Here is a 115,076-nt window from a genome sequence, read left to right on the forward strand (position 1 = left end):
ATGGCGAAATTCAAGAAAATCGAGCCTAGTATTAGCGGTAGATAGTGGACATCCCAATACGCATAGAAAAACAGGCTCACAGCAACCAACCAGACCTTCCCTGCGATGATCAGGCGCCGGTGATTTAGCCAAAAATAGACGAAAAATGAAACTGGCAGAAAAAGCAGAATGAACTGCCATGAGCTAAAAATCATGTTTGATGAGGCCGATTAGGGTTAGTTGAGCTAGTTATTTTTGTATTATATCAAAAGACTTAGCAGCCAATCTTTCAATATGACTTAACAGTCTATAACAGGGCAAATCCTGCCAGGATCAAGCGCTCTATAAAAAGCTCAATTTGAGCAGCTCAGGACGATCGCCGGACCGCAGATGGCTATACTCCGCCAGTTGCCTATTCGCTGTGCATTCGATGACGAATCGGGAAGAGATAAAATTCAAACTCGACCGGTACCGGCAGGACTTGGGCGACTGACTCATTGGGCACCTGGAGGTAGGCGCCGAGTCGGCGTTTTGAGTGGGGTTTTGCAAACGATTTTACAAATCGCAAAAACAACAAAAAAGGGCCCACCTTTCGGTGAGCCCTTCTAGACCGCCCAGCAGAGCGGATTTTGTTTGGTAGGCGCGATTGGACTCGAACCAACGACCCCCACCATGTCAAGGTGGTGCTCTAACCAACTGAGCTACGTGCCTGCTGTGAGGCGGCATTCTACGGAATTCCGGAGGGGTGTCAACACCTTTTTTCGCGCTAACCCTATGAATATGCAAAATATTTAATTTCACAGCTGCGAAGAAGATTTTCCGGTGGCTGGCGGTCGATTTTTAACTCGGGTAGGATCGACGCACTCGTAAAATATATTAAACAGAGGCAGCAGGATGGCGAACACACCTTACCCAGAGTCCTATTACGCCGCATCGGCCAATGCGGTTCCGCCGCGCCCGGCCTTGCTGGATGACGTAGAGACTGATGTCTGTGTAATCGGCGCCGGTTACACAGGCCTGTCCTCTGCCCTGTTTCTGTTGGAGAACGGTTTTCGGGTGACGGTCCTGGAAGCGGCCAAGGTGGGTTTTGGTGCGTCGGGGCGCAATGGCGGGCAGATCGTCAATAGCTATAGCCGTGATATCGATGTGATCGAACGCAGTGTCGGTCCAAAGCAGGCTCAGCTGCTGGGGCAAATGGCGTTCGAGGGTGGACGGATCATTCGTGAGCGGGTTGCCAAATATAATATCCAGTGCGACTTGAAGGATGGCGGTGTGTTCGCCGCCATCACCGCCAAGCAGATGGGCCACCTGGAATCGCAGAAACGGCTTTGGGAGCGTTTTGGTCACACGCAACTTGAGCTGATGGACCAACGTCGCATCCGTGAAGTGGTGGGCTGCGATCAATACGTCGGCGGCATGCTCGACATGAGCGGTGGCCATATTCATCCGCTCAACCTGGCACTCGGTGAAGCGGCGGCCGTGGAGTTGTTGGGCGGCACGATCTATGAGCAGTCGCCGGCGGTGCGCATCGAACGGGGTGCGAACCCGGTTGTGCACACGCCTCAAGGCAAGGTCAGGGCCAAGTTCATCATCGTTGCCGGCAACGCCTACCTGGGCAATCTGGTGCCAGAGCTGGCAGCGAAGTCGATGCCGTGCGGGACTCAGGTGATTACTACCGAGCCTTTGGGGGAAGCGTTGGCGAAAAGCCTGCTGCCGCAGGATTACTGCGTCGAAGACTGCAACTACCTGCTCGACTACTACCGTCTGACCGGCGACAAGCGATTGATTTTCGGCGGCGGCGTGGTGTATGGCGCGCGGGACCCGGCGAACATCGAAGCGATCATTCGACCGAAAATGCTCAAGGCCTTCCCACAGCTCAAGGACGTGAAAATCGACTACGCCTGGACCGGCAATTTCCTGCTGACGCTGTCGCGTCTTCCTCAGGTCGGACGGCTGGGCGACAACATCTATTATTCCCAGGGTTGCAGCGGCCATGGCGTGACCTACACGCACCTGGCGGGCAAGGTGCTGGCTGAAGCGTTGCGCGGCCAGGCCGAGCGTTTCGACGCCTTTGCCGAGCTGCCCCACTACCCGTTCCCGGGTGGGCAACTGTTGCGGACACCGTTTGCCGCTTTGGGCGCCTGGTACTACGGGTTGCGGGATAAGCTCGGGTACTGACAGACACCGAAAACCTTTGTGGGAGCGAGCCTGCTCGCGAAGAGCAGCGAAACAGTCAACATGGATGTTGACTGTGCCGACCTCTTCGCGAGCAGGCTCGCTCCCACAAAGGAGTAACGTTAGAGCCGATCTCGCGCAATGCCGCTGCGGATCCGCAGGATGTCGGCGAGTACCGCCAGGGCGATTTCCGCGGGCGTTTTGCTACCCAGGTTCAGACCGATTGGCGCATGGATCCGCGCCAGCTCGGCATCACCCAAACCACCAATTCTGCGCAGTCGCTCAAAACGCTTTTGCGAGGTCTGCATGGATCCCATCACACCGATGTAAAACGCATCGGTGCGCACCGCTTCCATCATCGCCAGATCATCGATGCGAGGATCGTGGGTCAACGCCACTACCGCCGTATCGCGGTGACAGCCGCCGTCAGCAATGAATACTGACGGTAGCTGACGACGTATCTCGACGTTTTCCAGGACCACGCCTTCCAGCGCTTCGTCGCGAGGATCACAGAGAATGACCTCAAACCCCAAACCAACAGCAAACTCCGCACAGGCTTGAGCGACGCTGGAATACCCCGCCAGCAACAAGCGCTGAGCCGCCCCGACGCGCACACGCACGCGGTCGATCTCACGTTCGATGCGCACGCCTTGCTCGTGGTCAGTGAACAGACTGCGTACACCGTTGGCCAGATCGATTTCCCGGATCAAGCGACGTTGACCCAACAGCGCCGACTCCAGTTCTCGCAGGTGAGCTTGAACCTCGCAATCGGAATCAAGCTTCTCCACCAGCACATCGAGCACGCCGCCACAGGGCAGGCTTACCCGCGAACGTGGATCGTCGCCCTCTCCGTAACGAACCACGCTGACCGCATCCAGAAACGCGCCCTCGGCGACACGCTCGAGAAAATCCTCCTCGACGCAGCCACCGGACAGCGAACCGATCCATTGCCCGTCAGCATTCACCGCCAGTAACGAGCCCGGCGCACGCGGCGCCGAGCCATAGGTGGCGAGCACCGTACACAGCCAGATGCACTGACCGGCCATCGACCATTCCAGCGCCCGTCGCACCACTTGCAGATCGAGATGCTGCATGTCAGTGCGCCTTGTGCTCGAGCGGCGGTGCATCGGCCCGCACTTTTTGCACGTCGTTTACCGCCAAATCACCCGACTGACCACCCCAACCCTGACGCAGGTAGTTGAGCAGATCAGTGAGTTGCTCGTGGCTGAGTTTTTCGGCGAATCCTGGCATTGGTTGCATATGTTCGAACCCGGCAAACTTCTGCTCACCGATACCGTCGTCGATCACCCGAACCAGGTTGCGCGGATCTTCCAGGCGCAGTGTGGTGTTGCCGCGCATGGCCACGGCGATGTGCGGCTTGCCTTCACCACCGACCGCATGGCAACCGGCGCAGACATTCAGGTATTCCTGACGGCCGCGCTGGGCGCTGGCACTGAGCTTGTCCAACGGGATGTCGCTCAGGAGCTTCGCCGCCGGCGGCTGATCGCCAAGCAGGAACGTCGCCATCGCCGCCAGATCCGGATCATTGAGGCCTTGAGTGCTGTTGTGGAACACCGGGAACATCTCATTGAACATCGTGCCTTGGGCGCTCATGCCGTGCTTGAGAAACGAGCTCAAGTCCTGATGATTCCAGCCGCGAGCGGCCAGGTCATTGGCCAGCAGGCTGGGTGCCAGATAGCCATTGAGCAAGCCACCGGTCAGGCGCTTGTCCTGCTGCATCGCACCCGGCAAACCACGAGGGGTGTGGCATTCGCCGCAGTGACCGAGCACGTCGACCAGGTATTGGCCGCGCTTGAAGGCTTCGCTCTTGCCTTCGGTCGGCGCGAGTTTCACATCTTTGCCATAGAGCATGTTCCAGCCCATCAGGCCCAGACGCACGTTGAACGGAAAGCTCAGGCGGGTGATCGGCGCCGCACGCTCGATCGGCTCGACGGTTTTCAGGTACGCATGAATCGCGTCCGAGTCTTCACGGGGCATCAGGTGATACGAGGTGTAGGGCATCGCCGGATACAGGTTCGCGCCATCGCGGCGTTTGCCTTCGGTGAGCGCGGCGAAGAATTCGTCATCGTTGTACAGGCCAATGCCGTGCTCTTTGCTTGGGGTGATATTGGTGCCGTAAATCGTCCCGAACGGCGAGACAATCGGCAGGCCGCCTGCAAACGGTGCACTACCCGGTGCGGTGTGGCACGCCATGCAGTCGGCGGCGCGAGCAAGGTATTCGCCACGTTTGACCTGATCGTCTGCGTGAACCAGCAATACCGGCGCAGCCAGTCCGACCGCTAATGCCAGGCGGGAAAGTAGATGCTTCATGCTCAACCCTCCTTGACCAGGCCGAGATCGGTCAGCACGTTGCGCGTGGCGCTGTAATAGCGGACGTAGCCAGTGCAGCGGCAGATATGGTGACCGAGGCTGTCCTCGATGACTTTCTCCAGCTGACTTTTAACAATCGGCTGACGCTGAAGTTTTTCCACCAGCACCGTCGCGGCATTCACAAACCCCGGCGCGCAATAGCTGCACTGGAACGCGAACTCATCGACGAAACGTTGCTGGATCGGGTTCAACTGAGTGACCTTGCCCTCCTCATCGCGGGTCGCGTGACCTTCGATGGTCCGCACTTTCTTACCTTCGAAGTAATGCGCGCCGGTGATGCAGGTGCGCACTTCTTCGCTGGTGCCGTCCGGGTTATCGACGATCACCACGCACGCATGGCAAATACCCTGGCCGCAGCCCAGGCGCGAGCCGGTGAGGTTTTTGTATTCGTGCAGGTAGTCGATCATCGGCAGATCATCAGGGATGTCCACTGGGCCGACAGATTGACCGTTGAGGGTCAGTTGAAGCGGACGGTTAGCCATTGAGGGCCTCCTTGATGCGTGCAGACGTGATAGGCAGGTCGCGGACCCGTTTACCGATGGCATGCGCCACGGCGTTACCGATGGCACCCACCACCGGGATCATCACCACTTCAGCAATGCCCTTCGATGGATCGCTTGGCGACAGTGGCGGCAAAATCTCGGCCGTTTGCTTCCAGACCGCCACGTGGCGCGCCATGGGCAGGCGATAACGGTTGAAATTCCAGTCACCCTCCCCCGGCCCGCCTTCGTACAACGGCATCTCTTCCATCAGCGCATGGCCGATGCCCATGGCGATCCCGCCTTCGAGCTGACCTTTGACCAGTTCTTCCACCAGCACCCGACCGCACTCAACCCACGAGTGGTGGTTAAGGACCTGAACCTCGGCCGAACCTTTGTTCACTTTCAATTCCACCAACGTCGCGACCGGGCTGTAGTAAGTCACCATCGCATTGTTCAGCTGGGTGTCCGGGTAATGCACGTTCTGCCGATCCAGCAGATGGAAACCAGCGCTGTTCATCTGCGCCTTTTTCACGCTCGGAGCGCCGTCGCCGTACTTGACTGCCAAACCGTCGAGCGGCAGGCGTTCGCGCACGCCGTCGATGCTGAACTCGGCGTCGGCCCAGCTCCAGCGGTTGAAACCGTGCACGGTCGCACCAGTGACCAGACCACGCTCGTGAGCGTATTTGGCCAGCTGTTCGAAGCTCAACGGTTGCATGCCGTTGGCGGTCAGTTTGCCGTCGACCCAATGCGCATCTTCGCGACGCACCACGTACGGGTTGGCCTGTCCGCCGTACGGGCCCTGGCCCCAGATCTGCAACGCCGCCGGCCATAAACCGTGGTTGAACAGTACGCGCGCCGCTTCACGGGTGGCGTGGCTGAAGTAATACGCGGAGTTGGTCGCTGACGACGCCGAGGCCAATTTGCCGACCCAGCGCGGATTGCGCAGCAAGCTGTCCTGTTCGGCCTGACTCATGATGTACGGGTTACCGCCGCTGATGAGTTGCAACTCTTTCCATTCAGTCTGGCCGGTCTTCACTTCAGTCGCCGGAACGCCAAGGAAATCCGCCACGACCAAGGCTTGCGAAGTCGACATACCGGTGCCGATTTCGATACCAATGTGACGCAGGGTAATGTGCCCTTCAGCAGTGAATTCGATGCTCGCCATCGGTGCTTCGGAACCGGTGCCGAAATCTTTCTGGCAGATGGCGAAACCGATGCCGTACCAGTTATCCGGGTCTTCGGATTCGCGCTGCTTTTTGATCGCGTCGCGATTTTTCCAGACGTCATGCACGGCGGCCTTGTCGAGAATCTCGTGCAGGCGCAGCGCACCCGCCGGCACGGCGCCCTGGGTGTTTTTCATACCCGAGACCATGGCGTTTTTCTTGCGCAAGTCGATGGCATCGATGCCGAGACGACCGGCAATTTCATCCACCATCATCTCGGTGGAAGCCATGCTTTGCAGGGTGCCGTAACCGCGCATCGATCCGGCTTCAACAGCGCGGGAATGATAGGCGGTGACCTGCAAATCGTTCTGGGGCATGTAGTAGATCGACTGCGCCGCCGTGGCGCCAACCGCCGCCACCGATGGGCTGTAGTTGATTCGTCCGCCGCCGTCGACGCTCATCTCGGCGCGGAAAATCTTGAAACTGTGATCGGTCTTGTCCACCGCCAATTGATAACGGATATCGAACGGGTGACGCTTGATCCCGCTCTGGAACTGCTCGTAGCGGTCGTTGGCCAGGCGCACCGGCACACCGGCGCCGTACAACGCCGCCAGGGCTGCGTAGTAGACGAAGATGTTGTGGTCCTTGGAACCGTAACCGACGGTGTAGCCGGGGTGCATGTTCAGGCTGGCCAGGCCGAAACGCGACGGTGCGATCATCTTCGCGGTTTCGGTCGCCGCTTCCAGTGGGCACTGAGTCGCCACCACGAAATGCAGGGTTTTGGTCGCCGGATCGTACCAGCCGTTGCCGTTGTCCGGCTCCATGGCGGCCGGCTCAATGGACGGGGTTTTGTAACGCTCGTCGAACACCAGCCAGTTGTCTGGCGGCGCGTCGATCTGCTGCTTCATGCGCTCGGCGTAGAACAGCCCGCGCTCGGTCAGGTTGCCGTGCAGGTTCGGCTGGGAGTTCCACACCGGACGGCGGTTTTTCAGCATCGGGAACAGGATCGAATCCTTGAGGCTGGCGAACTCATCTTCGTCCGCCGAGGTCGCGCCGCCGACGCGCACATAGCGGAAGCTGCCGTACGGATCGCGTTCGTAGAACGGCACCTGGGCGCCGTAACGAATCGCTTTGTCATTGAATTTGAGTTTGGCCTTGGCTTGACGGAAGCGCTCGAAATCGTTCCAGATCAGGATCGCCACCGGGTGACCGATGAACATCGGCACCTTGCCTTCCGGCAGCAGCGGATCAGGCGCGTGCTCTTCCGGAAAGACGATGCCGTCCTTGTCCAGGTCGGCGGCGGTGACGATGCGGTCGGGTTGCAACTCGGCGCCAAGCCACGACAGGTCATAGCCTGCGTAGATGCGGTCGGCCTTGACGGTTTTCAGCAGCATGGCGTGGCCTTGCTGCTGGGGCCAGCCCGGCATGTCCTTGGCGCGGATGTCGCGGGCAAAGACCTTGCTGCCGCAGACCTTCGACAAGGCATCGTTACGCGAGCGCGCCTTGCCGTTGTTACCGAGCCACTGCTCGGACGGCACGGTCACGCTGTTTTCCATCAAGGCGGCCAGCGCCTGGGTGCTAAGCGGTGTAAGCGTCACGCTCACACCCGCCACCAGCCCGCCCTGCAGGAACGAGCGCCGGGATATATCACGATTGGACATGGATCATCCTCTAGGTGGGTTATGGGCCCGCCCTTCTGATTATGTACTGGAAATCTCGAGTCTTGCAGAAACCCTTTTTGACGATACAAAGGGCTGTAGTGACAGTGCAAAGCTGACCGAAAGGTTAATTTTAAAGGTTTATACGCTCGCCGCAAACAACCCATTACAAAAAACTGACTAAAGAATCAATTTACCGCGGCTTTTCTGTCTATTGAGCGTATCGCGGCAGCGTTGAGTACACCCATTCGACGGTGGTGCTTATGCCGCTTTCGCAAGCAGGCTCGCTCCCACAGGGGTTTGGCGTTGTTGTGCAGATTGAGCGAACGGCAAAAGCCCGCTGTGGGAGCGAGCCTGCTCGCGAAGGCGTCTTCGTAACCGAGAGTAATTCAGTGACAGGAAAGGAGGAAAAGCCAAATTTCAGACACAAAAAACCCCGGTCTTTCGACCAGGGTCTTTGCTATCGACTCGAATAAGCCAGCGGCTTTCTTCGTAGCTCCAAGGCGTTCAGTGGGCCTTGAGGCAGATATGGCGCAGCGGACGGGACTCGAACCCGCGACCCCCGGCGTGACAGGCCGGTATTCTAACCGACTGAACTACCGCTGCGTATCGCTTTGGACTTGCGTCCAATTAACTCGTCTGATTGAAAGCTTCGAGGCTTTTCAATCTCGAGCCAGGCAAGCCTGACTCGGCAAATATGGCGCAGCGGACGGGACTCGAACCCGCGACCCCCGGCGTGACAGGCCGGTATTCTAACCGACTGAACTACCGCTGCGCGTCGGTGGAGGCTTTTAAAGGCTTCCATCTTGCTTTCGCAAGACTCTCGGAAGTGGTGGGTGATGACGGGATCGAACCGCCGACATTCTGCTTGTAAGGCAGACGCTCTCCCAGCTGAGCTAATCACCCGTTTGCATCTCCGAGGCCGCGAAATTTACGCAGGTAGCGAACCTAAGTCAATAGCAGGATTGAAGTTTTTCTGAAAAAGACAAAACGGTGTCATTCCAGACAACTGCCAGACCGCTTTCGCGAGCAGGCTCGCTCCCACACTCGATAGACGTCGTACACACGATAGGTGTTCACTGGCAATCAGCTGTGGGAGCGAGCCTGCTCGCGAAGGCGGTGGCACATCCAACTTCATTGCTGGCCAGCCCGACGCGGTTTACTCGCTGTAAATCATCTTCTTGGTCATGCCACCATCGACCACAAACTCTTGGCCCGTGACAAACCCGGCGTTCTTCGACAGCAACCACGCGACCATTGCCGCAACGTCCTCGACCGTCCCTACCCTGCCCGCCGGATGCTGGGCATGGTCAGCCTCGGTCAGCGGTTCGGCACGCCGTACCGCGGGGTCCCGCGTATCGATCCAGCCAGGGCTGACCGCATTCACCCGAATTTCCGGTCCAAGGCTGATCGCCAAGGCATGAGTCAGGGCCAACAGACCGCCCTTGCTCGCCGCATAGGCCTCTGTGTCGGGTTCCGATTGCCCGGCGCGGGTCGAAGCCAGATTGACGATCGCCCCGCTGTGAGCGCGCAGGTACGGCGCACAGTGCTTGGCCAACAGCATCGGCCCACTGAGGTTCACCGCCAGCACCCGATTCCAGTACGCCAGATCGAGGCTTTCCAGGGTGATATTGTGCGGATCGGCCACCGCGGCGTTGCACACCAGCGCATCCAGTCGCCCGAACTGCCCCAGCACCTCGGCGACACCCAACGCCACCTGCCCTTCATTCGAGACATCCATGGCGATGAACCAGGCGTTGTCGCCGAGCACCTTCGCCACTTTCGAACCGCGCACACGGTCCAGATCCGTCAGCACCACCTGCCAGCCTTCACTGATCAGCCAGGCCGCAATCCCCAGACCAATACCCCGCGCAGCACCGGTCACCAGCGCGACGCGGCCATTGGTACCGGTGCTCGGCGTGGACAACTCGATCACAAAGCCGCCAAGCCACGCGCCAGATCGGCTTGCAGGTCCGCCACGTCTTCCAGGCCGACCGCTATGCGGATCAAGCTGTCACGAATACCCGCCGCTTCACGCTCTTGCGGCGCCAGACGACCGTGGGAGGTCGTGCTCGGGTGCGTGATGGTGGTCTTGGTGTCGCCCAGGTTGGCGGTGATGGAAATCAGACGCGTCGCATCGATAAAGCGCCAGGCGCCCTCTTTGCCGCCCTTGACCTCGAAACTCACGACCGCACCAAAGCCCTTCTGCTGACGCTGAGCCAGTTCGTGCTGCGGATGGCTCTTGAGACCGGCGTAATGGACTTTCTCGATGCCGTCCTGCTGCTCCAGCCATTCGGCCAGTTGCTGGGCGTTGGCGCAATGCGCCTTCATGCGCAGGCCCAGGGTTTCGAGGCCCTTGAGGAAGATCCAGGCATTGAAAGGGCTGAGGGTCGGCCCGGCGGTACGCAGGAAGCCGACCACTTCTTTCATCTGCTCGCTGCGACCGGCCACTACGCCGCCCATGCAACGGCCCTGGCCGTCGATGAACTTGGTTGCCGAGTGCACGACGATGTCCGCACCCAGTTTCAGTGGCTGCTGCAACGCAGGCGTGCAGAAGCAGTTGTCGACCACCAGCATCGCGCCTTTGGCGTGAGCGATTTCCGACAACGCGGTGATGTCCACCAACTCGGCCAATGGATTGGACGGCGACTCGACGAACAGTAATTTGGTGTTGGACTTGATAGCCGCATCCCAGCCGGACAAATCCGCCAGAGGCACGTAATCGACCTCGACGCCAAAGCGCTTGAAGTATTTCTCGAACAGGCTGATGGTCGAGCCGAACACGCTACGCGATACCAATACGTGATCGCCAGCACTGCACAGGCTCATCACCACGGCCATGATCGCAGCCATGCCGGTGGCCGTGGCGACAGCTTGCTCGGCGCCTTCCAGCGCGGCAATACGCTCCTCGAACGCGCGCACGGTCGGGTTGGTGTAACGCGAATAAACGTTGCCCGGCACTTCACCGGCAAAGCGTGCCGCCGCATCGGCGGCGGTACGGAATACGTAGCTGGAGGTGAAGAACATCGGATCACCGTGTTCGCCTTCCGGCGTACGGTGCTGACCGGCGCGAACGGCCAGGGTATCGAACGCTACGCCTTCTAGGTCGCTGTCCAGCCGACCGGCATCCCAATCCTGACTCATGCCGCCACTCCTTGATTCATTACTCTAATAAAGACATGCACCATCTGTAGGAGCGAGCTTGCTCGCGAAGAACTCAAGGGCGGCACACTGATTCAGGGCAGCCGCGTTATCGTTGACGTCCATCGCGAGCAAGCTCGCTCCTACAGTGGCCAGCCGCGAGGTTGTTCGTTACTCAATTGTTATACAGATCAATGATCGCGCTGACTGCCTGCGTCTTGACCTTGGAGGCATCGTTACGGGCCTGCTCGATCTTGTTCAGGTAAGCCTCGTCGACGTCGCCGGTGACGTAATGGCCGTCGAACACCGCGCAATCGAACTTGTCGATCTTGATCTTGCCGCCACCGACCGCTTCGATCAAGTCAGGCAGGTCCTGATAGATCAGCCAGTCTGCGCCGATCAGATCCGCCACGTCCTGAGTCGAACGGTTATGAGCGATCAGTTCGTGGGCGCTCGGCATGTCGATACCATAGACGTTCGGGTAGCGAACAGCCGGTGCCGCGGAGCAGAAGTAGACGTTTTTGGCGCCGGCTTCACGGGCCATCTGGATGATCTGCTTGCACGTCGTACCGCGAACGATCGAGTCGTCCACCAGCATCACGTTTTTGCCGCGGAACTCCAGCTCGATGGCGTTGAGCTTCTGGCGTACGGATTTTTTCCGAGCCGCCTGCCCTGGCATGATGAAGGTCCGGCCGATGTAGCGGTTCTTCACGAAGCCTTCGCGGAACTTGACGCCCAAGTGGTTCGCCAGCTCCAGGGCCGCAGTGCGGCTGGTGTCCGGAATCGGAATAACCACGTCGATGTCATGCTGTGGACGCTCGCGCAGGATTTTCTCGGCGAGCTTCTCGCCCATGCGCAAACGGGCCTTGTAGACCGATACGCCGTCGATGATCGAGTCCGGACGCGCAAGGTAGACGTGTTCGAAGATGCATGGAGTCAGGGACGGGTTGGTCGCGCACTGACGGGTGTGCAGCTTGCCGTCTTCAGTGATGTAGACCGCTTCGCCCGGCGCCAGGTCGCGAATCAGGGTGAAACCGAGCACGTCCAGGGAGACGCTTTCGGAGGCGATCATGTACTCGACGCCTTCGTCAGTGTGACGCTGGCCGAAGACGATCGGGCGGATGCCGTGCGGATCGCGGAAACCGACGATGCCGTAACCGGTCACCATCGCTACGACCGCGTAACCACCGACGCAACGGTTGTGCACGTCGGTGACGGCCGCGAATACGTCTTCTTCGGTTGGCTGCAACTTGCCGCGCTGGGCCAGCTCGTGTGCGAACACGTTGAGCAGCACTTCCGAATCGGAATTGGTGTTGACGTGGCGCAGGTCAGATTCGTAAATCTCCTTCGCCAACTGTTCAACGTTGGTCAGGTTTCCGTTATGCGCCAGGGTGATGCCATAAGGCGAGTTGACGTAAAACGGTTGAGCTTCGGCCGAGGTCGAACTGCCCGCGGTCGGGTAACGCACATGGCCAATGCCCATGTGCCCGACCAGGCGCTGCATGTGACGCTGATGGAACACGTCACGCACCAGACCATTGTCCTTGCGCAGGAATAACCGGCCATCATGGCTGGTGACAATACCGGCAGCGTCCTGGCCGCGGTGCTGGAGGACGGTTAGCGCGTCATACAGCGCCTGATTGACGTTCGACTTACCGACGATACCGACGATGCCACACATGCGACGCAACCCCTACTTAATGGATCTGAACTGAACACAACTTACTGAGGTGTTTTGACCATCGGCAAGAGGTGCTCCTTGAACGGTATCTCAGCGGGTACGCTGATACCGCTGGCAAGCCACTGACTGCTCCACCCAAGGATCAGGTTTTTGGACCAGTCTGCAACCAATAGAAATTTTGGCACGAGCTGTGACTGCTGCCACCACCCGTCCTGCTGTACCGGCCCCAGGCTCAACAGCCCGACCGCCACGACCACCAGCAACACGCCACGCGCGGCGCCAAAGGCCATGCCGAGGAATCGATCGGTCCCGGATAGCCCGGTGACGCGTACCAACTCGCCGATAAGATAATTGATCATTGCGCCCACGATTAAGGTGGCGACAAACATGATGGCACAGCCCGTGATCACACGAGCCGATGGCGTTTCGATGTAACCGCCGAGGTACTCGGACAATGAACCACCGAACATCCAGGCGACAACTCCTGCGATGATCCAGGTCACCAGCGATAGTGCTTCCTTGACGAAGCCGCGGCTCAAACTGATCAATGCGGAGATGGCGACGATTGCAACGATCGCCCAGTCAACCCAGGTAAATGGCACAGTGCAGCCTACAGACGGATAAGGCGGCGCATTTTAGCAGAGCCCATGCTTATCGGTAAGCTGCGATTGTCAGTGCATTTCAAATAGAGGCAATAGCATACGCCCCTGTAGCAGCTGGCGAAGCCTGCGTCCGGCTGCGCAGCAGCCGTAAAATCAGGCTCCGCTGTGCATCAGGGATACCGTGCGGGCCCGATTTACGACGGCTTCGCCGCCGGACGCAGCCTCGCGGGCTCGGCAGCTGCTACAAAGTTCGCGGTGCTTGTTAACCGCGCTCAGGCTGGAAGCGCACCACAAACCCCTTGAGGTTCTGTTGGCGGCTCAACAGGTCACGCAGACGATCGGCTTCCGCACGCTCGATCAGCGGCCCGACAAATACCCGATTCTTGCCATCGGCGGCGCGGATGTACGCGTTGTAACCCTGACTACGCAGGGTTTTCTGCAGACTTTCTGCACTTTCACGACTCGACAGGCTGGCCAGCTGCACCGACCAGCTGACCGACAGGCCATTGGCATCGACGCGACTTTGCGTGGTGTCCGGCTTGCCCGGTGCGGCCGTGATGGGCTGAGCTGGCGGCGCGGCAGGCTTGGCAGGCTTGGCGACAGGAGGCGGCGTGACCGCTTTGGCGACAGGCGCACTCGGCGCAACCGGCGTCAACTTCGCCAACGGTGCTTCTTGCTGAGCGATCTCGTCATCACTTGGCACCGGCTCTTGTGGCAACGCTTGCGGCTCAGGCACCACCACCGGCTCGACCTGTACTTGCGGCACCGAAGGCGCTTGCGGCGCAGCCGGGGCCTGGACCATCACCTGACGCTGTTCATCCTGACGGGAAAACAGCATGGGCAGGAAAATCACTGCCAGCGCCACCAGAACCAGGGCGCCGACCATGCGCTGCTTGTACGCCTTATCCAGCAATGCCATTTGCCGCTTCCTCCGTGGAGCGCCGAGCCAGCCAATCGAGGGCCTCGGCGACACAATAAAATGATCCGAACAACAGAATCTCGTCGTCGCTCGTCGCCAGCGCGCACTGCCCTTCCAGGGCCGCGGCGACGCTGTCATAAGCTGTTACCGAAGCACCAAGAGACTGCAACGCAGCCTGCAGGTCGGATACGGGGCGCGCCCGCGGTGAATCCAGCGGCGCGACAGCCCAGTGCTGGACACTAGCATTCAATTCACCGACAACACCATCGAGATCCTTGTCCGCCAGCAAGCCGAACACCGCCAGTCGCTTGCCTGCGGGCGGTCGACTGGCCAGACGGCGGGCCAGATACTCTGCCGCATGCGGGTTATGCCCGACATCCAGTAACACGTTAAGACGCTTGCCTTGCCAGTCGAACTGGCGGCGATCAAGACGACCGACCACCCGAGTCGCTTTCAGGGCATCAATAATCTGTGCAGCCTGCCAAGGCAAACCGAGCAACAGATAAGCCTGCAGCGCCAGCGCGGCGTTTTCCATCGGCAGATCGAGCAACGGCAGATCATGCAACTCGACCACACGCCCTTGAGCGTCCTGACCGCGCCATTGCCAGTTGTGATCGGTCACACCGAGGTCAAAATCGCGCCCACGCAGGTAAAACGGGCAGGCCAGCTCGCGCGCTTTATCCAGCAGAGGTTGCGGAGGATTCAGGTCACCACAGAGCGCTGGTGCGCCTTGGCGGAAGATGCCTGCTTTCTCAAAAGCCACGGACTCACGGGTATTGCCCAGATAGTCCGCATGATCGACGCCAATACTGGTGACCAGCGCCATGTCGGCGTCCACCACGTTAACCGTGTCCAGACGTCCGCCCAGCCCGACTTCCAGCACCACCGCATCAAGCCCTGCCTGCTGAAACAGCCAGAACGCCGCCAGGGTGCCCATCTCGAAGTACGTCAGGGAAGTGTCGCCACGCCCCGCCTCAACCGCCGCAAAGGCTTCGCACAGCTCGGCGTCAGTGGCTTCGACGCCATTGACCTGCACCCGCTCGTTGTAACGCAGCAGGTGCGGAGAATTGTAGACGCCTACGTTCAGGCCCTGCGCCCGCAGCAACGATGCCACGAATGCACAGGTAGAACCTTTGCCGTTGGTGCCGGTGACCGTGATCACCCTAGGCGCCGGCTTGCCCAGCCCCATGCGGGACGCTACCTGTTGCGAGCGCTCCAGCCCCATGTCGATGGCCGAAGGGTGCAACTGCTCAAGGTAGGCGAGCCACTCGCCAAGGGTACGTTGGGTCATAGGTTGGCAGGTACCGGTGGAACTACGATAGGTTCGATTGGCGCGGCAACGAATTTCGGCGTCGGCAGGCCCATCATTTGTGCCAGCAGGTTGCCCAGACGCGGACGCAGTTCCTGACGGTGAATGATCATGTCGATTGCACCGTGCTCCAGCAGGAACTCGCTGCGCTGGAAGCCTTCCGGCAGTTTTTCACGCACGGTTTGCTCGATCACACGCGGACCGGCGAAGCCGATCAGGGCTTTCGGCTCACCGACAATCACATCGCCCAGCATCGCCAGACTGGCGGAAACACCGCCGTATACCGGATCGGTCAGCACGGAGATGAACGGAATGCCTTCTTCACGCAGACGCGCCAGCACCGCGGAGGTCTTGGCCATTTGCATCAGCGAGATCAGCGCTTCCTGCATCCGCGCACCACCGGAAGCGGCGAAGCAGATCATCGGGCATTTGTTTTCCAGTGCGTAGTTGGCGGCGCGAACGAAACGCTCCCCAACGATGGCACCCATCGAACCACCCATGAAGGAGAATTCGAAGGCCGAGACCACAACCGGCATGCCCAGCAAGGTACCGCTCATGGAAATCAGTGCGTCTTTTTCGCCCGTCTGCTTCTGAGCAGCGGTCAGGCGATCCTTGTACTTCTTGCCGTCGCGGAACTTCAGACGGTCAACCGGCTCCAGGTCCGCGCCCAGTTCGGCGCGGCCTTCAGCGTCGAGGAAGATGTCGATGCGCGCGCGTGCGCCGATACGCATGTGGTGGTTGCACTTAGGGCAAACGTCCAGGGTTTTTTCCAGCTCCGGACGATACAGCACTGCCTCGCAAGACGGGCATTTGTGCCACAAACCTTCAGGCACCGAGCTCTTCTTGACCTCGGAACGCATGATCGAAGGGATCAGTTTGTCTACTAACCAGTTGCTCATGCTTTCTTTCTCCAGTACCGGCGGCCCGAACGCTCTGGTTCGCAGCCCCGCGTATGCCCTTGAGCTAAATTCATGTGTGCGGCGATGATTGATGGGTTGCCGGATCAGCTAAACGTGACCTGCGTACACCCCAAAAACCCTCAGCCATGCCTGTGGACGGCGGCAGTGTGCCAGCCGTCACATCTACGCGCTCCTACACGCCCTACGTACCGCGGTGATAAACGCCTGAACCTTGGCGTGATCCTTGATCCCCTTGCTCGCTTCTACTCCACCACTGACGTCCACGGCATAAGGCCGAACCCGCGCAATCGCCTCGGCGACGTTATCGGCGCTCAGGCCGCCAGCGAGGATAATCGGTTTGCTCAAGCCTTGCGGTATCAGTGACCAGTCGAAAGCTTCACCAGTTCCGCCCGGCACGCCTTCAACATAAGCATCAAGCAGAATACCGCTGGCGCTCGGAAACGCGTCGCACGCCGCCGCGATGTCATCACCGGCCTTGACCCGCAGGGCCTTGATGTATGGCCGATGCCAACCTTCGCACTCGGTGGCGCTTTCATCACCGTGAAATTGCAACAGGTCCAGCGGCACAGCGTCGAGGATTTCACCCAGCTCGCAGCGACTGGCATTGACGAACAAACCCACGGTGGTCACGAATGGCGGCAAGGCCTGAATGATCGCCCTGGCCTGCTGAAACGTCACCGCCCGCGGGCTTTTGGCGTAAAATACAAATCCGATGGCATCGGCCCCCGCCTCGACCGCCGCCAACGCATCTTCTATGCGGGTAATCCCGCAAATTTTGCTGCGAACGACCGACATGTCGATAGAACCTCAAGGCAAATCCGAGAAAGTCCCGGATGGTAACAAAAGCGTTCGAAGGCGTCAGCCGTCAAGTTCCGTGAAACCGGTCAGGAAGTGTGGGCCGATGTAACGCTCGGGCAATTCGAACTCATCGCGGTACTCGACCTGCACCAGATACAGGCCGAACGGATGCGCCGTCACCCCGCCAGAACGGCGAATGCGACTTTCCAGCACTTCTTTCATCCACTCCACCGGGCGCTCGCCGGCGCCGATAGTCATCAGCACACCTGCAATGTTGCGCACCATATGGTGCAGGAACGCGCTGGCGCGGATGTCCAGCACGATCATCTTGCCGTGGCGCGTAACGCGCAAGTGATGCAGCTCCTTGATCGGCGACTTGGCCTGGCACTGGCCGGCACGGAAAGCGCTGAAGTCATGGGTGCCGACCAGATACTGGGCAGCCTCGGCCATGCGCTCGACATCCAGCGGACGGTGGTTCCAGGTGATTTCTTCGTTCAGGTGCGCGGGACGGATCTGATCGTTGTAGATCACGTAGCGATAACGCCGGGCGATGGCCTTGAACCGCGCATGAAAATGCGCCGGCATGACCTTGGCCCAACTGACGCTCACGTCGTGGGGCAAATTTATGTTCGCACCCATGACCCAGGCTTTCATCGAACGCTCGACCTGCGTGTCGAAATGCACCACCTGCCCGCAAGCATGCACGCCGGCGTCAGTGCGCCCGGCGCAGAGCAACGACACAGGTGAGTCGGCGACTTTGGACAAGGCCTTTTCCAGGGTTTCCTGCACGGTGAGTACGCCGGAGGCCTGGCGCTGCCAGCCGCGGTAACGCGAACCTTTGTATTCAACGCCCAACGCGATCCGGAAAAAGCCATCGGCCGCCTGTTCGGCGGACGGGTTATCTATATTTGCCAAGGAGTGACAGCCTGCTGATGTACGCAAAGGCGGGCATTATAAGGCCGCCGGACGGGGATGCCAGTGCAACAGCCAATACGGTGTTGAATGGCCCCTTCGCGAGCAGGCTCGCTCCCACAGGGTTTTGTGAACACTGGAGATCCATGTGGGAGCGAGCCTGCTCCGGGCGGCGTTCCGACGAAGGCGATCCCATAGACACCATCGCACCACCGCTAAAACAAATACGGCAGCCTTGATGGGCTGCCGTTTTGTTTACGCCGTGTCGATGACTCAAGCCAGACGCGAAAGCATTTCCCTGGCTTCGCTCTTCTGGCCGGCATCGCCCTCAGTCACTACCTCATTGAGGATATCCCGGGCGCCATCGCTATCGCCCATGTCGATGTAGGCCTGGGCCAGATCGAGCTTGGTGGCAACTTCGTCGGTACCGGAAAGGAAGTCGAATTCCAGCTCGTCATCCGCAGAAGCCAAAGCGTCTTTCGCGGTGAAGCTCGGTTCGCCGACGCTACTGGACAAACTCTCCAGCTCGGCGTTGACATCATTCAGCTCGGCAGCGAACGCATCCGGCGCCTCCAGACCGCCCATTTCATCGGCCAGCGACAGGTCGAAGTCGCCCAGCAGGTCCAGATCGTCCGGCACCGCAGGGGCAACCGGCGCATCAGCGACAGGAATATCCTTGAGGTCATCATCCAGGCTCAACAGGAAATCGTCTTCGGACAGGGTTGCTGGCGAGGCATCGCCACCGAGGTCCATGTCCAGATCGAAGTCCGACAGGTCATCAAGGTTGTCCTTGATTTCTGTGTGCTGCTGCAACACCGACTCGAAGCTCAAATCATCGTCTTGCGGGAACTCGCTCAGTTCGGCAGCCGCTTCTGGCTCGGGTTCCGGCGCAACCACTGCAGGCGAGGCAGGCGAGGCAGCTTCCAGATCATCCAGACTCAGATCGAAGGCGCTGTCGAAATCGTCATCGGCCAAGGCCGGTTCCGGCGCTTGCGGCTCGTCCTGCAACAAGTCTTTAACGTATTGCGCGTCCAGTTCGGCCGCGACGGCGGCGGCAGCGATGCCACCGGCAGCCACGAGAACCATGGCCGGGAAGCGGCTTTTCAGCTGTTCGACTTGAGCGTAGTTGTCACCGTTGGCGACCAGTTGGCGCTCCTGGGCGACGAATGCATTGCGATCGCCCTGCTGACCGTAGACTTCCATCAGTTTCAGGCGCAGATCACTGCGTTGCGGTTCTTGCTTGATGCCGTCCTCAAGCAACGCCGCCGCCTGATTCAATCGACCGGCGGCAATGTGCGACTGAGCCTTGCTCAGTACGTCATTATCACGCTCGGCAGCAGGCGATATCAGTGGCGCGGCGATCGGTGGCGTGACTACGACTGGAGCAATCACCGGTGCGGGCGCAGGTACTGGCGCGGGCGTCGGCGTCGGCGTCGGTGCGGTAGCGAGTTTCACGCTCGGTGGCGGAACTTCCAGACCTTCGAAGCTGCTCTCCGGCAGGTCCTGGTCCACAGAAAATTCCTGCTCCTCAGACAAGGCTCGGGCCATGCGCAGATGCTTCTCGGCTTCTTGCTGGGCTTTGCGGCGACGGGCCAGCAACAGTAACAAAAGCAGCAGAATCACCGCACCGCCGCCGGCCAGCCCCAGCAGGTACGGATTGGTCAGCAGGTCGTTGTATTGTTGCTCGTCGGACGCGATCGGCGCCGGCTCGATTGGCTTTTCAACCGGGGCTGGCGCAGCCTCAGGTGCGGTTGCCGCGGGGGCGGGCGTTATCACAGGGGCTGGCGTTGTTGCAGGGCTGGCCACCAGTTCGGCCGATATCGGTGCCGCAGGCTGGGCAATCGCAGCGGGCGCCGTTGCGCTCCCTTCTGCCTGCAACTTGGCCAATTGATTGTTCTTCAGTTCGATCAGACGCTGCAGCTTGTCCATCTGACTTTGCAGATCGGTCATGCGGCTTTTCAGTTCGGCATTGTCACGACGGGTCGTGTCGAGGCTTTCCCGGGTGACGGCCAGCTTGTTGCTCAGATTCTTGGCATCGCCCGCGGCGCCCTTGCCATGGCCCTTGCCAGTGCCGGCAGAGACCAGGCTCAGCGTGTCCTTGGTGACTTTGGGCGAAGTGCCTTCACCGCGCGCGCGCTTGGTGGCGTCGAGTTGCTGTTGGCCGGCGCCAGGCTTGGCGACATAACGACGCCCCTGACGCCACGCCGTGTTCTGCGCGGCCACTTCAGCGATGGCTTTGGGTTGCGGCAGGTTAGTGCTCTGCGCCTGATCCGGCAGACGCAGCACCTGACCGGTTTTCAGCCGGTTGATGTTGCCGTCGATAAAGGCATCCGGGTTCAGTGCCTGAATGGCCAGCATGGTTTGTTGAACCGAACCACCGTTGCGCGCCTTCGCGGCGATTTCCCACAGGGTATCGCGCGGCGTCGTGGTGTATTGAGTCGGCTTGGTCGCACCGGTGACGGGCGCCGTGACGGTTTGGGTCGGCGCAGGTTGCGCGGCCGCATTGGCGGTTTGCGGCGAAAATTTGGACGGATCAAGCAGCACGCTGTAGTCGCGCAGCAGACGACCGTTGGGCCACATCACCTGAACCAGGAATTTCACCATCGGCTCGGTGAGCGGCTTGCTTGAAGTTACACGCAGGATGCTTTTGCCGCTGGCGTTGAGCACCGGGGTAAAGGTCAGGTCATTGAGAAACGCTTGGCGATCAACACCGGCCTTGGCGAAATCATCGGGCGAAGCCAGGCTCGGCACCACTTCGGCAGCGGTGAGGTCCTTGACGTCGAGCAACTCGATTTCCGCCACCAGAGGCTGGTTCAGCGTCGACTTCAGAGTCAGTTCCCCGAGCCCGAGTGCATGCGCCATACCGGAGGACAGCGCCGAGGCGGCCGCAATTGCTAACACCAGTTTGCGAACTTGAACCATAGCCTCATCCTTTGTTTGAACATTCCTCGGCCAGCGAGAAGGTGTTGATAGCCGCTGCCGTAAGGCATTGCGCGCGGCGGCGAAGAGTCGTCGGGCGCGATCATTTCATTCATGCCACGCGAAGCCACACAGGATGGCTCGCCTTCAGCAATCAGGCAGAGCATAACGCTCGGCTAGAACCATTCGACAAATTGTTGCCAAGTATCTTTTACACAAGGTCTTTTATCAACAATTCGGCCACCTGCACAGCATTGAGCGCCGCGCCTTTGCGTACGTTATCTGACGCCAGCCACAAATTAAGTTCCGACAGGTCATCGATACCCTGGCGAACCCGACCGACGTACACCACATCCTGCCCTACCGCGTCGCCTACCGCCGTCGGGTAATCGCCGGCTTCCACCAGTTCGATACCCGGTGCGTCCTCCAGGGCTGCGTTGACTTTCGCCAGGTCGATATCACCCGCGCATTGAAAGGTCACGCTAAAGCTATCGCCAAAAAATACCGGGGCTTGAATGCAAGTCACGGAAATCTTCAATGAAGGCAACGCCATGACCTGACGCAGTTCGCGCACCAGGCGTTTTTCCAGCAGCGTATGGCCTTGGTTATCAGGCTTGCCGACTTGCGCCAGCAAGTTGAAGGCCATCTGCCGATCGAAAAAAGTTGGCTCCAGTGGACGCACATTGAGCAGCTCGGCGGTTTGGCGGGCCAACTCGGTCACGGCTTCGCGCCCTTGAGCGGAGACCGCCAGACAGGCGGTCAGGTTGACGCGTTGCAGATCGAGCAAACCGAGCAACGGCGCCAGCACCACCGCCAGCGTGGTGGCCGACGGGCTTGGGCTGCTGACCTGAAATGGCTTTTTCAGGCCGACCAACACCTGCGCATTGGCTTCAGGCACCACTTGCGGTGCTTGATCGGCCGGCAAGGCGCCAGACAGATCGATCAGCGAGCATCCGGCCGCCGTGGCACGCGAGGCAAAACTCAGGGTCACCGCCGGGCCGGCTGCAAAGAATACCAGCTGGACTTTGCTGAAATCGAACTCATCGACTTCCCGCACACGCACGTTCTTGCCGCGAAACGGTACCGAATGCCCGGCGGATTCGCTGCTGGCCAGCAGGTGCAGGTTGGCGACCGGGAAGTCGCGCTCTTCGAGAATCTGCACGAGCGTTTCGCCGACAGTACCGGTGGCGCCGATCACGGCAATATCAAAGGACTGGCTCATGGTTCTACCTCTGGCGAAACGGGGGGAGCGGCACTTTACCGGGTGGTGGGCATGCAGGCAATTCGGCCGGGGATTTGTGGCGGCTGTGCCGGCCCTATCGCGAGCAAGCTCGCTCCCACAAGGATTGCGCCGAACCCTGTGGGAGCGAGCTTGCTCGCGATGAGGCCCTGACTGACGATACAACTTCCATAAAAAAACCCGCACCTCTTTCAAGGCACGGGTTGTTTCATTGCATCAATCGATCAACGCTCAAGCAGAATCCGCAGCATGCGACGCAGCGGTTCGGCCGCGCCCCACAGCAGTTGATCGCCGACGGTGAACGCGCCGACGTACTGCGTGCCCATATTCAGCTTGCGCAAACGGCCAACCGGTACGTTCAGGGTGCCGGTGACTTTCGTCGGGCTCAGCTCCTGAATGCTGACTTCGCGCTGGTTCGGCACCAGTTTGACCCAAGGGTTGTGCTGGCTGATCAGCCCTTCGATGTCGGCGATCGGCACGTCTTTGTTCAGCTTGATGGTCAGCGCCTGGCTGTGGCAGCGCATAGCGCCGATGCGCACGCAAATACCATCGACCGGGATCGGGCTCTTGAAGCGACCGAGGATCTTGTTGGTCTCGGCCTGGGCTTTCCACTCTTCACGGCTTTGACCGTTCGGCAGTTCCTTGTCGATCCACGGGATCAGGCTGCCAGCCAGGGGCACGCCGAAGTTTTCGGTCGGGTACGCATCGCTGCGCATGGCTTCGGCAACACGGCGGTCGATGTCGAGGATGGCGCTGGCCGGGTCGGCCAGTTGATCCGCGACAGCCGCGTGGGTTGCGCCCATCTGCTTGATCAGTTCACGCATGTTCTGCGCGCCGGCACCGGAGGCCGCCTGATACGTCATGGCGCTCATCCACTCCACCAGACCGGCTTCAAACAGACCGCCCAGGCCCATCAGCATCAGGCTGACGGTGCAGTTGCCGCCGATGTAGTTCTTGGTGCCCGCGTCGAGCTGCTGGTCGATGACCTTGCGGTTCACCGGGTCCAGCACGATCACCGCGTCATCCTGCATGCGCAGGCTGGAAGCAGCGTCGATCCAGTAACCCTGCCAACCCGCCTCGCGCAGCTTCGGGAAGACTTCGCTGGTGTAGTCGCCACCCTGACAGGTCAAAATCACGTCGAGGGTTTTCAGCTCTTCAATGCTGTAAGCGTCCTTGAGCGGGGCAATGTCCTTGCCCACGGACGGGCCTTGGCCACCGACATTGGAAGTGGTGAAAAACACCGGCTCAATAAGATCGAAATCCTGCTCTTCCAGCATCCGCTGCATGAGCACGGAACCGACCATACCGCGCCAACCGATCAGACCTACACGTTTCATCGCAACTACACCTTCTTTAAAAAGTGGGCCGCTGCTTTCGAAGTGGAAAGTGGCAGCGGGCCCGAGAGATTACAGTTTCCGCAGCGCGGCGACTACTGCGTCGCCCATTTCCTGCGTACCGACTTTAGTGCAACCGGCCGACCAGATGTCGCCTGTGCGCAGGCCCTGATCCAGCACCAGGCTCACGGCTTTCTCGATCGCATCCGCCGCATCCTGCAGATTGAAGCTGTAACGCAACATCATCGACACCGACAAAATGGTCGCCAGCGGGTTGGCGATGCCTTTGCCCGCGATGTCCGGCGCCGAACCGTGGCACGGCTCGTACATGCCTTTGTTGTTGGTATCCAGGGATGCCGACGGCAGCATGCCGATGGAACCGGTGAGCATCGACGCCTGGTCGGACAGAATGTCACCGAACATGTTGTCTGTGACGATCACGTCGAATTGCTTCGGCGCGCGCACCAGCTGCATCGCAGCGTTGTCGACGTACATGTGGCTCAGTTCGACTTCCGGGTAATCCTTGGCCACTTGTTCGACGATTTCACGCCACAGCTGGCTGGAAGCCAGGACGTTGGCTTTGTCCACCGAGCACAGCTTCTTGCTGCGCACCATGGCCATGTCGAAACCGACACGGGCGATGCGGCGGATTTCACTTTCGCTGTACGGCAGGGTGTCGTAGGCCTGACGCTCGCCGTTTTCCAGCGTGCGGGTGCCGCGTGGCGCGCCGAAATAGATGCCGCCGGTCAGTTCGCGAACGATCAGAATGTCCAGGCCGGCAACGATTTCGGGTTTCAGGCTCGAAGCCTCGGCCAGTTGCGGGTACAGGATCGCCGGGCGCAGGTTGCCGAACAGGCCCAGTTGCGCTCGAATCTTCAGCAGGCCGCGCTCAGGGCGAATGTCACGCTCGATGGCGTCCCATTTCGGGCCACCCACGGCGCCCAGCAGCACAGCATCGGCCGCGCGGGCACGGTCCAGGGTTTCGTCAGCCAGTGGCACACCGTGTTTGTCGATGGCTGCGCCGCCGATGACGTCGTGGCTCAGTTCAAAGTCCAGGCTGTACTTTTCGTTGGCCAGCTCCAGCACCTTGACCGCTTCGGCCATGATTTCCGGGCCAATACCGTCACCTGGGAGAATCAGAATCTGCTTGCTCATGCTTTCCTCATGTCATCAGTCGGTGCGCCCGCAGGCGCTCCCGGAAAAAATCTATCGCTCGGCGCTTATCGTTCAGTCATCAGCACAATGACATCTGTACTGAACGAACCATCGGCCTCAATCTCAAAATACTCGCGTACTTCATTGCCCATCGACTGCTGCAACTCGCGGATTGCCGCGCGCATCACCTGGGGTGTGCGCATACGCTCGACCCAGGAGCTGTACTCCAGACGCAGCCGTTGACGCGTGGTGCTGCGAGTGTGCAACCCCGCTTCGCTGACCTGGCGCAACCACTCGCCGGCGGAATAATCGCGCACATGGCTGGTGTCGCGCAGCACCTCAACGCTTTGCAGGTAAGTGTCGAACAACGGACTGCCCGGTGACAACACGTCAATGAACGCCGCCACGCCGCCCGGCTTCAGTACCCGACGAACTTCGCGAAGGGCCAGGCCGAGATCGCTCCAATGGTGCGCCGAATAACGGCTGAAGACGAAATCGAACTCGCCATCGGCAAATGGCAGGTGCTCGGCGGCACCGAGTACGGTGGACACATTGCTCAAGCCACGATCGACAGCTGCACCGGCGACCACGTCAAGCATCTGCTGGGACAAGTCGAAAGCCACGACTTCTTTCACCCGCTCCGCCACATGGAAGCTGACGTGGCCGGCGCCGCAGCCCAGGTCCAGCACCCGGGCATCGCCCTGCCCTGCCAGTTCAGCTTGTAGCAATGCGAATTCGGTGCCTTGAGCGTGAACGGCGCTGCTCAGGTAGGCCGAGGCCTGTTCACCAAATTGCTTTTGGACAACCTGACTGTGCTGGGGGGTGCTGGTCATGGGGACTTCCTTTTGGGGGTGGTCTTGCGGTGTTTATTCGGGCGTCTTCGCGAGCAGGCTCGCTCCTACAGGGGGTTTGTGAATGCCGCAAATCCAATGTGGGGGCGAGCCTGCTCGCGATGGGGCCTGCACTAACTACCGAGAATCAAGCGTCGCGAAACAACCACGGCTGGCTCGCGCGATGCCTGGCCTCAAACGTCGCAATCGCCTCATGGTCCTGCAAGGTCAGGCCGATATCATCCAGACCATTGAGCAGGCAATGCTTGCGGAACGCGTCGATTTCAAAGCTCAACACCTTGCCATCCGGACGGGTCACGGTCTGGGCCTGCAGATCGACCTGCAACTGGTAGCCAGGCGTCGCTTCAACCTGCTGGAACAACTCATCCACTTCAGCGTCGCTCAAGATGATCGGCAACAAGCCGTTCTTGAAGCTGTTGTTGAAGAAGATGTCGGCGTAGCTCGGCGCGATGATGCTGCGGAAACCATATTCTTCAAGCGCCCATGGCGCGTGCTCGCGGCTGGAGCCGCAACCGAAGTTTTCACGGGCCAGCAATACGCTGGCACCTTGGTAACGCTCGGCGTTAAGAACGAAATCCTTGTTCAGCGGACGCTTGGAATTGTCCTGATACGGCTGCCCCACATCCAGATAGCGCCATTCATCGAACAGGTTCGGGCCAAAACCGGTGCGCTTGATCGACTTCAAGAACTGCTTCGGGATGATCTGGTCGGTGTCGACGTTGGCACGATCCAAAGGCGCGACAAGACCAGTGTGCTGGGTAAAAGCTTTCATGCTGCGCTCCTTAGATCAATTCACGGACGTCGACAAAACGACCGTTCACAGCGGCGGCGGCGGCCATGGCCGGGCTGACGAGGTGGGTACGGCCACCGGCACCCTGACGGCCTTCGAAGTTACGGTTTGAGGTCGATGCACAATGCTCGCCCGACTCCAAACGGTCCGGGTTCATCGCCAGGCACATTGAGCAACCGGGTTCACGCCACTCGAAACCGGCGTCGAGGAAAATCTTGTCCAGGCCTTCGGATTCCGCCTGAGCCTTCACCAGACCCGACCCCGGCACCACGATGGCCTGCTTGATGGTCGATGCCACTTTGCGGCCCTTGGCAATGACGGCTGCAGCGCGCAGGTCTTCGATCCGCGAGTTGGTGCAGGAACCGATGAACACGCGATCCAGCTGGATGTCGGTGATCGCCTGATTGGCGGTCAAACCCATGTACTTCAAGGCGCGCTCGATGGAGCCGCGTTTAACCAGGTCCATCTCCTGAGCCGGGTCCGGCACGTTCTGATCGACAGCCAATACCATCTCGGGCGATGTGCCCCAACTGACTTGCGGTTTGATCCGGGTCGCGTCGAGTTCGACGATGGTGTCGAATTTGGCGTCCTTATCGGTCACCAGGTCTTTCCAGGCTTCGACGGCCAAGTCCCATTCCGCGCCCTTCGGGGCAAATGGACGCCCCTTCACGTAGGCCACTGTTTTTTCGTCTGCAGCCACCAGGCCTACGCGAGCGCCCGCCTCGATGGACATGTTGCAGATGGTCATGCGGCCTTCAACGGACAAATCGCGAATCGCGCTACCGGCGAATTCGATGGCATGACCGTTACCGCCAGCGGTACCGATCTTGCCGATGACTGCAAGAACGATGTCCTTGGCGGTCACGCCGAACGGCAGTTTGCCTTCGACCGAGACCAACATATTCTTCATTTTCTGGGCAACCAGGCACTGAGTGGCGAGCACGTGCTCGACCTCGGAAGTGCCGATACCGTGAGCCAAGGCACCGAACGCGCCATGGGTCGAGGTATGGGAGTCGCCGCAGACCACGGTCATGCCCGGCAAGGTCGCGCCCTGCTCCGGGCCGATGACGTGAACGATGCCTTGGCGCACATCATTCATCTTGAATTCGACAATGCCATATTCATCGCAGTTGTCGTCGAGGGTCTGAACCTGCAAACGCGAGACCTGGTCGACAATGGCTTCGATGCCGCCCTTGCGTTCCGGGGTAGTCGGTACGTTGTGGTCCGGGGTCGCGATGTTGGCATCGATGCGCCAAGGCTTGCGCCCGGCCAGGCGCAGGCCTTCAAAGGCTTGCGGCGAGGTCACTTCATGGATGATGTGACGATCGATGTAAATCAGCGCAGAGCCATCGTCGCGCTGTTTAACCAAATGCGAATCCCAGAGCTTGTCGTAGAGCGTTTTGCCGGCCATCAGACGGTTTCCTCATCAGCTTTTCTATGCCAGAGAGAATTTCAATAACCCCTTGGCTTGTGAGGTCGATCCTAGGGGGTTACATTAAATAACTCAAATTCATATTTTTTATGCTTTGGATAACCAACTGGAATACAACTGTGGACCTGGCCAACCTCAACGCTTTTATCGCGATTGCCGAGACCGGGAGCTTCTCCGGCGCTGGCGAACGGCTGCACCTGACCCAGCCGGCCATCAGCAAACGTATCGCCGGGCTTGAACAACAATTGAAGGTACGGCTGTTTGACCGATTGGGCCGAGAAGTGAGCCTGACCGAGGCGGGTCGCGCCTTGCTGCCGCGGGCCTATCAGATTCTGAACGTGCTGGATGACACCCGCCGCGCCCTGACCAACCTCACCGGTGAAGTGACTGGCCGCCTGACCCTGGCCACCAGTCACCATATCGGCCTGCATCGCTTGCCGCCCTTACTACGGGAGTTCACCCGGCGTTACCCACAGGTAGCGCTGGATATTCAGTTCCTCGATTCGGAAGTGGCCTACGAAGAAATTCTCCACGGCCGCGCCGAACTGGCGGTGATTACCCTGGCGCCGGAACCCCATACGCTGGTCAAGGCCACGCCGGTGTGGGACGACCCGCTGGATTTTGTGGTTGCCCCCGAGCATTCGCTGATCAGCAACGGGGCGGTCAGCCTGGCAGATATCGCCCTGCACCCGGCAGTTTTCCCCGGAGGCAACACCTTCACCCACCACATCGTCCAGCGACTGTTCGAAGCTCAGGGCCTGACGCCGAACATCGCCATGAGCACTAATTATCTGGAAACCATCAAAATGATGGTCTCGATCGGTTTGGCCTGGAGCGTATTACCGCGCACCATGCTCGACGATCAGGTTGCGCGAATACCTTTGCCGGGCATACAACTCACTCGCCAGCTAGGCTATATCCTGCACACAGAACGGACACTGTCGAATGCGGCACGGGCCTTTATGGCCCTGCTGGATGCACAAATCGATCTGCCAGGGAAACGAGGCTAAGGTGTGCTACTGCTATTAGAGCCGCGAAACCCTGTGCTTAACGCCCCTTTGCGCCCAAGGCTTGCCAATGCCGAAATCTGTTGATCGTATTCCGCCGATGCCGCATATACAGGCGCTTGACCCGAAACGGTCCGAGCAAAGCTGGGAAAGCGCGCCGCAATTGCTCGCCGCCCTCAACGGTGCACGTTTGGGTGCGTGGTACTGGGACATCGAACGTGGACAGATCAGCTGGTCCCGGGGCACCCAGGCGCTGTTCGGTTTCGATCCCCGGCAACCAATGCCGGCCGATCTGGAATACCTCGATTTGGTGCCCCCGGAGGATCGAGCGAAGACCGTTCGCGCCTTCCACGCCGTGATGGCCGGCGCGCCGCTGGAACAGGCGATGCACCACCGTATCCGTTGGCCCGACGGCAGCCTGCACTGGCTGGAGATCAACGGCAGTCTGCTGCCGGACAAACACGGTCGGCCCAGAATGATCGGCGTGATCCGCGAAATCACCCACCAGCGCCAGCGTGAACAAGCACTGACCAGCTCGGAAAAACGCTTCGCGACGCTGTTTCACCTGTGCCCGAACATGGTGCTACTGACCCGCCAGGAAGATGGCCTGATCTCCGAGGCCAACCAGTATTTCGAAAGCTTGTTCGGCTGGCCGGTGCAGGATGCCATTGGTCGTACCACCCTTGAACTGGGCCTGTGGGTGCACCCGGACCAACGAGAGAAACTGGTCAAGGCCACCAAGGCCAAAGGCGAACTGATCAGCATGGAGGTGCAGTTTCGCGCCAGCAATGGCCAGATTCACGACGGCATCCTCAGCGCGCAAAAGGTCGAGCTCGAGGGCCAGCCTTATCTGCTGAGTACCTTCCTCGATACCACCGAACGCAAAGCCGCCGAACAAGCCCTCAAAGACAGCCAGGAGCGTCTCGACCTGGCCCTGGATTCGGCGCAACTCGGCACTTGGGACTGGCACATTCCCAGCGGCATGCTTTACGGTTCGGCACGCGCGGCCCAGTTGCACGGACTGGAGGCCAAACCCTTCCATGAATCCTTCGACGAGTTTTTCGAAGGCGTGCCCGTCGAAGAACGCGGCACCATGCGCGACGCCTACCGCAGCCTGCGCGAGGGCCCGGCCGGCAACTATCAACTGACCTACCGCGTGCAGTTGCCGGACGGCAGTTCGTGCTACCTGGAAAGCCGTGCCCGCCTCTATCGCGATGAAAAAGGCCTCCCGCTGCGCATGGCGGGCACCTTGCTTGACATCACCGATCAGGTAGAACGCGAAGAGCGACTGGTGGCGTCAGAAGAGAAGTTCGCCACGCTGTTCCAGGTCAGTCCGGACCCGATCTGCGTGACTCGCCAGGACTCAGGCCAGTTTATCGAGATCAATTCCAGCTTCACGCAAACGTTCGGCTGGAGCGCCACCGACGTGATTGGCCATAGTGCCGATGAAATCGGTCTGTGGGATACCTCGGCGGAAAGCCTGCAACGGATCGAACAAGTCATCCGCGAACAGGGCCTGAGTAATGTCGCGATCCAGGCTCGGCACAAAGACGGACAGTCCCTGACCTGCGTGATTTCGAGCCGTCAGATCAGCGTCGGCGACCAACCGTGCATCGTCACCACCTTGCGCGACATCACCCAACAGCAACGTTCGGAAGCGGCGCTCAAGGCCAGCGAAGAGAAGTTCGCCAAGGCGTTCCACTCCAGCCCTGACGCGATCACCATCACCGAGCGCGACACCGGGCGTTATCTGGAGGTCAATGACGGCTTCTGCCGCCTGACGGGTTACCGCGCCGATGAAGTCATTGGCCGTACGGTGTACCAGGTCGGCATCTGGGCCGAAGAGAAACAACGCTCGGCGCTGCTGGCCGAGCTACAGATCAAGGGCCGGGTGCATCATCTGGAAATGCTCGGGCGCAATAAACGCGGTGACATCCTGACCGTTGAAGTCTCGGTTGAACCCATCACTCTGAATGAAACGGCTTGCCTGCTGCTGACCGCACGAGACGTCAGCCTGCTGAAAAACGCCGAGGCGCAGATCCGCCACCTTGCCTATCACGACCCACTGACCAACCTGCCCAACCGCGCACTCCTGATGGATCGCCTGAGCCAGCAGATCGCCCTGCTCAAGCGCCACAACCTGCGTGGCGCCTTGCTGTTTCTCGATCTCGATCACTTCAAGCACATCAATGATTCGCTGGGTCATCCGGTTGGCGATACCGTACTGAAAATCATCACCGCGCGGCTTGAGGCCAGCGTGCGCATGGAAGACACCGTGGCGCGGCTGGGCGGTGATGAGTTCGTCGTACTGCTGAGTGGCCTGGAAGGTTCGCGCAACGAAGTCAGCGCAAAGGTTCGGGAATTGGCGGACACCTTGCGCGAACTGCTGTCTGAGCCGATGTTCCTGGATGGGCAACGCCTGCAAGTGACGCCGAGCATCGGCATTGCGCTGATTCCCGATCACGGCTCCACGCCCACCGACCTGCTCAAACGCGCCGATATCGCCCTCTACCGGGCCAAGGATTCGGGTCGCAATACCACGCAGATGTACCACAACACCATGCAGAAGGCCGCCAGCGAACGCCTGCGCATGGAAACCGACCTGCGCCTGGCGCTTTCACGGGGCGAGTTTCGCGTGCATTACCAACCTCAGGTGGATGCCCGTAACAATCGCATCGTCGGCGCCGAAGCGCTGGTGCGCTGGAACCATCCGGAGCTCGGCGCACAATCGCCGACTGAGTTCATCAAGGTTCTGGAAGACAGCGGGCTGATTCTGGAGGTCGGCACCTGGATCGTCGATGAAGTCTGCGGGGCGTTCAAACAATTGATGATGCAGGGTTTGATAGACCCACTCAACTTCAGCCTGTGCGTCAACATCAGCCCACGACAGTTCCGTCAGAACGACTTCGTCGAACGCATCGAACACAGCCTCGCCAGCCACGGCCTTCCCTGCTCGTTGCTGAAACTGGAAATCACCGAAGGCATCGTCATCCAGAACCTGGAAGACACCATCAACAAAATGCGCCGGCTGAAAAAACTCGGTGTGAGCTTTGCCATGGACGACTTCGGCACCGGTTATTCCTCGCTGACCTACCTCAAGCGCCTGCCGGTCGATACGTTGAAAATCGATCAGTCGTTCATCCGCGATGCCACCACCGACCCTAACGATGCAGAGATCATCCGCGCCATCGTCGCCATGGCTCGCAGTCTGGAATTGAAAGTGATCGCCGAAGGTGTTGAGACGCCTGAGCAGCTTGAGTTTTTGCTGGGGCTGGGCTGCCATTTTTACCAAGGGTATTTACACAGTCAGCCGCTGCCGGTGGCGGAGTTTCTGAAACTCCTGAAATAACACGTCCTGTGTAGGAGCGAGCTCGCTCGCGATGGACTCAAGAGCGGCGCGTCTATTCAAAAAATACGCGTTATCGTTAACGTCCTTCGCGAGCGAGCTCGCTCCTACAAAGGGCAAGGGGTACAAAAAAAGGGCGCCAATGGCGCCCTTTTTTACTGCTCTGCCTTAGTGCTGCAGAGCCGGTTTCTGCGTCCCGGTGATCGGGATGCGTTTGGCTTTCGCCTCTTCCGGAACCACACGCAGCAGGTCGATGCTCAACAGACCGTTGCGCAGGTCGGCGGCCTTGATCTCGATGTGATCGGCCAGGCGGAACGACAGTTTGAACGCACGCTGGGCGATGCCTTGATGCAGGAAAGTCACGCCTTCAGTCGCGTCGCGTTTACCGCCACTGATGGTCAGCACGCCCTTCTCGACCTGCAGCTCCAGGTCTTCTTCCTGGAAACCGGCCGCCGCTACGACGATACGGTATTGATCTTCGCCGTGCTTTTCGACGTTGTAAGGTGGGTAGGTGCTGCCTGGTTCGTTGCGCAGGGCGGTTTCGAACAGGTCGTTGAAACGGTCGAAGCCTACCGAGGAACGGAACAGTGGGGCCAGGGAAAATGCAGTACTCATGGTTCAAATCTCCTGAAAACAATCAGCAAGTTTTTTGTCTCCGCGACCCGAATTCGGCATCGCGTAATCCTTAGATAGGGACCGCCGATTACTTTTCAAGAGATTATTTGCAGATTTTTTCAGGCCGCTTCGGATACCTGCAGACCCAGTAACCGCGAGACATGATCCAGTTCTGTTTCACGGCGCAGCACCGTAAACAGCTCGACCGCTTCGGGATAATTACGGGTCAGCATTGCCAGCCATTGCTTCAAGCGACCCGGCGATTGGCGTGGCGTCATTTGCGCCTTGGCTTGCAGCCAGAAGTCCTGAATCAGCGGCAACAACTCGGCCCAGCTCATTTCAACAACCTCCTCACCGGCCCGCGCCGCTGCGATTTGCCGCGCCAGGTCCGGACGCGAGACAAGACCGCGACCGAGCATGATGTCTTCCACGCCGCTGATTTCGCGGCAACGGCGCCAGTCTTCGACGCTCCAGATGTCGCCATTGGCGAACACCGGCACCTTGACCACATCCTGCACCCGGGGAATCCATTCCCAATGGGCTGGCGGCTTGTAGCCATCAGTCTTGGTTCGCGCATGCACCACAATGTGCGCAGCGCCGCCTTCGGCCAGGGCCGTGGCGCACACCAGCGCACCGTCCGGGCTGTCGAAACCCAGGCGCATCTTGGCGGTAACTGGAATGTGCGCAGGAACGGCGCGACGGACATGCTCGACAATCTGGTTCAGCAGCTCAGGCTCTTTGAGCAGCACTGCACCGCCACGGGACTTGTTCACGGTCTTGGCCGGGCAGCCGAAGTTCAGGTCGATCACCTCGGAGCCCAATTCGCAAGCGAGCGCGGCATTTTCCGCCAGGCACACCGGATCGGAGCCAAGCAGCTGCACTCGCAGCGGCACGCCTGCGGCTGTGCGCGCACCGTTCAGCAATTCAGGACCGAACTTGTGGAAATAGGCAGGCGTGAGCAGTTGGTCGTTGATCCGGACGAACTCGGTCACGCACCAATCGATACCGCCCACACGGGTCAGCACGTCCCGCAGGATGTTGTCGACCAACCCCTCCATGGGTGCCAAAGCAATTTGCATGAAAAACACACTCGACGAAAAACGTGCGGCAGTTTACTGGATTGCGCGGAAAATCGCAGATCCCTTGCAGGAGCGAGCTTGCTCGCGATGATGTGTCAGCTGCATTGATGTCGACTGACACTCCATCGCGAGCAAGCTCGCTCCTACATTGATTAGATTTTGGTTGTATCCAACATCTGCAGTGCCGGGCCATACCCCTCGATGAATTCGGCCGGCATGCGCTTGGGTTTGCCGGTGGACAGCTCGATGCAGACGAAGGTGGTTTGCGCACGCAACAACGTGGTGTTGTCGCTCGGGCGCTTCAACTGGAAGTGACGGGTCATTTTCAGGCGCTGGTCCCAATCGACGATCCAGGTCGCCAATTGCAGCTCGTCGCCTTCATACGCGGCGGCCACGTAATCGATCTCGTGCCGTACCACCGCCATCGCCCGGTCCAGCCGGCGATATTCGACCAGGTCCAGACCAAGCCGTTGCGAGTGGCGCCAGGCGCAACGTTCGAGCCAGGTCACATACACCGCGTTATTCGCGTGACCCAGCCCGTCGATGTCCTCGGCGCCTACTTCCAGATCAATGATAAATGGCGTTGCCCGATCCCAGCCCATGCCCCACTCCCGGTCAGATAAATTCGACCGGGGCAGTGTAACGGATGCTCAGGCCGATTGGCGCGATTGCAGGCTGCGACCGGCCAGCAGTGATAGCACGCCATCAATCACCCGAGGGTCGGCGAGCACCCGCTGATGACCACCTTCTTCCAGGCGCAACAGGCGGCTGTCGAACCAGGATTCGTGGATCAACCGGGACTCATTGACCGGAACGTAGCCGTCATCTTCGGCATGGACGATCAGCCCCGGCATGTCGAGCTGATAGTGCGCAACGTCCAGCGTCGCGGCGCGCATGCCGACGTCTTTCTCGACCTGACGAATGAATGCCGAACGAGCTTTCGGCGGCAGCCGCACATGGCGGGCGAAACCGCGCAGCACACCGAGAATTCGCGCCGGCGCAGCGATTGTTACCAGGGTTTCGGTGCGCAAGCCCAGCTGGACCGCAAGCATGGCACTGGCGCCGCCCATGGAGTGACCGATGACGGCTTGCAGCGGCGGCAACTCGGCGGCGGCCTCAAGCATCGCTCGGGCGAACAGCACCACATTTGCCTCGCGGCCAGGAGAACGACCATGAGCCGGCCCGTCCAGAGCAACCACGGTGTAACCGGCATCGATCAGCGCGGTGATGAGGCTGGCAAATTGCGTCGGCCGACCTTCCCAGCCATGCATCAGCAATACCGCCGGGCCTTGCCCCCAGCGCAACGCCGAGAGCCCGAAGCGTAAAGTGATTCGTTCGGACGTTGCCAGCAGCGGCAATTCCCAATCACGCGGCGGCAGTTCCCGCGGCGTCATGAACGCCAGTCGCATTTTGCTCGCGACCAATGTCGGTGCAAACCAGCCTAAGGTGCCATTAATGCCACGAACCCACTTCAAGGTGCTCATCGCTCTCACTCCTCAGGCCATTGCCTTCAGGTCATAGCACCGCCGATTTGGCGGCACGCAGCAATCGATCGGACAACTCTCCTGGCCCCAGCGCCCGTGCCAGAGCCAGACCACCGACCATCAAGGCCATGTCGGCCAAGGCTTTGTCGGTGTCTTCCGGGCTGGCCGCCAACTGCGCGACCATCAACTCCACGTGCTCATTCAATGCCACACGAAACTCGTCCGGCAGACGACCCAACTCCCCGACAGACGCCGGGATGGGGCACGCTGACTCAGAGGAGTCACGGTGCTTGCGCGACAGATAGAACGCAGCGACGAGAGCGCGACGCTCTTCACCGGTCAACTCGGCATCCATGTCGGCGATCGAGCCACGACGCTGACCCAGCAGTTGCTTGAACGCTTCCAACATCATCGCGTCCTTACTGTCGAAGTGCGCATAGAAGCCGCCGACGGTCAGGCCAGCTGCGCCCATCACTTCGCCCACGCTCGGTTCGGCCGGGCCGCGCTGAATCAGTGCAGCGCTGGCAGCCTTGAGGATGCGTTCGCGGGTTTGAGCTTTTTTATCGTTCATCGTTGCCTCCGAATATTACGACTAGAATATTATTCGCATAATAATTTTCTGCAAGTCGTGAATGTGACCGCTGGTCTGAAGAACAGTTTGAAAGAGGGGGGGTTGGCCAAACGCCAGACAAACAAAAGGGCCATTCAATAATTGAATGACCCTTATAAAATCCCGCAGAGCGGGTAATCGTGGCGTCCCCTAGGGGACTCGAACCCCTGTTACCGCCGTGAAAGGGCGGTGTCCTAGGCCACTAGACGAAGGGGACGCAAAACCTTCTATACAACTGATCAGTGCTGAGAGCTGATCGATTCAAGGCCGGTGTGGCCAGACCTTGAACTGTAAAATTGGTGGAGCTAGACGGGATCGAACCGTCGACCTCTTGCATGCCATGCAAGCGCTCTCCCAGCTGAGCTATAGCCCCGGATTTTTCGCCTCGCGGCGGAGCGACGTCTTGCAACATCGCTTCTGTAAAACTGGCGTCCCCTAGGGGACTCGAACCCCTGTTACCGCCGTGAAAGGGCGGTGTCCTAGGCCACTAGACGAAGGGGACGCAAACCCTTCTATACAACTGATCAACGCTGAGTGTTGATCGCTTCAAGACCGGTGTGGCCAGGCCTTGAAGTGTAAATTGGTGGAGCTAGACGGGATCGAACCGTCGACCTCTTGCATGCCATGCAAGCGCTCTCCCAGCTGAGCTATAGCCCCTCATCGCTGAGGACGGGGCGAATCTTAATGGCGCATCGGTAAGCTGTCAAACTTATTTTCAACAATTTTCAAAATTTTTTGTCGCCATAACAATCACTTACCGCCCTCCCCCGTAAATTCGGGGTGTATCCGTTCCTGTAGCAGCTGCCGCAGGCTGCGTTCGAGTGCGTAGCGCTCGCTCCAACGGACGCCTTACCCTTTCAGGCAGATTGGGTAATTGCCCTAAAGGGCTGCTTCGCAGCCCAACGCAGCCTACGGCATCTGCTACAAGAGATCGGCGTGGATCAGGCGATGTTGCCCAGGAGTTTTTCCCACTCCTTGTTTTCCTTCTTCGACACACCGCCCAGCAGGTCGATGGCCTGGCGCAGGCGGAAACGGGTCAGGTCCGGACCGAGGATTTCCATCGCATCAAGCACCGACACCGAACTGGCCTGGCCAGTGATCGCAGCGAACATCAGCGGCATGGCGTCACGCAACTTCAGTTCCAGGGACTCGACTACCGCCTGAATCGTCGCAGTAATGCTGTCCTTCTCCCACTGACGCAGGCTTTCGAGCTTCCACAGGATCAACTGCATCAACTGACGAACCTGGTCGCCCGACAGTTTTTTCGATTCAAACAGCTTGGCATCCGGGTTCACACCACCGGCGAAGAAGAATCCGGCCAGCGGTGCAACCTGACTGAAGGTTTCAACCCGACCCTGTACGTGCGGTGCGATCTTCATCATGTACTCAGGGTTCAGCGCCCACGTCTGCAAGCGAGAGGCGAACTCTTCCACCGGCAGATCACGCAGCCACTGGCCGTTGAGCCACGACAGCTTCTCGATGTCGAAAATCGGCCCGCCGAGGGAGACACGGCTCAGGTCGAAATTGTCGACCATTTCCTGCAGTGAAAATTTCTCACGCTCGTCCGGCATCGACCAGCCCATGCGCCCCAGGTAGTTGAGCATCGCTTCCGGCATGAAACCCATGCGTTCATAGAACGTCACCGAGGTCGGGTTCTTGCGCTTGGACAGCTTGCTCTTGTCCGGATTACGCAGCAGCGGCATGTAGCACAGCTCAGGCTGCTCCCAACCGAAGTACTCGTAAAGCAGGATCAGTTTCGGTGCCGAAGGCAGCCACTCCTCACCGCGCAATACGTGGGTGATGCCCATCAAGTGGTCATCGACCACGTTGGCCAGGAAGTACGTCGGCAGGCCGTCGGTCTTCATCAACACTTGCATGTCCATGCGATCCCACGGGATCTCAACGTCGCCACGCAGCATGTCAGGCACCACGCAAACACCTTCGCTCGGCACTTTCATGCGGATGACGTGCGGCTCGCCAGCGGCCAGACGACGATCAACTTCTTCTTTCGACAGCAGCAGCGCACGACCGTCGTAACGCGGGGTTTCGCCGCGAGCCATTTGCTCGGCGCGCATTTGGTCGAGTTCTTCGGCAGTGCAGAAACACGGGAACGCATGGCCCATTTCTACCAGCTGCTGGCAGTATTTCTGATAGATGTCGCCGCGCTCGCTTTGACGGTAAGGACCGTGCGGGCCACCGACGTCGGGGCCTTCGCTCCAGTCGATACCCAACCAGCGCAAGGCGTCGAAAATCTGCTGTTCAGACTCGCGGGTCGAACGCAATTGGTCGGTGTCTTCAATCCGCAGGATGAACTCACCGCCATGCTGCTTGGCAAAGCAATAGTTGAACAAAGCGATGTAAGCGGTACCTACGTGGGGGTCCCCGGTAGGCGATGGCGCGATGCGAGTGCGGACGGTGGTCATGGCAAGTCTCGAAATGAAGATAAAACAAAGGGCGAATGGTAACAGGCGATGCCCGCCCGGCTCCAGTGAACAGGGCATTTAAGCCAAGGTTGCGCCTACAACGCCTGTATGCGGCGGTGAATGGCCGAATATCAGCCAATGGCATTTACCGCTTATCGGCTGTATGCCAGATTCGCCTGCTGATAACTTTCCTTGCACTTTCTCGACTACAGTCTGCCCCATGCCTGCCCAACTCAAGCGTCGCCTGTTTATTTTCCTGTTGATCGTCCTGCTGATTGGCGGGGGCTTTTTTGCCCAGTGGTTCTTCAAGGGGCGGTTTTATGAAAGCACTGACAATGCTTATGTCCAGGGCGAGATCACCCGCGTGTCGAGTCAGTTGGGCGCACGCATCGAACAGGTGATGGTGCAGGACAACCAGCACGTCGAGAAAGGCCAGTTGCTGATCAAGCTCGAAGGCGATGACTTCCATCTCGCCGTCGACCGCGCCAACGCCACCCTCGCGACTCGTCAGGCCGAACGCCTTCAAGCCCAGAGCAAACTGACCCAGCAAGCCAGCCTGATCGCCGCCAGCGATGCGCAAGTGGCCTCCAGCCAGGCCAGCCTCGGCCGCTCGCAGATCGACTTGTCCCGCGCGCAAACCCTGCGCAAACCCGGTTACGTCTCGGAAGAGCGAGTCACCACCCTCTCCGCCGACAATCACATTGCCCGCTCTCAAGTGACCAAGGCCCAGGCGGACGCGCAAAGTCAGCGCCAGCAAGTCAACGCCCTGAGTGCCGAGATCAAACGCCTCGACGCCATGATCGCCAACGCGAAAACCGATCTGGCCCAGGCTGAACTGAACCTTACTCGCAGCGAAATCCACGCCCCCATCAGCGGCCTGATCGGTCAGCGCGCCGCCCGCGAAGGCCAATACGTACAGGCCGGCGCCTATTTGATGTCGATCGTTCCGGATCAGGACATCTGGGTTCAGGCAAATTTCAAGGAAACCCAGATTGGCCACATGCAGCCCGGCCAGAAAGCCGAGCTGACCTTTGACGCCTACAGCGACACGCCGATCGACGCGCGGGTCGACAGCCTGTTCGCCGCATCAGGTGCGCAGTTCAGCCTCTTGCCGCCGGACAATGCCACCGGCAACTTCACCAAAGTCGTACAAAGAATTCCGGTAAAGCTGACCTTCGCCGCGGACAATCCGCTGCACGGCAAAATCCGTCCGGGCATGTCGGTCACCGCGAAAGTGAACGTCAAAGACGCCCCTGACGATGGCCGGTGATCAACTGATCCGCCCGGTCGGCGAGCCGACCCGGCGGGACTGGATTGCCGTGATGAGTGTGATGCTCGGCGCATTCATGGCAGTGCTCGACATCCAGATCACCAATTCTTCGCTCAAGGACATTCAGGGCGCACTGTCAGCAACACTGGAAGAAGGCTCGTGGATTTCCACGTCTTATCTGGTCGCGGAAATCATCATGATTCCGCTGACGGCATGGCTGGTCCAGTTGCTTTCGGCACGACGCTTGGCGGTATGGGTGTCGCTCGGGTTTCTCGCGGCCTCCCTGCTCTGCTCCATGGCGTGGAGCCTGGAGAGCATGATTGTTTTCCGCGCCCTGCAGGGCTTCACCGGGGGCGCACTCATCCCGCTGGCGTTCACGCTGACGCTGATCAAACTCCCCGAGCACCATCGCGCCAAGGGCATGGCGATGTTTGCCATGACCGCGACGTTCGCGCCCTCCATCGGCCCGACCCTCGGCGGCTGGCTGACGGAAAACTGGGGCTGGCAATACATCTTCTACATCAACGTGCCGCCCGGCCTGATCATGATCGCCGGCCTGATGTATGGCCTGGAGAAGAAAGAAGCGCACTGGGAGTTACTGAAAAGCACCGACTACATGGGCATTCTCACCCTGGGCGTGGGCCTCGGCTGTTTACAGGTGTTCCTCGAGGAAGGCCATCGCAAGGACTGGCTGGAGTCGAACCTGATCGTGACCTTGGGCAGCATCGCGCTGATCAGCCTCATCACCTTTGTGATCGTGCAGTTCTCCAAGCCTAATCCGCTGATCAATCTGGGGATCCTGGGCAATCGCAACTTCGGCTTATCGAGCATTTCCAGTCTCGGGATGGGGGTCGGGCTGTACGGCTCGATCTATCTGTTACCGTTGTACCTGGCGCAGATCCAGAACTACAACGCCCTGCAGATCGGCGAAGTGATCATGTGGATGGGCGTGCCACAGCTGTTTTTGATTCCGCTGGTGCCGAAGTTGATGAAGGTAGTCTCGCCGAAATGGCTGTGCGCGCTGGGCTTCGGGCTGTTCGGGCTGGCAAGTTTTTCTTCGGGGGTGCTGAACCCGGACTTCGCCGGGCCACAGTTCAATCAGATCCAGCTCGTCCGGGCGCTGGGCCAGCCGCTGATCATGGTGACCATCTCGCTGATTGCCACGGCGTATATCCTGCCGCAGGACGCGGGGTCGGCATCGAGCCTGTTCAACATCCTGCGAAACCTCGGTGGCGCCATTGGCATCGCCCTCCTCGCCACGTTACTGGATGCGCGGACCAAGACCTACTTTGATTATTTGCGCGAATCCATCGTGCCCGGCAACTCGCAAGTGGCCGAGAGGATGGCGTCGCTGACGGATCAATTGGGCAGCGAGACGGCGGCGCTGGGCAAGCTCAGCGAGATTGCGCATCAGCAAGCATCGATCATGGCGTACAACGATGCGTTTCATTTTGTCGGGATTGCGCTGGGGATCAGCATGATTGCGGTGTTGTTGACCAAGAAGTTGCCGGCGGGGTTGAAAGCAGGGGAAGTACATTGAGACCGGCGCAGTACCTGTAGGAGCGAGCTCGCTCGCGAAAAACCCGAGAGCCCCGAGGGGCGTCAGGTTTGACGCGTTATCGTTGACGACCATCGCGAGCAAGCTCGCTCCTACACAGCGATCAACCGCTCCCGAAGCTTGGTGATCTCATCGCGCATTTGCGCTGCCGCTTCGAATTCCAGGTCGCGGGCGAGCTGGTACATCTTCTCTTCCAGCGCTTTGATGCGCTTGGCGACTTCCCCCGGTGAGCGCAGTTCGGCCTCGTACCTGGCGCTTTCCTCGGCAGCCTTGGCCATGCCCTTGCGCTTCTTGCTGCGCGAGCCTGGCACGGTAGCGCCTTCCATGATGTCGGCGACATCCTTGAACACACCCTTGGGCGTAATGCCGTTGGCCAGGTTGAACGCGATTTGCTTGTCGCGACGACGCTCGGTTTCGCCAATTGCCCGCTCCATGGAACCGGTGATGCGATCCGCATAAAGAATCGCCCGGCCATTGAGGTTGCGCGCCGCCCGGCCGATGGTCTGGATCAGCGAGCGCTCGGAACGCAGGAAGCCTTCCTTGTCCGCATCGAGAATCGCAACCAGGGACACTTCCGGCATGTCCAGGCCTTCACGCAGCAAGTTGATCCCCACCAGTACATCGAAAGTGCCCAGACGCAGATCGCGAATGATTTCGACCCGCTCGACCGTATCGATGTCCGAGTGCAGATAACGCACACGTACGCCATGGTCGGCCAGGTAATCGGTCAAGTCTTCGGACATACGCTTGGTCAGCGTGGTCACCAGCACCCGCTCTTCCAGCGCCACGCGCTTGCCGATTTCCGAGAGCAGATCATCGACCTGAGTCAGCGCCGGGCGAATTTCAATTTGCGGGTCTACCAGGCCCGTCGGGCGCACCAATTGCTCGACGACGCGACCGGCGTGTTCCGCCTCGTAATTGCCTGGCGTGGCCGAGACAAAAATCGTCTGCGGGCTGATGTTTTCGAACTCGTCGAAGCGCATTGGCCGGTTATCCAGCGCGGACGGCAGACGGAAGCCGTACTCCACCAGCGTTTCTTTACGCGAGCGGTCGCCCTTATACATGGCGCCGACCTGCGGCACGCTGACGTGAGACTCGTCGATCACCAGCAAGGCGTCGGCCGGCAGGTAGTCGAACAAGGTCGGCGGCGCCTCACCGGACGCACGGCCGGACAGGTAGCGCGAGTAGTTTTCGATACCGTTGCAGTAGCCCAGTTCGAGAATCATCTCCAGGTCGAAACGGGTGCGTTGCTCCAGGCGCTGGGCCTCAACCAGTTTATTGTTGGAGCGCAAGTATTCCAGGCGCTCCTGCAACTCGACCTTGATCCCTTCGATGGCACCCAGCAGGGTTTCTCGCGGGGTCACGTAGTGGCTTTTCGGATAGAACGTGAAGCGCGGCAGCTTGCGGATCACCTCGCCGGTCAACGGATCGAAGGCTGACAGGCTCTCGACTTCGTCATCGAACAGCTCAATGCGGATCGCTTCAAAATCGGATTCCGCCGGGTGGATATCAATCACATCGCCGCGCACGCGGAAGGTCGCACGGGCGAAATCCATATCGTTGCGTGTGTATTGCAAGTCGGCAAGACGACGCAGCAAAGCACGCTGGTCGAGTTTGTCGCCGCGATCCACGTGCAACACCATCTTCAAATAGGTTTCCGGGCTACCCAAACCGTAGATGCACGACACCGTGGTAACGATGATGGCGTCCTTGCGCTCCAGCAACGCTTTAGTCGCGGACAGACGCATCTGCTCGATGTGGTCGTTGATCGAGGCATCTTTCTCGATGAACGTGTCCGAGGACGGCACGTAGGCCTCGGGCTGGTAGTAGTCGTAGTAGGAAACGAAGTACTCAACGGCGTTGTTCGGGAAGAACGCCTTGAATTCGCCATACAACTGCGCGGCCAGCGTCTTGTTCGGCGCCAGCACCAGGGTCGGACGCTGCACCTGGGCGATCACGTTGGCGATGCTGAAGGTCTTGCCCGAGCCGGTCACACCGAGCAACGTCTGGTGCGCCAGCCCGGCTTCGATACCCTCGACCATCAGGCGGATGGCTTCCGGCTGATCGCCGGCGGGCTCGAAGCGGGTGACTAGCTGGAATTCAGACATGAACTACCTCTGGATCGCGCCAGCCTGGTCAAACCGGACAGGAACGAGAAAGACCGCAAACGACCGACGTCGCCCGAGGAAAAAACTGGATTGTGCTCAATGTGGCGCCGATTGCTGTCGCTTTCAAGGCAAACGTCCTACATCGCGTAAAGACTTCGACGTCGCCAATCGACTAACGGTCGAAAAATAATCGGAAAAACTTACTGTAAAAGCGGAATCGTCTGTCGCCATCAATCGCAGATGACCTCTATACTAGCTCCCCGTTTGTGCACCGCTCTAGTGCATTCGGCTGGAGCGCGACACGTCCCTCCACTCTCCATTCAGAGCTGCCGCAAAAATGAGCCTGTTCTCCGCTGTCGAAATGGCCCCACGCGACCCTATCCTGGGCGTCAACGAAGCATTCAATGCTGATACCCGTGCCAACAAGGTCAACCTGGGGGTCGGTGTTTACTGCAACGAGGAGGGGCGTATTCCACTCCTTCGCGCCGTTGTCGAAGCCGAGACGATTCGCGCCGCTCAACACGCTTCCCGTGGCTACCTGCCAATCGACGGCATCGCGGCCTACGACCAGGCCGTACAGAAACTGCTGTTCGGCAAAGACTCGCCGCTGATTGCTGCCGGCCGCGTCATCACCACCCAAGCCGTTGGCGGTACTGGCGCACTGAAAACAGGTGCTGACTTCCTCAAGCGACTGCTGCCAAACGCCGTCGTTGCGATCAGCGACCCGAGCTGGGAAAACCACCGCGCGCTGTTCGAAGCCGCCGGTTTCCCGGTGCAGAACTACCGTTACTATGACGCCGCGACCCACGACGTCAACCGCGCCGGCCTGCTGGAAGACCTGAACGCACTGCCGTCCAACTCGATCGTTGTGCTGCACGCCTGCTGCCACAACCCGACCGGCGTGGACCTGAGCCCGGCAGACTGGAAAAACGTGTTGGACGTCGTGAAAGCGAAGGGTCACGTGCCGTTCCTCGATATGGCCTACCAGGGCTTTGGCAATGGCATCGACGAAGACGCCGCTGCCGTGCGTCTGTTCGCTGAATCGGGCCTGCCTTTCTTCGTTTCCAGCTCGTTCTCTAAATCCTTCTCGCTGTACGGCGAGCGCGTTGGCGCCCTGTCGATCGTCAGCGAATCGAAAGAGGAAAGCGCGCGCGTCCTGTCGCAAGTCAAACGTGTGATCCGCACCAACTATTCCAACCCGCCCACCCACGGTGCGACTATCGTCGCCGCGGTACTGAACAGCCCGGAACTGCGCGCCCAGTGGGAAGAAGAACTGGCCGAAATGCGCTTGCGGATTCGCGGCATGCGCATCCAGATGGTCGACCTGCTGGCGAAAAACGCGCCCCAGCACGACTTCAGCTTCGTTGGTCGCCAGTGCGGCATGTTCTCCTACTCCGGCCTGACGGTTGAGCAAGTGACCCGCCTGCGCAACGAGTTCGGCATCTACGCCCTGGACACTGGCCGCATCTGCGTGGCTGCGTTGAACCAGAGCAACATTGATGTCGTGACCAACGCCATCGTTCAGGTGATCTGAGTCTCACGCGATACGAAAAACGGGAAGCCTTTGGGCTTCCCGTTTTTTATTTGCCTCAGATAATTCTCAACGCAACGACCGAGCGCTCTAGACTGCACACATATCCAAAAATGTGGGAGCGAGCCTGCTCGCGAAGGCGGCGGCACATTTAGCATCAATGTGACAGATAGACCGTTTTCGCGAGCAGGCTCGCTCCCACAGGTTTTGTGTACACCCGAGATTTCTTACGAGAACCCACATGAAAAACGATGACCTACGCGCCGACCGCGATGAGCAGGACCATTTCGTGCCCCGCACACCGGCCAAACGCGGTAACAACCTTGTGCTGCAAGTGGCGGCGGGCGTGTTCCTCGGCGGCCTGGCCTTGTGGCTGGTGCAACTGGGCGCAACGATGTTGTACGCCAAACTGATGCTCGCCACGGTGACGTTCGGCGGTTAAGCCAGTTCGGTCGCACGCTGGCTGGCAGCGTCGTCATAGGCGACATACAGCGATTCAGCCACCTGACTCTTGATCGCCTTGGTGCTTTCAAGACCGAGGACAAAACCTTCGGCCTTACCGCCCGCGCGGTTCAATTCGTCAGCGGTACTGGCTTGAGTGATGGCGTCGAACAGTTTCTCGGCGTGCGGGCCGACGCCCTTGGGCAGACTGATTTGTGCGATGCTCATGCGAACACCCCGTTGTGTTGAGGTGTGAGAGCTGGGTGATTCATGGCGCATACCTTTTCGGCGAATGGCCGGCAGCGCGTGTCACCACTTCCGGGCGGCCATGGTAGACCTCTGAGGCGATTCTGGTAACCGCCAATCACCGATAAACCACCGTCCGTCACTGCCAATCCGTCAAATTACCAACAGATGCTTGACTTCTCTTTTTGAATCAGTAACATACACGCCATTCCGCGATAGCTCAGTTGGTAGAGCAAGTGACTGTTAATCACTGGGTCCCTGGTTCGAGTCCAGGTCGTGGAGCCAGACAGAAGTACCGAAAAAGCCCCTGAATCGAAAGGTTCAGGGGCTTTTTTGTGGCTGTTTGTAGGAGCGAGCTTGCTCGCGATGGACTCAACAGTGACGCGTTTAATCAGAAAACACGCGTTACCGTTAACGTCTATCGCGAGCAAGCTCGCTCCTACGGCGACTTAAATGCGCGCAGGGCGCTTTTTTACTCAGACATGCTCACCGCTTTTCGCATGCACCACGTGCAGCTCTCCATGCCCATGGTCCACCTCCGCCACCGGAACTTCCTTCCCGTCGCAGTCATGCAGCTTGCCTTCGCTGAAGTAATCCCCTTCGCGCAATGCTGCCAGATCCTGATAGCGCAGAACCCGCTCAGTACCCGCCGCGAACACCGACTGTTGATCGGAATTGCCGGCAGTGAGGTGGTTGAACGTCAGGTTCAGCACGATGGCCATGATCGCCGAGGAGCTGATGCCCGAGTGGAAGATCGTCGCAAACCAGCTGGGAAAGTGGTCGTAGAAGCTCGGCGCGGCAATCGGAATCATGCCAAAACCGATGGAGGTGGCGACAATGATCAGATTGACGTTGTTGCGGTAGTCGACCTTGGACAGCGTACGGATACCGCTGGCCGCCACGGTGCCAAACAACACGATACCGGCGCCGCCCAGTACGGAGGTCGGTACGGCGGCGATGACTCGGCCCATAAAGGGCAGCAAGCCGAGGATCACCAGGAACAGTCCACCGGTCGCCACCACAAAGCGGCTCTTGATGCCGGTCACCGCCACCAGCCCGACGTTCTGGGCGAAGGCGCTTTGGGTGAAGGAGCCAAAAATCGGCGCGATCATGCTCGACAGCATGTCGGCGCGCAGACCATTACCCAGGCGTTTGGAGTCCACTTTGGTGCCGATGATTTCACCGACCGCGAGGATGTCGGCCGACGTTTCCACCAAAGTCACCATAACCACGATGCACATCGACAGGATGGCGGCGAAGTGGAAGGTCGGTATGCCGAAGTGGAACGGCGTAGGGAAACCGAACATCGGGCCTTGGGTGACGGACGAAAAGTCCGCCATGCCGAGGAACACCGCAATCACCGTACCGATGACCATTGCTAGCAAAATCGACAAACGGGAGATGGTCGCGCTGCCGACCTTGCTGAGTAGCAACACCAACACCAGCGTCAGTGCCGCCAGACCGATATTCGACATACTGCCGAAGTCCGGGGCATGACTGTTGCCGCCCATGGCCCAGCGTGCGGCCACCGGCATCAGCGTCAGGCCGATGGTGGTGATGACGATACCCGTGACCAGCGGCGGGAAGAACTTGGTAATGCGCGAGAACACTGGCGTGATCAGCAAACCAATCAGGGACGCCGCAATCACCGCTCCCAAAATCGACTGAAACCCGCCTTCCCCACCACTGCTGACAATCGCCACCATGGTCGCGACGCCAGAGAAAGACACGCCCTGCACCAGCGGCAACTGACAACCGAAAAACGGTAAACCGAGGGTCTGGAGTAACGTCGCCAAGCCCCCCGCAAACAATGAAGCAGCAATCAACAAACCGATGTCCGCGGGAGAGAGTCCCGCCGCCTGACCGATGATCAAAGGCACCGCGACGATGCCGCCGTACATGGTCAGAACATGTTGCAGGCCGTAAGCCATATTCGCGCCGATCCCAAGATTTTCATCCTCGGGTCGTTGGAGTGAGACATGGGGCGTATTCATGTTAGGGGGTTCCCTGGTTTTTGTTATGCGCACACTGTATGCAAGACAAAGGACAAATGTCTATAGAGTTGTATACAACTTACCAGTCAGATTATGGACATGTGTCCACCCGCCCCCCTTATCTGTACCGCCCCCCCTTGCAAAAATTTTGAAATACATCCTTCCGCTGCCTTTGCCCTTGCCCGCTAGTCTTCGAGGTTCCAGCGACCGCCGGCACGGACGCCTCTCGCTTATACATATAAAGTATGCATAATGAAGCCATTCGAAATTCAGTATCACAAGGCAAAGAACGCCGCTAACAAATTAAAGCATCAAGGCATCAGCCTCGCGGAAACGGAGGCTGTGTTTTATGACGAGAGAGCCCTCTCGCTGCAAGACAATCATCACGATGAGCAGCGGTGGATCATCATGGGGCTGGATTCCAAAGGTCGTTTGTTAGTCGTTGCGTACACCTATCGTGATCCGAATTTCGTTCGAATCATTTCGGCACGCATCGCGACCAAAAATGAGCGGCGTCGATATATGGAGGCTTGATCAATGAAAGACGAATACGACTTCAGCAATGCCAAGCGAGGAGCGGTTGCTTCCAGCAAAGGAAAGACCCGAATCACCATCATGCTCGATGATGTCGTCCTGGAAGCCGCTCGCGCCGTAGCGGAAAACGAGGGGTTTGGTTACCAGACAGTGATCAACAACACCTTGCGTCACGCCTTGCTCGGCGATGGAGATAAAAGCAAGGCGTCCAGCCCCTACACCGCTGTTGCGAATGCCGGTCATTTCAAAGAAGGGATAACCGCCTCCGAGCTGAAGAGCCTGGAGAAAAAATTGTCAGAGGTCCTCAACGAAATTCATCGCGTCCTGGAGCCTTGAGTCACTCAAGACTCCAGCAACCGCCCAAGCACTTGCTGCAGTTTCAGGTGCTCGGGCACCCGAATCCCGAACTCGCTCTCAAGCACCCCGACCAATTCATCAACATCTGCTACTTGCCGTCGCTCGCTCTCACTGCCCTGCCGATGAATGGCGAAACTGCCGTTGTTCAGCGTGCGCCGCCAGCCCTCCCCCGTACGGGCCACCATCAATTGTTTAACGAAGGGTGATTCTGGATGAGTTGAGACGTACCAGTTGCCGACGGCGTAATCGATGTCTTCCTGGCGTTGCAAATCGAAGAGGTACATCGGCCGCCATTCGCCGGCGACGTTCGCGCGAAGGGTATAGCCATCCGCATGCTGCTCGATGCGATAGGGGTCGTGCGGGGTGAGCTGTTCGGCCGGAGTATCAAGCAGCAGCGGCGCGGTGGGGACCATGCCGCCGAAGCCGACGTCAGTGATGTAGCGCACACCGCGCAGAATCACCAGGCTCAAGCGGTGAGTACGCGCAGTCCATGCGCCTTCAGGCTGGCCCATCACCACACGGCCGCTGATGCCTCGAGCGTCGAAACCCAGCGCCTGAAGCAAGGCCAGAAACAGGTTATTGAGTTCGTAGCAGTACCCACCGCGCCCCTCGTGCAGGACTTTTTGCTCGATGGACGGCAAATCGATGAGTACAGGTTCGCCCGACAAGGTGGTGAGGTTTTCGAACGGGAAGACACTTGTGTGGCGCAATTGAAGTTGCCGCAGGGTCTCCAGAGTCGGTGCGGGGGGCGCGTTGAAACCCAGGCGTTGTAAATACAGACTCAGATTCGTCAGGCGTGGCTCGCTCATTGCTCGGTCCTTTTGCAGGGGGCCGCGGATAACTCCGCCGATGGGCGCCATGTATAAAGGAAAAAGCCGTTCGACCGACAATTGATTTAGCCAATCGCCACACTCGTAAACATCAGCGACGCTTGCGCGAGCCTAGCCGGACCCATGTCGGTGCGTGGTCGCTGGAATGCGGTTCGTTTCGAACCCAGGCATCGACGCCGGCCTCCTGCAGATAAGGGCTCAATGCCGGGTTGAGCAACAGATGATCGATGCGCAACCCCGAGTTTTTCTGCCAGTGCTGTCGGAAATAGTCCCAGAAAGTATAGAGACGATCCTTCGGATACAGATGACGCAAGGAATCGGTCCAGCCCTGGTCGAGTAGCCGCTGGTAACACTCTCGGCTCTCTGGCTGCAATAGTGCATCCTTGAGCCAGGAGCGCGGGTTGTAGATGTCCAGGTCAGTGGGAACCACGTTATAGTCACCGGCCAGCACGACCGGATGCTCGCTGCCCTGAAGCGTCTGCGCGTAGCTGATCAACCGTTCGAACCACGCCAGCTTGTAGTCGAACTTCGGCCCCGGCTGCGGATTGCCATTGGGCAGGTACAGGCAGCCCACCAGAATCCCGTGCACGGCCGCCTCCAGATATCGGCTATGAGTGTCATTGTCATCGCCCGGCAGACCTCGACGAGTTTCCAGCGGCTGCGTATCCCGCGCCAGAATCGCCACGCCGTTCCACGATGGCTGACCTTGCCAGATCGCGCCGTAGCCGGCCGCCTCAAGCTGCGCAGCGGGAAAGGCACTGTCGATCGACTTGAGTTCCTGCAAACAGGCGATGTCCGGTTTTTCCCTCTCCAGCCACGCCAGCAAGTTAGGCAGCCGGGCACGCATGCCGTTAACGTTGAAGGTGGCGATTCGCAAATTTTTCATGGGCCAACGCTCCTGATGGCGAGGTCTCTAGCGTGTGACACTTAGACGATTCGGTGGTTGCCTCAGCGGCCTCATGTATAGGCGTCCAACGCTTGCCAGTTAAGCAGACTGAAAGCAAACGCCCACCACTCGTCGTTCAACCGGCACCAACCGCCCTGCCTTTTGCACCAACGTCATGTAACGACTCATCTTTGGAGACGGACCATGATGAACATCAAAATCACCCCGCTGTTACTGGTCGGATTACTGACTGCCACGTCCGTGAGCACTTTTGCAGCGTCGAACGATTTCAATGCGACCGACGCCAAGCCGGACTCCGCCAATAGTCCGACCATGGCGCCCAATAACAACGCGAGCCCCCCCTCAGGCGGGCAAAATTCCAACGGCGCCGATAGCAGCTCGGGCGCGGCGGGCGGTGGCATGGACGGCAATGCGGGTGCCAGCGGTTCTGGCGCTGGCGGCGGCACCGGAGCGGCAGGCGGCGGAACCGGCGGTGCGGGAGGCGGAACGGGCAGCTGAACGCGTAAAAGCGGCCGATGATGTGACGTTGTCGACCGCTTTCTAACAGGTGTCACTGACCCGGAGGAGCTCAGCAGTGCAGGCGAATCAATTGGCCGCCGACAGACTGTCGACCTGGATCTTCGGCAACGTCTTCATCGCAACTACCGGGTCGACTTTCACGCTCAGAGGCTCAGCTTGTTTACCCATCTGCGACAATGGCGTGACTGTGTAGCCGGCCTGAATCTTGTGCACTGACGCGTAATCCGAAGCCCCGTTGGACCGGGTCTTGCCGATGATCCAGACGAAGGACGCAGGCGCCGGCAATTGTTTCAATCCGGCAGGCACCGTCCCGGTCCAACCCGGTGGCGTCACCAGAAACGGCCCTGTCCGCTTGCCGGTTGTACGCCAGCCCGGCGAGGCAAACATGTTGCTCCACATGTCGAGCACCGGCAGCAAATAGAAGCGCCCGACCGTATCCGGGGCGGCAATGACCAGCGGTTCCTGGGTCAGGTCCAGCCAGGCGATGGAATACAGCGTGTCGACGTTCGAATGCACCCCACCCTTGAAATCCATCGGTAGATCCACCGGCACATTCACAAACATGTTCATTGGGCCTTGAGCTACTTGAGGGACTACTTTTGATTGAGCGTGACTGGCCAGTGGAAAAATGGCGGAGACTGCGACGGTTAGAGCAACGGCTGTCAATGCTTGAGTAATCAACATTCTGGCGATCGTCCGTGCTGAGGGAAGATCTGCCGGACTCGGCAGGGCTAACGGAACTCTAGACGATCATTTCAAGCTGTTCTGACAGCCGGACAGCCGGCTGGCCGGGGTGTTACGTGGGTGAAACAACACCTGAGCACCTCAGCGATCCGATCGCGCCAGCGCCTCGACGCCGCCCTCCAGCGACAGCACCGCCGAACGGTTTCGCCCCGAATGCTTGGCTCGATACAACGCCGCGTCGGCACGCTGTATGAACGCTTCAATGCTGTCATGCCCTGTTGTCGGCACAAACGAATAACAACCGAGGCTGACGGTCAAGTAGCCCGTGGGCGAACCGCTGTGAGTGATGTTTTTGTCGATGACGCTGCGACGGATCTGTTCGGCAATCGCCAGTGCGCCATGGATGTCGGTGTCAGGCAGCAACACCGCGAACTCTTCACCGCCATAACGCACGGCAAGATCAGCCTTGCGATGACAGCAACTTTTCAGCGCCCGCGCCACTTCGGCCAGGCAGTGGTCCCCGGCCACATGGCCATAGGTGTCGTTGTAGCGTTTGAAGAAATCGATGTCGAGCATGATCAGGCTCAGTGGGCTCGATTGTCGGGCGCCGCGGCCAAACTCGATATCCAGGGCCCGCTCGAACAGTCGACGATTGGCCAGACCGGTGAGGCTGTCGTGGGTTGCAATCAGTTCCAGCGCTTCCTGGGCCTTACGCAAATCGGCTTCGATCCGCTCACCATCGCGCACTTGATGAATGAACACCCAGCCAAACAACCCTACGCCGAGGATCACCAACGCAACGATGACGACGGATTGAAACGCCGTGGCGTACCACTCCTTGAGAATGGCGTCCTTGGAAGCTGCCGCGGCCACTACCAGCGGGTAGGCACTCAGCTGGCGGTAACCATACATTCGGACGACACCATCCACCACCGAGCTGAACATTGCGCTGCCAGAGGGCGCGCGGGGCAAGAGTGTCTGAAAGATTTCGCTCTTCGCCGCCGACGCGCCAATCAGCGATTCCACAAACGGACGGCGCGCCAACAGCGTTCCGTCGGTCATTGCGACAAACATCGTACCGTTATCGTCGATATTGAAGCTTTTGAAGAACTCATCGAAGTACGACATTTTGATCCCGGCCATCAAGACGCCCTGGAAGTTGCCGTTCTTGTCGTTCAACCGTTTGGACAGCGGAATGATCCACTCACCACTCTCGCGGCTACGGATCGCCGGCCCGATATGTGCCACTGACGTCACGTTCTGTTGGTGAAACTTGAAGTACTCGCGGTCCGCGACGCCTGGGCCGCGAGGCGGTTCGTCAAACGAGGTCACGACCCACTGCCCCTGCTTGTCGAACAGAAAAATCCCGTGCAACTGCTCCAGCGCCAGAACCCGCCGTGCGAAGGCTTTTTGCAATCGCGGCTTTTGGGCGGCGGCATAGCCATCGGCTTGAATCCACTCCGCCAGACCGGTCAGCACCAGATCGGCTTTCATGAACGTGTCTTCGGCCTGCTGCGCCATGGCCCGGGTCAGGTTTGAGGACGCCACTTGCGCCGCCTCCAGGTCCTGGCGGCGCGACTGTTCCAGCTGCAGGTACAACAAACCACAGAGGCACAGGCATACCGTCACGATAAACAGTACCGACGCCTTGAGCAGGGGTAGCCGTTTCAACGTGCCGACGGGGGCATGGTGCGGATCGTAATGGGGGATAGGCAAAAGCTCGTCCTGAAAGGGCAAGGCATGGGCAAAAGCCCAAAAACCCTTATTTTTTGTGAGCTTAGTCTACGAGGGTGATGTGGGGCAAATGTCCGTTAGCCCACCATCAAGAATGAGTTTCAGGTGCGCGTTGACCCTGCCGTTTTTGTATCAGGCGCTATCGCGAAGGCGGAACCCGAATATCCCCCTCCCGACACTGGTTCTTCACCCCCTTCCCACACGCTGCAAACGCCAGGTCCTTACTCATGCATACCCGAACTTCCGACAGTGTCGGCCCATTGCAAATCACCGCAATGCCATCCGCAGGAAGCCCGGGGTTACTTTGGCGGAACATCTGCACGATGTCCCTGGCTTCGAAGTAATACGAATCGCTGAAGGGCTGCAGTTGTTGCGGAATCCTGACCGCGCCGACGGCCGTATCGGCGGCCTCCAGATAGCCCATGGCATCCAGTCCGCTGCAAGTGCCGTGTTTGGCCCATTCGTGCTCAAGCAGCTTGCGGGTCGGAAACAACGTCAGCCCCTTCGCTCGCTCCGCAGCAGACAAATTCACCCTGGGCGGGCACGATTGCGGCCAGCCACCCTTGATGTATTGCGGCCAGAGACCGTGGAGCACGAAGCCATAACCTTTGCCGGAGCATTGGGCGTCCCCTTCGTGGGTCAGGCAGTACGTCGGCGACCAGGACAGCGTCAACAGGTAGTAATCGAACACGCCTGCCACGGATTCGGGCCTGGCGTTTCTTGAATCCCGAGCGGTGCTCAAGTCAATGCTGGCGAGCGTGATCAAGATCAGCACGGCCACGGCATAAAATTTCTTCATCTTCCCACTCCCTGGGATGGATTATCGGGCGAAGTCCCTGGCAGGTACTTTGGCATAGCCATGATCGCTCTCACACCACAACAATGAATCGAAATAATTAAGGCTGAGACAATACTGGCTATAACGTGTTTTTCCCCGTGGCCACGGCAGAAGTTTGCCCTCGCCGCCAATCCGGAACGGGCGGTTGCGCAGGAAGATTCAATCCCCGCAGCACCTCGGAATCGTACCCATAGACATCGGGTTTGAATGTCACTCGACCATCACTGCTGAGGTCGACCGTCCAGTACGCCAGCAGCACCGGCACCTTGACCGGGAGCCTGATATTTTCTGTCTTTCCATTGGCTAGCTGTTTTTGAATTCCGGCGCTGTTCCAACGAACCGGGTCATTGAACAACAGCTCAACCAACTGCAGCGGATTTTCTACCCGAATGCAGCCTGAACTGGTTGCGCGTACCGACTTGGCGAACAATTCGCGATGCGGCGTGTCGTGGAGGTAAATCGAATACTGGTTGGGAAACCGGATAGCCACCTGACCCAACGAGCTATCGATCCCGGCGTCCTGGCGCAGGGTGATACCACGCGGATTACTCCAGTCGATGGTCGATGGATCAACCACAGCGCCATCCTTGCCAATCGCCCGAAGTCGGTTAGCTTCAAGGTAACCCGGATTTTTCTGGATCTTGGGCAGCACATCCTCTTTTAGAATCGTTGGGGGCACGGTCCACGTCGGGTTAAACGTGATGTACGTAATCTCCGACTGAAATATCGGTGTATTGCGAACCGGTTTGCCGACCTGCACCCGAGAACGCCAGATCGGTTTGCCATCGCGATACATCGCAACCTTGTACCCGGCGATATCCACGATGACGAACGTACCCTGAAGTTTATAAAGCAGCCAACGCGCCCGCTCCATGTTCACCCGCACCTGATCGATGCGCGCATCTACGGGCACATTCAGCGCCGCCAGCGTCGTGGCCCCCGCCATACCGTCCGCCCCAAGGTATTGCTCGGCTTGATACTTTTTCACTGCCGCCGTGACGGCAGCGTCGTAGTTCGTCCCGCGCGCCAATCGCGGGTCCAGAAAACCACCTGCCACCAACCGCGCCCGCAACTGCGCGACAGCAGGTTCGTCCATACCCGGCTTGAGTGAATGGTCTTCCCCAACCTTCGGCCAGCCACCCGAGGCCCGAATCTTGCGCAATTGCGCCAGGCCCTGACGCAAACCGAGGTAGACCGCCTGTTGTGGCGGTGCCTGAGCAAAAGCGCGGGCGACATCATGGGCGTCGAGGGCGGCGAAGAAGTGATTGAAGTCGTCACGGGGATCAGCCTCCGACGGATCGAAATTCCAGTGGTTATCCAGCCGCGAAGGATCGACCTTACCCCGCCGCAACTGCAGCAGAGCGGTGACAAAGGTGTGGGTCGCCGCGATATCAAACGCTGCCCGTTGCTCGGGCGTTGGCGCCGTGGCCTGCATTGATGGTCGAGATTTTGCCAGCTCGTCACCATGGAAGTCCGCGGGGTTCAAACCGTCGGCCTGTGTCGCGTTCAGACTGATCAACAACTGGCTGACATCAAGGTCATTTGTCCAGGCCGCGCGATAGCCACGATGACTATAAAAATCCATGACCACGCGGCTGACATCCACCCGCTTATGCCGCGGTGACGTGAGCAGCGGGGGAAAAGCGGTGCGAAGTGGCGCGAGCGTGGTCTCAATCGCTTGAGCGACGTTGTCGTCTGGTGCCGCGCTGATCACGCTACTCGGCGCAAATGTCGGCTCGATCGGCGAAGTTTCCGCAACCGCTGCACCACTGATCAGAAAGCCCATAAAAACCATGCGGCTTATCACGAATAACCTTGTTAATTGCACCATGGATAATCCTTAATCTCCGCATTCAACGCCTGGCAAACGTACTGCTAGACTCGAAACTATCATGATGAGACATCTATATGTCGCGAGAACGCTTTGGCTTTCTATGCACGGCCCTGCTGCTGACGATAACGTCAGTACCGGCAGCCTACGCCGATTCGCTTGCCACCGCGCTCGCCAAAACAGCCCCCGACGCCGATGCCAAAGTGATTGCCCTGGCCGTACGCGCTACACAATGCACCCAGGCCTTGGGTGCACTCCCTGCCCAACGACTGGCAGTGATCGATTATTCCCTGCCGTCAACCGAGCCGCGGTTGTGGGTTTTCGACCTGAAGAAGCGCAAGTTGCTGTTCCACGAACTGGTGGCCCACGGTCGTAACAGCGGCGAAAACATGGCCGTCAACTTCTCCAATCAAAACGAAAGCTTCGCCACCAGCCTCGGTTTGTATCGCACCCAGTCGAGCTATGTCGGCCAGAACGGCTATTCCTTGCGAATGGAAGGTCTTGAACCGGGTTTCAACGACAATGCCTTTGACCGGGCGATCGTCATACATGGTGCGCCTTATGTCAGTCCGGTCCTGGCACGGGTGAATGGCCGGATTGGCAGAAGCCTCGGCTGCCCCGCTGTAAGGCCGGCCATTGCCCATCGACTGATTGACTCGATGAAGAATGGGCAGTTGTTGTTTTCCTACTACCCGGATCAGCGTTGGTTGAAATCGTCTGCCTATATCAATTGCAGCGGGGCCACCATGGCGACGTCGGCCAAACCCAAAGCTCGCCGTTGAAGACCGCGTGAACCTGTCAAAACTATAATCCTGGCCGGGGTCTTCTGAAAGGCACTTGTGCTCCTCTGTAGGAGCGAGCTTGCTCGCGATGGACTCAAGAACGCTGCGTTTAGCCAGTAAACAAGCGTTATCGTTTACGACTATCGCGAGCAAGCTCGCTCCTACAACGGCATTAGTCCACACACGTTTATAATCCGCCCGCTCGCCAGACTTCGAGACCGGTATGACCGCTATCCACATCAAGTTTCCATCATTGACCCTCAAAGCCGGCCCGCGTGCATTCGCGCGCATCCGTGAACGCGGTTTGAGCGCCGCCGATGTGGGCACGCTGCCGGGGGCCGCGGGTGGCCCCAAGGCCCTGGGGATTCAAGGCCTGGACCTGGCGCTGTTCGGTGAATGGCTACCGGCGGCGCCTCGGGAGCGCTCGCTGATTGGCGCATCGGTGGGCTCCTGGCGCTTCGCCAGCGCCTGCCTGCCAGAGGCCGCCGAGGGCATTCGCCGTCTCGGCCACCTGTACACCGAGCAGAACTTCGCCAAAGGGGTGACCATGGCGCAGGTCAGCCAGAGTTCGCAGCGCATGCTCGATGATTTGCTCGACGGCCGCGACGCCTCGATCCTCGACAACGCTCACTACCGCCTGAACATCATGGTGGTCAAAAGCCACGGCCTGCTGGCGGACGATCATCGCGGCCGGCTGGGGCTGGGGTTGTCATCGGTGATCGCCGACAACCTGCGCGGCCGGGCACGGTTGTCGCGACACTTCGAACGACTGATCATCCACGACCCGCGCCGGGCCCCGCCGGTCAATGAACTGAACGACTTCCCCTCGCGCTTCGTCGCGCTGAATGCCGGCAACCTGCGCCAGGCCTTGCTCGCCTCGGGCTCGATCCCGATGGTGATGCAAGGCGTGCGTGATTTGCCGGGCGCTGGCGCGGGAACGTTCCGCGATGGCGGCCTGCTGGACTATCACCTCGATCTGCCCTACAGCGGCAACGACATCGTGCTCTATCCGCACTTCACCGACCGGATCATTCCCGGCTGGTTCGACAAAACTCTGCCGTGGCGCCGAGCCTGCCCGGCACGCTTGCAGGACGTGCTGCTGCTGGCACCGTCGAAGGAATACCTGTCGCGCCTGCCCTTCGGCAAGCTGCCGGACCGCAACGACTTCAAGCGCTTCATGGGCGATGCCCCGAGCCGACAGACATACTGGCGCGCGGCGATGGATGAAAGCCGTCGCCTGGGTGACGAGTTCCTGGAACTGGCCGCCAACGGTCGCCTTGCCGAGCGTATGCTGACCCTCTAGTCAGTCTTTTCCCGCAAGCCCAAACGCAAACTGTTAAACTCGCCGTCTGCCCCCATCGCTGCGGCGATTGCCACCTGACAGAGCTGAAACTACTGTGGAAATTTTCAAAGAGTTCACCTTCGAATCCGCCCACCGCTTGCCCCACGTACCGGACGGCCACAAGTGCGGCCGCCTGCACGGTCACTCGTTCAAAGTGGCGATCCACCTCAGTGGCGACCTCGATCCGCACACGGGCTGGATCCGCGACTTCTCTGAAATCAAGGCGATTTTCAAACCGCTTTACGAGCGTCTGGACCACAACTACCTGAACGACATTCCCGGCCTGGAAAATCCGACCAGTGAAGTGCTGGCCAAATTCATCTGGAATGAATTGAAGCCTCTGCTGCCGGAACTCAGTGCGATCCGTATCCACGAAACCTGCACCAGCGGCTGTATCTATCACGGCGAATAAGCCGACCGATCAAAAAAGCCACCGAGACCGGTGGTTTTTTTATGCCTGTGCTTTTTTGGTTCCGATTCCGAATGCCGGGCATCTGGTCCAGGAAGATGCGCCCGAAGCCATCGTCGCGGCGCTGCTGCGATTTTTAGCGCAATTCAAATCCCCCTGAAGTAACCAACATTCCTTGTGGGAGCGAGCCTGCTCGCGATGACGGCGGTACATTCAACATCAAGGTGACTGTCAAGCCGCCATCGCGAGCAGGCTCACTCCTACATTTGAACTGTGTTGACCAATGCTGCTGGCGGGAATTGCCGCAGCCGCGCTAACGTAAGGTATTACGACACGACTCTTTCAAAGGACTCGCCTCATGCACATCATCAATGCCCGCCTGCGCAACCTGGAAGGCCTGCATGAGTTGCACCTGGAAAACGGCCTGATCAGCAATATCGCCCGACAGACCGAAGCGCCCACCCTGGGGCCCGACGATCTGGACGCTGGCGGCAATTTGGTGGTGCCGCCGTTCGTCGAACCGCACATCCACCTCGATGCCACCCTCACCGCTGGCGAGCCACGCTGGAACATGAGCGGCACGCTGTTCGAAGGCATCGAGTGCTGGGGCGAGCGCAAGGCGACCATCACCCTGGAAGACACCAAGACCCGCTCCAAGAAAACCATCCAGGCCCTCGCCGCCCACGGCATCCAGCATGTGCGTACCCACGTCGATGTCACCGACCCGACATTGACCGCACTCAAGGCAATGCTCGAAGTACGCGAGGAAAGCCGTCACCTGATCGACCTGCAAATCGTCGCGTTCCCACAAGAAGGCATCGAGTCGTACCGCAACGGTCGAGAGCTGATGGAAGAAGCCATTCGCATGGGCGCGGATGTGGTCGGCGGCATTCCGCATTTCGAGAACACCCGCGACCAGGGCGTCAGTTCGGTCAAGTTCCTGATGGACCTGGCCGAGCGCACCGGTTGCCTGGTGGACGTGCATTGCGATGAAACCGATGACCCGCACTCACGCTTCCTTGAAGTGTTGGCCGAAGAAGCGCGCAGCCGCGACATGGGCTCGCGCGTGACGGCCAGCCACACCACGGCGATGGGGTCTTATGACAACGCCTACTGCGCCAAACTGTTTCGCCTGCTCGGGCAGTCGGGGATCAGTTTTGTCTCCTGTCCCACCGAAAGCATCCACCTGCAGGGGCGCTTCGACAACTTCCCGAAACGCCGTGGCGTAACGCGTGTCAACGAGTTGCTCGAAGCGGGGATGAATGTGTGTTTCGGCCAGGACTCCATTGTCGACCCGTGGTATCCGCTGGGTAACGGCAACATCCTGCGGGTACTCGAAGCGGGTCTGCACATTTGCCACATGCTCGGTTACCGCAACCTGCAAAGCGCGCTGGACCTGGTGACTGACAACAGCGCCAAGGCCATGGCCCTGGGGGATCGATATGGACTGGAACGCGGGCGACCGGCGAATTTGCTGATTCTGTCGGCGGAAAGTGATTACGAGGTGATCCGCAGCCAGGGCTTGCCGCTGTATTCGGTTCGCGATGGCAAGGTATTGATGAAGCGGCAGATGCCGGTGGTAGAGCTTTTCGGCGATGTGGGCTGAAGGTTTGGTTGGATGGACTGACGCCATCGCGAGCAGGCTCGCTCCCACAGAGGTCTTGTGTCGTTCACAAATCCCCTGTGGGAGCGAGCCTGCTCGCGATGGCGATCTAACTATCACCCCATCAATCGAGCCGTACCAAACAGACTGACCCGACTTAATTCGCCGTCCGATTCCTCCAGCAAAATCGGCGCAGTCCCGCCGGGCATGACGACCTTCACTTCACCCGCCGCCACCCAACCCACGCGCCACGCCGCGCAAGCCACCGCACTGGCGCTGGTGCCCGAGGATGCCGTCGGCCCTTCACCACGCTCGAATACACGCGCCACGACTCGCCCCTCGGACTCAAGCATCGCCCATTGCAAATTAATCCCGGCAGGACACGGTTCCCCTGCCCCGGTGGGCATGGCATAAGCGATACGCGTCAGCCCTTCGGACAATCCCGGTTGACGCATCTGTTCATTGCTCGGCAAGGCACCGGCGTCATCCACCAGCGTCACGCAATGTGGATTGCCAACCCGCGCAAACTGGCTTCGCGACCACGCGGCATTGAGTGACGACAACGGTTGCACATGACTGAGCTCACGGCCGTTGAACGCCACGCTCTCAACCCCGTCAGCGCTGACCGCTTGCGGCCCGAACGAAGGTTTGCCCAAGTCCAGCCAGAACCCCTGCACACCTTCGACCTGTGCCGGGCTCACCGTTGCCTCCCCCGGTGAAAGCACATCGACCTTGTCGTGATGAACCCTGAGCAGGCACGCCCCGCTCTTCGGCAAAAGCCCCTGGTCGCTGAGGGCTTGGGAAAAAATCGTCAACCCGTTGCCGCTGCGCTCGGCCAGGGTACCGTCGGTGTTCACAATCAACAGATCAAAAGGGGGTGACGACTGGAACGGTCCGACCAGCAAACCATCACTGCAATGGTCCTTGCTGCCGGGGGGTTGTGAGCCGGGCGCCCAGCCACAGCAATTCTCGATGGCTGCCGACGCCCATGCCTCGTGGGTTTGAGCGGCGTGACTGGCCTGCTCCGGTAGATCAATTCCGTTGCGGCGCAATTCGTCAGGCGCCACAACCATATAGATATTGCCTCGTGCATCGTACATCCGCGCCATGGCGCCTCCCTTCTGCAATAATTGGTCGGGCTCAACATATCGCGAAACACGGTATCGGTGTGCAAGGATGTCAGCCTGCCGGAGCACGAAAACCTTACGGGCACTGATGAACCCACGCGGGTCGGTTACTGTCCGTTGGGGACGCTACGTTTTTTGCCAAGGATTGATATGAGCAACCTCAACACTCCAACCACCTTCGTTCCCGGGCGTCTGGAACAGATGTCCACGCGCATCGCCTTTTTCATCGCCGGTCTGGGCATCGCCGCGTGGGCGCCGCTGGTGCCTTATGCCAAGGCCCGGGCCGGGCTGGATGACGGGACCCTCGGGTTTCTGCTGTTGTGCCTGGGGGTGGGTTCGATCCTGGCCATGCCGCTGGCCGGGATTCTATCGACGCGTTTCGGTTGTCGACGGGTGACAACTGGCGGGACGTTGTTGATCTGCGCGGCCCTGCCCCTGCTGGCGACGGTGTCGTCAGTGCCGGCGTTGATCGCCACCTTGTTCATGTTTGGCGCCGGGCTCGGCACGGTGGATTCGACGGTGAACCTGCAAGCGGTGATCGTCGAGCGGGCCAGTGGCAAACACATGATGTCGGGGTTTCATGGACTGTTCAGCCTCGGTGGAATCGTCGGCGCAGCGGGGGTCAGCGCCCTGCTCGGCTTCGGCTTTTCACCGCTGGGGGCAATGGTGGTGGTCGTCGTGTGCCTGGTGGTGGCGCTGCTCAAGGCTGCGCCACACCTGTTGCCTTATGGCAGTGACAGCTCCGGTCCGGCATTTGCCATACCTCACGGGATCGTGCTGTTTATCGGCGCTATGTGTTGCATTGTGTTCCTGGCCGAAGGCGCGGCGCTCGACTGGAGCGCGGTGTTCCTGGTGCAGGAGCGCGGGATCGACACGGCGTATGCAGGGCTGGGTTATGCCGCATTTGCGCTGACCATGACAGTCGGGCGGTTGACCGGTGACCAGATTGTGCGACGCCTGGGGTCTACGCGGGTCATTGTGTTCGGCGGGCTGACAGCCTCGGCGGGCCTGGCGCTGGCGACATTCGCACCGAGCTGGGAGGCCGCGTTGATTGGCTATGCCTTCCTGGGTGCGGGTTGCTCGAACATTGTGCCGGTGCTGTACACGGCCGTGGGCAAACAGACGGTCATGCCCGAGCACATTGCCGTGCCGGCAATTACTACTTTGGGGTACGCGGGGATTCTTGCCGGGCCTGCGGTGATCGGGTTTATCGCCCACGGCAGCAGTTTGAGCTTTGCCTTCGGGTTGATGGCGCTGCTGCTGGTGGCCGTGGCCATCGGCGGGAAGGTGTTGAAGGTTTAAACACTTCGCGGGCAACACGAAGAACCCTTGTGGGAGCGAGCCTGCTGGCGAAAGCTGTGTGTCAGGCGACACTGTTATCGACCTGGAAGTAGCCTTCGCGAGCAGGCTTGCTCCCACATTTGATCGGTGCCGCCATCAAATCACCGGATCCCAACGCTGGGACCAATCACTGTCATCCGCGACAACCTTTTTCAATAATTCGATCGCCAATTGCAATTCCGCAGACGATCTATTACGGGAATACACCAGGTAAGTCGGGTAGTTGAATTCCGGGGCCGAACTGACTCGCTCCAGAATCCCGCTTTCAATATAGGATTGCACGACCCGAGTACGAAAATACCCTGCGCCGCCGTTATCCAATATGTATTGCAGCGCCACCGGTCCCAGATTAAATGAGAGCGCCGCTCGAGCATTCTCGGGGAGTGCAGCGTCGTGGGCCTGTCGAAACGCCTCTCCCCAGTCGATGTAAACATACGGTGCAGGTTTGCTGACCAGGCGCACCAGCACTAATTTCTCTTCAAGAATCTGCTCGACTTGAAACCCTGGCCAATAGACTGGCTGATAAACCAGTACGGCATCCAACAGCCCCAGTTCCAGTTGATGCAGTAACGCCGCCCCGTCCCTTATTTCCGTCTTGATAGCATGCGAAGGTATGTTTTTTTGTATTTCACTGACCCAATTCAGAATCAGAGGGTTACATAAGCTGACCTCCCCGCCGATGTGAAGTATTTTATGAAAACCTTCCGGCAGTGGTAGATCTCTAACGGCAGCCTCCCAGGTCTGCACCAGCTGATTGGCATAGACGACAAACGCTTCTCCGTCCGCGGTCAGTTTTGCCCCCGTTCTATTTCGAACAAACAACTTGCTGTTCAAACTGTGTTCCAGCTTTTTAACTCGAGCGGTAATTGCGGTTTGTGTCACATGTAATCTGTCCGCTGCAGCTATAAGGCTGCCACACCTGACTATCTCTAAAAATGTTTTAGCCAGTTCAATATCCATCTGCTTTGATTACCGTAAAAAGGGGCAGTGTAATAAGACGTCTTCATGAATGGCAAAGGGGTGGCCGCACGCCCTCGTCGCTTTCATTGGCTTTCCCCCCCTGTAGGAGCGAGCTTGCTCGCGATGGTGTGTCAGTCGACGCCAATGTTGCTGATACACCATCGCGAGCAAGCTCGCTCCTACAGGGGGGGCATTTATTGTGTGACCACAATCTTCCCGATCATCTGCGGATGCAGCACACAAAAATACTCATACTCTCCCGGCGTGTTGAACACCCAGGAAAAGCTGTCATCGGTATCCAGCGCGCCCGAGCGAAACACCTTGTGGGTTTCCGCCACCGTGTGCGGGATCTGGTCGTCGTTCACCCAGGTCACTGTGGTGCCCACGGCCACGGTCAACTCCTTGGGTCCGAACATGAACTCCTTGATATCGATTTTCACGTCTTGAGCCCACACGGGCATCGACAGCATCAGGCAGGCTAAGGCCAACAGTTGCTTTTTCATCCGAGCGCCCTCCCCTAGACCAATGTCGAATCGATCAGCGCCAGCGGATGATCACCCTGCGTCGCTCGCACTTCGGTGATCCCCAAATAATTGCGCAGTTGATCCGCCGCCACCGTCATTGGCCCCGGTGCTGGCGCCGTACCTGGTGCAGGTTGTGGATAAGCGGTGCCACGAGCGGTGTGGAAGGTGATATTGCCTTCGACCTTCTGGATCACCTGATGGATATGCCCGTTCAACACCGTCACCGAACCGTACTTGCGCAGCATGGCAATCGCCTGGTCGCCATCTTCGGTGCCCCAGCCCCACGGCTGATAAATCGTCCACAACGGAATATGGGTATACACCACGATTGGCGTGCTGCTCGACACGGCGCGCAAGTCATCGGCCAGCCATGCCAGTTGGTCGGCGCCAAGGGTCGCCTCGTGGCCCGCCTGGAAGTTGAAGACATTGACCAGCGCAATGAAATGGACGCCGTGGTCATTGAAGCTGTACCAGCCATTGCCTTTGGTGCCCTTGCCGTAACGTTCCAGGTAGAGCTTGCCGCCGCCTTCGTCGAGGGTGTCGTGCTCGCCCGGCACATAGTGAACGGTGGATGGCAGGCCTTTGAGCAGCTGTGCGGCGGTGTCGAACTCCTCGGGTTTGGACAGGTGGGTGATATCGCCGGTATGCAGGATCAGCGACGGTGGTTTTGGCAGCGCGATGACCTTGTCGATGGCCACCTGCAAGGTCTTCAGCGGTTCCGGGTTGGCCTCTTTGTTGAAGCCGATGTGCGAGTCGCTGATCTGCACGAAGTGGAACGTGCTGGCCAGCGCTTTGGGGTCGGAGACGTTGCCCGACTCATCCAGTGCAAAGGCCCGGGGAATACCGCCGCTCAGGGCCCAGATCACTCCCGCCCCGGCCCACGCCGAGCATTTCAGGAGCGTTCGACGGTCAGGGTTCAGCGGACCGTCGGTGCGTCGTTGATTGGTTGAATGAATGTCCATCGTTATGCCCTCGCTGGCGAACTACAGTGATGTAGCTGACACGAGATACAACCAGCCAGGAGGGTGTTTTATTCCACATCGACATTGAATCGCCTGTAGCAGCTGCCGAGGCACGAGGCTGCGTTGGGCTGCGCAGCGGCCCCCGGAGGGTGGTCCCCGGCGGAGGGCGGTCCTGCGGACACGCAACGCAGCCTCGTGCCTCGGCAGCTGCTACAAGGATTGGCGTCGTGCTTTGGAAAAAGGCTTTTCACCGGGAATAAAATGCGGCATACCACGGTTATAGGGGTGAGACAGTGCGGGAACCACTATGAAGCGATTTGAGGAACTGTTTGCGCCCCACCTGGACGCGGCCTACAACCTCGCGCGCTGGCTCACTGGCAACGACAGCGCCGCGCGCGATGTCGTGCAGGAAAGCGCCCTGCGAGCCTTCAGATTTTCGCACCGCTTTGCCGACGGCAACGCCAAGGCCTGGTTTCTGACCATCGTGCGTAACGAAAGCTACACCTGGCTCAAGGCCTCGGCCGGACACCGTTGGGTTGCTATCGGCGATGAACTTTGCGAAGACGACGCGGCGCTGAGCCACAGTCAGACCCCGGAACTGCTGGCCATTCACATGGAAAATGCGGCGCTGATCCAGCAAGCCCTGTGCGCCCTGCCGCCGGCGTTTCGCGAGGTGATTGTCCTGAAAGAGCTCGAAGACATGCCCTACAAGGACATCGCCCTGGTGGTCGACATTCCCATCGGCACCGTCATGTCGCGACTGGCCCGAGCTCGCGCCATGCTCAAGCTCGAACTACTGAAGTTGTACGATCATGAATGAACTCGACTGCACGGTTTGCCAGACGCTGATGAGCGGCTATCTGGACAAGGAACTTGATCCTGCGACGGCGGCGACGGTGGCCGGGCATTTGGCCGAGTGCGCCGAGTGCGCGCGGCGGCATGATCAGGCGAGACTGCTGATGCTCAGCGTGAAGCGCCACGCGCCGTATTACGCGGCGCCGGCGTCGTTGACTGCCAGTGTGTTCGCCCTTGACGCCCCCCCTGCACGCACTGCCGAGCGTTGGCGAAAATGGTTCGCACCGGCTTTTTCAGCAGCGGCGCTGAGCTTGGCGGTGGTGCTTTATGTGGCAACGCCTGCCAGCGAGCAGCCGTTGATGGACGAGGCGGTCTCCAGCCACGTCCGCTCATTGATGGGCGAGCATTTGAACGATGTGGTTTCGTCCGACCGCCATACCGTGAAGCCTTGGTTCACCGGCAAACTCGACTTCTCGCCGCCGGTATTCGATTACTCGGCACAAGGCTTTCCGCTGTTGGGTGGGCGCCTGGATTATCTGCAGCATCAGGCCACGGCAGCCCTGAGTTATGGGCGGGCCAAGCACATTATCAACGTGTTTATCTTGCCAACGCCGGAGGCCGATAAACCGCGACAGAGTCAGACGATTCGTGGCTTTAACGTGGTGTCCTGGCAAGCGAACCACATGCGATTTGTGCTGGTTTCCGATCTGGAGAAAAGTGAACTGGAGGCGTTCAGCCAGTTGCTCAAGAACGGCGGGTGAACGAAAGGCGAAGACTGAAAAAACTGTAGGAGCGAGCTTGCTCGCGATAGTGTGTCAGCTACATTGATGTCGACTGACACACCATCGCGAGCAAGCTCGCTCCTACAGGGGTCGTGGTCAACCCTTGGCTCAGTGCTTGCGCAACCATTCGATGAACAGCGCAAACAGCTCCGACTGTGAACCGATATCCAGCTTCAGATAAAGATTCTTGCGGTGCATGCGCACCGTTTCCGGCGAAATACTCAACTGGCTGGCCGTGGACTTCACGGAGTGCCCCCTGAGCACCATGTGCGCCACTTCCCGCTCGCGTTCGGTCAACAAGTCGCAGCCAAATTGCTCGAAAGCCGACTGCACCCGGTGCTTGAGATCATCGCGCAAGCCTTGATCGTTACTGCTCTGCATCTCGGTACTGCACGGCATGCCACGCTGACTGAACTCGCTGATAAATTCGCGCACCAGCGGTTCGACGGCGCGCAGCAGGTTGAGCTGTTCGACCCGCAGGCATTCACCACCGAACCCCTGAAAGAGGCTGACGGAAATCTTCGTGTCGTTGCCCGTATCGACGATGTAGTAGCTGTCTTCCGAACAGCCCGCATTCAGGTAGTAAGTCTTGTAATAGTCACTGTCGAAAAAGTTGTCCGGCGCAATTTCCTCCAGGTGATAGAACCCTTGCGCCAACCCTTGCTCCACCGCCAGACAGAACGGGTCTAGCAAATAGCCCCCGGAAAAATAGCGTTCAAGGATCGAGACCTGATACTCCTGTGCGATACCGCGCTGATGCAACAACTGTGGCGCACGGTCCTTGCGCTCCAGGCTGATCATCATCGATTCGATGGACACCAGTTGCGCCAACGCTGACGCCAGGTATTGCAGTGCGTCAGGCTCGTCGATATGGGCGAATGCCTCGCGCATTCCCCCATGCCATTTGTGCAGTGCCCCAAAGGGCAATGCGATCAGCGTATCGTCGTTTGGTTTGCTCATGCCGCGCAGTCTAGCGGGTGAGCCGGCACCGGGTAAAAGCCTGTCTGGCGAACTCATTGCCCGAAATACTGACCGTTCGCCTGAAGCTCGGCCGCCACTTCAAGAATGCACACCCGCAGGGTCTCGACGATTTCATCGACCTGGGCGCAGGAGAGAATCAGCGGCGGCGACATGACATTGAGGTGCATGATCGGCCGCACCAGCAACCCTCGGGACTGCGCACGGGAATGAATCATCTCACCGATGTTGATTTCATCGGCAAATAACGCCTTGGTGTGTTTGTCGGCGACGAACTCCACGCAGGCCATGAACTTTTGGCAGCGCACATCGCCCACCAGCGGCAAATCGCTGAGTGTCGCCAATCGCTCTTCCAGATAAGCGCCGACAACGTCGACATGTTCCAACAGGTTTTCCCGCTCGATGATCTCGATGTTTTTCAGTGCCGCCGTGCAGCACACCGGATGACCGCTGTAAGTGAAACCGTGGGTAAAGCAGCGACCCTTGCCCGGTTCGGCGATGACTTTCCAGATACGGTCGGAAAAGATGCAGGCGCCCAGCGGCAAATAAGCAGAGGTCAGCCCTTTGGCCGTCGTGATGATATCGGGCTGCACATCGAACACGTCGTAGGACGCGAAGAACTTGCCCAAACGGCCGAACGATGTCACCACTTCATCGGCGACAAACAGAATGTCGTAGCGCTGGCAGACTTCCCACATGCGTTTCAGGTAACCCTTGGGCGGAATAATCACCCCGCCCGACCCCATGATCGGCTCGGCAAAGAAGCCCGCGACCTTGTCCGCACCAATGGACAGAATCTTGTCTTCGAACTCGTTGATCAGAAATTCCAGAAACTGTGCCTCGTCCATGCCGTCCGGTGCGCGGTAGGGATTGGGATTGGAGACGTGGTGAATCTTGTCGTTGGCGTAATCGAATTCCGGGACACGGTCGGCGGCCTTGTTGCCGATCGACATCGTCAGCATCGTGGAGCCGTGATAGGCGTTAAAACGGGCGATGACATGTTTCTTTTCCGGCTTGCCGCGGCAGTTCTGATAGTACTGAATCAATCGGTACGCGGTGTCCACGGCGGTAGAACCGCCGGTGGTGAGGAACACATGATCGAGATCCCCCGGTGCCAGGCTGGCGAGCTTCTCGCACAACTGGATCGCGACGTTGTTGGACATGTCGGAAAACGGATTCGAATAGGCCAGTTGCCGCACCTGATCGGCAATCGCCAGGGCCATTTCTTCGCGGCCCAAACCGATGTTCGTGCACCACATGCCGCCGACTGCATCGAGAAAACGGTTGCCCTGAGCGTCGTAAATATAGGCGCCATCACCGGCCACAATGTTCAGGGAGCCCTGCTCGGCATGTTCGTCGAACATGTGATAGCCGTGCATGTAGTGGGCTTTATCGGCCTTGACCAGTCGGGACTCATCAGCGGCGGACAATACTTGCTTAGTTGGAGTAGCCATACAAAAACCTCAAACCGAATAGTTGAACGATCAGATCCCGCTCTTCACCGTGCTCCAGACGCGCGTGATGGCGCGCATGTCTTTCGCGTCCTGGGTCTTTTGCGGAAACAGCCGTTGACGTATTTCGTCATCGGGATAAATCGCCGGATTGTTTCGCACACTGGCATTGAGCAACGGCGTGGCCGCCGCGTTGCTGTTGGCGTAATTGATGTAATCACTGACGTCGGCCATCACTTGTGGCTGCATCAGGTACTCAAGAAACTTATGGGCATTGGTGACGTGCGGTGCGTCGGCCGGAATATACATATTGTCAAACCAGATCAATGAACCTTCCTTGGGAATGAAATAGGCCAGATTGATCTTCAGCTTGGCTTCTTCGGCGCGGGCCATAGCGGTCGCATAGTCGCCGGACCAGGTCATGGCCATGCACACATCGCCATTGGGCAGACTGGTCAGGTAGTTCACCGAATCGAATTTCCTGATGTACGGCCGCACGGATAACAACAAATCTTGCGCGGCTTTCAGATCGGCCGGCGCAGCACTTCTTGGGTCACGCCCCAAGTACATCAGCGCCAGGGGAATCACTTCCGTGGGGGCATCGAGCAGGGTGACGCCGCAGTCGGCGAAGCGCGAAACGATTTTCGGATCGAAGATCATCGCCAGCGAACCAATCGGCGCGTCCGGCATGCGCTCCCTGATCTTGTCGACGTTGTAAGTGATGCCGTTACTGCCCCAGGTATAAGGCGCCGAGTACTTCGTCCCGGCGTCATAGCCCTGCAAGTCCTGCAAGACTTTCGGGTCAAGGTTGCTCCAGCCGGGCAGCAACTTTTTATCCAGCGGCTGGAATACCTTGGCCTGGATCAGCGGTGGCGCAAGGGAGGCATTCAATACGACCAGGTCATAACCGGAATGGCCGGTGAGCAATTTCGCCTGGACCGTTTCATAAGCATCAAAGGTGTCATAAATCACTTTGATGCCGCTGGCCTTCTCGAAGTCCGAAATGGTTTTTTCGCCAATATAGTCCGCCCAGTTATACAACCGCAGCGTATTGGCATCATTGACTTCGGCGCCATGGACGCTGACTGACAGAGGGACAAGGAACACACTGAAAATCAACTTGAATGCCTTGCGCATAGCAAATTCACCTTATCAAGCAGGTTCCGTTCTGGATGACCGGATGAATCCACTATCGAGCGATTCGGCAAACGGCACCATACCCCGAATGGGTGTGTGCGCCGGTTTACCTGTACCGGTGTGGCGCAACATGGCAAAAAACAGCAGTTTGGTTGACTCGTTTTGTCATAGCAGCGGCGCAGGTCAGGCGCTTAGAGTGCCTTACGCAACAAATACGCAGAGGCACTCAATGACCGACCTCATCAAACAACAACGTAACGACGGCGTGCTGACGCTCACGTTTGACCGCCCCGACAAGCTCAATGCGCTGAATAACAGCATGTACACGCAGCTTGGCGACCTGTTGCTGGCGGCGGACGAAGATGACGACATCGGCGCGATTATCTTCACCGGTGGCACCACATGCTTTACCAGCGGCAATGACCTGGCGGACTTTCTCCAGCATCCGCCCACCCATCTGGACAGCCCGGTGTTTCGCCTGATGGGTATCGTCACCCACCTGAAAAAGCCGATGATCGCAGCCGTTTGCGGGGCGGCCATCGGGATTGGCACCACGTTGCTGTTGCATTGCGATCAGGTGCTGGTCACGCGAAACGCCAAGCTGCGCATGCCGTTCGTGAACCTGGGCCTGTGCCCGGAATTCGGCGCCAGCCTGTTGTTGCCTCGCCTGCTCGGCCATGCCCGTGCGGCGCGTTTACTGCTATGGGGCGACAGCCTCGACGGTACCGCCGCGGTCGCGTGTGGGTTGGCTAATGAAGTGTTCGACGACGGGCAGCAGTGTCTGGAGGCCGCGCAGAGCATGGCCCGGCGACTGCTGTCCATGTCTCAGGATTCCCTGCGCCAGACCCGGCAATTGCTCAAACAACCGTTGATGGCAGAACTGCAAGCCACCCTCCGCCAGGAAAACCTGTTGTTCATCGACCGTTTGAACAGCCCTGAAGCACAGACAGCGTTGAACGCCATACTTAATCGCAGTACAGAAAAGAACCCATCCAAAGGAAAGCCGTCATGAACACCCCAGAAGTTTTTGTAGTCAGCGCCGCACGTACCGCCATCGGCACCTTCGGTGGTTCGCTCAAAGACGTTCCTCCGGCCGATCTGGCGACCACGGCCGTCAAAGCTGCATTGCAACGCTCCGGCGTGGACCCGGCGCAAATCGGTCACCTGGTGATGGGCAACGTGATCCCGACCGACACCCGTGACGCGTACATTTCCCGCGTTGCCGCGATCAACGCCGGCATCCCGAAAGAGACACCCGCCTACAACGTCAATCGCCTCTGCGGTTCTGGCCTGCAAGCCATTATCAGCGCAGCCCAGACCTTGATGCTGGGCGACGCCGACATCGCCATCGGCGCCGGTGCCGAGTCCATGAGCCGCGGCCCGTACCTGCTGCCTTCGGCCCGTTGGGGTGCGCGCATGGGCAACGTCCAGGCGATCGACTACATGCTGGGCATCCTGCATGACCCGTTCCATGGCATCCACATGGGCATCACCGCCGAGAACGTTGCCGAGCGCAACGGCATCACCCGCGAAATGCAGGACGCTCTTGCCCTCGAAGATCAGAAGCGCGCCGCGTTCGCGATTGCCAACGGTTACTTCAGCGAGCAAATCGCCGCCGTCGAAATCCGTGATCGCAAGGAAACCAAGCTGTTCTGCGTCGATGAACATCCTCGCGCCACCTCTCTGGAACAGCTGGCGCAGATGAAGCCGGCGTTCAAGAAGGACGGCTCGGTCACGGCCGGCAATGCTTCGGGTCTGAACGATGGCGCCGCTGCGCTGGTCATGGCGACCGGCAACGCGGTTCAGGTCAACAACCTGCGGCCTCTCGCCCGCCTGGTCAGCTATGCCCATGCCGGTGTCGAACCGGAACTGATGGGCCTGGGTCCGATTCCCGCCACGCGCCTGGCGCTGAAGCGCGCTGGCCTGACGGTGGCTGACCTGGATGTGATCGAAGCCAACATCGCTTTTGCCGCTCAAGCCTGCGCGGTCAGCCAGGAACTGGATCTGGACCCGGCCAAGGTCAACCCGAACGGTTCGGGTATTTCCCTCGGCCACCCGGTGGGCGCGACGGGGGCGATCATTGCTACCAAAGCCATCCATGAACTGCACCGCATCAACGGCCGTTACGCGCTGGTGACCATGTGCATTGGCGGTGGCCAGGGGATTGCGGCGATTTTTGAGCGGGTTTGAGGGGTTGCTCGATTGGGGGCATATCCGTTTTTGCGGTAATGGCTGCTTAGGGTTCCGCCCTTACGGCGGGTCACTTTGGAAAAGCCCCAAAGTAACCAAAGGGCTCTTGCCCCTTTCGTTCGGTGCCTCGCTTAGGCTCGGCATGCCCTCGCTCCGGTCCTGCTCCGTGGGCCCGCCGCCATCGGCCATCCATGGCCGGGGGCGGCTAACCCGGCATCCATGCCGGGTTGCCCACTGCGCAGAACCTGCGCTCGGCCTCTCGAGGGGGCGGTGCCTCAAGATCAACAGCTGAAGGCGAGCTAACGCTCGGCCTGATGAGTGGTGAAAATCAAAAGCGGTACGCCGATCTGCTTTCTGTAGGAGCGAGCTTGCTCGCGATGGACTTGAGAGCAACGCGTTTATTCAGGAAGAACGCGTTATCGTTAACGTCCTTCGCGAGCAAGCTCGCTCCCACATTTGGATTTTCGCTGGCACACGGAACTGGTGTACGCCGCCGATCTATTGTGGGAGCGAGCTTGCTCGCGATGTTGCACAGCCAACACCTGCGTGCCTGACACACCGCCATCGCGAGCAGGCTCGCTCCCACATTTGGATTTTCGCCGGCACGAGACTGGTGTACGCCGCCGATCTATTGTGGGAGCGAGCCTGCTTGCGATGTTGCACAGCCAACACCTGCATGCCTGACACACCGCCATCGCGAGCAAGCTCTCTCCTACATTTGGATTTTCTCTGGCACGGGACTATCGTACGCCGCCGATCTATTGTGGGAGCGAGCCTGCTCGCGATGTTGCACAGCCAACACCTGCGTGCCTGACACACCGCCATCGCGAGCAAGCTCTCTCCTACATTTGGATTTTCTCTGGCACGGGACTAGCGTACGCCGCCGATCTATTGTGGGAGCGAGCTTGCTCGCGATGTTGCACAGCCAACACCTGCGTGCCTGACACACCGCCATCGCGAGCAGGCTCGCTCCCACATTTGGATTTTCGCCGGCACGAGACTGGTGTACGCCGCCGATCTATTGTGGGAGCGAGCCTGCTCGCGATGTTGCACAGCCAACACCTGCGTGCCTGACACACCGCCATCGCGAGCAGGCTCGCTCCCACATTTGGATTTTCGCCGGCACGAGACTGGTGTACGCCGCCGATCTATTGTGGGAGCGAGCTTGCTCGCGATGTTGCACAGCCAACACCTGCGTGCCTGACACACCGCCATCGCGAGCAGGCTCTCTCCTACATTTGGATTTTCTCTGGCACGGGACTAGCGTACGCCGCCGATCTATTGTGGGAGCGAGCTTGCTCGCGATGTTGCACAGCCAACACCTGCGTGCCTGACACACCGCCATCGCGAGCAGGCTCGCTCCCACATTTGGATTTTCGTCGGCACGAGACTGGTGTACGCCGCCGATCTATTGTGGGAGCGAGCCTGCTCGCGAAGGGGCAGTGTCAGTCAACATCAATGGCGGATTGCAGTCCGCCTTCGTCGGAACGCCGCCCGGAGTAGCCTCCCACAAGTTTTGCACCATTCATTACGCCCAATGGCGCCCTTTTCTCTACGTTGAAACCTGCCCCTGCAATCGTCGTCCCACGACATCCAGCAAATCACAGCCATCGCGCAGTGAAGTCACCAACACCCGCGCCAACTCACTGTGGACACCCTCGCTAAACGCAAAACTTTCCAGCAGTTGCGTTGCGGTACGAATGCGGTAGGCCGCAATTTCATGCAACACGTCCAATGGCGCCTCAGTGTCGATCAGCAACGATGGAACGCTGCAGTCGATGCCGGTAACAGGCATGTATCGATCCATGACGAAAAACCTCCATAGGGAAAAGGACACGACTTTTCAGCGTTGGCAGTTAGACGGCACATCAGACGATCCCCGAGGTGGTTCCAGGTTGTCCAGCGCTCGATTGACCAGCAACTCGCCCAGCGCGGACAGTTGCTGAATGGCCAAAATCACATGGCGGCGCGGGCCTTCCAGTTCACGGGAGAGATCGGTGGCCATGACACTGAGGGAGGCAAGGGTTTCAGAGGCGTGACAGAGCAGGGACTCCGTGTCGACATCCGCAACGACGGCGAAGAAATGACTGGCCGGTTCGGGACGATAGGGATTGCGCAGGGGCACGCTGACGAGTTGTTCGGTGACTTTGGAATGATTGGATGAATCGACGGTGGCGCCGGCCGGAAGGCCTGACGGTTCGGTAGCGATTGGGCTGGACTTTTTCATGCCGGAGCTCCTTGCAAGATTAAGGAAGTTCTTGTCTCTTGCCTTCAACCAGATTTGATTGAAGGTGATACATGGCGGAACGGTAGATTTATTACCAGAAAATTCAATTTAATTAACCAAATAAATGAACATCTGTGTAATTAAATGATTCTTGCCACTGACCACAAAAAACTGCACAACATCGCAAATGATTCATCACTTCATAATTGCTGTAAGACCATTCTTCACCCAGTGTAGGCAACGTCTTACATATTGTGGCAGCACCAAGCCACGCGATGAAAAACCATTTAATTTTGTTGGCCCTGTTTGAAAAATTATCTTTTTCGTCCGCATGACAGCTGTGTAGGATGCAGCGCTCAAAGAGAATCTCCTCCGTACGCGCAACCTATTGTAACAATAGCTAAATGGTAGATATTGAATGCACAAGAAAGACAGAACAGACAAATTAAAAAACAACATCAAGTATCTGATAAAGAGCCGTGGAGAGACTCGGCTTTCCTTGTGCAATTCCAGCGGCTTGACCCGGACAACCATCTATAACATTTTGGAAGGGAGGGTTATACACGTACAACAATCTACAATTCGAAAGATATCGGATTTTTTTGGCGTGTCTTATAAGGAAATAGAGACGGTTGATTTTGAAGAAAAAGAAATTATAGAGAGTAGTTCATCCCCGGACGGAAATATGAATCCGGCAGCGGTTCCGGTTATTAAGGAGAGTTTACTGATTCAGAGCCTCGACAAAAGAATTGGTGAGTTGTCCATCACACATCCGCTAACCTATTACTTCGGCCCAGCCTGCAATTTAATAGGCGTGCTTCTGGAGAATGAAATCAGCGGAATGAACGAGGCAGGAGATATTTTAATAGTAAAGAGGGGGTTGTCAAATGGTAACGGAGATAAGCTGGCGTACGACAAAATAACAAAAAAGCCAACCATAATCAGTGGCGATTATTTTGACTCTGATACGACTTGCATTATTGGAGACGTGATCGAGGAGCGGTTTAATGGAAAGTAGCAATGGAGTAGAAAACAGAAAATACAAACTGCTGGGATTTGAAAAAAACAAAAACCTTGTCGTGATTATGGTGATTTCCACAGGAAAAATTATAAAAATAAAGCTAGCCGAGGTATTAAGAAGCGAAATAATAGATAACCTGAGTAAGGGGGAAGTCAAGGATATATACCGCAAACATTACTCTGGAGGGGCTGCGCTCACGACCTACGAAATGAATGATCGTAATGAAAGGTCTTGGATGATTTATGTCATTCTAAATATGCTTCTACTTTCACTTTACATCTTCTCAAATATCGCCGCGACCAAACTTGTTTACCTGGAATGGTTCAATCTTGTAATTCCCCCTGCTGTTTTTATTTACCCTTTGACATTTTTAGTCGTTGATTTGTTAAACGAAACTTACGGACTTAGACTGGCAAGGAGGGCCCTTCTATTTGCATTTTCAAGCAATGCACTAATTATTTTACTGATGAACGCTGTTGTTTACCTACCTGGATTACCCGGGTGGAAGCTTGATGTACCGTATACAGAAGTCGTCACTCATGTATCGTCCGTTCTAGTCGCGTCATCAGTCTCATTCCTTTTTTCCGAATACGTAAATTCGTATTTGCTTTACAAGATAAAAGAGCTAACAAACTCCAGATTTCTTTTTTTGCGCGTATTCCTTAGCACTTTCTTCGCAGTGATAATAGACAGCATTCTTTTTTGCTACATTGCGTTTTACGGCGCAATGCAAAATAGCGACATACTCAACATGGTTTACGCGCAGATAGCTATAAAGATGTGTTTCGCTGTATTTAACATTTTTCCAGCATACGGAGCAAGATCATTATTTAAAAGTTACATTGCAGAGCCCAAACCAGCTTGAACCAAGGGAGAGCGCGGGTATTTAAAGTTACGCACTCTCCCAGCAACACAATATTGTTTTACAATCCTATTTTTAATTTTAGATTATTCAAAACCTCCGCTCCGCTATCCAGAAACTCAATCAATCCTTTTGCTCGGAGAGCACATGCATCACAGTCGCCGCATCCACTTCCGATTACGCCATTGTAACAAGTCAACGTCTGATAGCGAATCAAATCCAGCTGCTTATGGTAATCAGCCAAGGCCCAAGTCTCAGCTTTGTTTAGCCGCATGAGCGGCGTCTCAATTCGCACCTTATAGTCCATACCCAAATGGATAGCGCTGTTCAATACCTTAACAAACTCATCGCCACAATCGGGATAGCCCGAACTCTCTGTTTCACAAACACCGGTGATAACAGCCTCAGCGCCCACTTGATAGGCATAAATAGAAGCCAATGTTAAAAACAGAATATTCCTGCCAGGTACGAACGTATCTGGAACGCCGTTGCCCGTACTCCTTTCAATGGGAATGTTGTTTTGCGTCAATCTGCTAATGGCCAGTTCATTCAGCAATGAAGCGTCGAGTACTTTGTGCACCATCACGCCAAGCTGTTTTGAAAGCTGCTGCGCCACTTCAATTTCCGCACGATGGCGCTGGCCGTAATCAAACGTAATGCAGTGAATTTCATCGTACATCGGCAATGCATGGATCAAGCAGGTGGTCGAGTCTTGTCCGCCACTGAAAACGATAACGGCCTTTCTAGTCATGGTTCGTTCTTCCCTGGAATGTCCCTGCGGGGTGCGGGGGCTGTTGACCCTACCGGGAAGCTCAAATTCTGGCTGTGGGAAGCTTCCGAAATGATCGTCTCCGATTTCCGTTTGTGTCATCTCTTTGCCGCTTGATGATTTCTCCCATCAACTGGTCGCAATCCATCAATCCTGCCCCCTCCCCGCGCCCTAGATTAACTCTCAGAACACGTCGCCGTGCCGTGCGGCCAGTCACTGTGGAGATCGCCTCATGCAAAACTTCCAAACCCGCAAACAGCAAAGCCCCGTCGAGGGTTGGGACCATCAGGACCCGGAAGAAGCGTTCACCCTGCCCTCGCGCTATTTCTTCGACGAGACCCTGTTCAAGGCCGAGCGCGACAACATTTTCATGCACGCCTGGCATGTGGCCGGGCACGTCAGCGAGTTCGCCGAACCGGGTCAGTACGTGGTGACGGATCTGTTTGATCAGAGTGTGGTGGTGGCGAAGAACCGTCAGGGCCAGATCCATGCCTTCCACAACGTTTGCCAGCATCGCGGCAATCGCCTGCTCGAAGCGCGTCGTGGCACCACGGGCGGGGTGGTGCGCTGCGCCTATCACTCGTGGTGCTACGAAATGGATGGCAGCCTGCGCAGCGCGCCGCGTTGCGAGAAGATGAAGAACTTCGAGTTGCAGCAGTTCAACATTCCTCAGATCCGCACTGAAGTGTTGGGCGGCTTCGTCTACTTCAACCTCGACCCGGCCGCGCCGTCGCTGCGCGATCTGTTTCCCGGGGCCGATGAAGAAATGCGTCGGGTGTTTCCCGACCTTGAGAACATGCGCCTGATCGAGGAACAGGACGTGATCGTGCCCGCTAACTGGAAAGTGATCATGGACAACTCCATCGAGGGTTATCACTTCAAGTTGTCTGGACCGTGCCATATCGACCTCGCCAGGCTGATCGACTTCAAGGGCTATCAGTTGAGCAAACGCGACAACTGGTGGACTTACATCGCGCCGGCCAATCTGTCGGTGAGTGAGGCCTACGGTGTGCCGCTGAAGCCAGATGTGAACCCAAACGAATGCTTCTTCAACATTGGCATGTGGCCGAACAACACCTTCTATACCTTCCCGTTTTCCGAGTTTTTGGGCTCGTTCATCATGATCCCGCTGGACGCCGAGCGCTCGCTGCTGCGCTTCGGGTATTACTCCAACAATGCGGAAACCGCTGCGGTCACCGAGTCGTGCATGAAGTGGATGAATGAAGACCTGGGGCCGGAAGACATTGCGCTGAATATCTCGGTGCAGAAAGGCCTGCATTCCCTGGGTTACGACCAGGGCCGCTACATGATCGACGCCCAACGCAGTAATGAAAGTGAGCATCTGGTGCATCACTTTCATCGGCTGGTGTTCAACGGGATTCATGGTCCGTCCGCGGTCTGAATCTGTCAGTTCAACGCGGTCCATGTGGGAGCGAGCTTGCTCGCGATGGCGGACTGACATTCAACATCTTGGTCGACTGGAACTCCGCTATCGCGAGCAAGCTCGCTCCCACAGGTTCCGTGTTGCAACTGGCTGATCGGCTTTTTCATTGATGGAGTACACCGAACCATGGCCGAGCATGAGTTTGATTACCTGATTGTGGGCGCAGGGTCAGCCGGCTGCGTGTTGGCCAACCGCTTGGGCGAAGATCCAGCGGTGCGGATTCTGCTGCTGGAAGCCGGGCCGGCGGACAAGAGCTGGACTATCGACATGCCGTCCGCGGTGGGAATTGTGGTCGGCGGCTCGCGCTACAACTGGTGCTATACCTCCGAGCCGGAACCGTATCTGGACGGTCGGCGGATCGGCACACCACGCGGCCGGACGCTGGGCGGTTCGTCGTCGATCAACGGCATGGTCTATGTCCGTGGCCATGCGCGGGATTACGACGGTTGGGCTGAGCAAGGGTGTGACGGCTGGAGTTATCAGGAGGTATTGCCGTACTTCAAGCGAGCACAAACCCATGCCGACGGCGCAGACGATTACCGAGGGGCGACCGGGCATTTGCACGTCACCGCGGGCGATACACAAACCCCGTTGTGCGCAGCGTTTCTGGCGGCCGGTGCCGAGGCCGGGTATGGCGTGAGCAGCGACTTGAATGGCTATCGCCAGGAGGCCTTCGGGCCAGTGGATCGCACCACGCGCGACGGACGTCGCTGGAGCACTTCGCGGGGTTATCTGAGCGAGGCGTTGGCGCGGGGCAATGTTCGCGTGGCGACCGATGCGCTGGCGTTGCGCATTCTGTTCGATGGCCATCGCGCCATCGGGATCGAGTACGAGCAAAACGGCGAAACGCATCAGGCCCACGCCCGGCGTGAAGTATTGCTGACGGCCGGCGCGATCAATTCGCCGCAACTGCTGTTGCTGTCCGGCATCGGCCCGGCAGCAGAATTGCGGGATATGGGGATCACGGTCAAGCATGACTTGCCCGGTGTTGGCCGCCGCCTTAACGATCACCCGGACGCGGTTGTGCAGTACCTGTGCAAGAAACCGGTGTCGCTGTATCCGTGGACGACGGTGCCCGGCAAATGGTGGATCGGTGCGCGCTGGTTCGCCACCCACGATGGCTTGGCGGCGAGCAATCACTTCGAAGCCGGGGCCTTCATTCGCTCGCGGGCGGGCGTTGAACATCCGGATCTGCAACTGACGTTCATGCCGCTGGCGGTGAAACCCGGCAGCGTCGACCTGGTGCCGGGCCACGCGTTTCAGGTGCATATCGACCTGATGCGCCCCACCAGCCTGGGCAGCGTGACCCTGAACAGCGCCGACCCTCGACAGCCGCCGCGCATCCTGTTCAATTACCTGAAGACCGAGCAGGACCGAGCCGACATGCGCGCCGGTGCGCGGTGGGTGCGCGAGATCATCGAGCAACCGGCCATGGCCGCGTTCAAAGGTGACGAGTTGGTGCCCGGCCCCGATGCCCAAAGCGACGAGGCGCTGGACGCTTGGGCCAGACAGGTCACGGAAACCGGCTACCATGCCAGCGGCACCTGCAAGATGGGGCCGATTGACGACGTCGAAGCGGTGGTCGATGCGCAATTGCGCGTGTATGGCCTCGATGGCTTGCGCGTGGTGGATGCCTCGATCATGCCGCAAATCGTCAGCGGCAACACCAACGCGCCAACGGTGATGATCGCGGAAAAAGCCAGTGACATGATTCGCGGCAGGCCACCGCTGCCCAGCAATGATGTGCCGGTGTGGATTCATCCGCAGTGGCAGACGCGGCAACGATAGAGATGACTTATGAGTAATCAACCGTCCGACAGTGCTCCGCCCGTGCAAACCCGCTTCACCTGGCGGCGTGGCGAAGTCGCGCCGCTGCGGGTGGCGGTGCTGCTGTTGCCGTCGTTTTCCAACTTCGGCCTGGCGGCGGTGCTCGAACCGCTGGCCATTGCCAATTGGCTGACCCAACGCCCGTTGTTCCAGTGGTCGCTGCTGTCCCTGGACGGCGAGCCGGTGCAGGCCAGTAATGGCCTGATGACCGTGGCGAACGACCGTCTGCGCGCCGATCAGGGTTTTGATGTGTGCCTGGTGATCGCCAGTTTCGATGTGCACAAACACAGTCCAAACCTGGCGCTCAAGAGCTGGCTGCGCAAACAGGCGTTGTTCGGCGCGGTGTTGGCGGGCGTGGAAACCGGTACGGAATTACTCGCAGCGGCCGGTGTACTCGATGGCTATGAAGCCGCGGTGCATTGGGACAATCTTCAGGGCTTCCAGGAGAGCTACCCGCGCGTTCATGCCAAGCCGCAGCTCTACACGCTTGAGCGTCAGCGTATGACTTGCGCTGGCGCGACCACCACGCTGGACATGCTGCTCGGCTGGATCGACCACACCATCGACAACGAGTTGGCGCGGGAAATCGGCATGCACCTGCTGATGGGCCAGGTGCGTGCGCCAGCGGACAATCAACTCGACGGCGGCCTGACCCATACCGGGATGTATGGCAGCAAGATTCGCCGTGCGGTGCAACTGATGGAGAAAGCACTGGAGGAGCCGCTCGATTGCGAAGCGATTGCCAGTCAGGTTGGTTTATCGCGGCGGCAACTGGAACGCCAATTCAAGCATCAAACCGGCCTGTCGCCGCTCAAGTACTACATCACCCTGCGTCTGGCCAAGGCCCACAGTTTGCTGCAACAAACACGCCTCAGCGTCGCCCAGGTGGCAGCGTGCTCCGGGTTCGGTTCGCTGGAACATTTTTCCCGCACCTACCGCGCCCGTTTCGGTTGCCCGCCCAGCGAGGATCGCCGCCAGATCTGGAGCGCCCCGGTGATGCGCCAGCCGCTGCGCAAAGAGCATCGGCCAGCCGAGGCGGATTGATCTCATCGCCGATAATCCGCCTCCTCCTCGTCCAGAATCCCCATCAGCGCATTGAAATGCTTGTCGGCAAAGCCCGGATAGTCGAGCCATTGCCGGCAGGTCTTGCGCGCGACTTCATCACTGGCAATGCGCAACTTGAGGCCTGTGGACAGCGCGGTGATGTAGGTCTCGCAGGCACGCTCGAAGTAGTACAGATCATCGAACGCCTGGGCGATGGTCGGCGCCGCGACCAACAGACCGTGGTTGCCCATCAACAGAATCGGTTTATCGCCCAGTAGGTGACTGACGCGTTCGGCCTCGTCCCCCAGACCCATGCCGTCGAACCCGTCATCGATGGCCACCCGCTCGAAAAACCTCATCGAGTTTTGCTCGAGGGGCGGCAGCCGCGAATCCGCCAGGCAGGCCAGCGCCGTCGCGTATCGGGAGTGGGTATGCAGAATGCAACGGGCGTGCGGCTGATTGCGGTGCAAGGCGCTGTGCAAGGCCCACGCGGTGATGTCCGGCGCGTCCGGGCGATCGAGGCTGGCGGGATCATCGGCATTCACCAGCAGCAGGTCGCTGGCCTTGATCCGCGAGAAATGCGTGCCGTAAGGGTTGATCAGAAATTCCCGACCGTCACCGGATACCGCCACGCTGAAGTGATTGGCGATGGACTCGTGCAAGTTCAGCCGCGCGGCCCAGCGAAAGGCGCAGGCCAGGCGAATTCTCAGTTGTTCGACAGGTTGGCTCATGGCATCCCCAGTGTTCGTTATCGATTGTCTGGCAGTGTAGAGAGACGCCTTGTGCGCACTTGACGGGAAACGACATTGACTGCCGTTATCCAGCGGCACGGCGATGGCGCAGTGCCGGAGAACGATCAACCAGTGGATTTTCTATCGGTCGACGCCAGTAGCAACGCCACCGCGCCACACAGCATCAATGTTTCACCCAGCGCTTGTCCCCAGGCTGCCAACATCAACCCACCGCCAATCAACAGGTAGTACAGCAATCCAAACAGCGCGCCAGCCGTTCCCAGCCGATCGCCATAGTTCACCAGTGCCGAGCCGAGGATGTTCGGGATTGCCATGCCGAACGCCAGCACCACCAGCAACATCGCCAGTACAAATACGGCGCTTTCTTCAAGCAGCAAGACGCCGCTGGCCCCCACCAAGGTCAGCGCCGCCGCCACCTGAATCAGTTGCGACCCCCTTACGCCTCGTTGCAGCAATCGCTTGTTGAGCCACGCCCCGAGGCCGGAGCCAAGGGCCAGAATCACGCCGCTGTAGCCGAACAGCTGCGCACTCAGGCCCAGGCGTTGAAACATGAATGGGCCGAGACTGTAGTAGCTGAACAGGGCAATGTTGAACAACGCCACTAACAGCGTCGAATACCAGATATCGCGGTCACGCAGCATTCGCCACAGCGTCTCGAACAGCGGGGGCGTCTTGACCGGCTGCGGCCTGGTTTCCGGCAAGGTCAGCAGGCACCACAGCCATAACGCCGAGGACACCAGAAAAAGACATCCCAACACCCCTCGATAACCGAAGGCCTGCACCAAACTCGCGCCAGTGAACAGGCCGATGGCCGGACTGGCCGCCAGTGCGATGCCCATGACTGAAAACACCTGCGCCAGTTCCGCGCCCTTGAAGCGGTCGCGCAACAGCGTTTGTGTGACGACCGAACCGACCGCCGCACCAAACGCGGCCAGCGCCTGGGCCATCAGCAGCGCATCGAACGTACGGGCATTCAGCGCCAGGATCGAAGCCCCCGTGTACAACGCCAGACCGGCGAGCATCGAGGGTCGTCGGCCAATCCGGTCGCACATCCGGCCCCACACCACCACGCCAAACGCGAAGGCCAGGAAATACACGGAGAGGATTTGCGCAGCCTCTTGCGAGCCGATGGCAAACGCTTGGCCGATGTCCACCAGTGCAGGGCTGTAAAGGGTTTGAGCGATCTGCGGAAACATCAGCAAGGCGATGGCCAACATCGTTAAATTTTTCGAATTCATCACACCTTCTCTTTTCAAGAAAAACTGCCGAGCAGCTTAAGAAGTCGTGACTGACGTATTATCTGAATTCCGCCAATTAATCGTTTAAATCGGACAAACCATGGCCTGGCTCGACGCCCACGCACCCTTCGATCCCGACAGCTATCAGGCGTCGGTTATCGGTATTGCTGCGACCCTTGGCAATCACGACTCCGGCGTGCATCAACATCAACGCGGACAACTGTTGTTCACCCGCCAAGGCTGCACGCGCATTACGCTGGCGCAACAGCTATGCCTGCTGCCGCCCTCCCGCGCCGCTTGGATTCCACCGGGAGTCGCCCATCGAGCAGTGATGCAACACAGCGTCGACTACCGGTCGATTTACCTGCTACCCGAGTTGTGCGCCGAGCTGCCGCAACATGTCTGTGTGATTGAAGTCAGCCCGTTGCTGCGAGCCGTGCTGGAGGCAATCGCCCACACCGACTTCGGCACCGATTGGCAGCAGGGCCGGTTTGTTCATTTACTGGGTCTGTGCCTGAGCGAAATTCGCGACGCCGCGCACCAACCGATGCTCTTGCCATTACCTCGCGACAAACGCCTGGCACCGCTCCTCTCCACTGTCGAGCACTTGCCGCCGGAGCTTCAGGTTCTGGAAGCGCAAGTCGGCGCCAGCGGCCGAACCATTGGGCGAATCTTCCAGCGTGAAACCGGCATGAGTTATCAGCAATGGCGCCAACAGTGGCGGCTGATGCGCGCCATCGAGCTGCTGTCGACGGGGCGAAACATCGGCTACAGCACGTTCGAGCTGGGTTTTTCCAGCGACAGCGCATTCATCGCCTTCTTTAAGGACATGACCGGTTTTACGCCCGGCACGTGGCCCAAATAATTACCTGACGGCCGGCAACAAAAATCATTTGCCACCAAATATTACATGCGTCATATTACAAGCGTAATAAACACCCGTTTCCACAGGTATTCGTCCATGACCAGCATGCCCAGCCTTGAACCCGACCTCGCCGTCCCGGTGAGTGCACCCAAGCCTCCCCTGCTCAAACGGTTGATCCTGCTGATTGCGTTCATCGCTGCCTTGGTGTTCGCCGGGCTGTACGCCACCCACTGGTGGACCGCCGGCCGCTTCATCGAAGAAACCGACGACGCCTACATCGGTGGCGACGTGACGGTGATCGGGCCGAAGGTGGCGGGTTATATCGAAGAAGTGCTGGTCACTGATAATCAGCAAGTGAAGGCCGGCGATGTGCTGATTCGTCTCGACTCTCGCGACTACCGCGCCAACCTGGCCAAGGCTGAAGGCGCAGTGGCCGCTGAAGAGGCCTTGCTCGCCAACCTCGATGCCACCGAACAATTGCAACAGGCCGTCATCGGCCAGGCTCGCGCCGGCATCGATGCCGCCGGTGCCGAAACCGCCCGCTCCCGGGATGACGATGCTCGCTACAAAAAACTGGTGGGCAGCAACGCCGTCTCGGTGGAAAGCGCCCAACGGGCCAACGCCACCTTCAAGACCGCCCAGGCCCAAAGCGCCCGCGCTCAGGCTGAACTGCTGGCGTCGCAGCGGCAATTGAATGTGATCGCCACCCAGAAACAGCAAGCCCGCGCAGCGTTGATACAGGCAAAGGCCGAACGTGACCTGGCGCAATTGAACGTGAGCTATACCGAACTGAAAGCCCCCGTGGACGGCGTGATCGGCAATCGCCGGGCGCGGGTCGGCGCTTATGCGCAGGCCGGTTCGCAGTTGCTGTCGGTGGTGCCGTCCAGCGGTTTGTGGGTCGATGCCAACTTCAAAGAAGATCAACTGGCGCGCATGACGCCCGGCCAACGGGTGGTCATTCATGCCGACGTGCTCTCGGGACAGGAATTCCACGGTCATCTGGACAGCCTGGCCCCGGCCAGTGGTTCGCAGTTCAGCGTATTGCCACCGGAAAACGCCACCGGCAACTTCACCAAAATCGTGCAGCGGGTGCCGGTGCGCATTCAGTTGGATCCGGCTGATGGTGTGCTTGGTCATTTGCGTCCAGGCCTGTCAGTGACCGTGCAAGTGGATACGCGCAAGGCGCCTGAAATGCCAGCCGTGGCCAGCGCGCCATGAACCGCGCCCTCGCCGTCCCCGCCCAGCCATTCAATGCCGCCGACCTGGCAACGGCGACCAAGGTGTTCGCCTTCGCCTCGATGTGCATCGGCATGTTCATTGCGCTGCTGGATATCCAGATCGTTTCCGCCTCGTTGCGCGACATTGGCGGTGGGCTCTCGGCGGGCACCGATGAAACGGCGTGGGTGCAGACCAGCTACCTGATTGCTGAAATCATCGTGATCCCATTGTCCGGCTGGCTGTCCCGCGTGTTCTCGACGCGCTGGTTGTTCTGCGCCTCGGCGGTGGGTTTCACCTTGGCCAGCCTCCTGTGCGGCGCAGCCTGGAACATCCAGAGCATGATCGCCTTTCGCGCCCTGCAAGGTTTTCTCGGCGGCTCGATGATCCCGCTGGTGTTCACCACGGCGTTCTTTTTCTTTACCGGCAAACAACGGGTAATCGCTGCCGCAACCATTGGTGCGGTGGCTTCGCTGGCACCGACCCTCGGTCCGGTGATCGGCGGCTGGATCACCGATATTTCCTCTTGGCACTGGCTGTTCTACATCAACCTGGTACCGGGGATTTTCGTCGCGGTGGCGGTGCCGATGCTGGTGAAAATCGACCAGCCGGAACTCTCGCTGCTCAAAGGCGCCGATTACTTGAGCATGCTGTTCATGGCACTGTTTCTCGGCTGCCTGGAATACACCCTGGAAGAAGGCCCGCGCTGGAACTGGTTCAGCGACAGCACCATCCTGACCACGGCGTGGATCAGCGGCCTCGCCGGCCTGGCCTTCATCGGCCGAACCCTGCACGTGGCCAACCCGGTCGTCGATTTGCGCGCCTTGAAAGATCGCAACTTCGCCCTCGGCTGCTTCTTTTCATTCGTCACCGGGATCGGCCTGTTCGCCACGATTTACCTGACGCCGCTGTTCCTCGGTCGGGTGCGTGGCTATGGCGCGTTGGACATTGGTCTGGCGGTTTTTTCCACCGGGGTGTTCCAGATCATGGCCATTCCGCTGTACGCCTTTCTGGCCAACCGCGTTGACCTGCGCTGGATCATGATGACCGGCTTGGGGCTGTTCGCCCTGTCGATGTGGGATTTCAGCCCGATCACCCATGACTGGGGGGCCAAAGAACTGCTGCTGCCGCAAGCCTTTCGCGGAATTGCCCAGCAACTGGCGGTGCCGCCAGCGGTGACACTGACGCTCGGCGGACTGGCACCCGCGCGGCTCAAACATGCTTCGGGGTTGTTCAACCTGATGCGCAACCTGGGCGGCGCCATCGGCATCGCCGCGTGTGCGACCATTCTCAACGACCGGACCAACCTGCACTTCACGCGGTTGGCAGAGAACCTCAACAGCACCAACGAAGCCCTTAACCAGTGGCTGTCCCAGGTCGGCAACAACTTCGCCGCCCTGGGCCAGAGCGGCGATGTCGGGGTGACCGCCAGCCTGCATCAGCTCTGGCTGCTGACCTACCGCGAAGCCCAGACGCAAACCTATGGCGACGCGTTCCTGATGATCATGGTCTGCTTCATCATCGCCACGGCGATGGTGCCCCTGATGCGCAAGGTGCAACCACCGGCCGCGCCGAGTGCCGATGGCCATTGAGGCTCGCCCTTATTCCTCTATCAAGGATTCATTATTTGTCGTTGGCCAATAACTAGCGAAGTTAACACCTAAAATGAAATCGTACATAAGATGCTGGACGCGCCCCGCGGGAAATATTTTCTGATAGCTTTCATTGACAATCCAGCTACGGCTGGGCTCTCTATGCATAACACTCACTGTACATCCAAGTACAAGAGGTAATTGCACGTGACTCGCTTCAGCCAAGACATCCCCGCGAAGTTCACGCAGATAAAGCACCTCACCTTCCTTGGACTTCACCATGACAGAGACATAAACCGAAGAAAAATACTCATGAGGAGTGCCAGCAGAAAAACTGATGTCAATTTTTTGGGTCTGAAGATCAATCCTTACAGACCCTACGGTTCGTCCGGCGTTGCCTTGGAAGTGCCACGTAAACTTGCTACCCAAGGCTGAGCGATCAACTTTTGGTCGAGAGAACTCAACCGTACGATAACGCTCAAATAACTCACTACGAACGGGCTCGGCGAATGCATTGATCGCGCGACGCATGTCATATTTCAACGGAAACCCATCATGTAGTACAAGATGAGGGGATTGCTCGAAAATCGCTGCACACTTATCAATTTCAGCTTTTAAATTTTCACCTGCATCAGTAACCAAACTAATATTCACCAGCCCCTGATCAGTCACTTTCAAACGATTGATCTCTGCATCTGTGTCAATCACTGCCGACGCCAATTTGTTAGATATACTCAAGCGCGATGGTTCTTTATGCAGAATTTCGATAACAAAGTTCGTGCCGATCGAAATTTTTTCGGAGAACAACTCAGTTTTATCGCCCAGCATGCTTCGAAAAAACACAACGGCACCCTGCGCATTCCTTATTGTCACTTCCGCATACACCTGACTTTGAAAATGGCTATGCGGCGACGTGCTTACAACATCAACAAATAGGTGTCCATTCGAAGTGCTAACATCAAGCTTACAAAAAACACCATACAACCCACCCAGCATCACAGTTTGGTCAGTCAAGACACTTGCAACTTTCCTCTCATAGACAATTTGAAAAGTAGGATTATTGTCTTTAATCGTCACATAATGACTGACGGGCAGATAACTCCCATCGTCCGGGGAGGGTAATTGCAATGCATAAACGCCCACAGGTAAATCATGAACAACCACCAATGTGCCTGTAATCTTCACGATCCTGGCCGCCCCCCGTCCACCTCTCAACATGAAGCTTTTGCCAGCAATTTTAGGATAAATAGAACTATCAAAACCGAAAGACTTACTCCTCTTTAAACCAGTAACGGCAAGTTGAGTGCAACTGACCAAATCCAACGGACTCCTCAACCCCAGCAACACTTGAACCTGCTTGAGATCGCTCTCAGGTACCAGTAAATACAGCGGGTAAAATGGGTTAGCATTACTATAAGAATTTTCAACAACCTGCCGTGCAGTAAGTGACGCTTTTGTAAACTCCATAAACGCGGAAACATCGACATTGGCGACATCAATAGTGACACGACTCAGAAAATCCATTGTCGGAAGGTCTACAACTCGAAAGCCTGGCTCATTACTAACTCGACGATAGCGCTTATGAAATTCTATAATAGATCGGTCACCCGCACGCGCAAAGATCAACAGTAAAAAATATAAAGTTAATCCTAAATCCTTGCCAACGGTTCCATTATCAAATCCCGCCTTGGCTAACCTATAGGTTGTTTCCTCGCCACCACTATATAACCAACCAAATTGATAAACCTCCTCCCCCAACACCTTGCTTTGGTAACTTGCCGCAAACAAATTATTCCAGACTTCGCTCAGATTAATCGTACTATTGTCTCTGAACGAACCTTCATAGCCATGACCAATCTCATGAATACTCCCCCAATTAGTACCTTTGATATCCAGCCAGAATTCTGCAACCGAATCTGAGGTTACCGCAGTCGCCCTCCATCCATAATAAGCAGCGCCAGCCCCCGATTTGTCAGCCTTCATAAAATAACGATTGGGTATGTTTTTATCGGTTGGCACCGTTGAATCGAATGAAAGCCCGGCAAGGTAATTGAAGTGCTCGAAAATACCAGCGTAATAATCAGTCAGACTTTCCAGCCCAGACACCTGATGCAACGCTTTCAACGCTGCTTTATCTTTAGCCGGAATCAGGATTTTCGCGTAAGTTGAATCAAACAGCGCGTATTCAGCATCCAACGAATCCCAGGTATAAAAAAACAAATCAGCATTCCCCCCCGCTTTATAAAGAGGCAGAAATTTCCAATCACCTTCTATTTCCACTTCGATACTAATATGTTCACGTGCACGCTCGGTATAAGGCGTTGTAAAAAAAGGGACGGAAGGAACGTTCGAAATAAGTTCCTGCCAAGCAGTAGTTACCTCCTGCTGAAATTCTGTTTTCGAATCGTTGTTCAACAGATGCAGTATTGACCCCATTCCCGATGCAGGGAAAGACTGACGAAATCGAATCTTCACGCCCGCAGAGAGAACGGCGCCCAGGGTATAACGATCATGGTGGATACCTTTGCCCATGCCCGAATTCATCAACCAGTCAGGTCTCTCAAGACTGTAAAAAGTGTGAACAAGGGAGGTGTGCTGTTCTTTGTCAGCCATTTCAATAACTCCGGCACTAATGATTGAAGTACCGGAGAGCTTAGGGTTAGCAAATACCCCCCTGTAACTGTCATAAGTAACAGTCCGCTAGACTATTTACTTATAAGTCGGTCCGAATTGATCAACATCTGCCAAGAGGCGGCGATGGTGCCCCTGATGCGAAAAGTGCAACCACCGGCCGCGCCGTCAGCGGACGCTCACTGATCAGGCTTGAGGCATTTTGCGAAAACCAATCGCCAGGCGGTTCCAGGCGTTGATGGTGGAGATGGCCACGGTCAGGTCGATCATTTCCTTGGGGCTGAACTGAGCGATGGCAAATTCGTAGTCTTCATCCGGCGCATGAGTCTGGCTCACCAGCGTCATGGATTCGGTCCAGGCCAGGGCGGCGCGTTCACGGTCGGTAAAGAACGGGGCTTCACGCCACGCCGTCACAGCGAACAGACGACGCGGGGTTTCCCCGCCCTTGATGGCATCGGCGGTGTGCATGTCGATGCAGAAGGCGCAGCCGTTGATTTGCGACGCGCGCAGCTTGACCAGTTCGATGAGGGTCTTTTCCAGCGGCAGCTTCGAGACTGCAGTTTCCAGGGCAATCATGGCTTTGAGAGCGTCTGGGGAAGCGGTGTAGAAATCGATACGAGGTTTCATGGTGTGTTCCAGGGCAAGTGGGTGTGCAGATAAGGTAGCCTCACGACTGACTGACACAAATAGCCAATATTTCAGAAGTCGAGGAGGCCAATGGGAGAGCGGCCATCCACCGAAAACCGCTAAGCCCTGTTACGCAACCACTGCAGAAACCCCTTCTTCTCCACCACCTTCGGCACTTCCTGCATCAACGTCTGCGCCTTGTTCAAGCGGAAATCCAGCAACGCCTTCATCGCTTCGCCGATGTCATGCCGCGCATCCAGGCAGGGTCTTAGGTAGTCTTTTTCGATTCGGTACAGGCTGCAAGACGTCTTGGCGCTGAAGTCCGCCGGCAGCGCCGTCTCCGACAATATCCCGCCCTCGCCGATCACCTCACCCGGCCCCATGCGCGCGGTTTCTAACTTGACGCCGCCACGGCTCAGCGTGACCGACACCACGCCCGATTCGATGATGAATAAATGATCGCTGACGTCCCCCGCCGGCAAGATCATTTCACCCGCGCGAAATTGTTGCAGGGTCATGTGCTGGCTGAAGGTTTCTTTCTCTTCCTGACGCAGCGTCGAGAAGATGGCCGAACTCTCCAGCAACGCCCGTGGCCGTGACAGACCACCAGGTGCAGTGGGTTCGACGCTCGACAACAGGCTCACACCGGACGCCTGCAAATGCCGGAACGCCAGGTCGAATAGCTGATTACGGACCATGCGTTTCTGATCCATCGAGACCACGAAGCCACTGATTTCGTACTCCACGCCGTCAGCGCTGGAGCCTTTCAGGGCGACGCACGGCGCCGGTTTGGCCAACAGGTATCGGCAACCCTCCATCGCCCGTTCCAGCGCATCGATCACCGTTTGCGGGCGCGCGTGCGGGCTCAATTGCAGGCTGATCGACACGCCGAAAATATCGCTCGGGCGACTGAAGTTGATGATCTTGGCCTTGGCCGCCAACGAGTTGGGAATCACCGCCATGCTGCCCTGGGAGGTTTGCAGGCGTGTGGCGCGCCAGTCGATATCGGTGACCCGGCCTTCAGTGCCGTCGATGGAGATCCAGTCATCCAGTAGATAGGGTTTGGTGGTATTGAGGACGATCCCCGAAAACACGTCGCTGAGGGTACTTTGCAGCGCCAGGCCGACGATGATCGCCAGGGCGCCGGAGGTTGCCAGCACGCCTCTGACCGGCAGATCGAGCACATACGCCAGGGCCGCGATGATCGCGATCAGGAAAATCACCGCGCCGAGCAAGTCCTGCAACAATCGCCCGGTGTGCCCGACCCGCTGCATCATCGCTGCGCCAATCAGCACCGTCAGTGTTCGCGCGCCGAACAGCCACCAGGCAATCTGCAAACCGGTGGCGGCCAGGTGCAACGGCACATTGTCGGCCCACGGTGCCGGCTCCAGCGGGTTCAGGCCTTCGTTGAACAGCAGCATGCTGTACAACGAAAAAATCAACAGCCGTACGACCAGCTTCCAGTTGCTGCCATTGGCACTGATCAAGCGCCATAAACCAAGATCGATCAGGATCAGGAGCAACGCGCAGATCAACGGATGATCGGTGAGCAACGACAGCATCGAGCAACTCCAGCAAGGTATGGAAATAATACTGTAGGAGCGAGCTTGCTCGCGATGGTGGGTCAGTCGACATCAATGTAGCTGATACACCATCGCGAGCAAGCTCGCTCCTACAAGGGTTCCTTACTTGCTGTTGGTCAGGGCGTTGTAGCTGGTAAACAGGTTGCGGTAGTCCGGGATGTGGTTGGAGAAGAGCGTGCCCAGGCCTTCCACGTCGTTACGCCAATCGCGATGCAGTTCACACGCCAGGCCGAACCAGGTCATCAATTGCGCGCCGGAGGCCGACATGCGATCCCAGGCCGATTGACGGGTCAGCTCGTTGAAAGTGCCGGAAGCGTCAGTCACCACGAACACGTCGAAGCCTTCGGCCAGTGCCGACAGCGCCGGGAATGCCACGCACACTTCGGTCACGACGCCGGCGATGATCAGTTGTTTTTTGCCGGTGGCTTTGATCGCCTTGACGAAGTCTTCGTTGTCCCAGGCGTTGATCTGGCCAGGACGGGCGATGTAAGGCGCCTCCGGAAACAATGCCTTGAGCTCAGGCACCAGCGGGCCGTTGGGGCCGGTTTCGAAACTGGTGGTCAGAATAGTTGGCAACTTGAAGTACTTGGCGAGGTCAGCCAGCGCCAGCACGTTATTTTTGAAACGATCCGGTTCGATGTCGCGTACCAGCGACAGCAGGCCCGCTTGATGGTCCACCAACAGAACGGCGGCGTTATCCTTGTCGAGACGTTTGTAGGAAGTAGTCATGGGAGTAATCCTCGCTTTTAATCGATACCGAACTGGCCGGCGTGAGCAAACCTGACATTTCGTTAAACCGCAGCCAAGCAAGCGTAGTCACCCAAGCCCGGCACGCCACAGCATTGCAACAATCAATTCAACCGCTCATCTGGCCGAAGCGGCCGGATTGGAAGTCGACAAAAGCCTGGTGAATCTCTTGCTCGCTGTTCATCACAAACGGGCCGTGGCCGACGATCGGTTCGTCGATCGGCTCGCCGCTGAGCAGCAACACCACGGCGTCGCTATTGGCTTCAAGACTGAGCTGATGGCCATTACGCTCGAACAACGCCAACTGCCCTTCGCGCACCAGTTCCAGGCCGTTGACCTGCACCGTGCCACGCAAGACCACCAGCGCCGTGTTACGACCTTCATGCAGATCCAGGGTCAGCAATTTGCCGCCATTGAGGCGCAGATCCCAGACGTCAATCGGGGTAAACGTGCGCGCCGGGCCGGTATGACCGTCAAACTCACCGGCGATCAATCGCAGGCTGCCGGCCTTGTCCTTGAGCGCGATGTTCGGGATATCGCCATCGACAATCGTCTGGTAACCGGCGTCGGCCATTTTGTCCTTGGCCGGAAGGTTGACCCATAGCTGCACCATTTCCAGGGTGCCGCCGCTTTTGGCGAAGCCTTGCGAGTGAAACTCTTCATGCAGGATCCCCGAGGCGGCGGTCATCCACTGCACGTCACCCGGGCCGATCTTGCCGCCGCTGCCGGTGGAGTCGCGGTGTTCCAGCTCACCCTTGTAAACGATGGTCACTGTTTCGAAACCACGGTGCGGATGCTGACCCACGCCACGACGCTCAGTGGTCGGGGTGAATTCAGCAGGACCGGCGTGATCGAGCAGCAGAAACGGGCTGATGTGTTTGCCCAGGTTGTCGTAGGAAAACAGCGTGCGAACCGGAAAACCGTCGCCGACCCAATGGGTCCGTGGACTGGTGTAGATGCCGATGATGTTTTTCATGCTTGCCTCCGAATCAGGTGTTTGACGCGATGGACAAAGCTTAAAACCGAACCCTTTGGTGCGCTAGACTGCAAAAAACAGTCATAGCGTTCTATTTGGAGAACGATGATGGAAGACCTGAACACCCTCTACTACTTCACCCAAGTGGTGGAGCACAGTGGTTTTGCCGCCGCCGGGCGAGCGCTGGACATGCCCAAATCGAAGCTGAGCCGGCGCATCGCCGAGCTCGAAGAGCGTCTTGGCGTGCGCCTGCTGCACCGCACCAGCCGGCATTGTTCACTGACGGAAATCGGCCAGGCTTATTACCAGCGCTGCCTGGCCATGCGGGTGGAAGCGGAAAGTGCCGCCGAACTGATCGAACGTAACCGCTCCGAGCCCCAGGGGCTGGTTCGGATCAGTTGCCCGACGGCGCTGCTGAACTCCTGGGTCGGGCCGATGCTGACCCGCTACCTGCTCAAGTACCCGTTGGTGGAGATGTTCATTGAAAGCACCAACCGCCGGGTCGACCTGATTCACGAAGGTTTCGACATCGCCCTGCGGGTGCGCTTTCCGCCACTGGAAAACACCGACATGGTGATGAAGGTACTGGGCAACAGCACCCAGTGCCTGGTGAGCAGCCCGGCGTTTGTGCCACGGCTGTCATCACCGGCCTCCCCGGCCGACCTCAGCGGTTTGCCGAGCGTGCACTGGGGTGCGGCGCAGCGTGAATATCAGTGGGAGTTGTTCGGCGCGGACGGCGCCAGCGCGGTGATTCGACACGCGCCGCGCATGGTCACCGATGACCTGTTGGCGTTGCGGCAGGCGGTGCTCGCCGGAATCGGCATCGCCCACCTGCCCAGCGTCGTGGTGCGCGATGACATCAGTGCCGGACGCCTGGTGGAACTGGTGCCAGGCTGGGCGCCGAAATGCGGAATCGTCCACGCGATCTTCCCCTCGCGCCGTGGGTTGCTGCCGTCAGTGCGAGCGTTGATCGACTTTTTGGGTGAGGAGTTCAGCCATGCCGACATTGCTTGAGGGATCGGCGGTTGTAAGCGAATGACCGAGGCGCGGCCATCGCGAGCAAGCTCGCTCCCACAGAGGTTGTGGGTGGACACAGAATGTGTGGGCAGCGTCAATCATTGTGGGAGCGAGCTTGCTCGCGATGAGGCCCGTTCAAACACCACCAATGCCCCAAACCGCTACCGATTCATGACTTGCGGTAAACAGTGCTTTGCCGTCCCAGCGGTTTTTCCCAAGGATGCAGACGCGGATACTCCTGCCTATTCCCACTGCCCCCAGGAGTCATCAATGTCTGTTCCCGCATTCGGTCTCGGTACTTTTCGCTTGCAAGGCCAGGTGGTCATCGACTCGGTGAGCACTGGCCTGGAGCTGGGTTACCGGGTGATCGATACCGCGCAAATCTATGAGAATGAAGCCGAGGTCGGCGAGGCCATTGCCGCCAGCGGTATTGCCCGCGAAGACCTGTTTATCACCAGCAAAATCTGGGTTGCCAACCTCGCCAAGGATCGCCTGATCGACAGCCTCAAAGAGAGCCTGCGCAAACTGCAGACCGACTACCTGGACCTGACCCTGATTCACTGGCCGTCTCCGGAAGATCAGGTGCCGGTCGCAGACTTCATGGGCGCCCTGCTCGACGCCAGGCGACTGGGCCTGACCCGGCAGATCGGCGTGTCCAATTTCACTATTGACCTGATGCAACAGGCGATGGCCGCCGTCGGCACCGAGAACATCGCCACCCACCAGATCGAACTGCACCCGTACCTGCAAAACCGCAAAGTTGTCGAGTTCGCGCAGCGCCACGGCATCCCGATCACCTCTTACATGACACTGGCTTACGGCGAAGTGCTGAAAGACCCGGTGATCCAGCGAATCGCCAATCGCCTGCAGACGACACCGGCGCAAGTCACCCTGGCCTGGGCCATGCAACAGGGTTACGCCGTGATCCCCTCCTCGACCAAACGCGCCAATCTCGCCAGCAACCTGAACGCCTGCGCGTTGACGTTGAGCGACGCCGACATGGCGTTGATCGCCGGCCTTGATCGCGGTCAGCGGTTGACCAGCCCCAAAGGTATCGCCCCGAACTGGGACTGAATGTCAGCCCTGTTCAAGGCTTTGGTCCAGGCGCGTCATGGCGTGTTGCAAGTGATCGACGGCTTCGTCGATCAACGCCGCGCGGCCCTCGCGGCAAGCACGTTCAAGCTGCTCGCAACACTCAATCAGATTGAGCGCCCGAACCATGCGCGCGCCGCCCTTGATGCGGTGCGCCAGGTCTTGCAGGTCACGACGATTGGCACCGGCGTGTGCGACGAGCAGTTGCTGGCGATCCTCCCGGTTCGTCACCGCCAGGTCGCGCAACAACTCATTGATCAGCGTTCGGTCCGTGCCCACGTATTGCTCCAGACCGCTCAAATCGATCTCGGCATTTGAGGGCGCTTCACCCTTCCCTGCCGATTCACTCACAAACCTCGACGCCAACCAGCCACTCAGGTCCGCCAGCCGGATCGGTTTGAACAGGCAATCGTCCATCCCCGCCTCCAGGCAACGGATCTTTTCCTCGGGCTGTGCATTGGCGGTAAAACCCAGGATCAATGTCGGCGGTGATCCATCGAAGTGCTCGGCATCGCGGATCGCACCCGCCAGTTCATAACCACTGACCACCGGCATGTTGCAGTCAGTGATGACCAAATCGCACACCTGATCACGCCACAGCGCCAAACCGCGCGCGCCATCCTCAGCCTCCCGCACACGATGCCCCAGATAACTCAGCTGTCGTGAGAGCAACAATCGATTGGCCGGGTAATCGTCGACCACCAGAATCGTCAGCGACCGAGTGGGTCGTTGCTTTGCGCTGTCCATGCACGCGGTGAAGGGCAACGGTTGCAACGCCACCAGATCGAGGCTGATGTGTACCTGGGTGCCCTGCCCCAAAACGCTGTCGAGCTGCAACCGGCCGCCCATCATTTCGCAGAGCGAGCGGCTGATCACCAGCCCCAGGCCGGAACCATTGCGAGCAGCCTGCTGGCCGGCGACGGCCTGCACGAACGGACTGAACAGTCGCTGCTGATCGACCACACTGATACCGACGCCGCTGTCGGCAATGCAGACGCTGACGACCAGATGCCCCGATAAACCGGGGGCTACCCGCAGTGTCAGGCTCACCTCACCGTCACGGGTGAACTTGATCGCATTGCTCAACAGATTGGACAACACCTGCTTGAAGCGCGTGGGATCGATCAACACGTCGCAGTCGCTGAGTTCGTCCAGTTCGACCCGCCATTGCAGATGCTTCTCCCGAGCCAGACCTTCAAAAACCCGGCTCACCGACTCGACCAACGCCCGCAAATTGGCGCGCTCGGGTGTCAGCGATAAATGACCGGCTTCGATTCGCGCGATGTCCAGGATGTCGCCGATCAACGCCAGCAACTGCTGCCCGGCATTGGAGGCCACCTCGATGGCGGAGCGGTCGGTGACGCCCTCTTCCGCGCGCTTGAGTGCCAGTCCGAGCATGCCCAGCAGGGCGTTCATGGGCGTGCGGATCTCATGGCTCATGATCGCCAGAAACGTCGTCTTCGCGCGGTTGGCCTCGTCGGCGGCGTCCTTGGCGTCCTGCAATTGCCTGAGCCACTGCTGGCGCTGGTGAATCTGTCGACGCTGCCAGGCGATCCAGCTCAACGCCAGTAGCAGCAACGCTGCCGCAGCGGCGAATCCCTGGAGAATTCCCTGGCGATGCCGCAGCCAATAGCTGTCATCCACCACGACATCATTGCTCCAGCGGGCCACCAACTCATCCATCTCCTGGGGCGAAATGCTTAGCAACGCTTTGTTCAGAATCGAGTGCAATTCCAGCGCACCGGGGGCGGTGGCCAGGGTGATCCGCGCCGGTTCATCGCCCACGGTACTGGTGATTCGCAGGCGGTCGCGGTAATGCCGGGCGATCTGGTAATGCGTCATGAACAATGAGCTGAGCGCGGCATCGGCCTGCCCCTTCATCACCCATTCAAGGCCCTGGCCGAGGCTGTCCACGTCCACGATCCGCACATTCGGCGCCCGCGTCTGAATGAACTCGCGCATGGGGTGGCTGTGATAGATCGCCAAACGTTTACCGGCCAGATCGTCCAGGGTCTTCGGGCTGCCAGGGGTGTTGGCGCTCACCAGTACAAATGGATTGCTCAAGTAAGCGCGGGTGAAACGCATCTGCGCTTCGCCTTCGAGACTGGGGATGATCGCCGGCACGACATCGATCTCACCGACCTTGAGGCGCTGAATTTGCTGGTCCAGGGCGTTGCCCCGTTGCACCTCGAAGTTCAAACCGCTGCGCTGGCTGATCAGGCTCAGCAACTGTGCCGTCAGTCCGCTGAACCGGCCTTGAGCATCATAGAAACTCAGCGGCGCAAAGTTCTCGACGGCCCCGACGATCACGCGCGGATGCCGATCCAGCCAGCGCTGTTCACTGGCGCTCAGGCTCACTCGCTGCTGACCCGCCATCGTCGCCCGGCCGGCACTCCAGCGCTGCTCGATGGCCAGGCGCTGGTCCATGGGAATCGCCGCCAAGGCCATGTCGACCATGCGCTTGAGGCGCGTATTGCCCGAGGCCAAGGCAAAGCCGAACGGGTTGGCGTCCAGGCCGGACGGCCCCACCAGGTGAACGTTGTTGAGGTAGTTGTTGTTGATCAGGTAGTTGGCGCTGATCAGGTCCCCGAGGTACACGTCATCCTGCCCGAACGCCACGGCCCCGAGTGCTTCCAGCGTTGAGGCGTAGCGCTGCAGGCTGGCGTCGGGATAAAAGGCTTCGACGGTCGCCGCCGGCAGATAATCATCGACCATGGCGATGCGTTTACCCGCCAGATCCACAGGTATCTGTTCGTCCTGTTGGGTGACCAGCATCGGCTGATCTTCGGCGTAGGCACTGGATCGACTCAGTGCGGGATCGGCCGCCTCGAAGTTGTTGGACGTGCCCAACAGGTCGACCTCATTGCGCTTGAGCGCCTCCATGACCGCATCGCGCGTGCGGTAGCGCAGCACCTCGATCCTGACGTGCAGCAGCTCCGCCACCAGCGCGGCATAGTCTGCGGTGATGCCTTCCAGCTCATCGCGGTTGCGCGTGATCTCGAACGGCGGATAGTCCGGCCCCGAGACCCCGAGGCGCAAGACCTGCTTGTCACGCAGCCATTGCCAGTCTTTACTCTCCAGCTGGACCTGATAGCCCGCCACCGAAGAACGTCCCAGCAAGTGCAGTTGCAACTGCAACGGTTCGTCAGCGATCGCCACCGACGGCCCCAGTATCCAAAACAGCCATAGAGCCCACAAACAATCACGCATGGTCAGGCTCGCTCAGATCAGATGATTGCGCTTGGCAAAATCGCGCAAGTGCACGGATGAATCCACGTTGAGCTTTTCTATCAATCGGGTCTTATAGGTACTGACGGTCTTGTGACTCAGGTGCATGACCTCGGCAATGGCCTTGTTATTGATGCCCCGGGCCAGATGCTGAAAGATCGCCAGCTCGCGGTCGGAGAGCAGGTCGATCATCTGTTTTTCGCTGCGTTGCAGTGTGCTCAGCGACACCGACGCCGAGGGCAACTGGACGAAATAGCTATAACCGGCCATGACCGCCTGCACGGCTTTGTTCAAATGCTCCAGATCGTTGGTCTTGGAAACGAACGCCGCGGCACCGGCGCGCATGCACCGATCCTGATAAAACATCGGCTCCTGAGAGGTGAACACCAGGACTCGGCACGCCACGCCACTGGCCTGAATCCGTGCCAGCACATCGAGCCCATCGAGTGAGGGCATGACCAGGTCCAGCACTACCAGGTCCGGTTTTTGTTCACGCATCATCGGCAACACCTCATTGCCGGTGGAAGCCTCGTGAATGCGTTTGAACCCCTCCTGTTTAAGCAATATTTTGACAGCAGCGCGAACCACCGGATGATCGTCCGCTATCAATGCTGACTTCATGGCAACTCCCTGTGCAAAGGCACGACAATCGGGCAATGAAAGCCCATGGGCCAGGCCCGGGTTAGACGCAGCGGCTGCGCTGAGACTGTTGCATGGAAATCCGCCTGCAACTACCTGACAGAAGTGACAGTGCCGACGAACGGTAGCAGAGGATCGATCAGCGTCATCCGCCGCTGGAGGGACGATAGATCAGGCAGCAGTGCATGGCTTATTTGAACCGTCTGTTGAACACCGGCGGGGATTGGCGACAACGTCGCCGACCGGTCGTTGTAGATCAACGCGTGACGAACCTGGCGGTTATCGCGCAAGTAACCCGACAGGTCCAACGCCCCCGCCGCCATCTCGGCATTGATAACCACCAGATCGAACGGCTCGCTGCCGTATTCGATCAGGGTCAATAGCTCTTCCAGACTGTGCACCGGCGCTATCCGGTAGTAGCCGAGTTGATTGAACAGGCGCTCAATCTTCATGCGGTAAAAATGCTGCTCGTCGGCGATCAGGATACGTAAGGTTTTGTTCGACAACGTGCCCCCCAGAAGGGTGTCAGATTCGTGAGGGCGCAAGGCTACGGAAGACCCGCCGGGCTTTATGTAGGACTTTTCCTAAAAAACCAGACGCATCCTCCGCTGACCGGACGACTTCACTCCCACAGTGGGACTGCATTCGCAGGACAAATGTGGGAGCGAGCCTGCTCGCGAAGAGGCCGGCACCCGTCACCTGACCGCTGCGCACAAATGAACTCTCTGCGGCTCAAACCGGTCAGCTGATTAGGCCCTCGCCTCAAGGCGCTAACGCTCATGCAGATTTCCCTCGACCAACAAGTTGCCCTGATCACTGGCGCCCGCTCCGGCATTGGCGCAGAAGCCGACGTCGAACGGTTGTACGTCGACGGCGGCATGAGCCTCTATCCGGAGTTTCGCGGCAATGGCTGATCATCATCCCGAACGACAAAGTGCCATCGAAGCCCACGGCATCATCGGTGACATGCGCAGTGCGGCACTGGTCAATGACAAGGGCAGCGTGGATTTTTTCTGCTGGCCGGAGTTCGACAGTCCTTCGATTTTTTGCTCGCTGCTGGACACCCCCGAGGCCGGCATTTTCCAACTCTCTCCCGATTTGCCAGACGCCCGTCGCGAACAGATTTACCTGCCGGACACCAACGTGCTGCAAACCCGCTGGCTCAGTGAGCGCGCGGTGGTCGAAGTCACTGACCTGCTGCCCATCGGCGACAGCGAGGACGACTTGCCGATGCTGATGCGCCGGGTGCGGGTGGTCAGCGGTCAAGCGACGTTTCACCTGCGTTGTGCCGTGCGTCATGACTACGCTCGCGCCAAGACCCGCGCGCGGATGGATAAAAAAGACGTGGTTTTCGAGGCCACTGATCAACCGTCCCTGCGCCTGTCTTCAGATCAGGTTTTACGGATTGACGGCCATGCAGCAGTCACCGAATTCACCCTTGTACAGGACCAGAGCGCCCAATTCCTGCTCGGCGGCCTGGACGACCCGCGCTTTCAGGAGGGCGCCGCCGCGCTGTGCCTGGAACGCACGCTGAAGTTCTGGCGTGACTGGAGCGGGCAGTCCAGCTATCGCGGCCGCTGGCGGGAAATGGTCAACCGCTCAGCCCTTGCGTTGAAGCTTTTGACGTCGCGCAAACACGGTGCAATCCTCGCCGCCGCGACCTTCGGCCTGCCGGAAACACCCGGCGGTGTGCGCAACTGGGACTATCGCTACACCTGGATCCGTGACGCCTCGTTCACCGTCTACGCCTTCATGCGCCTGGGTTTCGTCCAGGAAGCCAACGATTTCATGCGCTGGCTGCGCGGGCGCGTCAGCGATAGCCACGGCCATTCCATGAAACTCAACATTCTCTATGCCATCGACGGCCGCCAGAACCTGCCGGAAACCGAACTCTCGCACCTGTCCGGGCATGGCGGCGCAACACCGGTGCGCATCGGCAATCAGGCTTACGATCAGGTCCAGCTCGACATCTTCGGCGAGCTGTTGGACGCGGTGTACCTGGTCAACAAGTACGGTGAAGCCATTTCCCATGAAGGCTGGAAACACACCGTGGAAGTGGTCGATCAGGTCTGCGAAACCTGGCAGCAACCGGACGTCGGCATCTGGGAAATGCGCGGTGAGCAGCATCACTTCCTGCACTCGCGGCTAATGTGCTGGGTCGCCGTGGACCGGGCCATTCGCCTCGCCTCCAAACGCTCGCTGCCCGCCCCGTTCGCCCGCTGGGACCAGACCCGTCAGGCGATTTACGCCGACATCTGGGAGAACTTCTGGAACGAAGAACACGGGCATTTCGTCCAGTACAAGGGCGGTACCACCCTCGACGGTTCGATGCTGCTGATGCCGCTGGTGCGCTTTGTCAGTGCCAAGGACCCGCGCTGGCTCGCAACCCTCGAATCCATCGAAAAAAACCTGGTGCGTGCTGGCATGGTTTACCGCTACCACAACGACGACGTCCAGATCGATGGCCTCGAAGGCACCGAAGGGGCGTTTGCCGCGTGCTCGTTCTGGTATGTCGAATGTCTGGCCCGGGCAGGCCAGGTGGAAAAGGCCCTCCTGGAATTTGAACAGTTGCTGAGGTACGCCAACCCGCTGGGGTTGTACGCCGAAGAACTCGACAGCCATGCGCGACATCTGGGCAATACCCCACAAGCACTGACGCACCTGGCGCTGATCAGCGCGGCGTGTTTTCTGGATCGAAGATTGAGTGTCGAGAAGAGTGTCTGGCAGCCTTGAGACCGAGTTGCCTATATCGTCGGATTGCCGCCCGGAGCAAGCTCGCTCCCACATTGGGTTTTCTGTGGGAGCGAGCTTGCTCCGGGCGGCGATCCGACGATGGAGCCATCAGCCAACCCTAAGACTGACAGACAGGACTGTATCTGTTTGAGTGCTGACCGAAAACCGTTCGCGGTAGGCTTGTGGTGTTACGCCCATGGCCCGCAAAAAACTGCGTCGAAGGGTCTCTTCGCTGCCAAACCCGCATTGCACGGCAACACGCTTGATCGGCACGCCCGTATCGCTGAGCAACCGTCGGGCCGTCTCGACCCGAATCAGCTCAATGGCCCGTGCCGGCGTTTGTCCGGTGTCGGCGCGATAGTGACGAACGAAGCTGCGCTCGCTCATGCCCGCCTGTAACGCCAGGGTCGGAATGCCTAAATCCATGGTGAGATTTTCGCTGATCCAGGCGTGAAGTTCGTCAAAACGGTTGCCTTCGTTCTGCAAGGACAAGGTCACGCTGAATTGCGATTGCCCACCCGGCCGCTTGAGAAATACCACCAGTTGTCGGGCAACGTCCAACGCCAGGGAGCGACCGAGATCTTCCTCGACCATCGCCAGCGCCAGATCAATACCGGCAGTGACGCCGGCCGACGTCCAGACCGGACCGTCATTGATAAAAATCGGATTGGGTTCGACCCGCAATCGCGGATGCATCGCAGCCAACTGCTCACATCGGGTCCAGTGAGTGACCACCCGACGGCCATCGAGCCAGCCACTGGCCGCCAGCAAAAACGCCCCGGTGCACACCGATGACACTCGCCTGCATCCCGTCGCATGCTCACGCACCCAGGCCACCAGCGTGGCGTCTTCCGCCGCTGCGTAAACGCCCCAGCCGCCGGCAATGATCAAAGTATCGCTTGCCTGGTCGGGCAATGGCTCGGCCAACAACGCCAACCCCGCCGAGGACATGACCGCCCCGCCACCGCTGGCAATCACCGACGGTGCATAGGGCGGCGGCAATCCTTGCTGGCGAGCAATGTCGTTAGCTGAAGCGAACACTTGCAACGGCCCGGTGACGTCGAGCAGTTGCACGTTGGCAAAGGCGAGCACGTGAATGGTTTTAGGCATGTTGGCGTAATTCGTGGGGTGATTGGCGTATGCGCCAGATCCTACGAGCCTACAGTCAAGCCGTCCACCCACTTCATGAGAAAAGATGCCATGACGTTGCAGATCGGTTTTCTGTTGTTTCCACAGGTTCAGCAACTGGACCTGACTGGCCCCTACGACGTGCTGGCCTCGCTGCCGGATGTGAAGGTGCATTTGATCTGGAAGGATTTGGTGCCCGTCACTTCAAGCACGGGACTGATGCTGAAACCGAGCACTACCTTCGACGATTGCCCGGCGCTGGATGTGATCTGCATTCCCGGAGGGAGTGGCGTCGGGCCGTTGATGGAGGATGACGAGACACTGGCGTTCATCAAGGCTCAAGCCGCCAACGCGCGTTATGTCACTTCCGTTTGTACCGGCGCACTGGTGCTCGGCGCGGCAGGGTTGCTCAAGGGCAAACGCGCCACCACTCACTGGGCTTATCACGCCCTGCTTAAGCCACTGGGGGCGATTGCGGTCAAGGATCGAGTGGTGCGTGACGGCAATCTGTTGACCGGGGGCGGGATCACCGCCGGGATCGATTTTGCCCTGACATTGGCCGCTGAATTGTTCGATAAGGACACGGCGCAGTTGGTGCAATTGCAACTGGAATACGCCCCGGCGCCGCCGTTTGCTTCGGGCAGCCCGGAAACCGCGCCAGCGTCGGTGCTGGAAGAAGCCAATCGGCGTTCAGCGCAGTCGTTGCAGCAGCGGACGTTGATTACTGAGCGGGTGGCAGCAACACTTGAGCGGTAGAAGATCAATGTGTGGGAGATTCTATGTGGACCGGGAGTGTAGGAGCGAGCTTGCTCGCGATGGACTTGAGAGCAACGCGTTTATTCAGGAAGAACGCGTTATCGTTAACGTCCTTCGCGAGCAGGCTCGCTCCCACAGGGTCGATTTTTCAGCAGGCGAAAAAAAACCCGCCAGAGGCGGGTTTTTCCCAAGACCATGTCGACTCCCTGTCGGTAGCGAATCCTTGCTGATGGTCGATCGTCCGTGATCCTGAAGCGCTTCCTGTGCTTCAGTTGATGGGGCTAGATTACGCATCGGATCCAATTCGCAATAGGCGATATAGTTACTACGACGTGTAAGACATTCGCCATAGCAGCCCTTCCGAAAACCCTTAGAAGCAAGCTTCAGCGCCCCTGATGCTCCCGTGCCTTGGCGCTAATTTTCAAAAACTCTTCAATATTGCTCATCTGCTCATCCCAACCGCGACTGTCCATGCGGAACGCCTTGAGTCGGCGCGCTTGGGGAACGTGGTCGAAACCGGACTCGGTGACCTTCAGCAAGGTGCCGTTATCCATGTCTTCGAGCTCGAACAACACCAGGGTGGTGGGTTCCTGTGAGTAGTCAACGTCGGGCTCAACCGCGTACGGGTGCCAGCGAAACGAAAATACCCGCTCCGGCTCAACCCGTTCCACCCGCACATTCCACAGCAAGTGCTCATAACCGGGGTACGTAATTTGCCCTTGAGTCCATTCACCGGCGACAAAACGCTTGCCTTCCAGTGCCACGCCAAACCACTGCCCGAACGCTTCGGCATTGGCCAGCACCCGCCAGACCTGCGCGCGGGGCGCTTTGAGCAGGATTTTCCTTTCGATGCGATCTGATGCTGGGTTCATAGGTCACCTCCTGTAATGAACAGTAGGCCTGTAAGACCACAAGACCCACCCTAAAGTTGTATCAATTGGGTGTCGCGATCAACCCTGTCTAAAATATTCGTCTGTATTTGCGAGTATAAGTTCTGGCTTGAAGGTGTGGGGCCGCAGCTCTTGGTTAACCTGCACGTCAACTTTTCCTGTCACAGCGAGAATCCCATGTCCCCACGCTTTCTTCTGGCGCTGACGCCTTTGCTGTTCACCGCCTGGGCCCATGCCGTGGACTGCGACAGCGCCACCGATCAGAGCACAATGAATCAATGCGCGGCGCAACAAAGCGAAGTGGCCGATAAGGAGCTGAATGCGCACTATCAGCAGATCACCGCGCGTTTGAAGGATAGCCCCGATAGTAAGAAGCTGATGGTCAGCGCGCAGCGAGCGTGGGTGGCGTTTCGGGATGCCGAGTGCACGTTCTCGGCGTCGGGGGTAGAGGGTGGGAGTGTGTATCCACTGATTTACAGCCATTGCATGGCTGAATTGACCAAGGCGCGGGTGGAGACTTTCAAAAAATATTTGAAGTGTCAGGAGGGGGATTTGAGTTGCCCGGTGCCCGGGCAGTAATGACTCGATTGTTTTCAAAGGCCTCATCGCGAGCAAGCTCGCTCCCACAGTGGATCTCCAGTGTGATCACTATTGTGTGAACATCACTGAACCCTGTGGGAGCGAGCTTGCTCGCGATGGCGTCATTTCAGGCGCCGCTGCTACCGGACAAACACCTGCGCCGTGGTAATCGCCATATCCCCACCCGGCATTTTGATGCTGCCGATCTGTTTCAGGCTGTCGGCATCAAAGACCGCCACATCGTTAAACGTCCCGGCCAGGTAGATCTTGCTACCGTCCTTGTTAAACGAAATACAGTAGTAGGAATGATCCAGCGTCGCCGCCTGCAGCATTTTCTTCTGTTTAATGTCGTACTTGGCCAGGCGATTGAGCACGCCGAACATCAAGTTCGGATCCTTGGGTGAACGCATGCCGCTGAAGTAGATTTCCGTCAGAGGGCCGAAGTCAGTGGTTTCGGTCTTGCCGGTTTTCAGGTCGATGCTGAACAGCCCATAGAGGTACTCGGCGGTCAACGGGTCCTGCTTCTTGTCCTTGAATTTGGCCGCGGTGTAGAGCAGCGAGAAATCATGGCGATAGGTCTGCTGGTTCCACACGTAGAGCACGTCCGGCGCGCTGTAGTTCGGGCGTTTCCAGTGACGGCTGGGGATCAACACGTCGAACTTGCCGGTTTTCACATTGACCTTGTAGACATCCGCCCCCGCCACATACAGCGTGCCGTCGTCACCGCTCTGCATGATGGTCAGCTGCCGGGGTGCCGGAAAACTGCGCACGGGTTTGGCATCCATGCCGGCGTCGGTGGCGTACACGTCAAGCCGAGGCTGCTGCACTTCGTAGCGGTCATTGAGCATCAACGTCGGGTTGGCGATGGCGAACAGTTCCTTGGCATCATGACTGAGGGTGAAGGCGAACATCGACCTCGCTTTCTCCCCCGGTTTCTGCGTGATGCTGGCGTGGAACACCTGCTTGCAGCTGTCCAGTTCGACGCCGTAGATATCCGCGTAGTGATTGTTGAGCACGTAAGCGGTTTTACGGTCCGGCGACAACTGGACGGTGCCGGGACCGAAAGCGTCCGGCATCTTGCAGGTCTTGACCACGGTGTCGGTGGCAAGGTCGATGACGTTCAGGTTGTTCGGGTAATTGGTGGTCAACATGTACTCGTGACCGTCTTGCAGTGCTGTATTTTCATCGGCCAGTACCGTGAGCGAAAACGTGCTCAGGACGGCGAATGCGGCCAGGCCGCAGGCTTTGATGCTGTGCATGCTGGAATCCTTTTATCTGTTCCACTTTTTTCTACGGGCTATTTGTCTTTTGGAAAGACAGTCCCGAGGTTGCGCCAGCTTTCGTTGGACGCCTGGGCATCCTTGTTCCAGTCCGGGTAGGTGCTCATCATGTCGGGCACCTGGGCCGGCCACCAGCAAGGGTCGGAGCAACCGTACAGGTCCGCCTCCATCGGCTGGCAGAGCGACGACACACCGCCAAACGCATCGATCTCCCAACCCGGGTCAGTGGTTGAGGCGCAGCCCGCGACGGAGCTCATCGCCACCACTTCTTCAATACGGTTTTCGGCCGCAGCTTCATCGAGTTTCAACGCTTTGTTATTGATTGCCTTGAGATGTTTCATATCAGTGAGCCTTGCGCGGAGTGATGTAGCTGCTGATAAACGCAGGGTTGTGGGCCATGATCCGGGTGTAGACCTCGACGCCGAAATCGACCCAGTCACGCATCAGTTCGCAGTAGTGATAGGTCGGGTGGGTCGGGTCGCCGTAACGGGCGTAGCTCTCGTGGTAGCAACCGCCGGAGCAGAGGTTGCGGATCTGGCAGTCCTCGCAACCGGTATTGGTACGGTCCAGGCGTTGGGACAGGAAGTCATTCAACTCCACCTGTTTCACACCACTGTGGACGTTGCCGAAGGTCGGCAGCGACGAACCGGTGAAGCGGTGGCACAGGTTCAGTTCGCCTTTGTGGTCCACCGCCAGCATCTTTAGGCCCGCGCCGCACGGCAGGGCTTTTTTGTGGCCTTCGTGAATGTCGGTGATCAACTGGTGCAGGTTGGAGAAACCGATGTTGCGGTGCTCCAGCGCGGCTTCCAGGTAACGACGGCCGAGCTTCTTCATGTTGGCGAAGACTTCGATCAGCTCGTCACTGGACAGGTTGAAGGTGCTGATGTCACCGGAGGTCACCGGGGCAAATCCGACTTCGGCAAACCCCAGTTCGTTGAACAGGTGATCCCAGATGGTTTCGACGTCGGTGACGCCCGTGGTCAGGGTCACCCGCGCGCCCACCGGACGACTGTTGTAGCGCGACAGCAGCATCTCGGCCTTGCGTCGCACCACGTCATAGGTACCCTGCCCGCCCACGGTGATGCGGTTGCGGTCGTGCACGGTTTTCGGCCCGTCAATGCTGACGGAGAGCCCGAAGCGGTGGGCATTCAGGTAGTCCACGGTTTCTTCGGTGAGCAACGTGGCGTTGGTGGTCATGACGAACTCGACAAACTTGCCCGCCTCGCGGAAACGCTTCTCGCAATAGTCGACCATGTATTCGATCAGCTTGCGATTGCTCAGCGGTTCACCACCGAAGAACACCACGGTGAAACGCTCCTCATCCGGGGATTCGCGCAGCAGCATTTCCACCGAGGCGACCGCCGTTTCGACGTCCATTTTCTTGCCGGCGGACGGCTTGTCGAGGTCTTCCTTGTAGCAGTACGTGCAGCTCAGATTGCAGCCGGTGTTGACGTTGAGCACCACAGTGTTGATTGCGGTGCGCTCGACCCGTTTGGTGCCGATGTCCGGGGTCAGCGGCGAGCCGTCGCTGACCAGTTCCAGGGCCATCAGCTCACGCAGGGTCTCAGTGATTTCTTCGCCGTTGAAGCGTGCGGCCAAGCGCTGGATCAGGTCGTCCGATGTGCAACCGGGACCGCGCAAGGTATCGATGATGGTGCCCGTCAGCTCGTCGCTGGCGAACAGCGAACTGCTGGGAATGTGAAACAGCATGCGGTCGGCGTCGACGTGCACTTCGTGCAGGTTCCGTTCGACCAGATTCAAAATAGCGCCCATTGCAACCTCCTGTGCAAACCCCGCCTGGCGGAGCCTGCGGTCATTCCGAAAAGTGTCTGAAGCCTTTTTGGATCAGCCAACTTATGGAATGGGTGGATTGTTCCAGCGTTGCACGGTGACGATCATGTGGCCTTCGCCGGTCAGGGATTTCCCTGCGTCGTCGACGGCGGCGATCACCTTCAGGTTGCCGGCATTGTTGGTGGACATTTTGCGTTGTGGGTTCGGCCCGGCATCGCCTGGGGTGAACACGCCGCTGTCAGCCTGCATGGTGCCGGCGAACTTGACGTCTTCGTCTTCCTTGGCGCGATCGTCGAAGGCCTCGACCTTCCATTGCGCCGGGAACACACCGATGCGATACGGCTTGCCGTCGGCGCCCTTGCCCCAGGCTTCAGCGTCGAAACGGCCCTGGACCTTCGGCGTCGAGCCGCCCCCCTCGCCGATCCGTGCCACCGAGAACTCGGGCACGACTTTGACTTGAGCGATGCTGTTGTAGACCGACAGGGTCGGGCCTTTCAACGAGCCGACGGTAACCTCGCGCAGACCCGGTTGGGCATTGGCGGCGGCCTTGAGTTTGACCTTGATCCGATCCGGGCTTTGCTCGACGACTTCCACCACTTCCACGCCTTTGCCGAAGTTTGGCTTGCCGGTGAGACCGCTGCCGATCAAGGTGACTTCGGTTTCGGCGCCAGCCTTCAGGTAACCCGGTTGCACCGCCAGCAAACGACTGCTGCCCTGCTTGGCCGCGACGAAATCCAGACCCCGCTCATCGTGGTCGACCTCGAACATCCGGCCTTGCATGGCGTTGCCTTGGGCGGCGAACACTTGACGCATCGTTACGCCGTCGATGGTCACGTTGCCGCGCCATTCATAACCGGTGTAGAGAATGGCGCTGCCATCGCCGTTGAACGGGCTGCCATCGGCATACTGACCTTTGACGCTGACCTTGAAGGTGTCGTTGCCATCGGCGCTGACGCTCATCACCCCGGCGACTTCGCCTTTACCCGGCAAGTGGCCGCTAAAGCTCCAGTTGCCCACCAGCGTCTCGGATTTGGGTGCAGTGCTCAGCCATTTTTTCCAGGCCGGGTTGTCCAGTGGATACCGCTTGGCCAACAGCGGCACCATGTCCTTGCGGGCAATGTCGAACCAGTCACGGTCGCGGGCCAGGGCCTGGTATTCCAGCGACGGCCATTGGCCGAGGTGGAAGTTCACCAGGCGTTCCCATTCCTGGGCCGGACGTCGTTGCAGGGCAATCCGCGCACCGGAGTGACAGCGGCCGCACATCTGGCTGACCTGGTCATCGAACTTCTCGACGGTATTAAGCCGGCGTTCCAGCGCATAACGTACGCCGGCGGTTTCGCTCGGCGCCAGGCCTTGGGTATCGGCCAGGTATTTGACCAACGTGCGACGGTCGTCATCGCTGATCTGCAAACCGTGCATGGTCTGCATCCGGGCGATGCTCATCAGCCAGCCTTCCGGGGTCTTGCGCTGGTGGCTGATACGGCTCAGGGCGTTATCGGCTTCAGGGGTATGACAACCCTGACAGGTTTCCTTGAGGATGGTCTGGGCGTCACGGGCTGCCAGGCTGTAAGGCGAATGCAGCGCCACACATGCGGCCACGGCCAGCAGGCTGGCGCTCAGGCCTGATCGGTGTCTTCTCTTCATCAACGTCGAACCTCGCACGGTGCTTTCTTATTTTTGTGGCTAGTCGTTTTTATGGTTTCTGCCGCCGGCGGCGAACCGCCGACGGAGGCAAGAGAAACGTCTGTGATGAGCAATACACAGAGCGTGCCAGCTTGACGATTACCTTTTTTATCAAGCAGTTGCGTGAAGTTGACTGCTGTTGACCCTGCCTGATCAAGATGACCTGCGTCTAATATCGCGACAGATGTTGCAGTCTGAGACAAGGATAGATGCCCTGTCGGAAACAGTTCATCGCCCGAGAATTGACGGGGTTTGGCTGCAGGTGCGAAATGGTTGTTCACCGATTGCCAAACAGGGGACAAAAAATGGCAAACCTGACTGTTCTGGCGGGGGACTTTCTTCAGGGTGATGGAGAGTACAGAGACGGGGTTTTCACCCTCAGAACGTCACTTCATCCCTGGCCCGGCATTAACCTTGCGCTGTCTTCGATCGAGCGCATAGAAGTGGCCAATGAGGAATCGATCAACAACATCAAGGACGCCATCGGCTTTGGCGTGGCCGGCGCGATGCTGCTGGGCCCTATCGGCGCAATCGCTGGCTTCATGCTGGCCGGAAAGGAAACCGAAGTGACGTTTCTGGCAACGTTCAAGGACGGAAAAAAGCTCTTGGCTGCCGTTGATAGCAATGCGTTTGAAGAAATTTCCCGCATGTTGCACTCATGAGATCGCGGGCACATGCCGCACCGCCGGCGCGGTGTGGCGTGCCACTGTCTTAGATGTAAAACGTCGGGTGAATGGCTTTGTGCGCACTGATCTCTTGTTGCATCTCCGCCACCAGTGTCGCAATCGCGTGGGGACTGTCCAGCGTCCACATGGGAACGTGAGTTGCGACCAGGTCCACTTGGCCGGTCATGCAATCACAGACCCGAATGGTCAGGGATTGGTCGGCATCCATGCTGCACGTGCACACGGAGGGCAGAAAACTGTGCTCAATGATATTTTGAATTTCCAGGGTTGAAAGGAACATCGCTACCTCCCTCACGCCAGATAGGTGGCCGGGAAAATGCTCCGTCATTTCACCCACCCAACCTGAAAATTTTAGTCCTCAATGGGAAGCGGCTCAAGTTCGCAAACCGGTCGCTCGTCGTCTCAGCCACTGTCGCGAGTTGCGACCGCACACAAAAGCCGATGTAGGCCTTTTTAATCAAGGCTTTAACCGGAAAACCCGACCCAAAAAGCCCTTACTTTGCGGTCATTTGGAAGCCAATAGAAAGGAGAGGCGGACTTATTGGAGGTGTTCAGTGTGCCAAGGGGGGGTTACCCCTTCACTTCCTTGCCGTGCGGTCGATAACACACTCTGTGGGAACGATTCATTCCTGCTTTCTCTTGCGACCTATCGCATTTAATGCCCTGCTGCCCACTATAGGATGTCTCAGCATGAACTGGTTTTATGACGCCAAGCTGTCGACCAAACTCATTTTTTCATTCGCGCTATGCGCATTCATTACCTTAGGGGTGGGGGTACTGGGAAGTCGGGGTATCACCACCCTTTCGAGCACCCTCAAGGAGGTCTTCTCCAATAACTTGCTGTCTGTCACCAAAATCGGAGAAACCAAGACCAGCGCGGTCTCTCAGAACCGCGATTTGTATCGACTCATGGCGGTGATCGCTGCCAATGGGCCTCAGAGCGTGAAGAGTGAGATTCTGGCCAGTATGACGGCCAACCGGGCGGCCAGTGAAAAAGCGTTTTCCATATACCGTGCCACCCCTCTGGAAGACGATGAACGCGCCGCCGGTGACAAAATGGAGAGGGACTGGCCAGCCTATCAGGCACTGGTCGACCGAGCTGTCGGATTGATTGCCAAGTGGGATGTCGAGGGGGCGAGAACACTGTTGGATACTGATGTGCAAAAAGCTTACCAGACGGTGATGGACGAACTGGCGATCATGGTGGAGTCGAATAACCGGCAGATTGACGAAGGCGCCGTGAATGCCTCGCAACAGGCGCTCTCGGCCAATACTGCTCTCTACATCTGCATTGCCGTCGCATTCATTGCCGCGCTGATGTTGGGCTTGTTCATCAGTCGCGTGATCAGTCGGCCGATCGCCGCAGCCGTTGCCAGTGCTCGGCGTGTGGCGGCCGGCGACCTGAGCCAGACGATCATCAGTACTGGCCGTGATGAGACGGGCCAACTGCTGACCGCTCTTGGCGAAATGCAGGGCAGTCTCAAGGCTACGATCCAACAGATCGCCAGCGCAGCGGAACAACTCGCTAGCGCTGCCGAAGAACTCAATGCAGTGACCGAGGAAAGCAGCCGCGGCCTGACACGCCAGAACGATGAAATCCAGCAAGCCGCGACCGCCGTCACGCAAATGACCGCGGCGGTGGAAGAAGTCGCCCGCAACGCCATTTCCACTTCCGACGCATCGAAAAGCACCACCGAAGAAACTGCCAACGGCCGAGACCAGGCGCTTGAAGCGGTGAATGCCATTAACAGTGTCAGCGCCGAAATCACCGCGTCCACTGACTTTGTCGAAGAGCTGGCGGGACGGGTGCAAGACATTGGCAAGGTGCTGGACGTCATCCGCGCGATCGCCGAACAGACCAACCTGTTGGCACTGAATGCCGCCATTGAGGCTGCCCGCGCTGGCGAGCAAGGCCGAGGCTTTGCCGTAGTCGCGGATGAAGTGCGAGCGTTGGCCGCCCGCACTCAAGCCTCCACCGGTGAGATCGAGGGGATGATTGGTACGGTACAGAACAGTGCCAACCAGGCCGTGCGCTCGATGGGCAGCAGCCGTACGCTGGCGACCAGTACTCAGTCGCTGGTCCAGGCCACAGGTCAGTCCCTTGAGCGTATCGCGCAGAGCATCGCTCAGATTAATGACCGCAACATGGTCATTGCCACCGCTTCCGAGGAACAGGCCCATGTGGCACGCGAGGTTGATCGCAATCTGGTGAACATCCAGACCCTGTCGACCCAGACTGCCGCAGGTGCGAACCAGACCAGCGCTTCGAGCCAGGAGCTGTCGCGCCTGGCCATTTCGTTCAATAGTCTGGTGGGCAAGTTCAGACTCTAGGTCAGGCAGAGCACTCTCTCCAGTGGCTCATGGATGAGCTCCAGAGGCTGAACATTCTGACAGTGGATTTTTGGGAGGTGTTGGGGAGAGTCTTAAAGCCCAGCAAAATCAGTCTCTTGAATCTCAGCCGCTGTCGCGATTTGCGACAAACCAAAGGCTGTCATTATCCCGCTGCGTCACGCAGAACCCTGTCGACAAAGGGCTTGCCAGCGCTTCCCGGTACTTGGCACAGCCATTGCGAAAGCCTTGTTCTCCCGAACAACAAGAGGCCTCGCCATGACGCTCCCTTATCTGCTCCCTGCCACCTCGGTGTTCATTCAACGCGCCCCACGCATGCTTATCGGTGGCGACTGGGTCGAGGCCGCCGACGGCCAGACCATGCCCTTGCACAACCCGGCCACCGGCGAAGTGCTCTGCGTGGTGCCACGAGCCACGCCCGACGACGTCGACCGTGCGGTACTCGCCGCCCGTCAGGCGTTCGATGATTCCACCTGGAGCCGCACCCGCCCGCGGGAGCGGCAGAACCTGCTGTGGAAACTGGCAGACCTGATGGAGCGCGACGCCGAATTGCTCGCGCAGCTGGAATGCCTGAACAACGGTAAAAGCGCGGCGGTGGCCCAAGTCATGGACGTGCAGCTGTCCATCGACTTCCTGCGCTACATGGCCGGTTGGGCGACCAAGATCGAAGGCTCCAGCGTCGAGGTCTCGTTACCGTTGATGCCCAACGATCAGTTCCACAGCTTCATCCGTCGCGAGGCCGTAGGCGTGGTCGGCGCCATCGTCGCCTGGAACTTCCCGCTGCTGCTGGCCTGCTGGAAACTCGGTCCGGCGCTGGCCACCGGTTGCACCGTAGTGCTCAAACCCGCCGACGAAACACCGCTGACCGCCTTGAAACTCGCCGAGCTGGTGCTGGAAGCCGGTTACCCCGAGGGTGTCTTCAACGTCGTCACCGGCACCGGCATCACCGCCGGTTCGGCCCTGACCCACAATCCGCTGGTGGACAAGCTTACCTTCACCGGCTCCACCGCCGTGGGCAAGCAGATCGGCAAGATCGCCATGGATTCCATGACCCGGGTCACCCTGGAACTGGGGGGCAAATCCCCGACCATCGTCATGGCCGATGCCGACCTGAAGACCGCCGCAGCCGGTGCTGCCAGCGCGATTTTCTTCAATCAGGGCCAAGTGTGCTGCGCCGGGTCGCGACTGTATGTGCAGCGCAAACATTTCGACAATGTGGTGGCGGACATCGCCGATATCGCCAATGCGATGAAGCTGGGTAACGGGCTGGACCCGAGTGTAGAGATGGGACCGCTGATCTCCGCGCGTCAACAGGAACGGGTGTATGGGTACATCGAAAAGGGACGGGAAAGTGGCGCGACGATTGCCTGCGGCGGCGAGCAGTTCGGGCCGGGGTTTTTCGTCAAACCGACGGTAATTGTCGACGTCGACCAGAAGCACTCACTGGTGCAGGAAGAAATCTTCGGCCCGGTGCTGGTGGCGATTCCGTTCGATGACGAAGCCGACGCGCTGCGCATGGCCAATGACAGTCCTTATGGCCTCGGGGCGAGTATCTGGTCGAATGATCTGGCGGCGGTGCACCGGATGATTCCGCGAATCAAGTCGGGCTCGGTGTGGGTCAACTG

98 protein-coding genes, 9 tRNA genes and 3 pseudogenes (2 of these 110 only partly in view) are annotated in these 115,076 nt (G+C 58.7%); 39 read left to right on the plus strand and 71 right to left on the minus strand.

Features of this window, described 5'->3' with window-relative positions:
* A protein-coding gene (locus AC1MDT_RS12610) for an MBOAT family O-acyltransferase (RefSeq protein ID WP_480422312.1) crosses the window boundary here: on the minus strand, positions 1–194 show its beginning. Its footprint begins 1,306 nt before the window's first position; the window shows 194 of its 1,500 coding nt (coding positions 1–194); it begins with the start codon at positions 192–194; its stop codon lies off the left edge, out of view.
* Between the two features lie 419 nt (positions 195–613).
* A tRNA-Val gene (locus AC1MDT_RS12615) sits at positions 614–690 on the minus strand.
* Positions 691–873: 183 nt separating this feature from the next.
* Between AC1MDT_RS12615 and AC1MDT_RS12620 the strand changes: the two genes are divergently transcribed.
* A complete protein-coding gene (locus tag AC1MDT_RS12620) occupies positions 874–2,157 on the plus strand; it encodes an NAD(P)/FAD-dependent oxidoreductase (protein WP_480422313.1) in 1,284 nt (427 codons plus the stop codon).
* Between the two features lie 119 nt (positions 2,158–2,276).
* On the opposite strand, the gene AC1MDT_RS12625 is transcribed toward AC1MDT_RS12620, so the two are convergent.
* From AC1MDT_RS12625 to leuC, 23 genes are all read right to left on the minus strand, one after another.
* Positions 2,277–3,248 (minus strand): XdhC family protein, encoded by a 972-nt coding sequence (locus AC1MDT_RS12625; protein ID WP_480422314.1) that lies wholly within the window; start codon positions 3,246–3,248, stop codon positions 2,277–2,279.
* A 1-nt stretch (position 3,249) separates the two neighbouring features.
* Positions 3,250–4,485 carry a c-type cytochrome gene (locus AC1MDT_RS12630; protein ID WP_480422315.1) on the minus strand — a complete coding sequence of 412 codons (1,236 nt, stop codon included), beginning with the start codon at positions 4,483–4,485 and terminating at the stop codon, positions 3,250–3,252.
* Positions 4,486–4,487: 2 nt separating this feature from the next.
* Positions 4,488–5,027, minus strand: coding sequence for a (2Fe-2S)-binding protein (locus AC1MDT_RS12635; RefSeq protein ID WP_480422316.1), 540 nt, complete (start codon positions 5,025–5,027; stop codon positions 4,488–4,490).
* Positions 5,020–7,851 (minus strand): xanthine dehydrogenase family protein molybdopterin-binding subunit, encoded by a 2,832-nt coding sequence (locus AC1MDT_RS12640; RefSeq protein WP_480422317.1) that lies wholly within the window; start codon positions 7,849–7,851, stop codon positions 5,020–5,022. Before AC1MDT_RS12640 ends, AC1MDT_RS12635 begins: the two co-directional genes overlap by 8 nt.
* A gap of 526 nt (positions 7,852–8,377) precedes the next feature.
* Positions 8,378–8,454 (minus strand) — tRNA-Asp (locus AC1MDT_RS12645).
* A gap of 92 nt (positions 8,455–8,546) precedes the next feature.
* A tRNA-Asp gene (locus tag AC1MDT_RS12650) sits at positions 8,547–8,623 on the minus strand.
* Positions 8,624–8,678: 55 nt separating this feature from the next.
* Positions 8,679–8,754, minus strand: a tRNA-Val gene (locus AC1MDT_RS12655).
* 253 nt (positions 8,755–9,007) lie between these two features.
* Positions 9,008–9,784: an SDR family oxidoreductase gene (locus AC1MDT_RS12660; protein WP_480422318.1), complete on the minus strand. Its 777-nt coding sequence runs from the start codon at positions 9,782–9,784 to the stop codon at positions 9,008–9,010.
* Positions 9,781–10,992, minus strand: coding sequence for an O-succinylhomoserine sulfhydrylase (locus AC1MDT_RS12665; RefSeq protein ID WP_480422319.1), 1,212 nt, complete (start codon positions 10,990–10,992; stop codon positions 9,781–9,783). Before AC1MDT_RS12665 ends, AC1MDT_RS12660 begins: the two co-directional genes overlap by 4 nt.
* 172 nt (positions 10,993–11,164) lie before the next feature.
* Positions 11,165–12,670, minus strand: a complete 1,506-nt coding sequence (purF, locus tag AC1MDT_RS12670; RefSeq protein ID WP_480422320.1) for an amidophosphoribosyltransferase — start codon at positions 12,668–12,670, stop codon at positions 11,165–11,167.
* A 41-nt stretch (positions 12,671–12,711) separates the two neighbouring features.
* On the minus strand, positions 12,712–13,272 hold the full coding sequence (locus AC1MDT_RS12675; protein ID WP_414907803.1) for a CvpA family protein: 561 nt from the start codon (positions 13,270–13,272) through the stop codon (positions 12,712–12,714).
* Between the two features lie 262 nt (positions 13,273–13,534).
* Complete coding sequence (locus AC1MDT_RS12680) at positions 13,535–14,191, minus strand: SPOR domain-containing protein (RefSeq protein ID WP_480422321.1); 657 nt, start codon at positions 14,189–14,191, stop codon at positions 13,535–13,537.
* A complete protein-coding gene (gene folC, locus AC1MDT_RS12685) occupies positions 14,175–15,482 on the minus strand; it encodes a bifunctional tetrahydrofolate synthase/dihydrofolate synthase (protein WP_480422322.1) in 1,308 nt (435 codons plus the stop codon). The genes AC1MDT_RS12680 and folC overlap by 17 nt, the downstream gene beginning before the upstream one ends.
* Positions 15,479–16,399 (minus strand): acetyl-CoA carboxylase, carboxyltransferase subunit beta, encoded by a 921-nt coding sequence (accD, locus tag AC1MDT_RS12690; protein ID WP_046026890.1) that lies wholly within the window; start codon positions 16,397–16,399, stop codon positions 15,479–15,481. The genes folC and accD overlap by 4 nt, the downstream gene beginning before the upstream one ends.
* Positions 16,400–16,582: 183 nt before the next feature.
* Entirely contained in the window at positions 16,583–17,215 is a 633-nt protein-coding gene (locus AC1MDT_RS12695) for a phosphoribosylanthranilate isomerase (RefSeq protein ID WP_480422323.1), read from the minus strand.
* 63 nt (positions 17,216–17,278) lie between these two features.
* On the minus strand, positions 17,279–18,133 hold the full coding sequence (truA, locus tag AC1MDT_RS12700; RefSeq protein WP_480422324.1) for a tRNA pseudouridine(38-40) synthase TruA: 855 nt from the start codon (positions 18,131–18,133) through the stop codon (positions 17,279–17,281).
* Positions 18,134–18,403: 270 nt separating this feature from the next.
* On the minus strand, positions 18,404–21,052 hold the full coding sequence (locus AC1MDT_RS12705; protein WP_480422325.1) for a FimV/HubP family polar landmark protein: 2,649 nt from the start codon (positions 21,050–21,052) through the stop codon (positions 18,404–18,406).
* Positions 21,053–21,260: 208 nt separating this feature from the next.
* The gene (locus tag AC1MDT_RS12710; protein ID WP_480422326.1) at positions 21,261–22,271 is read right to left on the minus strand and encodes an aspartate-semialdehyde dehydrogenase; all 1,011 of its coding nucleotides are present in this window, start codon (positions 22,269–22,271) and stop codon (positions 21,261–21,263) included.
* A 242-nt stretch (positions 22,272–22,513) separates the two neighbouring features.
* The gene (gene asd / locus AC1MDT_RS12715) at positions 22,514–23,626 is read right to left on the minus strand and encodes an aspartate-semialdehyde dehydrogenase (protein WP_201113013.1); all 1,113 of its coding nucleotides are present in this window, start codon (positions 23,624–23,626) and stop codon (positions 22,514–22,516) included.
* Positions 23,627–23,695: 69 nt separating this feature from the next.
* Positions 23,696–24,778: a 3-isopropylmalate dehydrogenase gene (leuB, locus tag AC1MDT_RS12720; protein ID WP_480422327.1), complete on the minus strand. Its 1,083-nt coding sequence runs from the start codon at positions 24,776–24,778 to the stop codon at positions 23,696–23,698.
* A 65-nt stretch (positions 24,779–24,843) separates the two neighbouring features.
* Positions 24,844–25,611 (minus strand): class I SAM-dependent methyltransferase, encoded by a 768-nt coding sequence (locus AC1MDT_RS12725; protein WP_480422328.1) that lies wholly within the window; start codon positions 25,609–25,611, stop codon positions 24,844–24,846.
* Positions 25,612–25,756: 145 nt separating this feature from the next.
* Positions 25,757–26,401 (minus strand): 3-isopropylmalate dehydratase small subunit, encoded by a 645-nt coding sequence (leuD, locus tag AC1MDT_RS12730; protein ID WP_480422329.1) that lies wholly within the window; start codon positions 26,399–26,401, stop codon positions 25,757–25,759.
* 10 nt (positions 26,402–26,411) lie between these two features.
* Positions 26,412–27,830: a 3-isopropylmalate dehydratase large subunit gene (gene leuC, locus AC1MDT_RS12735; RefSeq protein WP_480422330.1), complete on the minus strand. Its 1,419-nt coding sequence runs from the start codon at positions 27,828–27,830 to the stop codon at positions 26,412–26,414.
* Between the two features lie 140 nt (positions 27,831–27,970).
* Here leuC and AC1MDT_RS12740 point away from each other — a divergent pair, with 140 nt between their 5' ends.
* Both AC1MDT_RS12740 and AC1MDT_RS12745 read left to right on the plus strand, forming a co-directional pair.
* Entirely contained in the window at positions 27,971–28,861 is an 891-nt protein-coding gene (locus AC1MDT_RS12740) for a LysR family transcriptional regulator (RefSeq protein ID WP_480422331.1), read from the plus strand.
* A 67-nt stretch (positions 28,862–28,928) separates the two neighbouring features.
* Positions 28,929–32,207, plus strand: a complete 3,279-nt coding sequence (locus AC1MDT_RS12745) for an EAL domain-containing protein (RefSeq protein ID WP_480422332.1) — start codon at positions 28,929–28,931, stop codon at positions 32,205–32,207.
* Between the two features lie 165 nt (positions 32,208–32,372).
* Here the strand turns inward: AC1MDT_RS12745 and AC1MDT_RS12750 are convergent, their stop codons facing one another.
* The 10 genes from AC1MDT_RS12750 to gltX all read right to left on the minus strand — a co-directional run bounded on the left by AC1MDT_RS12750 (position 32,373) and on the right by gltX (position 38,415).
* Positions 32,373–32,819 carry an Hsp20 family protein gene (locus AC1MDT_RS12750; RefSeq protein WP_480422333.1) on the minus strand — a complete coding sequence of 149 codons (447 nt, stop codon included), beginning with the start codon at positions 32,817–32,819 and terminating at the stop codon, positions 32,373–32,375.
* A gap of 119 nt (positions 32,820–32,938) precedes the next feature.
* Positions 32,939–33,898 carry a tRNA dihydrouridine synthase gene (locus AC1MDT_RS12755; RefSeq protein ID WP_480422334.1) on the minus strand — a complete coding sequence of 320 codons (960 nt, stop codon included), beginning with the start codon at positions 33,896–33,898 and terminating at the stop codon, positions 32,939–32,941.
* A gap of 152 nt (positions 33,899–34,050) precedes the next feature.
* A complete protein-coding gene (locus AC1MDT_RS12760) occupies positions 34,051–34,500 on the minus strand; it encodes an acyl-CoA thioesterase (RefSeq protein ID WP_480422335.1) in 450 nt (149 codons plus the stop codon).
* Positions 34,501–34,548: 48 nt separating this feature from the next.
* Positions 34,549–35,382: an alpha/beta fold hydrolase gene (locus AC1MDT_RS12765; protein WP_480422336.1), complete on the minus strand. Its 834-nt coding sequence runs from the start codon at positions 35,380–35,382 to the stop codon at positions 34,549–34,551.
* A gap of 31 nt (positions 35,383–35,413) precedes the next feature.
* Positions 35,414–35,953, minus strand: coding sequence for a TetR/AcrR family transcriptional regulator (locus AC1MDT_RS12770; protein ID WP_480422337.1), 540 nt, complete (start codon positions 35,951–35,953; stop codon positions 35,414–35,416).
* Between the two features lie 180 nt (positions 35,954–36,133).
* Positions 36,134–36,209, minus strand: a tRNA-Glu gene (locus AC1MDT_RS12775).
* A gap of 80 nt (positions 36,210–36,289) precedes the next feature.
* Positions 36,290–36,365, minus strand: a tRNA-Ala gene (locus AC1MDT_RS12780).
* Between the two features lie 53 nt (positions 36,366–36,418).
* Positions 36,419–36,494, minus strand: a tRNA-Glu gene (locus AC1MDT_RS12785).
* A gap of 79 nt (positions 36,495–36,573) precedes the next feature.
* Positions 36,574–36,649 (minus strand) — tRNA-Ala (locus AC1MDT_RS12790).
* Between the two features lie 284 nt (positions 36,650–36,933).
* Positions 36,934–38,415, minus strand: a complete 1,482-nt coding sequence (gltX, locus tag AC1MDT_RS12795; protein WP_140679650.1) for a glutamate--tRNA ligase — start codon at positions 38,413–38,415, stop codon at positions 36,934–36,936.
* Between the two features lie 220 nt (positions 38,416–38,635).
* Between gltX and AC1MDT_RS12800 the strand changes: the two genes are divergently transcribed.
* A complete protein-coding gene (locus tag AC1MDT_RS12800) occupies positions 38,636–39,685 on the plus strand; it encodes an HlyD family secretion protein (RefSeq protein ID WP_480422338.1) in 1,050 nt (349 codons plus the stop codon).
* Positions 39,675–41,225: an MDR family MFS transporter gene (locus AC1MDT_RS12805; RefSeq protein ID WP_480422339.1), complete on the plus strand. Its 1,551-nt coding sequence runs from the start codon at positions 39,675–39,677 to the stop codon at positions 41,223–41,225. Before AC1MDT_RS12800 ends, AC1MDT_RS12805 begins: the two co-directional genes overlap by 11 nt.
* A 110-nt stretch (positions 41,226–41,335) precedes the next feature.
* Here the strand turns inward: AC1MDT_RS12805 and uvrB are convergent, their stop codons facing one another.
* Positions 41,336–43,351: an excinuclease ABC subunit UvrB gene (gene uvrB, locus AC1MDT_RS12810; protein WP_480422340.1), complete on the minus strand. Its 2,016-nt coding sequence runs from the start codon at positions 43,349–43,351 to the stop codon at positions 41,336–41,338.
* 337 nt (positions 43,352–43,688) lie between these two features.
* On the opposite strand from uvrB, the gene AC1MDT_RS12815 reads away from it, so the two are divergent.
* Both AC1MDT_RS12815 and AC1MDT_RS12820 read left to right on the plus strand, forming a co-directional pair.
* Entirely contained in the window at positions 43,689–44,885 is a 1,197-nt protein-coding gene (locus tag AC1MDT_RS12815) for an amino acid aminotransferase (RefSeq protein WP_480422341.1), read from the plus strand.
* Between the two features lie 238 nt (positions 44,886–45,123).
* On the plus strand, positions 45,124–45,324 hold the full coding sequence (locus AC1MDT_RS12820; RefSeq protein WP_480422342.1) for a hypothetical protein: 201 nt from the start codon (positions 45,124–45,126) through the stop codon (positions 45,322–45,324).
* Here the strand turns inward: AC1MDT_RS12820 and AC1MDT_RS12825 are convergent.
* Positions 45,321–45,551, minus strand: coding sequence for a hypothetical protein (locus tag AC1MDT_RS12825; protein WP_008007186.1), 231 nt, complete (start codon positions 45,549–45,551; stop codon positions 45,321–45,323). The two genes, AC1MDT_RS12820 and AC1MDT_RS12825, sit on opposite strands and share 4 nt — an antisense overlap.
* Before the next feature lie 227 nt (positions 45,552–45,778).
* Here AC1MDT_RS12825 and AC1MDT_RS12830 point away from each other — a divergent pair.
* Positions 45,779–45,854: transfer RNA gene (locus AC1MDT_RS12830), tRNA-Asn, on the plus strand.
* Between the two features lie 191 nt (positions 45,855–46,045).
* Here AC1MDT_RS12830 and AC1MDT_RS12835 read toward each other — a convergent pair.
* On the minus strand, positions 46,046–47,563 hold the full coding sequence (locus tag AC1MDT_RS12835) for a nucleobase:cation symporter-2 family protein (RefSeq protein WP_480422343.1): 1,518 nt from the start codon (positions 47,561–47,563) through the stop codon (positions 46,046–46,048).
* A 252-nt stretch (positions 47,564–47,815) separates the two neighbouring features.
* Here AC1MDT_RS12835 and AC1MDT_RS12840 point away from each other — a divergent pair, with 252 nt between their 5' ends.
* Positions 47,816–48,097 carry a BrnT family toxin gene (locus AC1MDT_RS12840; RefSeq protein ID WP_480422344.1) on the plus strand — a complete coding sequence of 94 codons (282 nt, stop codon included), beginning with the start codon at positions 47,816–47,818 and terminating at the stop codon, positions 48,095–48,097.
* A 3-nt stretch (positions 48,098–48,100) separates the two neighbouring features.
* On the plus strand, positions 48,101–48,433 hold the full coding sequence (locus tag AC1MDT_RS12845; protein WP_480422345.1) for a BrnA antitoxin family protein: 333 nt from the start codon (positions 48,101–48,103) through the stop codon (positions 48,431–48,433).
* Positions 48,434–48,438: 5 nt separating this feature from the next.
* Here the strand turns inward: AC1MDT_RS12845 and AC1MDT_RS12850 are convergent, their stop codons facing one another.
* Together AC1MDT_RS12850 and AC1MDT_RS12855 are read right to left on the minus strand one after the other, a co-directional pair.
* Positions 48,439–49,263: an arylamine N-acetyltransferase family protein gene (locus AC1MDT_RS12850; RefSeq protein ID WP_480422346.1), complete on the minus strand. Its 825-nt coding sequence runs from the start codon at positions 49,261–49,263 to the stop codon at positions 48,439–48,441.
* A gap of 112 nt (positions 49,264–49,375) precedes the next feature.
* Positions 49,376–50,170, minus strand: a complete 795-nt coding sequence (locus tag AC1MDT_RS12855) for an exodeoxyribonuclease III (protein ID WP_480422347.1) — start codon at positions 50,168–50,170, stop codon at positions 49,376–49,378.
* Positions 50,171–50,374: 204 nt separating this feature from the next.
* On the opposite strand from AC1MDT_RS12855, the gene AC1MDT_RS12860 reads away from it, so the two are divergent.
* On the plus strand, positions 50,375–50,689 hold the full coding sequence (locus AC1MDT_RS12860; RefSeq protein WP_480422348.1) for a hypothetical protein: 315 nt from the start codon (positions 50,375–50,377) through the stop codon (positions 50,687–50,689).
* 90 nt (positions 50,690–50,779) lie between these two features.
* Here AC1MDT_RS12860 and AC1MDT_RS12865 read toward each other — a convergent pair.
* The 4 genes and pseudogenes from AC1MDT_RS12865 to AC1MDT_RS12880 all read right to left on the minus strand — a co-directional run.
* A pseudogene (locus tag AC1MDT_RS12865) lies at positions 50,780–51,394 on the minus strand (DUF1254 domain-containing protein); the annotation flags it as partial.
* Positions 51,395–51,535: 141 nt separating this feature from the next.
* Positions 51,536–53,110, minus strand: coding sequence for a sensor domain-containing diguanylate cyclase (locus AC1MDT_RS12870; protein ID WP_480422349.1), 1,575 nt, complete (start codon positions 53,108–53,110; stop codon positions 51,536–51,538).
* A gap of 157 nt (positions 53,111–53,267) precedes the next feature.
* On the minus strand, positions 53,268–53,927 hold the full coding sequence (locus AC1MDT_RS12875; RefSeq protein ID WP_480422350.1) for a ribonuclease T2: 660 nt from the start codon (positions 53,925–53,927) through the stop codon (positions 53,268–53,270).
* A 118-nt stretch (positions 53,928–54,045) separates the two neighbouring features.
* The gene (locus AC1MDT_RS12880; protein ID WP_480422351.1) at positions 54,046–55,797 is read right to left on the minus strand and encodes a L,D-transpeptidase family protein; all 1,752 of its coding nucleotides are present in this window, start codon (positions 55,795–55,797) and stop codon (positions 54,046–54,048) included.
* A gap of 77 nt (positions 55,798–55,874) precedes the next feature.
* Here AC1MDT_RS12880 and AC1MDT_RS12885 point away from each other — a divergent pair, with 77 nt between their 5' ends.
* The 5 genes and pseudogenes from AC1MDT_RS12885 (at position 55,875) to codA (ending at position 59,936) form a co-directional block, all read left to right on the plus strand.
* Positions 55,875–56,579 carry a murein L,D-transpeptidase catalytic domain family protein gene (locus AC1MDT_RS12885; protein ID WP_480422352.1) on the plus strand — a complete coding sequence of 235 codons (705 nt, stop codon included), beginning with the start codon at positions 55,875–55,877 and terminating at the stop codon, positions 56,577–56,579.
* A gap of 223 nt (positions 56,580–56,802) precedes the next feature.
* Positions 56,803–57,882 (plus strand): patatin-like phospholipase family protein, encoded by a 1,080-nt coding sequence (locus AC1MDT_RS12890; RefSeq protein ID WP_480422353.1) that lies wholly within the window; start codon positions 56,803–56,805, stop codon positions 57,880–57,882.
* Positions 57,883–57,976: 94 nt separating this feature from the next.
* Entirely contained in the window at positions 57,977–58,333 is a 357-nt protein-coding gene (gene queD / locus AC1MDT_RS12895; protein WP_223433642.1) for a 6-carboxytetrahydropterin synthase QueD, read from the plus strand.
* Between the two features lie 61 nt (positions 58,334–58,394).
* A pseudogene (locus tag AC1MDT_RS12900) lies at positions 58,395–58,490 on the plus strand (alpha/beta fold hydrolase); the annotation flags it as partial.
* 198 nt (positions 58,491–58,688) lie between these two features.
* The gene (codA, locus tag AC1MDT_RS12905; RefSeq protein ID WP_480422354.1) at positions 58,689–59,936 is read left to right on the plus strand and encodes a cytosine deaminase; all 1,248 of its coding nucleotides are present in this window, start codon (positions 58,689–58,691) and stop codon (positions 59,934–59,936) included.
* Between the two features lie 113 nt (positions 59,937–60,049).
* Here codA and AC1MDT_RS12910 read toward each other — a convergent pair whose 3' ends face one another.
* Positions 60,050–61,042: a diaminopimelate epimerase gene (locus AC1MDT_RS12910; protein ID WP_480422355.1), complete on the minus strand. Its 993-nt coding sequence runs from the start codon at positions 61,040–61,042 to the stop codon at positions 60,050–60,052.
* A gap of 168 nt (positions 61,043–61,210) precedes the next feature.
* Here AC1MDT_RS12910 and AC1MDT_RS12915 point away from each other — a divergent pair, with 168 nt between their 5' ends.
* Entirely contained in the window at positions 61,211–62,362 is a 1,152-nt protein-coding gene (locus AC1MDT_RS12915; RefSeq protein WP_480422356.1) for an MFS transporter, read from the plus strand.
* A gap of 135 nt (positions 62,363–62,497) precedes the next feature.
* Here AC1MDT_RS12915 and AC1MDT_RS12920 read toward each other — a convergent pair whose 3' ends face one another.
* From AC1MDT_RS12920 to AC1MDT_RS12930, 3 genes are all read right to left on the minus strand, one after another.
* A complete protein-coding gene (locus AC1MDT_RS12920; protein ID WP_480422357.1) occupies positions 62,498–63,361 on the minus strand; it encodes a LysR family transcriptional regulator in 864 nt (287 codons plus the stop codon).
* 194 nt (positions 63,362–63,555) lie between these two features.
* Positions 63,556–63,864, minus strand: coding sequence for a cupredoxin domain-containing protein (locus tag AC1MDT_RS12925; protein WP_480422358.1), 309 nt, complete (start codon positions 63,862–63,864; stop codon positions 63,556–63,558).
* 14 nt (positions 63,865–63,878) lie between these two features.
* A complete protein-coding gene (locus AC1MDT_RS12930) occupies positions 63,879–64,847 on the minus strand; it encodes a metallophosphoesterase family protein (RefSeq protein ID WP_480422359.1) in 969 nt (322 codons plus the stop codon).
* 307 nt (positions 64,848–65,154) lie between these two features.
* Here AC1MDT_RS12930 and AC1MDT_RS12935 point away from each other — a divergent pair, with 307 nt between their 5' ends.
* A complete protein-coding gene (locus tag AC1MDT_RS12935) occupies positions 65,155–65,667 on the plus strand; it encodes a sigma-70 family RNA polymerase sigma factor (protein WP_480422360.1) in 513 nt (170 codons plus the stop codon).
* Positions 65,660–66,403 carry an anti-sigma factor family protein gene (locus AC1MDT_RS12940; RefSeq protein ID WP_480422361.1) on the plus strand — a complete coding sequence of 248 codons (744 nt, stop codon included), beginning with the start codon at positions 65,660–65,662 and terminating at the stop codon, positions 66,401–66,403. The genes AC1MDT_RS12935 and AC1MDT_RS12940 overlap by 8 nt, the downstream gene beginning before the upstream one ends.
* Before the next feature lie 129 nt (positions 66,404–66,532).
* On the opposite strand, the gene AC1MDT_RS12945 is transcribed toward AC1MDT_RS12940, so the two are convergent.
* Genes AC1MDT_RS12945 through AC1MDT_RS12955 form a run of 3 tightly spaced genes read right to left on the minus strand, consistent with a single transcriptional unit; the run spans position 66,533 to position 69,990 of the window.
* On the minus strand, positions 66,533–67,441 hold the full coding sequence (locus tag AC1MDT_RS12945; protein WP_480422362.1) for a helix-turn-helix domain-containing protein: 909 nt from the start codon (positions 67,439–67,441) through the stop codon (positions 66,533–66,535).
* Entirely contained in the window at positions 67,438–68,856 is a 1,419-nt protein-coding gene (locus AC1MDT_RS12950) for an aminotransferase (RefSeq protein WP_480422363.1), read from the minus strand. Before AC1MDT_RS12950 ends, AC1MDT_RS12945 begins: the two co-directional genes overlap by 4 nt.
* Before the next feature lie 30 nt (positions 68,857–68,886).
* A complete protein-coding gene (locus tag AC1MDT_RS12955) occupies positions 68,887–69,990 on the minus strand; it encodes a polyamine ABC transporter substrate-binding protein (protein WP_480422364.1) in 1,104 nt (367 codons plus the stop codon).
* A 229-nt stretch (positions 69,991–70,219) separates the two neighbouring features.
* Between AC1MDT_RS12955 and AC1MDT_RS12960 the strand changes: the two genes are divergently transcribed.
* A complete protein-coding gene (locus tag AC1MDT_RS12960) occupies positions 70,220–71,002 on the plus strand; it encodes an enoyl-CoA hydratase (RefSeq protein ID WP_480422365.1) in 783 nt (260 codons plus the stop codon).
* Positions 70,999–72,180, plus strand: a complete 1,182-nt coding sequence (locus AC1MDT_RS12965) for an acetyl-CoA C-acyltransferase family protein (RefSeq protein WP_480422366.1) — start codon at positions 70,999–71,001, stop codon at positions 72,178–72,180. The genes AC1MDT_RS12960 and AC1MDT_RS12965 overlap by 4 nt, the downstream gene beginning before the upstream one ends.
* 1,552 nt (positions 72,181–73,732) lie before the next feature.
* On the opposite strand, the gene AC1MDT_RS12970 is transcribed toward AC1MDT_RS12965, so the two are convergent.
* Complete coding sequence (locus AC1MDT_RS12970) at positions 73,733–73,987, minus strand: hypothetical protein (RefSeq protein WP_480422367.1); 255 nt, start codon at positions 73,985–73,987, stop codon at positions 73,733–73,735.
* 36 nt (positions 73,988–74,023) lie between these two features.
* On the minus strand, positions 74,024–74,407 hold the full coding sequence (locus AC1MDT_RS12975; protein WP_480422368.1) for a DUF6124 family protein: 384 nt from the start codon (positions 74,405–74,407) through the stop codon (positions 74,024–74,026).
* 418 nt (positions 74,408–74,825) lie between these two features.
* Here AC1MDT_RS12975 and AC1MDT_RS12980 point away from each other — a divergent pair, with 418 nt between their 5' ends.
* Together AC1MDT_RS12980 and AC1MDT_RS12985 are read left to right on the plus strand one after the other, a co-directional pair.
* The gene (locus AC1MDT_RS12980) at positions 74,826–75,425 is read left to right on the plus strand and encodes a transcriptional regulator (protein WP_480422370.1); all 600 of its coding nucleotides are present in this window, start codon (positions 74,826–74,828) and stop codon (positions 75,423–75,425) included.
* A complete protein-coding gene (locus AC1MDT_RS12985; protein ID WP_480422372.1) occupies positions 75,415–76,293 on the plus strand; it encodes a queuosine precursor transporter in 879 nt (292 codons plus the stop codon). The genes AC1MDT_RS12980 and AC1MDT_RS12985 overlap by 11 nt, the downstream gene beginning before the upstream one ends.
* A 58-nt stretch (positions 76,294–76,351) precedes the next feature.
* Here the strand turns inward: AC1MDT_RS12985 and queC are convergent, their stop codons facing one another.
* Positions 76,352–77,041: a 7-cyano-7-deazaguanine synthase QueC gene (gene queC / locus AC1MDT_RS12990; protein ID WP_480422374.1), complete on the minus strand. Its 690-nt coding sequence runs from the start codon at positions 77,039–77,041 to the stop codon at positions 76,352–76,354.
* Between the two features lie 250 nt (positions 77,042–77,291).
* On the opposite strand from queC, the gene AC1MDT_RS12995 reads away from it, so the two are divergent.
* From AC1MDT_RS12995 to AC1MDT_RS13005, 3 genes are all read left to right on the plus strand, one after another.
* Positions 77,292–78,461, plus strand: coding sequence for an aromatic ring-hydroxylating oxygenase subunit alpha (locus AC1MDT_RS12995; RefSeq protein ID WP_480422376.1), 1,170 nt, complete (start codon positions 77,292–77,294; stop codon positions 78,459–78,461).
* A gap of 168 nt (positions 78,462–78,629) precedes the next feature.
* Complete coding sequence (locus AC1MDT_RS13000; RefSeq protein ID WP_480422378.1) at positions 78,630–80,291, plus strand: choline dehydrogenase; 1,662 nt, start codon at positions 78,630–78,632, stop codon at positions 80,289–80,291.
* Between the two features lie 9 nt (positions 80,292–80,300).
* Positions 80,301–81,374 (plus strand): GlxA family transcriptional regulator, encoded by a 1,074-nt coding sequence (locus AC1MDT_RS13005; protein ID WP_480422380.1) that lies wholly within the window; start codon positions 80,301–80,303, stop codon positions 81,372–81,374.
* A 2-nt stretch (positions 81,375–81,376) separates the two neighbouring features.
* Here the strand turns inward: AC1MDT_RS13005 and AC1MDT_RS13010 are convergent, their stop codons facing one another.
* Positions 81,377–82,105 (minus strand): class II aldolase and adducin N-terminal domain-containing protein, encoded by a 729-nt coding sequence (locus AC1MDT_RS13010; protein ID WP_480422382.1) that lies wholly within the window; start codon positions 82,103–82,105, stop codon positions 81,377–81,379.
* Positions 82,106–82,230: 125 nt separating this feature from the next.
* On the minus strand, positions 82,231–83,364 hold the full coding sequence (locus AC1MDT_RS13015) for an MFS transporter (protein WP_480422384.1): 1,134 nt from the start codon (positions 83,362–83,364) through the stop codon (positions 82,231–82,233).
* A gap of 100 nt (positions 83,365–83,464) precedes the next feature.
* Between AC1MDT_RS13015 and AC1MDT_RS13020 the strand changes: the two genes are divergently transcribed.
* The 3 genes from AC1MDT_RS13020 to AC1MDT_RS13030 all read left to right on the plus strand — a co-directional run bounded on the left by AC1MDT_RS13020 (position 83,465) and on the right by AC1MDT_RS13030 (position 87,036).
* On the plus strand, positions 83,465–84,229 hold the full coding sequence (locus AC1MDT_RS13020; protein WP_480422385.1) for an AraC family transcriptional regulator: 765 nt from the start codon (positions 83,465–83,467) through the stop codon (positions 84,227–84,229).
* Between the two features lie 96 nt (positions 84,230–84,325).
* Positions 84,326–85,447: an HlyD family secretion protein gene (locus AC1MDT_RS13025; RefSeq protein ID WP_480422387.1), complete on the plus strand. Its 1,122-nt coding sequence runs from the start codon at positions 84,326–84,328 to the stop codon at positions 85,445–85,447.
* A complete protein-coding gene (locus AC1MDT_RS13030; protein WP_480422389.1) occupies positions 85,444–87,036 on the plus strand; it encodes a DHA2 family efflux MFS transporter permease subunit in 1,593 nt (530 codons plus the stop codon). Before AC1MDT_RS13025 ends, AC1MDT_RS13030 begins: the two co-directional genes overlap by 4 nt.
* 9 nt (positions 87,037–87,045) lie before the next feature.
* On the opposite strand, the gene AC1MDT_RS13035 is transcribed toward AC1MDT_RS13030, so the two are convergent.
* From AC1MDT_RS13035 to AC1MDT_RS13055, 5 genes are all read right to left on the minus strand, one after another.
* Positions 87,046–89,649 (minus strand): putative mucin/carbohydrate-binding domain-containing protein, encoded by a 2,604-nt coding sequence (locus tag AC1MDT_RS13035; RefSeq protein WP_480422391.1) that lies wholly within the window; start codon positions 89,647–89,649, stop codon positions 87,046–87,048.
* A gap of 204 nt (positions 89,650–89,853) precedes the next feature.
* Complete coding sequence (locus AC1MDT_RS13040; protein WP_480422392.1) at positions 89,854–90,294, minus strand: carboxymuconolactone decarboxylase family protein; 441 nt, start codon at positions 90,292–90,294, stop codon at positions 89,854–89,856.
* Positions 90,295–90,413: 119 nt separating this feature from the next.
* Complete coding sequence (locus tag AC1MDT_RS13045) at positions 90,414–91,856, minus strand: mechanosensitive ion channel domain-containing protein (RefSeq protein WP_480422394.1); 1,443 nt, start codon at positions 91,854–91,856, stop codon at positions 90,414–90,416.
* A gap of 123 nt (positions 91,857–91,979) precedes the next feature.
* The gene (ycaC, locus tag AC1MDT_RS13050; protein ID WP_480422396.1) at positions 91,980–92,606 is read right to left on the minus strand and encodes an isochorismate family cysteine hydrolase YcaC; all 627 of its coding nucleotides are present in this window, start codon (positions 92,604–92,606) and stop codon (positions 91,980–91,982) included.
* Between the two features lie 127 nt (positions 92,607–92,733).
* Positions 92,734–93,600 (minus strand): pirin family protein, encoded by an 867-nt coding sequence (locus AC1MDT_RS13055; protein ID WP_480422398.1) that lies wholly within the window; start codon positions 93,598–93,600, stop codon positions 92,734–92,736.
* A gap of 105 nt (positions 93,601–93,705) precedes the next feature.
* Between AC1MDT_RS13055 and AC1MDT_RS13060 the strand changes: the two genes are divergently transcribed.
* Positions 93,706–94,614, plus strand: coding sequence for a LysR substrate-binding domain-containing protein (locus tag AC1MDT_RS13060; RefSeq protein ID WP_480422400.1), 909 nt, complete (start codon positions 93,706–93,708; stop codon positions 94,612–94,614).
* 273 nt (positions 94,615–94,887) lie between these two features.
* Positions 94,888–95,691: a 2,5-didehydrogluconate reductase DkgB gene (gene dkgB, locus AC1MDT_RS13065; RefSeq protein WP_480422402.1), complete on the plus strand. Its 804-nt coding sequence runs from the start codon at positions 94,888–94,890 to the stop codon at positions 95,689–95,691.
* A 3-nt stretch (positions 95,692–95,694) separates the two neighbouring features.
* On the opposite strand, the gene AC1MDT_RS13070 is transcribed toward dkgB, so the two are convergent.
* The 3 genes from AC1MDT_RS13070 to AC1MDT_RS13080 all read right to left on the minus strand — a co-directional run bounded on the left by AC1MDT_RS13070 (position 95,695) and on the right by AC1MDT_RS13080 (position 100,082).
* Positions 95,695–98,919 carry a transporter substrate-binding domain-containing protein gene (locus AC1MDT_RS13070; protein ID WP_480422403.1) on the minus strand — a complete coding sequence of 1,075 codons (3,225 nt, stop codon included), beginning with the start codon at positions 98,917–98,919 and terminating at the stop codon, positions 95,695–95,697.
* Positions 98,920–98,931: 12 nt separating this feature from the next.
* On the minus strand, positions 98,932–99,558 hold the full coding sequence (locus tag AC1MDT_RS13075) for a response regulator (RefSeq protein WP_480422405.1): 627 nt from the start codon (positions 99,556–99,558) through the stop codon (positions 98,932–98,934).
* A 110-nt stretch (positions 99,559–99,668) separates the two neighbouring features.
* Complete coding sequence (locus AC1MDT_RS13080) at positions 99,669–100,082, minus strand: PleD family two-component system response regulator (RefSeq protein WP_480422407.1); 414 nt, start codon at positions 100,080–100,082, stop codon at positions 99,669–99,671.
* A 273-nt stretch (positions 100,083–100,355) separates the two neighbouring features.
* On the opposite strand from AC1MDT_RS13080, the gene AC1MDT_RS13085 reads away from it, so the two are divergent.
* Positions 100,356–100,490, plus strand: coding sequence for a hypothetical protein (locus AC1MDT_RS13085; RefSeq protein ID WP_480422409.1), 135 nt, complete (start codon positions 100,356–100,358; stop codon positions 100,488–100,490).
* Positions 100,483–102,309 (plus strand): glycoside hydrolase family 15 protein, encoded by a 1,827-nt coding sequence (locus AC1MDT_RS13090; protein WP_480422411.1) that lies wholly within the window; start codon positions 100,483–100,485, stop codon positions 102,307–102,309. The genes AC1MDT_RS13085 and AC1MDT_RS13090 overlap by 8 nt, the downstream gene beginning before the upstream one ends.
* A 108-nt stretch (positions 102,310–102,417) precedes the next feature.
* Here the strand turns inward: AC1MDT_RS13090 and AC1MDT_RS13095 are convergent, their stop codons facing one another.
* Positions 102,418–103,419: a GlxA family transcriptional regulator gene (locus AC1MDT_RS13095; RefSeq protein WP_480422413.1), complete on the minus strand. Its 1,002-nt coding sequence runs from the start codon at positions 103,417–103,419 to the stop codon at positions 102,418–102,420.
* A 90-nt stretch (positions 103,420–103,509) separates the two neighbouring features.
* Between AC1MDT_RS13095 and inhA the strand changes: the two genes are divergently transcribed.
* Positions 103,510–104,193 carry an isonitrile hydratase gene (gene inhA, locus AC1MDT_RS13100; protein ID WP_480422415.1) on the plus strand — a complete coding sequence of 228 codons (684 nt, stop codon included), beginning with the start codon at positions 103,510–103,512 and terminating at the stop codon, positions 104,191–104,193.
* A 383-nt stretch (positions 104,194–104,576) separates the two neighbouring features.
* On the opposite strand, the gene AC1MDT_RS13105 is transcribed toward inhA, so the two are convergent.
* Positions 104,577–105,065: an SRPBCC family protein gene (locus AC1MDT_RS13105; RefSeq protein WP_480422416.1), complete on the minus strand. Its 489-nt coding sequence runs from the start codon at positions 105,063–105,065 to the stop codon at positions 104,577–104,579.
* A 195-nt stretch (positions 105,066–105,260) separates the two neighbouring features.
* Between AC1MDT_RS13105 and AC1MDT_RS13110 the strand changes: the two genes are divergently transcribed.
* The gene (locus tag AC1MDT_RS13110) at positions 105,261–105,662 is read left to right on the plus strand and encodes a lysozyme inhibitor LprI family protein (RefSeq protein ID WP_480422418.1); all 402 of its coding nucleotides are present in this window, start codon (positions 105,261–105,263) and stop codon (positions 105,660–105,662) included.
* Positions 105,663–105,802: 140 nt separating this feature from the next.
* Here the strand turns inward: AC1MDT_RS13110 and peaD are convergent, their stop codons facing one another.
* From peaD to peaA, 4 genes are all read right to left on the minus strand, one after another.
* Positions 105,803–106,921 (minus strand): quinohemoprotein amine dehydrogenase subunit beta, encoded by a 1,119-nt coding sequence (gene peaD, locus AC1MDT_RS13115; protein WP_480422419.1) that lies wholly within the window; start codon positions 106,919–106,921, stop codon positions 105,803–105,805.
* 38 nt (positions 106,922–106,959) lie between these two features.
* A complete protein-coding gene (gene qhpC / locus AC1MDT_RS13120; protein WP_081352493.1) occupies positions 106,960–107,283 on the minus strand; it encodes a quinohemoprotein amine dehydrogenase subunit gamma in 324 nt (107 codons plus the stop codon).
* A 1-nt stretch (position 107,284) separates the two neighbouring features.
* Positions 107,285–108,715, minus strand: coding sequence for a quinohemoprotein amine dehydrogenase maturation protein (peaB, locus tag AC1MDT_RS13125; RefSeq protein WP_480422420.1), 1,431 nt, complete (start codon positions 108,713–108,715; stop codon positions 107,285–107,287).
* A gap of 81 nt (positions 108,716–108,796) precedes the next feature.
* Positions 108,797–110,377 carry a quinohemoprotein amine dehydrogenase subunit alpha gene (gene peaA / locus AC1MDT_RS13130; RefSeq protein ID WP_480422421.1) on the minus strand — a complete coding sequence of 527 codons (1,581 nt, stop codon included), beginning with the start codon at positions 110,375–110,377 and terminating at the stop codon, positions 108,797–108,799.
* A gap of 344 nt (positions 110,378–110,721) precedes the next feature.
* On the opposite strand from peaA, the gene AC1MDT_RS13135 reads away from it, so the two are divergent.
* Positions 110,722–111,078 (plus strand): hypothetical protein, encoded by a 357-nt coding sequence (locus AC1MDT_RS13135; protein WP_480422422.1) that lies wholly within the window; start codon positions 110,722–110,724, stop codon positions 111,076–111,078.
* Between the two features lie 49 nt (positions 111,079–111,127).
* On the opposite strand, the gene AC1MDT_RS13140 is transcribed toward AC1MDT_RS13135, so the two are convergent.
* Positions 111,128–111,382 (minus strand): DUF1652 domain-containing protein, encoded by a 255-nt coding sequence (locus AC1MDT_RS13140; RefSeq protein ID WP_201113192.1) that lies wholly within the window; start codon positions 111,380–111,382, stop codon positions 111,128–111,130.
* Positions 111,383–111,792: 410 nt separating this feature from the next.
* Between AC1MDT_RS13140 and AC1MDT_RS13145 the strand changes: the two are divergent.
* The 3 genes and pseudogenes from AC1MDT_RS13145 to AC1MDT_RS13155 all read left to right on the plus strand — a co-directional run.
* Positions 111,793–112,575 (plus strand): annotated as a pseudogene (locus AC1MDT_RS13145) (MCP four helix bundle domain-containing protein); the annotation flags it as partial.
* The gene (locus AC1MDT_RS13150) at positions 112,570–113,433 is read left to right on the plus strand and encodes a methyl-accepting chemotaxis protein (RefSeq protein WP_480422776.1); all 864 of its coding nucleotides are present in this window, start codon (positions 112,570–112,572) and stop codon (positions 113,431–113,433) included. The pseudogene AC1MDT_RS13145 and the gene AC1MDT_RS13150, both read left to right, overlap by 6 nt.
* Positions 113,434–113,709: 276 nt before the next feature.
* A protein-coding gene (locus AC1MDT_RS13155; protein WP_480422423.1) for an aldehyde dehydrogenase family protein crosses the window boundary here: on the plus strand, positions 113,710–115,076 show its 5' portion. Its footprint extends 124 nt past the window's final position; 1,367 of the gene's 1,491 nt are visible here — the first part of the coding sequence; it begins with the start codon at positions 113,710–113,712; its stop codon lies beyond the right edge, outside the window.

It is taken from the genome of Pseudomonas sp. ASL7 (genome assembly GCF_056680375.1).

What these genes read in the sequence shown, in the direction of transcription:
- AC1MDT_RS12620 (WP_480422313.1), top strand. Translation starts at nt 874, where the DNA reads ATGGCGAACACACCTTACCCAGAGTCCTATTACGCCGCATCGGCCAAT.
- AC1MDT_RS12625 (WP_480422314.1), bottom strand. Translation starts at nt 3,248, where the DNA reads ATGCAGCATCTCGATCTGCAAGTGGTGCGACGGGCGCTGGAATGGTCG.
- AC1MDT_RS12630 (WP_480422315.1), bottom strand. Translation starts at nt 4,485, where the DNA reads ATGAAGCATCTACTTTCCCGCCTGGCATTAGCGGTCGGACTGGCTGCG.
- AC1MDT_RS12635 (WP_480422316.1), bottom strand. Translation starts at nt 5,027, where the DNA reads ATGGCTAACCGTCCGCTTCAACTGACCCTCAACGGTCAATCTGTCGGC.
- AC1MDT_RS12640 (WP_480422317.1), bottom strand. Translation starts at nt 7,851, where the DNA reads ATGTCCAATCGTGATATATCCCGGCGCTCGTTCCTGCAGGGCGGGCTG.
- AC1MDT_RS12665 (WP_480422319.1), bottom strand. Translation starts at nt 10,992, where the DNA reads ATGAGTCAGGATTGGGATGCCGGTCGGCTGGACAGCGACCTAGAAGGC.
- purF (WP_480422320.1), bottom strand. Translation starts at nt 12,670, where the DNA reads ATGTGTGGCATCGTCGGTATCGTCGGTAAGTCGAACGTCAATCAGGCG.
- AC1MDT_RS12680 (WP_480422321.1), bottom strand. Translation starts at nt 14,191, where the DNA reads ATGGCATTGCTGGATAAGGCGTACAAGCAGCGCATGGTCGGCGCCCTG.
- folC (WP_480422322.1), bottom strand. Translation starts at nt 15,482, where the DNA reads ATGACCCAACGTACCCTTGGCGAGTGGCTCGCCTACCTTGAGCAGTTG.
- accD (WP_046026890.1), bottom strand. Translation starts at nt 16,399, where the DNA reads ATGAGCAACTGGTTAGTAGACAAACTGATCCCTTCGATCATGCGTTCC.
- AC1MDT_RS12695 (WP_480422323.1), bottom strand. Translation starts at nt 17,215, where the DNA reads ATGTCGGTCGTTCGCAGCAAAATTTGCGGGATTACCCGCATAGAAGAT.
- AC1MDT_RS12705 (WP_480422325.1), bottom strand. Translation starts at nt 21,052, where the DNA reads ATGGTTCAAGTTCGCAAACTGGTGTTAGCAATTGCGGCCGCCTCGGCG.
- AC1MDT_RS12710 (WP_480422326.1), bottom strand. Translation starts at nt 22,271, where the DNA reads ATGAGCCAGTCCTTTGATATTGCCGTGATCGGCGCCACCGGTACTGTC.
- asd (WP_201113013.1), bottom strand. Translation starts at nt 23,626, where the DNA reads ATGAAACGTGTAGGTCTGATCGGTTGGCGCGGTATGGTCGGTTCCGTG.
- leuB (WP_480422327.1), bottom strand. Translation starts at nt 24,778, where the DNA reads ATGAGCAAGCAGATTCTGATTCTCCCAGGTGACGGTATTGGCCCGGAA.
- AC1MDT_RS12725 (WP_480422328.1), bottom strand. Translation starts at nt 25,611, where the DNA reads ATGACCAGCACCCCCCAGCACAGTCAGGTTGTCCAAAAGCAATTTGGT.
- leuD (WP_480422329.1), bottom strand. Translation starts at nt 26,401, where the DNA reads ATGAAAGCTTTTACCCAGCACACTGGTCTTGTCGCGCCTTTGGATCGT.
- leuC (WP_480422330.1), bottom strand. Translation starts at nt 27,830, where the DNA reads ATGGCCGGCAAAACGCTCTACGACAAGCTCTGGGATTCGCATTTGGTT.
- AC1MDT_RS12745 (WP_480422332.1), top strand. Translation starts at nt 28,929, where the DNA reads ATGCCGAAATCTGTTGATCGTATTCCGCCGATGCCGCATATACAGGCG.
- AC1MDT_RS12750 (WP_480422333.1), bottom strand. Translation starts at nt 32,819, where the DNA reads ATGAGTACTGCATTTTCCCTGGCCCCACTGTTCCGTTCCTCGGTAGGC.
- AC1MDT_RS12755 (WP_480422334.1), bottom strand. Translation starts at nt 33,898, where the DNA reads ATGCAAATTGCTTTGGCACCCATGGAGGGGTTGGTCGACAACATCCTG.
- AC1MDT_RS12760 (WP_480422335.1), bottom strand. Translation starts at nt 34,500, where the DNA reads ATGGGCTGGGATCGGGCAACGCCATTTATCATTGATCTGGAAGTAGGC.
- AC1MDT_RS12765 (WP_480422336.1), bottom strand. Translation starts at nt 35,382, where the DNA reads ATGAGCACCTTGAAGTGGGTTCGTGGCATTAATGGCACCTTAGGCTGG.
- AC1MDT_RS12770 (WP_480422337.1), bottom strand. Translation starts at nt 35,953, where the DNA reads ATGAACGATAAAAAAGCTCAAACCCGCGAACGCATCCTCAAGGCTGCC.
- gltX (WP_140679650.1), bottom strand. Translation starts at nt 38,415, where the DNA reads ATGACCACCGTCCGCACTCGCATCGCGCCATCGCCTACCGGGGACCCC.
- AC1MDT_RS12800 (WP_480422338.1), top strand. Translation starts at nt 38,636, where the DNA reads ATGCCTGCCCAACTCAAGCGTCGCCTGTTTATTTTCCTGTTGATCGTC.
- AC1MDT_RS12805 (WP_480422339.1), top strand. Translation starts at nt 39,675, where the DNA reads ATGGCCGGTGATCAACTGATCCGCCCGGTCGGCGAGCCGACCCGGCGG.
- uvrB (WP_480422340.1), bottom strand. Translation starts at nt 43,351, where the DNA reads ATGTCTGAATTCCAGCTAGTCACCCGCTTCGAGCCCGCCGGCGATCAG.
- AC1MDT_RS12815 (WP_480422341.1), top strand. Translation starts at nt 43,689, where the DNA reads ATGAGCCTGTTCTCCGCTGTCGAAATGGCCCCACGCGACCCTATCCTG.
- AC1MDT_RS12820 (WP_480422342.1), top strand. Translation starts at nt 45,124, where the DNA reads ATGAAAAACGATGACCTACGCGCCGACCGCGATGAGCAGGACCATTTC.
- AC1MDT_RS12825 (WP_008007186.1), bottom strand. Translation starts at nt 45,551, where the DNA reads ATGAGCATCGCACAAATCAGTCTGCCCAAGGGCGTCGGCCCGCACGCC.
- AC1MDT_RS12835 (WP_480422343.1), bottom strand. Translation starts at nt 47,563, where the DNA reads ATGAATACGCCCCATGTCTCACTCCAACGACCCGAGGATGAAAATCTT.
- AC1MDT_RS12840 (WP_480422344.1), top strand. Translation starts at nt 47,816, where the DNA reads ATGAAGCCATTCGAAATTCAGTATCACAAGGCAAAGAACGCCGCTAAC.
- AC1MDT_RS12845 (WP_480422345.1), top strand. Translation starts at nt 48,101, where the DNA reads ATGAAAGACGAATACGACTTCAGCAATGCCAAGCGAGGAGCGGTTGCT.
- AC1MDT_RS12850 (WP_480422346.1), bottom strand. Translation starts at nt 49,263, where the DNA reads ATGAGCGAGCCACGCCTGACGAATCTGAGTCTGTATTTACAACGCCTG.
- AC1MDT_RS12855 (WP_480422347.1), bottom strand. Translation starts at nt 50,170, where the DNA reads ATGAAAAATTTGCGAATCGCCACCTTCAACGTTAACGGCATGCGTGCC.
- AC1MDT_RS12860 (WP_480422348.1), top strand. Translation starts at nt 50,375, where the DNA reads ATGATGAACATCAAAATCACCCCGCTGTTACTGGTCGGATTACTGACT.
- AC1MDT_RS12875 (WP_480422350.1), bottom strand. Translation starts at nt 53,927, where the DNA reads ATGAAGAAATTTTATGCCGTGGCCGTGCTGATCTTGATCACGCTCGCC.
- AC1MDT_RS12880 (WP_480422351.1), bottom strand. Translation starts at nt 55,797, where the DNA reads ATGGTGCAATTAACAAGGTTATTCGTGATAAGCCGCATGGTTTTTATG.
- AC1MDT_RS12885 (WP_480422352.1), top strand. Translation starts at nt 55,875, where the DNA reads ATGTCGCGAGAACGCTTTGGCTTTCTATGCACGGCCCTGCTGCTGACG.
- AC1MDT_RS12890 (WP_480422353.1), top strand. Translation starts at nt 56,803, where the DNA reads ATGACCGCTATCCACATCAAGTTTCCATCATTGACCCTCAAAGCCGGC.
- codA (WP_480422354.1), top strand. Translation starts at nt 58,689, where the DNA reads ATGCACATCATCAATGCCCGCCTGCGCAACCTGGAAGGCCTGCATGAG.
- AC1MDT_RS12910 (WP_480422355.1), bottom strand. Translation starts at nt 61,042, where the DNA reads ATGGCGCGGATGTACGATGCACGAGGCAATATCTATATGGTTGTGGCG.
- AC1MDT_RS12915 (WP_480422356.1), top strand. Translation starts at nt 61,211, where the DNA reads ATGAGCAACCTCAACACTCCAACCACCTTCGTTCCCGGGCGTCTGGAA.
- AC1MDT_RS12920 (WP_480422357.1), bottom strand. Translation starts at nt 63,361, where the DNA reads ATGGATATTGAACTGGCTAAAACATTTTTAGAGATAGTCAGGTGTGGC.
- AC1MDT_RS12925 (WP_480422358.1), bottom strand. Translation starts at nt 63,864, where the DNA reads ATGAAAAAGCAACTGTTGGCCTTAGCCTGCCTGATGCTGTCGATGCCC.
- AC1MDT_RS12930 (WP_480422359.1), bottom strand. Translation starts at nt 64,847, where the DNA reads ATGGACATTCATTCAACCAATCAACGACGCACCGACGGTCCGCTGAAC.
- AC1MDT_RS12935 (WP_480422360.1), top strand. Translation starts at nt 65,155, where the DNA reads ATGAAGCGATTTGAGGAACTGTTTGCGCCCCACCTGGACGCGGCCTAC.
- AC1MDT_RS12940 (WP_480422361.1), top strand. Translation starts at nt 65,660, where the DNA reads ATGAATGAACTCGACTGCACGGTTTGCCAGACGCTGATGAGCGGCTAT.
- AC1MDT_RS12945 (WP_480422362.1), bottom strand. Translation starts at nt 67,441, where the DNA reads ATGAGTTCGCCAGACAGGCTTTTACCCGGTGCCGGCTCACCCGCTAGA.
- AC1MDT_RS12950 (WP_480422363.1), bottom strand. Translation starts at nt 68,856, where the DNA reads ATGGCTACTCCAACTAAGCAAGTATTGTCCGCCGCTGATGAGTCCCGA.
- AC1MDT_RS12955 (WP_480422364.1), bottom strand. Translation starts at nt 69,990, where the DNA reads ATGCGCAAGGCATTCAAGTTGATTTTCAGTGTGTTCCTTGTCCCTCTG.
- AC1MDT_RS12960 (WP_480422365.1), top strand. Translation starts at nt 70,220, where the DNA reads ATGACCGACCTCATCAAACAACAACGTAACGACGGCGTGCTGACGCTC.
- AC1MDT_RS12965 (WP_480422366.1), top strand. Translation starts at nt 70,999, where the DNA reads ATGAACACCCCAGAAGTTTTTGTAGTCAGCGCCGCACGTACCGCCATC.
- AC1MDT_RS12970 (WP_480422367.1), bottom strand. Translation starts at nt 73,987, where the DNA reads ATGGATCGATACATGCCTGTTACCGGCATCGACTGCAGCGTTCCATCG.
- AC1MDT_RS12975 (WP_480422368.1), bottom strand. Translation starts at nt 74,407, where the DNA reads ATGAAAAAGTCCAGCCCAATCGCTACCGAACCGTCAGGCCTTCCGGCC.
- AC1MDT_RS12980 (WP_480422370.1), top strand. Translation starts at nt 74,826, where the DNA reads ATGCACAAGAAAGACAGAACAGACAAATTAAAAAACAACATCAAGTAT.
- AC1MDT_RS12985 (WP_480422372.1), top strand. Translation starts at nt 75,415, where the DNA reads ATGGAAAGTAGCAATGGAGTAGAAAACAGAAAATACAAACTGCTGGGA.
- queC (WP_480422374.1), bottom strand. Translation starts at nt 77,041, where the DNA reads ATGACTAGAAAGGCCGTTATCGTTTTCAGTGGCGGACAAGACTCGACC.
- AC1MDT_RS12995 (WP_480422376.1), top strand. Translation starts at nt 77,292, where the DNA reads ATGCAAAACTTCCAAACCCGCAAACAGCAAAGCCCCGTCGAGGGTTGG.
- AC1MDT_RS13000 (WP_480422378.1), top strand. Translation starts at nt 78,630, where the DNA reads ATGGCCGAGCATGAGTTTGATTACCTGATTGTGGGCGCAGGGTCAGCC.
- AC1MDT_RS13005 (WP_480422380.1), top strand. Translation starts at nt 80,301, where the DNA reads ATGAGTAATCAACCGTCCGACAGTGCTCCGCCCGTGCAAACCCGCTTC.
- AC1MDT_RS13010 (WP_480422382.1), bottom strand. Translation starts at nt 82,105, where the DNA reads ATGAGCCAACCTGTCGAACAACTGAGAATTCGCCTGGCCTGCGCCTTT.
- AC1MDT_RS13015 (WP_480422384.1), bottom strand. Translation starts at nt 83,364, where the DNA reads ATGAATTCGAAAAATTTAACGATGTTGGCCATCGCCTTGCTGATGTTT.
- AC1MDT_RS13020 (WP_480422385.1), top strand. Translation starts at nt 83,465, where the DNA reads ATGGCCTGGCTCGACGCCCACGCACCCTTCGATCCCGACAGCTATCAG.
- AC1MDT_RS13025 (WP_480422387.1), top strand. Translation starts at nt 84,326, where the DNA reads ATGACCAGCATGCCCAGCCTTGAACCCGACCTCGCCGTCCCGGTGAGT.
- AC1MDT_RS13030 (WP_480422389.1), top strand. Translation starts at nt 85,444, where the DNA reads ATGAACCGCGCCCTCGCCGTCCCCGCCCAGCCATTCAATGCCGCCGAC.
- AC1MDT_RS13035 (WP_480422391.1), bottom strand. Translation starts at nt 89,649, where the DNA reads ATGGCTGACAAAGAACAGCACACCTCCCTTGTTCACACTTTTTACAGT.
- AC1MDT_RS13040 (WP_480422392.1), bottom strand. Translation starts at nt 90,294, where the DNA reads ATGAAACCTCGTATCGATTTCTACACCGCTTCCCCAGACGCTCTCAAA.
- AC1MDT_RS13045 (WP_480422394.1), bottom strand. Translation starts at nt 91,856, where the DNA reads ATGCTGTCGTTGCTCACCGATCATCCGTTGATCTGCGCGTTGCTCCTG.
- ycaC (WP_480422396.1), bottom strand. Translation starts at nt 92,606, where the DNA reads ATGACTACTTCCTACAAACGTCTCGACAAGGATAACGCCGCCGTTCTG.
- AC1MDT_RS13055 (WP_480422398.1), bottom strand. Translation starts at nt 93,600, where the DNA reads ATGAAAAACATCATCGGCATCTACACCAGTCCACGGACCCATTGGGTC.
- AC1MDT_RS13060 (WP_480422400.1), top strand. Translation starts at nt 93,706, where the DNA reads ATGATGGAAGACCTGAACACCCTCTACTACTTCACCCAAGTGGTGGAG.
- dkgB (WP_480422402.1), top strand. Translation starts at nt 94,888, where the DNA reads ATGTCTGTTCCCGCATTCGGTCTCGGTACTTTTCGCTTGCAAGGCCAG.
- AC1MDT_RS13070 (WP_480422403.1), bottom strand. Translation starts at nt 98,919, where the DNA reads ATGCGTGATTGTTTGTGGGCTCTATGGCTGTTTTGGATACTGGGGCCG.
- AC1MDT_RS13075 (WP_480422405.1), bottom strand. Translation starts at nt 99,558, where the DNA reads ATGAAGTCAGCATTGATAGCGGACGATCATCCGGTGGTTCGCGCTGCT.
- AC1MDT_RS13085 (WP_480422409.1), top strand. Translation starts at nt 100,356, where the DNA reads ATGCAGATTTCCCTCGACCAACAAGTTGCCCTGATCACTGGCGCCCGC.
- AC1MDT_RS13090 (WP_480422411.1), top strand. Translation starts at nt 100,483, where the DNA reads ATGGCTGATCATCATCCCGAACGACAAAGTGCCATCGAAGCCCACGGC.
- AC1MDT_RS13095 (WP_480422413.1), bottom strand. Translation starts at nt 103,419, where the DNA reads ATGCCTAAAACCATTCACGTGCTCGCCTTTGCCAACGTGCAACTGCTC.
- inhA (WP_480422415.1), top strand. Translation starts at nt 103,510, where the DNA reads ATGACGTTGCAGATCGGTTTTCTGTTGTTTCCACAGGTTCAGCAACTG.
- AC1MDT_RS13105 (WP_480422416.1), bottom strand. Translation starts at nt 105,065, where the DNA reads ATGAACCCAGCATCAGATCGCATCGAAAGGAAAATCCTGCTCAAAGCG.
- AC1MDT_RS13110 (WP_480422418.1), top strand. Translation starts at nt 105,261, where the DNA reads ATGTCCCCACGCTTTCTTCTGGCGCTGACGCCTTTGCTGTTCACCGCC.
- peaD (WP_480422419.1), bottom strand. Translation starts at nt 106,921, where the DNA reads ATGCACAGCATCAAAGCCTGCGGCCTGGCCGCATTCGCCGTCCTGAGC.
- qhpC (WP_081352493.1), bottom strand. Translation starts at nt 107,283, where the DNA reads ATGAAACATCTCAAGGCAATCAATAACAAAGCGTTGAAACTCGATGAA.
- peaB (WP_480422420.1), bottom strand. Translation starts at nt 108,715, where the DNA reads ATGGGCGCTATTTTGAATCTGGTCGAACGGAACCTGCACGAAGTGCAC.
- peaA (WP_480422421.1), bottom strand. Translation starts at nt 110,377, where the DNA reads ATGAAGAGAAGACACCGATCAGGCCTGAGCGCCAGCCTGCTGGCCGTG.
- AC1MDT_RS13135 (WP_480422422.1), top strand. Translation starts at nt 110,722, where the DNA reads ATGGCAAACCTGACTGTTCTGGCGGGGGACTTTCTTCAGGGTGATGGA.
- AC1MDT_RS13140 (WP_201113192.1), bottom strand. Translation starts at nt 111,382, where the DNA reads ATGTTCCTTTCAACCCTGGAAATTCAAAATATCATTGAGCACAGTTTT.
- AC1MDT_RS13150 (WP_480422776.1), top strand. Translation starts at nt 112,570, where the DNA reads ATGCAGGGCAGTCTCAAGGCTACGATCCAACAGATCGCCAGCGCAGCG.